At 42.3% G+C, this 115,343-nt stretch carries 90 protein-coding genes, 2 tRNA genes and 2 pseudogenes (1 of these 94 cut by a window edge); 56 read left to right on the plus strand and 38 right to left on the minus strand.

The features are described from left to right. Both V7K98_RS00805 and V7K98_RS00810 read right to left on the minus strand, forming a co-directional pair. A protein-coding gene (locus V7K98_RS00805; RefSeq protein ID WP_335018636.1) for an alpha/beta fold hydrolase crosses the window boundary here: on the minus strand, positions 1–486 show its 5' portion. The gene continues 426 nt to the left of window position 1, outside the view; only the first 486 of its 912 coding nucleotides appear in the window; its start codon is at positions 484–486; its stop codon lies beyond the left edge, outside the window. Positions 487–610: 124 nt separating this feature from the next. Further along, complete coding sequence (locus V7K98_RS00810) at positions 611–1,330, minus strand: hypothetical protein (RefSeq protein ID WP_012410214.1); 720 nt, start codon at positions 1,328–1,330, stop codon at positions 611–613. Positions 1,331–1,926: 596 nt separating this feature from the next. Between V7K98_RS00810 and V7K98_RS00815 the strand changes: the two genes are divergently transcribed. The 6 genes from V7K98_RS00815 to V7K98_RS00840 all read left to right on the plus strand — a co-directional run bounded on the left by V7K98_RS00815 (position 1,927) and on the right by V7K98_RS00840 (position 6,998). After that, positions 1,927–2,475: a GNAT family N-acetyltransferase gene (locus tag V7K98_RS00815; RefSeq protein ID WP_335018638.1), complete on the plus strand. Its 549-nt coding sequence runs from the start codon at positions 1,927–1,929 to the stop codon at positions 2,473–2,475. Positions 2,476–2,774: 299 nt separating this feature from the next. Continuing rightward, positions 2,775–2,848, plus strand: a tRNA-Pro gene (locus tag V7K98_RS00820). Positions 2,849–3,545: 697 nt separating this feature from the next. Next, positions 3,546–4,361, plus strand: a complete 816-nt coding sequence (locus V7K98_RS00825) for a Tic22 family protein (RefSeq protein ID WP_335018640.1) — start codon at positions 3,546–3,548, stop codon at positions 4,359–4,361. A 25-nt stretch (positions 4,362–4,386) separates the two neighbouring features. Next, on the plus strand, positions 4,387–5,277 hold the full coding sequence (prmC, locus tag V7K98_RS00830; protein ID WP_335018642.1) for a peptide chain release factor N(5)-glutamine methyltransferase: 891 nt from the start codon (positions 4,387–4,389) through the stop codon (positions 5,275–5,277). A gap of 72 nt (positions 5,278–5,349) precedes the next feature. Further along, positions 5,350–5,958 (plus strand): L-threonylcarbamoyladenylate synthase, encoded by a 609-nt coding sequence (locus V7K98_RS00835; protein WP_335018857.1) that lies wholly within the window; start codon positions 5,350–5,352, stop codon positions 5,956–5,958. Between the two features lie 98 nt (positions 5,959–6,056). Then, positions 6,057–6,998, plus strand: coding sequence for a sensor histidine kinase (locus V7K98_RS00840; protein WP_335018644.1), 942 nt, complete (start codon positions 6,057–6,059; stop codon positions 6,996–6,998). On the opposite strand, the gene V7K98_RS00845 is transcribed toward V7K98_RS00840, so the two are convergent. After that, a complete protein-coding gene (locus tag V7K98_RS00845) occupies positions 6,961–7,455 on the minus strand; it encodes a GNAT family N-acetyltransferase (protein ID WP_335018646.1) in 495 nt (164 codons plus the stop codon). The two genes, V7K98_RS00840 and V7K98_RS00845, sit on opposite strands and share 38 nt — an antisense overlap. Positions 7,456–7,818: 363 nt before the next feature. Here V7K98_RS00845 and V7K98_RS00850 point away from each other — a divergent pair, with 363 nt between their 5' ends. Then, a complete protein-coding gene (locus V7K98_RS00850; RefSeq protein WP_335018648.1) occupies positions 7,819–7,998 on the plus strand; it encodes a hypothetical protein in 180 nt (59 codons plus the stop codon). On the opposite strand, the gene psb35 is transcribed toward V7K98_RS00850, so the two are convergent. Further along, positions 7,987–8,220 carry a photosystem II assembly protein Psb35 gene (gene psb35 / locus V7K98_RS00855; RefSeq protein WP_335018650.1) on the minus strand — a complete coding sequence of 78 codons (234 nt, stop codon included), beginning with the start codon at positions 8,218–8,220 and terminating at the stop codon, positions 7,987–7,989. The two genes, V7K98_RS00850 and psb35, sit on opposite strands and share 12 nt — an antisense overlap. A gap of 584 nt (positions 8,221–8,804) precedes the next feature. Here psb35 and V7K98_RS00860 point away from each other — a divergent pair. From V7K98_RS00860 to V7K98_RS00890, 7 genes are all read left to right on the plus strand, one after another. Continuing rightward, entirely contained in the window at positions 8,805–16,529 is a 7,725-nt protein-coding gene (locus V7K98_RS00860; protein ID WP_335018652.1) for an amino acid adenylation domain-containing protein, read from the plus strand. Continuing rightward, positions 16,505–18,778, plus strand: a complete 2,274-nt coding sequence (locus V7K98_RS00865) for a condensation domain-containing protein (protein WP_335018654.1) — start codon at positions 16,505–16,507, stop codon at positions 18,776–18,778. The genes V7K98_RS00860 and V7K98_RS00865 overlap by 25 nt, the downstream gene beginning before the upstream one ends. Beyond that, complete coding sequence (locus V7K98_RS00870; protein WP_335018656.1) at positions 18,775–23,001, plus strand: condensation domain-containing protein; 4,227 nt, start codon at positions 18,775–18,777, stop codon at positions 22,999–23,001. Before V7K98_RS00865 ends, V7K98_RS00870 begins: the two co-directional genes overlap by 4 nt. 137 nt (positions 23,002–23,138) lie before the next feature. Then, a complete protein-coding gene (locus V7K98_RS00875) occupies positions 23,139–25,115 on the plus strand; it encodes an HAD family hydrolase (protein WP_335018658.1) in 1,977 nt (658 codons plus the stop codon). 186 nt (positions 25,116–25,301) lie between these two features. After that, on the plus strand, positions 25,302–26,603 hold the full coding sequence (locus V7K98_RS00880; RefSeq protein WP_335018660.1) for an MFS transporter: 1,302 nt from the start codon (positions 25,302–25,304) through the stop codon (positions 26,601–26,603). Positions 26,604–26,760: 157 nt separating this feature from the next. Next, a complete protein-coding gene (locus V7K98_RS00885) occupies positions 26,761–29,346 on the plus strand; it encodes a TonB-dependent siderophore receptor (RefSeq protein WP_335018662.1) in 2,586 nt (861 codons plus the stop codon). A 12-nt stretch (positions 29,347–29,358) separates the two neighbouring features. Continuing rightward, the gene (locus V7K98_RS00890) at positions 29,359–30,354 is read left to right on the plus strand and encodes an ABC transporter substrate-binding protein (RefSeq protein WP_335018664.1); all 996 of its coding nucleotides are present in this window, start codon (positions 29,359–29,361) and stop codon (positions 30,352–30,354) included. Between the two features lie 128 nt (positions 30,355–30,482). Here the strand turns inward: V7K98_RS00890 and V7K98_RS00895 are convergent, their stop codons facing one another. Next, positions 30,483–31,052 carry a Uma2 family endonuclease gene (locus tag V7K98_RS00895; protein ID WP_335018666.1) on the minus strand — a complete coding sequence of 190 codons (570 nt, stop codon included), beginning with the start codon at positions 31,050–31,052 and terminating at the stop codon, positions 30,483–30,485. Between the two features lie 21 nt (positions 31,053–31,073). Here V7K98_RS00895 and V7K98_RS00900 point away from each other — a divergent pair, with 21 nt between their 5' ends. The 5 genes from V7K98_RS00900 to V7K98_RS00920 all read left to right on the plus strand — a co-directional run bounded on the left by V7K98_RS00900 (position 31,074) and on the right by V7K98_RS00920 (position 37,983). Further along, complete coding sequence (locus tag V7K98_RS00900) at positions 31,074–32,159, plus strand: FecCD family ABC transporter permease (protein ID WP_335018668.1); 1,086 nt, start codon at positions 31,074–31,076, stop codon at positions 32,157–32,159. Then, entirely contained in the window at positions 32,156–32,920 is a 765-nt protein-coding gene (locus V7K98_RS00905) for an ABC transporter ATP-binding protein (RefSeq protein WP_335018670.1), read from the plus strand. Before V7K98_RS00900 ends, V7K98_RS00905 begins: the two co-directional genes overlap by 4 nt. A 34-nt stretch (positions 32,921–32,954) precedes the next feature. Beyond that, positions 32,955–33,953, plus strand: coding sequence for a helix-turn-helix transcriptional regulator (locus V7K98_RS00910; RefSeq protein ID WP_335018672.1), 999 nt, complete (start codon positions 32,955–32,957; stop codon positions 33,951–33,953). Positions 33,954–34,103: 150 nt separating this feature from the next. Then, positions 34,104–36,713 (plus strand): TonB-dependent siderophore receptor, encoded by a 2,610-nt coding sequence (locus V7K98_RS00915; protein WP_335018674.1) that lies wholly within the window; start codon positions 34,104–34,106, stop codon positions 36,711–36,713. Between the two features lie 109 nt (positions 36,714–36,822). Beyond that, positions 36,823–37,983 (plus strand): PepSY-associated TM helix domain-containing protein, encoded by a 1,161-nt coding sequence (locus tag V7K98_RS00920; protein ID WP_335018676.1) that lies wholly within the window; start codon positions 36,823–36,825, stop codon positions 37,981–37,983. Between the two features lie 484 nt (positions 37,984–38,467). Here the strand turns inward: V7K98_RS00920 and cydB are convergent, their stop codons facing one another. Both cydB and V7K98_RS00930 read right to left on the minus strand, forming a co-directional pair. Beyond that, entirely contained in the window at positions 38,468–39,481 is a 1,014-nt protein-coding gene (cydB, locus tag V7K98_RS00925) for a cytochrome d ubiquinol oxidase subunit II (RefSeq protein ID WP_335018678.1), read from the minus strand. A 113-nt stretch (positions 39,482–39,594) separates the two neighbouring features. Beyond that, entirely contained in the window at positions 39,595–41,037 is a 1,443-nt protein-coding gene (locus V7K98_RS00930) for a cytochrome ubiquinol oxidase subunit I (protein WP_335018680.1), read from the minus strand. A 1,688-nt stretch (positions 41,038–42,725) separates the two neighbouring features. Here V7K98_RS00930 and dnaJ point away from each other — a divergent pair. From dnaJ to rsgA, 3 genes are read left to right on the plus strand one after another with little or no spacing between them, the layout of a single operon-like run. Beyond that, positions 42,726–43,859, plus strand: coding sequence for a molecular chaperone DnaJ (dnaJ, locus tag V7K98_RS00935; protein WP_335018682.1), 1,134 nt, complete (start codon positions 42,726–42,728; stop codon positions 43,857–43,859). Beyond that, entirely contained in the window at positions 43,859–44,116 is a 258-nt protein-coding gene (locus tag V7K98_RS00940) for a sulfurtransferase TusA family protein (protein ID WP_335018859.1), read from the plus strand. Before dnaJ ends, V7K98_RS00940 begins: the two co-directional genes overlap by 1 nt. Continuing rightward, positions 44,113–45,222: a small ribosomal subunit biogenesis GTPase RsgA gene (rsgA, locus tag V7K98_RS00945; protein WP_335018684.1), complete on the plus strand. Its 1,110-nt coding sequence runs from the start codon at positions 44,113–44,115 to the stop codon at positions 45,220–45,222. Before V7K98_RS00940 ends, rsgA begins: the two co-directional genes overlap by 4 nt. A gap of 175 nt (positions 45,223–45,397) precedes the next feature. Here the strand turns inward: rsgA and V7K98_RS00950 are convergent, their stop codons facing one another. The 4 genes from V7K98_RS00950 to V7K98_RS00965 all read right to left on the minus strand — a co-directional run bounded on the left by V7K98_RS00950 (position 45,398) and on the right by V7K98_RS00965 (position 48,948). After that, on the minus strand, positions 45,398–45,712 hold the full coding sequence (locus V7K98_RS00950) for a hypothetical protein (protein ID WP_335018686.1): 315 nt from the start codon (positions 45,710–45,712) through the stop codon (positions 45,398–45,400). Next, entirely contained in the window at positions 45,676–46,143 is a 468-nt protein-coding gene (locus V7K98_RS00955) for a hypothetical protein (protein WP_335018688.1), read from the minus strand. The genes V7K98_RS00950 and V7K98_RS00955 overlap by 37 nt, the downstream gene beginning before the upstream one ends. Positions 46,144–46,256: 113 nt before the next feature. Continuing rightward, entirely contained in the window at positions 46,257–46,892 is a 636-nt protein-coding gene (locus V7K98_RS00960) for a hypothetical protein (RefSeq protein WP_335018690.1), read from the minus strand. A gap of 199 nt (positions 46,893–47,091) precedes the next feature. Continuing rightward, complete coding sequence (locus V7K98_RS00965; protein ID WP_335018692.1) at positions 47,092–48,948, minus strand: hypothetical protein; 1,857 nt, start codon at positions 48,946–48,948, stop codon at positions 47,092–47,094. 915 nt (positions 48,949–49,863) lie between these two features. Here V7K98_RS00965 and V7K98_RS00970 point away from each other — a divergent pair. The 3 genes from V7K98_RS00970 to V7K98_RS00975 are packed head-to-tail and all read left to right on the plus strand — an operon-like array spanning position 49,864 to position 51,896. Further along, a complete protein-coding gene (locus V7K98_RS00970; protein ID WP_335018694.1) occupies positions 49,864–51,468 on the plus strand; it encodes a glycoside hydrolase family 57 protein in 1,605 nt (534 codons plus the stop codon). 34 nt (positions 51,469–51,502) lie between these two features. Continuing rightward, positions 51,503–51,661 (plus strand): DUF6888 family protein, encoded by a 159-nt coding sequence (locus V7K98_RS28845; protein ID WP_442940382.1) that lies wholly within the window; start codon positions 51,503–51,505, stop codon positions 51,659–51,661. 16 nt (positions 51,662–51,677) lie between these two features. Beyond that, entirely contained in the window at positions 51,678–51,896 is a 219-nt protein-coding gene (locus tag V7K98_RS00975) for a DUF6887 family protein (RefSeq protein ID WP_335018696.1), read from the plus strand. Positions 51,897–51,978: 82 nt separating this feature from the next. On the opposite strand, the gene V7K98_RS00980 is transcribed toward V7K98_RS00975, so the two are convergent. The 4 genes from V7K98_RS00980 to petC all read right to left on the minus strand — a co-directional run bounded on the left by V7K98_RS00980 (position 51,979) and on the right by petC (position 55,883). After that, positions 51,979–52,665: a Uma2 family endonuclease gene (locus V7K98_RS00980; protein WP_335018698.1), complete on the minus strand. Its 687-nt coding sequence runs from the start codon at positions 52,663–52,665 to the stop codon at positions 51,979–51,981. A gap of 140 nt (positions 52,666–52,805) precedes the next feature. Continuing rightward, positions 52,806–53,147, minus strand: coding sequence for a hypothetical protein (locus tag V7K98_RS00985; protein WP_335018700.1), 342 nt, complete (start codon positions 53,145–53,147; stop codon positions 52,806–52,808). 1,014 nt (positions 53,148–54,161) lie between these two features. Further along, positions 54,162–55,163, minus strand: a complete 1,002-nt coding sequence (gene petA / locus V7K98_RS00990; RefSeq protein WP_335018702.1) for a cytochrome f — start codon at positions 55,161–55,163, stop codon at positions 54,162–54,164. Positions 55,164–55,343: 180 nt separating this feature from the next. Continuing rightward, the gene (gene petC / locus V7K98_RS00995) at positions 55,344–55,883 is read right to left on the minus strand and encodes a cytochrome b6-f complex iron-sulfur subunit (RefSeq protein WP_335018704.1); all 540 of its coding nucleotides are present in this window, start codon (positions 55,881–55,883) and stop codon (positions 55,344–55,346) included. Positions 55,884–56,111: 228 nt separating this feature from the next. On the opposite strand from petC, the gene V7K98_RS01000 reads away from it, so the two are divergent. Together V7K98_RS01000 and V7K98_RS01005 are read left to right on the plus strand one after the other, a co-directional pair. Further along, positions 56,112–56,420: a DUF3067 family protein gene (locus V7K98_RS01000; RefSeq protein WP_335016325.1), complete on the plus strand. Its 309-nt coding sequence runs from the start codon at positions 56,112–56,114 to the stop codon at positions 56,418–56,420. 136 nt (positions 56,421–56,556) lie between these two features. Continuing rightward, positions 56,557–57,114: a hypothetical protein gene (locus V7K98_RS01005; protein WP_335018706.1), complete on the plus strand. Its 558-nt coding sequence runs from the start codon at positions 56,557–56,559 to the stop codon at positions 57,112–57,114. 761 nt (positions 57,115–57,875) lie between these two features. Here the strand turns inward: V7K98_RS01005 and tatC are convergent. Beyond that, positions 57,876–58,670, minus strand: a complete 795-nt coding sequence (gene tatC, locus V7K98_RS01010) for a twin-arginine translocase subunit TatC (RefSeq protein WP_335018708.1) — start codon at positions 58,668–58,670, stop codon at positions 57,876–57,878. 482 nt (positions 58,671–59,152) lie between these two features. Between tatC and V7K98_RS01015 the strand changes: the two genes are divergently transcribed. Together V7K98_RS01015 and V7K98_RS01020 are read left to right on the plus strand one after the other, a co-directional pair. Next, the gene (locus V7K98_RS01015; RefSeq protein WP_335018710.1) at positions 59,153–59,383 is read left to right on the plus strand and encodes a hypothetical protein; all 231 of its coding nucleotides are present in this window, start codon (positions 59,153–59,155) and stop codon (positions 59,381–59,383) included. A gap of 74 nt (positions 59,384–59,457) precedes the next feature. Next, a complete protein-coding gene (locus V7K98_RS01020; RefSeq protein WP_335018712.1) occupies positions 59,458–60,315 on the plus strand; it encodes an SDR family NAD(P)-dependent oxidoreductase in 858 nt (285 codons plus the stop codon). A 40-nt stretch (positions 60,316–60,355) separates the two neighbouring features. On the opposite strand, the gene V7K98_RS01025 is transcribed toward V7K98_RS01020, so the two are convergent. After that, positions 60,356–60,520, minus strand: coding sequence for a hypothetical protein (locus V7K98_RS01025; protein WP_335018713.1), 165 nt, complete (start codon positions 60,518–60,520; stop codon positions 60,356–60,358). Between the two features lie 871 nt (positions 60,521–61,391). On the opposite strand from V7K98_RS01025, the gene V7K98_RS01030 reads away from it, so the two are divergent. From V7K98_RS01030 to V7K98_RS01045, 4 genes are all read left to right on the plus strand, one after another. Continuing rightward, on the plus strand, positions 61,392–62,729 hold the full coding sequence (locus V7K98_RS01030; RefSeq protein WP_335018715.1) for a P-loop NTPase fold protein: 1,338 nt from the start codon (positions 61,392–61,394) through the stop codon (positions 62,727–62,729). Beyond that, positions 62,699–67,840, plus strand: a complete 5,142-nt coding sequence (locus V7K98_RS01035; protein WP_335018717.1) for an nSTAND1 domain-containing NTPase — start codon at positions 62,699–62,701, stop codon at positions 67,838–67,840. The genes V7K98_RS01030 and V7K98_RS01035 overlap by 31 nt, the downstream gene beginning before the upstream one ends. A gap of 217 nt (positions 67,841–68,057) precedes the next feature. Next, positions 68,058–68,846, plus strand: coding sequence for a Uma2 family endonuclease (locus V7K98_RS01040; protein ID WP_335018719.1), 789 nt, complete (start codon positions 68,058–68,060; stop codon positions 68,844–68,846). A 194-nt stretch (positions 68,847–69,040) separates the two neighbouring features. Next, positions 69,041–69,664, plus strand: a complete 624-nt coding sequence (locus V7K98_RS01045; protein WP_335018721.1) for a Uma2 family endonuclease — start codon at positions 69,041–69,043, stop codon at positions 69,662–69,664. A gap of 190 nt (positions 69,665–69,854) precedes the next feature. On the opposite strand, the gene V7K98_RS01050 is transcribed toward V7K98_RS01045, so the two are convergent. Beyond that, positions 69,855–69,928 (minus strand) — tRNA-Arg (locus tag V7K98_RS01050). Between the two features lie 33 nt (positions 69,929–69,961). After that, positions 69,962–71,059, minus strand: coding sequence for a tocopherol cyclase family protein (locus tag V7K98_RS01055; RefSeq protein WP_335018723.1), 1,098 nt, complete (start codon positions 71,057–71,059; stop codon positions 69,962–69,964). Between the two features lie 26 nt (positions 71,060–71,085). Between V7K98_RS01055 and V7K98_RS01060 the strand changes: the two genes are divergently transcribed. Next, on the plus strand, positions 71,086–71,697 hold the full coding sequence (locus V7K98_RS01060) for a J domain-containing protein (RefSeq protein ID WP_335018725.1): 612 nt from the start codon (positions 71,086–71,088) through the stop codon (positions 71,695–71,697). A 151-nt stretch (positions 71,698–71,848) separates the two neighbouring features. Here the strand turns inward: V7K98_RS01060 and V7K98_RS01065 are convergent, their stop codons facing one another. The 3 genes from V7K98_RS01065 to V7K98_RS01075 form a co-directional block, all read right to left on the minus strand. Further along, entirely contained in the window at positions 71,849–74,485 is a 2,637-nt protein-coding gene (locus V7K98_RS01065; RefSeq protein WP_335018727.1) for an EAL domain-containing protein, read from the minus strand. A 683-nt stretch (positions 74,486–75,168) separates the two neighbouring features. Then, a complete protein-coding gene (locus tag V7K98_RS01070; protein WP_335018729.1) occupies positions 75,169–76,956 on the minus strand; it encodes a ShlB/FhaC/HecB family hemolysin secretion/activation protein in 1,788 nt (595 codons plus the stop codon). Positions 76,957–77,850: 894 nt separating this feature from the next. Beyond that, complete coding sequence (locus tag V7K98_RS01075) at positions 77,851–79,626, minus strand: SWIM zinc finger family protein (RefSeq protein ID WP_335018861.1); 1,776 nt, start codon at positions 79,624–79,626, stop codon at positions 77,851–77,853. Positions 79,627–80,143: 517 nt separating this feature from the next. Here V7K98_RS01075 and lpdA point away from each other — a divergent pair. From lpdA to V7K98_RS01090, 3 genes are all read left to right on the plus strand, one after another. Continuing rightward, complete coding sequence (lpdA, locus tag V7K98_RS01080; RefSeq protein WP_335018731.1) at positions 80,144–81,571, plus strand: dihydrolipoyl dehydrogenase; 1,428 nt, start codon at positions 80,144–80,146, stop codon at positions 81,569–81,571. A gap of 160 nt (positions 81,572–81,731) precedes the next feature. Then, on the plus strand, positions 81,732–82,622 hold the full coding sequence (gene trpC, locus V7K98_RS01085; RefSeq protein ID WP_335018733.1) for an indole-3-glycerol phosphate synthase TrpC: 891 nt from the start codon (positions 81,732–81,734) through the stop codon (positions 82,620–82,622). Between the two features lie 225 nt (positions 82,623–82,847). Next, a complete protein-coding gene (locus tag V7K98_RS01090; RefSeq protein WP_335018863.1) occupies positions 82,848–83,099 on the plus strand; it encodes a DUF5340 domain-containing protein in 252 nt (83 codons plus the stop codon). A 649-nt stretch (positions 83,100–83,748) separates the two neighbouring features. Here the strand turns inward: V7K98_RS01090 and V7K98_RS01095 are convergent. The 4 genes from V7K98_RS01095 to V7K98_RS01110 all read right to left on the minus strand — a co-directional run bounded on the left by V7K98_RS01095 (position 83,749) and on the right by V7K98_RS01110 (position 84,688). Beyond that, entirely contained in the window at positions 83,749–83,907 is a 159-nt protein-coding gene (locus tag V7K98_RS01095) for a YqaE/Pmp3 family membrane protein (RefSeq protein ID WP_335018735.1), read from the minus strand. Between the two features lie 140 nt (positions 83,908–84,047). Further along, a complete protein-coding gene (locus V7K98_RS01100; RefSeq protein ID WP_335018737.1) occupies positions 84,048–84,395 on the minus strand; it encodes a translation initiation factor in 348 nt (115 codons plus the stop codon). Next, entirely contained in the window at positions 84,376–84,549 is a 174-nt protein-coding gene (locus V7K98_RS01105) for a hypothetical protein (protein WP_335018739.1), read from the minus strand. Before V7K98_RS01105 ends, V7K98_RS01100 begins: the two co-directional genes overlap by 20 nt. Further along, the gene (locus V7K98_RS01110; RefSeq protein ID WP_335018741.1) at positions 84,479–84,688 is read right to left on the minus strand and encodes a hypothetical protein; all 210 of its coding nucleotides are present in this window, start codon (positions 84,686–84,688) and stop codon (positions 84,479–84,481) included. Before V7K98_RS01110 ends, V7K98_RS01105 begins: the two co-directional genes overlap by 71 nt. 70 nt (positions 84,689–84,758) lie before the next feature. On the opposite strand from V7K98_RS01110, the gene trpB reads away from it, so the two are divergent. From trpB to V7K98_RS01145, 7 genes are all read left to right on the plus strand, one after another. Then, positions 84,759–85,994, plus strand: coding sequence for a tryptophan synthase subunit beta (gene trpB, locus V7K98_RS01115; protein ID WP_335018743.1), 1,236 nt, complete (start codon positions 84,759–84,761; stop codon positions 85,992–85,994). Positions 85,995–86,225: 231 nt separating this feature from the next. Then, positions 86,226–86,750, plus strand: coding sequence for a CAP domain-containing protein (locus tag V7K98_RS01120; protein WP_335018745.1), 525 nt, complete (start codon positions 86,226–86,228; stop codon positions 86,748–86,750). Between the two features lie 347 nt (positions 86,751–87,097). Beyond that, a complete protein-coding gene (locus tag V7K98_RS01125) occupies positions 87,098–87,646 on the plus strand; it encodes a CAP domain-containing protein (RefSeq protein WP_335018747.1) in 549 nt (182 codons plus the stop codon). Positions 87,647–87,734: 88 nt separating this feature from the next. Then, complete coding sequence (locus V7K98_RS01130; RefSeq protein WP_335018749.1) at positions 87,735–88,364, plus strand: ribonuclease H-like domain-containing protein; 630 nt, start codon at positions 87,735–87,737, stop codon at positions 88,362–88,364. 671 nt (positions 88,365–89,035) lie between these two features. Next, positions 89,036–89,755 (plus strand): response regulator transcription factor, encoded by a 720-nt coding sequence (locus tag V7K98_RS01135; RefSeq protein ID WP_335018865.1) that lies wholly within the window; start codon positions 89,036–89,038, stop codon positions 89,753–89,755. Positions 89,756–89,893: 138 nt separating this feature from the next. Then, positions 89,894–91,276 (plus strand): protein rep, encoded by a 1,383-nt coding sequence (locus tag V7K98_RS01140; RefSeq protein ID WP_335018751.1) that lies wholly within the window; start codon positions 89,894–89,896, stop codon positions 91,274–91,276. After that, complete coding sequence (locus V7K98_RS01145; RefSeq protein WP_335018753.1) at positions 91,273–91,641, plus strand: aspartyl protease; 369 nt, start codon at positions 91,273–91,275, stop codon at positions 91,639–91,641. The genes V7K98_RS01140 and V7K98_RS01145 overlap by 4 nt, the downstream gene beginning before the upstream one ends. A 78-nt stretch (positions 91,642–91,719) precedes the next feature. Here V7K98_RS01145 and pdxA read toward each other — a convergent pair whose 3' ends face one another. Beyond that, entirely contained in the window at positions 91,720–92,814 is a 1,095-nt protein-coding gene (gene pdxA / locus V7K98_RS01150; protein WP_335018755.1) for a 4-hydroxythreonine-4-phosphate dehydrogenase PdxA, read from the minus strand. A 200-nt stretch (positions 92,815–93,014) separates the two neighbouring features. Here pdxA and petM point away from each other — a divergent pair, with 200 nt between their 5' ends. The 7 genes from petM (at position 93,015) to V7K98_RS01185 (ending at position 99,165) form a co-directional block, all read left to right on the plus strand. Further along, on the plus strand, positions 93,015–93,119 hold the full coding sequence (gene petM / locus V7K98_RS01155) for a cytochrome b6-f complex subunit PetM (protein WP_012410508.1): 105 nt from the start codon (positions 93,015–93,017) through the stop codon (positions 93,117–93,119). A 427-nt stretch (positions 93,120–93,546) separates the two neighbouring features. Next, the gene (locus tag V7K98_RS01160) at positions 93,547–94,545 is read left to right on the plus strand and encodes an SDR family oxidoreductase (protein WP_335018757.1); all 999 of its coding nucleotides are present in this window, start codon (positions 93,547–93,549) and stop codon (positions 94,543–94,545) included. Between the two features lie 914 nt (positions 94,546–95,459). Beyond that, positions 95,460–96,377, plus strand: a complete 918-nt coding sequence (locus tag V7K98_RS01165) for an NAD(+) kinase (protein ID WP_335018758.1) — start codon at positions 95,460–95,462, stop codon at positions 96,375–96,377. A 66-nt stretch (positions 96,378–96,443) separates the two neighbouring features. Next, positions 96,444–96,590: a hypothetical protein gene (locus V7K98_RS01170; protein ID WP_335018760.1), complete on the plus strand. Its 147-nt coding sequence runs from the start codon at positions 96,444–96,446 to the stop codon at positions 96,588–96,590. 196 nt (positions 96,591–96,786) lie between these two features. Further along, a complete protein-coding gene (gene nblR / locus V7K98_RS01175) occupies positions 96,787–97,473 on the plus strand; it encodes a response regulator transcription factor NblR (protein WP_335018762.1) in 687 nt (228 codons plus the stop codon). Between the two features lie 393 nt (positions 97,474–97,866). Then, positions 97,867–98,373 (plus strand): DUF192 domain-containing protein, encoded by a 507-nt coding sequence (locus V7K98_RS01180; RefSeq protein WP_335018764.1) that lies wholly within the window; start codon positions 97,867–97,869, stop codon positions 98,371–98,373. 564 nt (positions 98,374–98,937) lie between these two features. Next, positions 98,938–99,165: a DUF2949 domain-containing protein gene (locus V7K98_RS01185; RefSeq protein ID WP_335018766.1), complete on the plus strand. Its 228-nt coding sequence runs from the start codon at positions 98,938–98,940 to the stop codon at positions 99,163–99,165. 353 nt (positions 99,166–99,518) lie between these two features. On the opposite strand, the gene V7K98_RS01190 is transcribed toward V7K98_RS01185, so the two are convergent. The 3 genes from V7K98_RS01190 to V7K98_RS01200 form a co-directional block, all read right to left on the minus strand. Further along, positions 99,519–100,673, minus strand: coding sequence for a pyridoxal-phosphate-dependent aminotransferase family protein (locus V7K98_RS01190; RefSeq protein ID WP_335018768.1), 1,155 nt, complete (start codon positions 100,671–100,673; stop codon positions 99,519–99,521). 1,195 nt (positions 100,674–101,868) lie between these two features. Beyond that, a complete protein-coding gene (locus tag V7K98_RS01195; RefSeq protein WP_335018770.1) occupies positions 101,869–104,097 on the minus strand; it encodes a pentapeptide repeat-containing protein in 2,229 nt (742 codons plus the stop codon). Between the two features lie 9 nt (positions 104,098–104,106). Next, on the minus strand, positions 104,107–105,114 hold the full coding sequence (locus V7K98_RS01200) for a zinc-dependent alcohol dehydrogenase family protein (protein WP_335018772.1): 1,008 nt from the start codon (positions 105,112–105,114) through the stop codon (positions 104,107–104,109). Positions 105,115–105,272: 158 nt separating this feature from the next. On the opposite strand from V7K98_RS01200, the gene V7K98_RS01205 reads away from it, so the two are divergent. Beyond that, on the plus strand, positions 105,273–105,536 hold the full coding sequence (locus V7K98_RS01205) for a type II toxin-antitoxin system Phd/YefM family antitoxin (protein ID WP_335018774.1): 264 nt from the start codon (positions 105,273–105,275) through the stop codon (positions 105,534–105,536). Further along, on the plus strand, positions 105,526–105,861 hold the full coding sequence (locus tag V7K98_RS01210) for a type II toxin-antitoxin system RelE family toxin (protein WP_335018776.1): 336 nt from the start codon (positions 105,526–105,528) through the stop codon (positions 105,859–105,861). Before V7K98_RS01205 ends, V7K98_RS01210 begins: the two co-directional genes overlap by 11 nt. An 86-nt stretch (positions 105,862–105,947) precedes the next feature. On the opposite strand, the gene arsS is transcribed toward V7K98_RS01210, so the two are convergent. From arsS to arsM, 3 genes are all read right to left on the minus strand, one after another. Further along, on the minus strand, positions 105,948–106,955 hold the full coding sequence (gene arsS, locus V7K98_RS01215) for an arsenosugar biosynthesis radical SAM (seleno)protein ArsS (protein WP_335018778.1): 1,008 nt from the start codon (positions 106,953–106,955) through the stop codon (positions 105,948–105,950). A gap of 43 nt (positions 106,956–106,998) precedes the next feature. After that, a complete protein-coding gene (locus tag V7K98_RS01220; RefSeq protein WP_335018779.1) occupies positions 106,999–107,958 on the minus strand; it encodes an inorganic phosphate transporter in 960 nt (319 codons plus the stop codon). 162 nt (positions 107,959–108,120) lie between these two features. Next, positions 108,121–109,089 (minus strand): arsenosugar biosynthesis arsenite methyltransferase ArsM, encoded by a 969-nt coding sequence (gene arsM / locus V7K98_RS01225; RefSeq protein ID WP_335018781.1) that lies wholly within the window; start codon positions 109,087–109,089, stop codon positions 108,121–108,123. Between the two features lie 162 nt (positions 109,090–109,251). Between arsM and V7K98_RS01230 the strand changes: the two genes are divergently transcribed. Next, positions 109,252–109,440 (plus strand): hypothetical protein, encoded by a 189-nt coding sequence (locus V7K98_RS01230; RefSeq protein WP_335018783.1) that lies wholly within the window; start codon positions 109,252–109,254, stop codon positions 109,438–109,440. Positions 109,441–109,445: 5 nt separating this feature from the next. Here V7K98_RS01230 and V7K98_RS01235 read toward each other — a convergent pair. The 4 genes and pseudogenes from V7K98_RS01235 to V7K98_RS01255 all read right to left on the minus strand — a co-directional run. Continuing rightward, positions 109,446–109,655 (minus strand): annotated as a pseudogene (locus V7K98_RS01235) (winged helix-turn-helix domain-containing protein); the annotation flags it as partial. Positions 109,656–110,154: 499 nt separating this feature from the next. Continuing rightward, positions 110,155–110,556, minus strand: a pseudogene (locus V7K98_RS01245) (response regulator transcription factor); the annotation flags it as partial. 196 nt (positions 110,557–110,752) lie between these two features. Then, positions 110,753–111,040 (minus strand): Mo-dependent nitrogenase C-terminal domain-containing protein, encoded by a 288-nt coding sequence (locus tag V7K98_RS01250; RefSeq protein ID WP_335018785.1) that lies wholly within the window; start codon positions 111,038–111,040, stop codon positions 110,753–110,755. A 756-nt stretch (positions 111,041–111,796) separates the two neighbouring features. Continuing rightward, entirely contained in the window at positions 111,797–113,329 is a 1,533-nt protein-coding gene (locus V7K98_RS01255; protein WP_335018867.1) for a SagB/ThcOx family dehydrogenase, read from the minus strand. Positions 113,330–113,593: 264 nt separating this feature from the next. On the opposite strand from V7K98_RS01255, the gene V7K98_RS01260 reads away from it, so the two are divergent. Continuing rightward, positions 113,594–113,824: an addiction module protein gene (locus tag V7K98_RS01260; RefSeq protein WP_335018787.1), complete on the plus strand. Its 231-nt coding sequence runs from the start codon at positions 113,594–113,596 to the stop codon at positions 113,822–113,824. Then, positions 113,821–114,123: a type II toxin-antitoxin system RelE/ParE family toxin gene (locus tag V7K98_RS01265; RefSeq protein WP_335018789.1), complete on the plus strand. Its 303-nt coding sequence runs from the start codon at positions 113,821–113,823 to the stop codon at positions 114,121–114,123. Before V7K98_RS01260 ends, V7K98_RS01265 begins: the two co-directional genes overlap by 4 nt. Positions 114,124–114,153: 30 nt before the next feature. On the opposite strand, the gene V7K98_RS01270 is transcribed toward V7K98_RS01265, so the two are convergent. Continuing rightward, the gene (locus V7K98_RS01270; protein ID WP_335018791.1) at positions 114,154–115,002 is read right to left on the minus strand and encodes a M28 family peptidase; all 849 of its coding nucleotides are present in this window, start codon (positions 115,000–115,002) and stop codon (positions 114,154–114,156) included. Between the last annotated feature and the right edge of the window lie 341 nt (positions 115,003–115,343).

Consider the following 115,343-nt stretch of genomic DNA (forward strand, 5'->3'; position numbering starts at 1 on the left):
CGAGCGAAACTGCTCAAAGGCTTCTTTGAGGTAAATACCACCGCCAGCGTTGATACAGATAACTCCCTTAACACACTCAGGCATTTGATCCGCTCCCCAAAGAGCGATCGTACCTCCCAAAGAGTGACCAATTAGCCAAGCACTAGTAATATTCAGCTGTTTTAGCAGAATGGCTAAATCCTGAGCATAAGCCGCAGGAGTATAAACAGAATCGATTGGTGAGCCAAGCGCACTACTGGAGATAGGCATTAGACTCAGAGACGTTTGGGCCCCACTAAAATCAGTTTTTACCTGAGACTGGGATTCACCAAAACCCCGCAAATCATAGGAAAGGCACTGCAAATCATCTGATAGGCGGGAAATCACAGGTTGCCAATACCCACGGCTATTGAGCCAACCGTGGATAAATACTAAAGCATGGGGGCAGGAAATGGGAGCCGTTAGCTCGTATGCGTGTGGAACGCCCAAGATTTCAATAGTTGCCATACTTATATCGTACCCTGAAGGGCGAGTGCGACTAAATACGCAATCGGAAGAGAGTTAGGAGTGAAGAATTAGGAATTGTTAACTTCTAACTCTTGTACAGACGCGATTAATCGCGTCTCTTTTGTCATTTCCCCAGCAACCTTTGTCGCACTCCTTCGGCAATTTTGTGACCGAGATATTCAGGAATCAGGCTTTCATTTGGCCCCAATAGGTAGAGAATTAGCCGTGTACGTCCACGCCAAACCAATAAATTGGCATTGACTACCAGCAGGTCTTCCTGCCAGATGGCGTACATCACTTTGTAGAATAATCCTGGTTGATTATCGGCTTCAATCACTAAGGCAGGGAGATGAAAGACCGGATCAACATAGAATTCAGTTTGTACCTGTTCTAAACCAGTATCCAGATTGAATTCCACTGCCAGCATCTCTTCTACCTCAAACCGACCTCCTAAAGCCTCGCGGATGGCACGACAGACATTTTCTGCGGTTTTCTCCGTCAAGGCTTTACTACCACGAGATACCAACAATTTGATAAAAACTAACATTGGTGGACGGATCTGACCGTATAAACTCAGACCGTGAATAGTCAACCCATAAGCTGCTAGTACACCAAAAATATCGCTGAGGAGAAAAGACTGGTTGCGGTAAGCAAAATGCAAAGCACTTTTACTACCTTCCGGTTTCAGTTCAATAACAGCACGTCTAGTTTTATAGAGACGGTAGGCTAGGCGCAAATTTTGCAGTTGAATCTCACTGCTGACGAATTGCTCATAAAACTGGGGAAACGCTCGGTTAAAGCGTTTCAGGAGTTCCAGTGTTGAAGATTTTAAACCAGAAGCCATTGTTAAGGGTAAAACTCGCTTGCTTTCATCACCTGTGGACTAGGGGCTGGGTGTTGGGGACTAGTAACGCTTGGCATAATTCGTAATTCGTAATTCGTAATTACCATTGCGTAAGGGTTTCAGACATTTCAAAGGGGTGGTTTATTTCCGCCTTGCTGTACTAGGGATTGGCGACTGGGGAGTAGGGAAGAATTTTCCCAAATACTCAATCTCTTATATACAATTCACTCCTAAGCTAACGTGCATTTAAGCTCTACACGAGCAATTGCCAGGATTTAGTTTTTCCATATTAAATTTTGAATTTTAAGCAGAGCCTTCTGACCATCATAACTTCGCTCTCCAATTGCATTGGCAAATAAGAGGGCGAACTGAACTTACCTTTTGGGGAATTTCTCCTAGCCTTTACAACAAAATGCTAAAGTTGAAAATGATTGGTGTGAAACACGCTCTAACTTGCTGTTACTATTGCAAATCCCGAAAACAACCGAAAAACTTTGAGTGTAAGGGGTTAGCAAATGGGGGTAGCTATATTAAACGTGAATCAACACTCCTGAGAGTGGAAACCAATTTAGTTATACTACCCGAACCACGTTGGCATGGGTTTTTGGAAAACTTGGTTTAGTACTCCTGAATCTGTAGCGACAACTAGGACAAACTCCTTTGAAGAACGTGTGGATGCTGCGGGCAACTCCAACCCTAGCAGTATTAGCGAAGCTTCTTCAAAGGAAACTCGCATCGTCTTCAGTACGGAGCGAGATATTGACCTGTATGAGCTAGAAGAACTCTGTGATGCAGTTGGTTGGTCGCGTCGTCCTCTAAGAAAAGTGAAAAAAGCTATTGAGCATAGTTTTCTTGTCGCCTCAATGTGGCAGGTGAGAGGAAACCAAAAGCGGCTCATTGGTTTTGCCCGCGCTACCTCAGATCACGCGTTTAATGCCACTATTTGGGATGTGGTGGTTCACCCAGACTTTCAAAGTCAAGGACTGGGTAAAGCACTGATGAAATACGTTCTTAAAAAACTTAGAAGTGAAGAAATTAGTAATGTCACTCTCTTCGCCGATCCCCATGTTGTAGATTTCTACCGGACTATGGGGTTTATGGCTGATCCAGAAGGCATTAAAGGTATGTTCTGGTATCCTCACTAGTACTTAATCAAAATAAAACCCGATTTGCACAAAAAAATCAGGTAAGATGGCGAAAATCTGTTATTTTGATTCAGTTTTGCTTTTTTCTGCCGACGAGGGCGCAAGTATATGTCTTGTAAAACTAAGTCGGCAAAAAACCTTATCAGTGTATAGATGTAATCTATCTTGTTCTTGGTAAAGGAGAAAAAAGATTAGGCATAAGCCGTATGATGTGATATAGTGACCTTAATGCTTTTGGTAAAGCGCGATCGCTTTAATGGGAAACTAAAACCCAAGACCAAAAAGTAGATGAGTATAACCGGGATGTAGCGCAGCTTGGTAGCGCGCCTGCTTTGGGAGCAGGATGCCGCAGGTTCAAATCCTGTCATCCCGATTTAAGTAATGGATTTAACATCCAAAACGAATCGACAGAGTTTGTTAGATAAAATTTGCAATTAATTAAATTGTACATTTTTACGGATAACAAGCAGATTGCCTGTTATATTATTTGGTTTGCTGTTAAAGCCTAACAATAATATTACGCCGTTAAGCAGTAAGATATTCCTGGTATTGAGCTTTGTATAGATTTGAGAAGATATTCAAGCAAGCGGGGTGGAACGATTGATTAAGTAATAGCGTCACCCGACATTAGAAGAAAGCCGATAGAATGGCATTTATCATATCCAAGGTCGAGAGACTAAGAAACTTTTCACCGTTTGAGAAGACATATACAGCAGATTGCAACAGGCGTGAGGTACAGATCATCGTAGGGGCACAACATGTTGTGCCCCTACCCGTCTACTTCATTTACCCGCAATACGCTGTAATAGGCATCTACAGAATTTCGTGGTGAATAAGCGAAATCCAGAAAAACACAACTTTAGCACTGTGAATTTGTGAAACCGATACTATAGCAACCCTCAATACTTGGGGAATATTGGATTTTGACCGTTGACGCTTAACCTCAACCTCAACGCGCACAATGAATTTTTCCCAACTGAAATAGATTGCTATATAACTAAAGCTAGTTGGTGCTGTGCAAATCCAACCATTTGTTTAATTTAATTGGATTATTGATGCGAGGAGCAGTCATGAAATCATTTATTCGCTTGGGCGCAACATTGGGTATAGCTGGCAGTGTATTTTTAACGGGACTTTCAGGAATAGGCAATTTACCAGGAATAGGCAATCTAGAGGCGGTAGCATTGCCACAAGATCAAATTGTGAAAAAGCTCCAAGAAGTACCTGTATTTACGCTTACTAATCCTAAAGGCGAATTCGTAGTTCTTTCGAGAAACAACGCATCTAAGCCTGTTTCTCAAGTGGGATTTTTTATTAGCAAGCAAGATGCTCAAAAATTCCTTGACAATCGTCTCAAAAAAGAAAATCCCCAATTGGCAGGCACATTACAGGTTAGACCTTTATCTCTGGCAGACTATTATAAAATCGTCCAAGAGAGCAAAAAGAAATCAGACTCCGTAATTTATACTTTAGTACCGACGCAAGAACAAGTAGCTTCGGCAACAAGTATGCTGAATCAAAATGGTAAAAAAGGGCAGCAATTCAATGGAATTCCCTTATTTGTACCCAAATTTAAGAAAGATAATAGCTATTTGACTATTCCCCTTGCAAAAGGCAACGAGCGATTCATTCCATTCTTTTTTGAAAAAGAGCAAGCAGTGGCTTTGTTAGACCAATTCAAAAAAGCCGTGCCAAAGGAAGCAGACAACACTGAAATTCAGGTAGTTGATTTGTACGGTGTTATGGAGGCTCTCAATAGCAGCAGCGATCCTAGTATCAATAAAATTGTTCTCTATCCATCGCGGGAGTCCATCAATTTTATTCGCTCACTTGCGCCGAATCAATCCCCAGCTACCAAGCCTGCTGCGCCCGCTCCGAAAAAATAACGGATATGCGCTCCAAGATTGACGTATGGGGGAAAAATATCTGATAGTTTCTGGTTTACAACTTTGGCAGTGGCGAAATGCAGCTATTGAAGCAGCGATCGCCACTGATGTGCCAATAAGGGAGGTAGATTGGCTACTGTTAGAAGTTGCTGGGTTAGATCGCTTGGCACTGCGTTTGGAGTCTTTTAAAGACTGGCCGCAAATTCAGCTGCAATTACCTCTAGAAGAGTTAGATCAGCTATGGCAAAGACGATTAAACGATCGCTTACCAGTGCAGTACATTGCCAAAGTGACACCTTGGCGTAACTTTGAAATTGCGGTGTCAAGCGCAGTTTTGATTCCCAGACCAGAAACAGAGTACTTAATTGATTTGGCTCTAGCATCTGCTAGTAATGCTTCAGGACATTGGGCGGATTTGGGTACTGGGAGTGGAGCGATCGCCATCGGATTAGCAGATGTCTTGCCAAAAGCGACAATTCATGCTGTTGATTACAGTTTAGAAGCTTTAGCGATCGCCCAAACCAATGCCGATAATTTGGGTTTTGCCGATCGGATTAAATTTTATCAAGGTTCTTGGTGGGAGCCACTGATACTTCTCAAAGGTCAGTTCAGTGGTATGGTGTCGAATCCTCCTTACATACCCACCAGCACTCTACCTACTTTGCAACCAGAAGTATTTAACCATGAACCACATCTAGCTTTGGATGGAGGTGGTGATGGCTTAGATTGCATTCGACATTTGATAGAAATTTCTCCCAGCTATTTGCAATCTGGTGGCGTGTGGCTGATTGAGATGATGGCAGGGCAAGCGGATGCAGTGCGAGAACTTTTGCAAAATCAAGGAAGCTATTGTAAGATTCAAATTCACACTGATTTAGCTGGAATTGAACGCTTTGCCCTTGCCTACAAAAGTTAGGAAATGGGGCATGGGGCATGGGGCATGGGGCATAGGAAAAATGCTCTACATCCTATACCAATTATGATAAAAATGACACAAGTTTCTTTAACTAATTTAATAGCTGGCGCACGGGCTGGCCTTTTAGTGAGCTTTCCTACAGATACAGTTCCCGCACTTGCGACGATACCAGAAAAAGCCGGGTTAATTTTTACGGCGAAACAACGCAGTCAGGATAAACCTTTGATTTTGATGGCTGCTAGTGCTAAAGATTTGTGGTTGTATGTCAAAGGTAATGAGAATGAGTATCAAGTTTGGCAAGAACTAGCTGAGAAATATTGGCCGGGAGGGCTGACGTTAGTTTTGCCAGCAAGTGAACGATTGCCAAAAGTCATGAACCCGATTGATCCAACGACAATTGGTATTCGAGTACCGAAAAGTGCGATCGCTCAAACTATTTTGGCGCAAACAGGCCCGCTTGCGACTACGAGCGCCAATTTTTCTGGTCAGCCGCCTTTACAAACGATGGCAGAAATTGAGAGTCAGTTTCCTCAAGCTTTAACTCTAGCCATGACAGAATGCCAGGGTGAAACAGCAGCGATGGGTATACCTTCCACCGTTGCGAAATGGACAGGCATAAATTGGCAGATTTTGCGGCAAGGGGCGATAAAGTTAGATATTTCGACTGATAAACAAATATAGGTAGCTATAATGTTGTTTTCCTGATTTTCACAACGGATAAATCTGGAACTTTAGTTTACGCTGTTGTGATCAATTAATAAGTTAATAATTGCCAAATTATGAATTGGAGTAACTGGATATATCTAGGAGCAGGACTAGCACTAGGTATAAATTTTCGTCGGTTATTTGCGCGATGGCTACGCCCAGAGCAGGTATCGCCAAACATTTCATCTAGCTCATCCCCTGTAGCGCCATTAGAGCAAGAGGATATGCCACCAATATCGCAACAGCTACAGCAAACGCAGTTGGCATACCTGATGGCAAGAGAAATGAGCCAGTTTAAGGCTGGTTTTTTGGCGCGGACTACCCATGAATTGCGATCGCCTCTCAATGGTTTGATTGGCTTGCATCAGTTAATTTTGTCAGATTTGTGTGAAGATCCAGCTGAAGAACGAGAATTTATTGCCCAAGCTCACGAGCGAACGCTGAAGTTGCTCAAGTTGATGGATGAAATTCTCACCGTTGCTAGAACGGAACACGGGACTAATAAATTAGATATTCAGCCCAGACAGTTATCGCAAATTTTAGAAGAGGTTCATAACTTAACTTATATGCTGGCGGCTAATCGCAATTTTCCCTTGCAATTCTTACCCGCCGATCCAGAAATCTATGTTTTGGCAGATTACTTCTGGCTCCGCCAAATATTGATTAGTTTAATAGACACAGCCATTACTCAAATGGAGGAAGGTCGTATCTGTATTTCCAGCAATACCATACCTACAAATAATTTTGTAACTATTTGGCTGGATGTACCAACTCATGCCATACCTTGGAGCGAGCCGATTGATTTGATCAAATCTGAAAATCAGCTAACTCAAATTGACCAAAAAAACGCTGCTCTTTCCCCAGGAATGAGGCTATTAATCAATCAGACTTTAGTGGAAGTTATGGGAGGAAAGTTAGAAATCCTGCCTTCGAGCATTGCGAAGGAAGCACATCAGGAGATTACCAGACTACAAATTTCTATCCCCCTAATAATTCCTGAAGTTGAACTTCTGTAACAGGAAGCAAAGCACGGTTAGCTAGGTTATGTAGCACCATTGTAGTCGAGGTGTTGGTTTGAAACCCAATCTTTTCATAGAAACCGTGTTGGTGAGTAGTCATCAGGTAAATGCGCTCAACCCGCCTCATCCGGGGATGACTCAAAATGGTTTCTACTAACTTACTTCCCAGCCCGCCATGTTGATATTCTGGATGAATTACAACATCCCAAATTGTCGCGCGATATATGCCATCAGATGTTGCTCTAGCAAAGCCAATGAGTCGATCGCGATCGCACACAGAAATCACTGGTTCACTGTTGGCAATGGCTATACCTAAATCTTCAATACTGCGTCCCTTTGCCCAGAAAGCTGCAATGTTTAACAGTTCTTGGAGTTGGTAAAGGTCAATTTCAGACTTGCGTTCGCCTTTGGCGCAGCGTAGCTGTTCGCTAAATTGAATCTGAGACTCATTCATGTATGGCATCCACTTTCGGCAGTATATTTGTATATTTAAGTCATATTTTGCTAAAAATTGCTGTGCGTGTATGTGTATATGCAACGAGAAATAAAAATTCAGTAAGTGGGCATAAATAAAGTTAACTGGTGAGGATCGTCATTTGTCCTTTGTCATTGTTCATTTGTAAGCGTTTCAGGTATGTTTACTGGAAGTCGGCGTGAAACTCCATCCCCTTGTGGGTGGCTACGGTGTACACACAAGTCTTTAACCCCTAAGAAACCTCACCCAGGTTTTACTACGTAAAACCTGTCCCTCTCCTTACTAAGGAGAGGGATTAAGGAGACGACAGGGTGAGGTTTTTCTTTTGTTTTGGGTGATTCGATGACTTGTGTGTACACCGTAGCTTATGGGTGGGGAGGAATAGCCGCCCGCCGACTGAGGGCATTGGGCATTGGTAACTCTTCCCCCCATGCCCCATGCCCAAAAAATAAATCTTACAAAATCAGCGTTCTTTCTTTTTACTTTTGCCTTGTTGTACTAGCTAAAATTCTAATTATCTGATGACTTCTGTTTGTTGAGATTCTTCGTAAGTTGCAAAATCCAATTCGGAGTCTCTGCATTTTCCCAACCAGCAGGGCGTTTTGAAATATACCAACCAATTGAACCAACAATTGTAGCTAGTAAAAAACCACCAAGTATTATTGCTAGCAAAGAGATTTGGATATATTTTGTATATGTAGGATTAGTTGTTATCTCGATGAGGACAAACATTTCAGATTTCATTTCCTGTAAATACAGTTACTATGCCGATTTAATATTAATAAATTCTGGTTAGTCTTAACTAATAATGACTAAAAATAAAGTTCTTTCTTCGTTCAAAATATTTGAGTAAAAAATCATTATTAATATTTTTTTATTAAGTATCCTTAACTAGCTACAAAAAAAGTTATTTCTTTACATCGTTATAAAATGCAGATTATCATTAAATTCCCAAACTCTCAATGCTGGGGTAGGGGATGAAAATGTCGAAGATTATTTCAGGGATTATGCTAGAAAAATAAACAATCAGAAAAATACAGCCATATCCCAAAAAATAACGACAATCATTGAGTGAGAGAAGATATTCAGGAGTGCTGAGTAGGTCTTTCAAGGGTATCTGATTGCAAGTAGTCAAGCACGACTTGGCAATTAGGTAGACGATAGCATTGGCATATTTATGTAGGGTGTCCGAAGTTTGACATCTTGTCTTTTGACGTAGGTAACAGCTTGATTGAGGATATAGAGTTAGTGTCCGTGCTTGAAAGCATTTTAGCCGCTAATTTGGTCAGTTATGACTTTTTTGTCAATTAACTGAGCATGAGTAGTAAGTGGTGTTACAAATGGGCGATCAACCTTTAGAGCTACCAATCGATTTTTCTAGTTTCGTAGAAATTCTTCGTTTTCGAGCGAGCGAACAGCCCAAACAGAAAGCCTATTCTTTTTTGCTTGATGGAGAAACAGAAGAAGCCCATTTGACTTACCAGGAACTCGATTGTCAAGCTCGAACTATTGCAGCCTTGCTTCAAAATTGTGTAGTCAGTGGAGAGCGTGCTTTACTACTGTATCCGGCAGGTCTAGAATACATTGCCGCCTTTTTTGGGTGTCTCTACGCTGGAGTCGTTGCCGTCCCCGCTTATCCACCTCGGCTGAATCGACCCATGCCCAGATTAGAAACTATTGTGGCTGAGGCAGAAGCAACTGTTGCACTGACAACCACAAAGATTCTTACCCAGATGGAACCCCAGTTGTTCCAAACTTCAAACCTCAAGTCCATGCAGTGGCTAGCTACCGACAGTGTTAAGAGTGGACTAGAGAACAATTGGCTCCATACTAAACCCAGAAGTGATACTTTAGCTTTTCTACAATACACATCAGGTTCCACTGCCACACCCAAAGGGGTAATGGTTAGTCATGGAAATCTTCTGCATAACCAGCGCATCATACAGCAGGCTATGGGGCATAGCTCGAAGACTATCTTTGTAGGTTGGCTCCCTCTGTTTCATGATATGGGACTGATTGGAAATATGCTTCAGCCCCTGTACTTGGGCATTCCCTGCATTCTCATGTCTCCGGTAGCTTTTCTACAGCGCCCCCTACGTTGGTTACAGGCGATTTCCCGATACAAAGCGACTACTAGCGGTGGGCCTAATTTTGCATACGATCTGTGTGTGAACAAGATTACTCCCGAACAGCGAGCTACTCTTGACTTGAGCAGTTGGCAAGTCGCTTTTAACGGAGCAGAGCCTGTACGCGCCCAAACCCTGGAACGGTTTGCAGCAACTTTTGCTGACTGTGGTTTTCGCCACGAAGCTTTTTACCCCTGTTATGGTATGGCCGAAACCACTTTGATTGTTTCTGGTGGAATCAAGACAGCCGCTCCATTAGTGCAACCCTTCCAGCAAATAGCACTAGATCAAAATCAGGTCGTCTCGGCTGTTGGAAATGGGATTGGGGAAAAGACGCTAGTCTCTTGTGGTCAACCGTTACAGGATATGCAGATTGTCATTGCTCATGCTGATACCTTGACCCGTTGCAGCAATGATCAAGTAGGTGAGATTTGGGTAGCAGGTTCGAGCGTAACTCAAGGATACTGGAATCAGACAGAGCAGACACAGGAGACTTTCCGAGCCTACCTAAAAGATACTGGAGAAGGCCCGTTTCTGCGTACTGGCGACTTGGGATTTTTGTACCAGGGTGAACTGTTTATTACTGGTCGCCTCAAAGACTTAATCATCATCCGAGGTCGTAACCATTACCCTCAAGACATTGAACAAACATCAGAACAGAGCCACCCAGCACTGCAATCAAGCAGTAGTGCAGCATTTGACCTTGAGGTTGCCGATGAAGAGCGGTTGGTGCTGGCAATAGAGGTGAAACGCACTTATCTCAAGAATTTGGATATTGATGAGGTCGTTAGAGCCATCCGTCAGGCAATAGTGGAAGAACATGAACTGCAAGTTTATGCAGTGCTATTGCTCAAAACTGGGAGTATCCCCAAAACTTCGAGTGGCAAGATCCAACGTCATGCTTGCCGAGTTGGGTTTCTTAATAACAGCCTAGATATCGTAGGCAGCAGCATTTTAGAACAATCTAATTTTACGGTCAGATCGTTGAACCGTGAAGCGCTGTTGGCATTAGAACCAGAAGATCAACACCTACAGTTAACTTCTTATTTACAAGAGTTAGTAGCTCAAGTTCTCAAAATAGCTCGATCGCAGTTGGATTATCAGCAGCCTTTGAGTACTTTAGGTGTCGATTCTTTAACGGCTATTGAACTTCAAAACAGCATCGAAACTCAACTGGGTGTGGTATTGCCAATGGCTAATATCCTAGAAGGTTCTTCGATCGCACTACTTACCCAGTTAACAGCATCTTTACTCTCTCCTCAAGTTACTTTAACTCCAGAAAGGCAAGCTGTCACTGAGTATCCTCTTTCCTATGGTCAGCAGGCTTTGTGGTTCCTGCATCAACTCTCACCCTCAAGCCCCGCCTACAATATTGTCAATGCTGTACGTTTGCATGGCGAACTCGATATTGCTGCCTTGCAACGTGCATTTCAAGTGCTAGTAGACCGCCATCCTTGTTTACGAACTACCTTTATTGCTTACCAAGGGAAAGCCACACAGTATATCCACGAACACTTAGAGGTTTGTTTTCAGCATGAGGACGCTTCGACTTGGACTGAGAAACTTCTAGAAGACCGCTTAATTACAGAAGCTCACCGTCCCTTCAATCTGGAAACTGGCCCCTTACTGCGGGTGAATCTGTTCACTCGGTTGACCAATGAACATATCCTGCTGCTAGCTGTACACCATATTGTTGCTGACTTCTGGTCTTTAACAGTACTTGTAGATGAGTTGGGAGTTATCTATCAAGCACAAAAAGCTGGTAAGCAACATACCCTCATCTCCCTAACCTTCAAGTACACTGACTATGTTCGTGCTTGGGCAGAAGCAATCGCTAGTCCGACAGGTGAGCGGCTTTGGGCATACTGGCAGAAACAACTCTCAGGAGAGTTGCCAGTTTTGAATTTACCTACTGACCGACCTCGACCACCTTTGCAAACTTATCGAGGGGCTTCACAGTTATTCAAACTGGATGCAGATTTAACACAAAAACTTAAAGCTTTGAGTAACGCTAACAGTGCTACCTTCTACATGACATTGCTAGCAGCTTTTCAGGTGCTACTCTACCGCTTATCAGGTCAAGAGGATCTATTAGTAGGCTCGCCAACAACAGGTAGAAGTCGAGCGGATTTAGGAGCATTAGTGGGGTATTTTGTCAACACAGTGGTTGTGCGATCGCATATTTCTGGAAACCCAACTTTTGAGGCGTTTCTTAATCAAGTGCGCTCCTCTGTACTTGATGCCTTCAAGCACCAGGATTACCCCTTTTCACGGTTAGTTGAGCAACTACAACCAGTGCGTGATCCCAGTCGCTCCCCACTTTTCCAAGTGATGTTTGTCTTGCAGAAAACGCACTTGCTTAACGAAGAAGGTTTGGCAGCATTCGCATTAGGAGAAACAGGGGCAAGGATAAAATTAGGGGATCTAGAATTAGAATCCCTGCATTTGCCTCAGCGCATAGCTCAGTTCGATCTGACGCTGATGATGGCTGAGGTGGATGGAACGCTGTCTGCTTCTTGGCAATACAATACAGATTTGTTTGATGCTGCTACTATTGCCCGAATAGCAAAGCATTTTCAGGCATTGCTCGAAGGTATCGTTGCTAATCCACAGCAGCACCTCTGTATTTTGCCACTTTTAACGGATTCCGAACAGCATCAGCTATTGGTGGAGTGGAACGCTATCCAGGCGGATTATCAAAACGATTCTTGTCTCCATCAACAGTTTGAACTTCAGGTAGAGCGGACACCAGAAGCAGTTGCACTGGTCTTTGAACAAGAACGGCTCACCTACCGAGAATTGAACCAACGAGCGAATCAGTTAGCACATCATTTGCAGACAATGGGTGTGAAACCGGAGGTGTTAGTTGGCATCTACCTAGAACGCTCTGTAGATATGGTTGTGAGTATTTTGGGAATTCTCAAGGCTGGTGGGGCTTATGTCCCTTTAGATCCGACTTATCCGAAGGAACGTGTAGCATTTATGTTGAATGATGCCCAGGTTTGGGTATTGTTAACCGAGGATAAATTGCTCACAGGTTTGCCTGAGCATGAGGCGCAGGTGGTTTGTTTGGACAAAGACGGGGAGATTAGGGTAGATAATCCAGTTAGTGAAGTAACTACAAATAATCTGGCTTATGTAATTTACACCTCTGGCTCAACGGGTAAACCCAAGGGCGTTTTAGTTACTCACCAGAATGTGATGCGACTGTTTGCTGCTACCCAATCGTGGTTTAATTTTAGCGATCGCGACGTGTGGACAAATTTTCACTCCTATGCATTTGACTTTTCTGTTTGGGAGATTTGGGGCGCTCTCCTTCATGGTGGACGGCTGGTGGTTGTTCCTTACTGGATTACTAGGTCGCCAGATGCGTTTTATAACTTGTTATGTACCGAACAGGTAACAATCCTCAATCAAACTCCATCTGCCTTCCGTCAACTCATGCGTGCAGAGGAGGAAGCCGGGAACACTGGAACTCTGGCTCTGCGAAAAGTAATTTTTGGTGGTGAAGCTTTGGAACTTGGGAGTTTACAATCCTGGTTTGAGCGACACGGAGATAGGGAACCGCAATTAGTCAATATGTACGGCATTACAGAGACAACCGTACACGTAACTTATCGTCCCATCACGGTGGCGGATTTAAGCCAAAGAGGTATTAGCCCAATCGGGCATCGTATTCCTGATTTGCAAGTATATCTATTAGATTCACAACAGCAACCAGTTCCTATTGGGGTGGCTGGTGAACTCTACATTGGTGGTGCGGGTGTGACTCGTGGTTATCTTAATCGACCGGAATTGACTGCTGAACGGTTTATTACTAATCCCTTTGAAAATTCAAAATTCAATCGTCTTTATAAATCTGGGGATCTGGCTCGTTACTTGCCTAATGGCGAACTTGAGTACCTGGGACGAATTGATCATCAAGTAAAGATTCGGGGTTTCCGCATTGAGTTGGGAGAGATTGAGGCTGTTTTGTGCCAACACCCTGCTATTCAAGAGGCGATCGCTCTCGTTCGAGAGAATAACTCTAAAAGCTGGGGGGTTAATTCAATCAACGATCTAGAGGACTCAGGGGCGATCGCTGATTTACGCCGCTTTATTAAGGTGCGATCGCCTGAATCAAAATCTGAGCCTACTAACAAATTATTAGTTGCTTATTGTATTTATCATCAAGAGCCAAAACCTAATCTGACTGAATTGCGCGGCTTTTTGCAAGAGCGACTACCAGACTACATGATACCTGCGGCCTTTGTGATGCTGAAGGTATTTCCCCTGACAGCGAACGGGAAAGTAGATCGCCTTGCACTTCCCGCTCCTAATAACGTTCGGCCTGATTTAGAAAAAGTATTTGTAGCTCCGCGCACTTCGATAGAGAGTGCATTGGCTCAGATTTGGTCACAAGTTCTAAATCTTGAACCGATCGGCATCCACGACAATTTCTTTGAGTTAGGAGGCGATTCTATCCGAAGTATTCAGGTGCGGGCGAGAGCAACTGAACAAGGCTTAAACTTTTCTCTTCAGCAACTTTTCCAGCATCAAACCATTGAGCAACTAGCGCAAATATTGACTTATTGTCAACCTAATGCTTTGTCAACGCCGAAAACGGCAGCATTTAGCCTCATCTCTGATGGCGATCGCCAAAAACTACCCAACGGTGTAGAAGATGCTTATCCGTTAGCTAGGATTCAGGCTGGAGTGATATTCCACAGTCAAGCCAGCCCTGATTCCCCGATGTATCATGACATCTTCCTTTATCATTTGCGAGTCCGTTTAGACACTCAGCTTTTTCAAAAAGCTCTACAGCAGTTGGTTGAGCGTCACGCCATTCTCCGCACCTCATTCGATTTGACTAACTTTAGCGAACCACTACAGCTAGTTCATCAGACAATTTCTGTACCATTTCATCTGGAAGATTTGCGCCTTCTGTCCCTAGTTCAACGCTCTAAAGCGATAAAAAACTGGATAGAAGCGGAAAAAAACCGAAATTTTGACTGGGCTTGTCCTCCCCTGATTCGCTTTTTTATTCACCGCCTCACAGATGATTCCTTTTATCTCATTTTGAGTTTTCACGACTCGATTCTCGATGGATGGAGTACAGCTTCTCTACTCACAGAATTGCTGCATCGCTACGATGCTCTCCTCGGTGAAGAAATCTATCCTATTGATTCACCTCCAACTATTTCTTACCGAGACTTTATTGCTTTAGAGCGTTCAACACTTAAGTCCACAGAATGCCGGGAGTACTGGCAAAAAAAATTGCAAGGTTATGTAATAACGAAATTACCACGCTGGTCTTTTTCTACTCGCGGTAGAAGTGACAATCCCCAAATTGGTGTTCTCAATGTTCCCATTTCTTACCAGCTTTCTGACGGACTAAAGAAACTGGCTCGACTAGCAGAAGTTCCAGTTAAACAAGTCTTACTGGCTGCACACTTAAGAGTTATGGGTTTGCTCAGTGGTGAAACCGATATCCTTACAGGGTTGGAATCCAATGGACGACTGGAAGAAAAAGACGGAGAGCAAACGCTGGGTATTCACCTCAATACAGTTCCTTTGCGTCTGCAACTGACGGGTGGAACCTGGGTAGAGTTAGTGCAACAAGTCTTCGAGGCGGAACGGGAATTGTTAGCTTTCAGACGTTATCCTTATGCTGAGTTGAAGAAACTTAACAGTAATCAGCATTTATTTGAGACTGTTTTTAACTACACACACTTTCATATCTTCAAAAGCCTGCAATCCTTGAAAAATACGGAAATCTTGGGGGCGCAAGGATTTGGAGAAACCCACTTTGCTTTAAGGGTTGAGTTCAATCTCGATTCAATTTCGGAACAGATACAACTCGATTTGGAGTGTGATTTGACAGATATAAATAATGCACAACTAGAGGCAATTGGCAACTATTTCAGCGAAACCTTAACGCTAATGTCTACACAGCCTTGGGAGCGTTATGAGTCCCAATGTTTGCTTCCAGATAGAGAACAGCAGACTTTGTTAGTGGATTGGAATAACACTGCAACTGAATATTCACAGGATTTATGTATTCATCAACAATTTGAAATTCAGACTGGGAAAACCCCTGATGCGATCGCTTTAATTTTTGAAGATGAGCAACTCAGTTACCAACAGTTGAACGATCGCGCCAATGCAGTTGCACATCACCTACGTAGCTTAGGAGTTAGTTCCGATGTACCAGTAGCAATCTGTGTAGAGCGATCGCTAGAAATGGTAGTGGGAATTCTGGCTATCCTCAAAGCCGGCGGTGCTTATGTCCCGCTAGATCCGGCATATCCTAAAGAACATCTTGCCTTTATCTTGGAAGATGCCCAAATATCAGTTTTGCTGACTCAAACACATTTGGTTGCAAAACTTCCTACCCATCAGGCGCAAATAGTATGTCTAGATTCAGATGAAAACAGTACAGAGAACCCCATTAATCAAACTACTCCAGAAAATCTGGCATACATTATCTACACCTCTGGTTCAACAGGCCAACCCAAGGGAGTATTAATCACTCACAAAAATGTGGTTCACTCAACCAGTGCGAGGATAGCCTATTACCAAGAACCCGTTAGTAGTTTCTTATTAGTTCCCTCCTTTGCCTTTGATAGCTCAGTCGCTTGCATTTTTTGGACGCTTTGTCAAGGAGGAAAGTTAGTACTGCTGAAGGAAGGTAGCCAAAAAGACATCTGGCAGTTAGCAAAGGCGATCGCTAAATATCAGATTTCACACTGGTTGAGTGTTCCTTCGCTGTACAGCGCTCTGTTGGCGCATATAGATCCGGCCGAGTTGGTTTCTCTTGGCACCGTCATTGTAGCAGGCGAGACTTGTTCTAGTGAGTTAGTAGAGCGTCACCATCAATTACTGCCTTCGACATCCTTGTACCAATTGGAGTTGCTGGGGAATTGCACATTGGCGGTCTGGGTTTAGCAAGAGGATATCTCAACCGTCCTGAATTAACTGCCGAAAAGTTTATTTCCAACCCCTTCGACAATTTTGGATTGCCGATTTTAGATTTTAGATTAGAGGACAGGTGTGATAATCCAAAATCCAAAATCGTTCGACTGAGCGTAGCCGAAGTCCAAAATCCAAAATCTTGTCGCCTGTACAAGACAGGAGATTTAGCCCGTTATTTATTAGATGGAAACATTGAGTTTTTGGGACGAATTGATCATCAAGTCAAAATCCGGGGTTTCCGCATTGAGTTGGGAGAGATTGAAGCGTTACTGACTCAACACTCAAATCTGCGGGAAGCCGTAGTTTTGGCTAAGGAGGACAATATGGGCAACAAGCGTTTAATTGCCTATATTGTTCCAAATCAAGAGCCAGCACCCAAGGTTATTGAACTGCGTAGCTTTTTGAAAAATCACTTACCTGATTATATGATGCCGTCGGATTTTGTGGTGTTGAAGGCGTTACCACTGAACCCAAATGGTAAAGTAGATCGCCAAGCACTACCGACTTATCAGCAAGAAAAGTCAGAGCTTGAAGTAGTATTTGTTGCGCCTCACACCTCAGTTGAGAAAGCATTAGCACAAATTTGGTGTCAAGTTCTTGGCTTACAGCGAGTGGGAATTCATGATAACTTTTTTGAGTTGGGAGGAGATTCGATCCTCAATATTCAGATCGTTGCGAAAGCTAGTCAAGCAGGTCTTCAGCTGATTCCTAAACAACTATTTGATTACCCGACTATTGCTGAGTTGGCAGCATTAGTCGGCACAACTCAGACTATCGAAGCTGAACAAGGGGTGGTGAGTGGTTCAATTCCTCTAATTCCCATCCAATACTGGTTTTTTGATCTGCATTTGTCTAATCCTCACCACTATAACCAAGCAGTTTTGCTAGAAGTACGGCAAGTTCTCAACCCGGTACTGTTGGAGGAGGTAGTACAGGAATTACTGATACACCACGACGCGCTTCGCTTGCGTTTTACCAAAAAAGAATCTGGCTGGGAGCAAGTCAACATAGAACCCAGCAAATTAGTACCATTTACCAGCTTAGATTTGTCAAGGCTACCAGCAGTTGAGCAACAAAGCGCCATTGAGACAACTGCTGCCGAACTGCAAACTAGCCTCAACCTTTTAGAAGGGCCATTGATGCGGGTTGCTTTCTTTAAACTGGGAATTAGCGAGCCAAGCCGCTTGCTAATCGTTATCCACCATCTAGCTGTTGATGGTGTTTCCTGGCGGATTTTACTTGATGATCTGGAAAAAGCTTACAAGCAACTTAGTCAAGGGAAAATACAACTTTCACTGAAAACAACTTCGTTTAAACAGTGGGCGGAAAGACTTAGAGAGTACGGGCGATCGCCAGAGCTTCAGCAAGAACTAAACTACTGGTTAACAACGCTACCCAAGAAGGTTTCACGGCTACCAGTAGATTACGCTGAGGGAAAAAATATAATAGCTTCGACTCGGACGATATCACTTACACTAAATTCCTCAGAAACCCGCTCTCTGCTGCAAGATATACCAAGAATTTATCAAACCGAAATTAATGAGGTATTGCTAACAGCGTTAATACAAGCTTTTGCACAGTGGACTGGAGTGCGATCGCTTTTGGTGGATGTGGAAGGTCATGGACGAGAAGGACTTTTTACGGATATAGACCTTTCTAGGACAGTAGGCTGGTTTACTACAGTTTTCCCAGTGTGGTTAGCACCAAAAGATTCTTCTGTTGTAGAGGTGTTGAAGTTTGTTAAAGAACAACTGCACACAATTCCAAATAGAGGTATTGGCTATGGTGTACTGCGTTATTTAACTAAAAATGTAGAAGTTACCCAGCAACTGAGAGCTTTACCCCAAGCTGAGGTAAGTTTCAATTACCTTGGACAGCTTGATTTGGTTTTGCCTGAAGCATCTCTGTTTAAACCAGCCCAGGAATCTACTGAACCTGCCCGCAGTCCCGAAGGAATTAGAAAATATCTGCTAGAAGTCAATAGCTTTGTTGTGGAAGGTCAACTGCAAATTGAGTGGACGTACTGTGAAGCTATTCATCAACAATTCACAATTGAGAAGTTAGCCCATAGTAGCTTAGAGGTGCTGCGATCGCTAATCACTCACTCCCAATCCCCTCATACTACCAGCTACACGCCTTCAGATTTTGCAGAATTTCAGTGGAGTCAATGGAACCAAGCCGATTTAGACGAGATGACTAAAGCTATTGGAGAAGGAACTTGAAAAATATAGAAAATTTTTATCCCCTCTCGCCCATGCAGGAGGGCATACTTTTTCACACCCTTTATGCTCCTGACTCAGGAGTATATTTTAATCAAACGCTTTGTACCTTGCATGGTAATTTGAATGTCTCGGCATTTGAGCAAGCTTGGCAACAGGTTGTAGTTCGCCACCCCATTCTCAGAACAGCTTTCGTCTGGGAAGGAATTAAAGAGCCGATTCAAGTAGTGTATCAGTATATGAAATTGCCTTGTACACAATATGACTGGCAGGGACTATCAGTACAAGAGCAGCAAGAACAACTAGATACTTTCCTGGAAACAGACCGAAAACAGGGCTTTGAACTTACGAAAGCGCCTCTGATGCGCCTAACTCTGATTCGTCTTGCTGTTGACACTTACCAATTTGTCTGGAGTCATCACCATCTGCTGCTAGATGGGTGGTCTTGGCCTCTGGTTCTTAAAGAAGTTACTGCTTTTTACGAAGCATACCGCGTGGGACAAGACTTACATTTGCAATTACCTCGTCCTTATCGAGACTACATCGCTTGGCTACAGCAGCAAAAACTTTCTGACGCTGAGGTTTTTTGGCGGCAAATGCTTGTTGGACTTAAAGCACCAACTCCTTTAGTATTTTCTCGGATAACTGACAGATTCGTTAGCCATGAAGAAAGTTATGGTTACGAAGAAATCAAGCTATCGGAGACAGTGACAACCGCACTACAGTCTTTGGCTATCAAGCATCAGCTAACACTTAACACCATAGTGCAGGGGGCATGGGCTTTACTTTTAAGCCGCTACAGTGGTGAAGATGATGTGGTATTTGGTACTACAGTCTCCGGTCGTTCAGCAGGACTGACAGGAGCGGAATCTATGGTGGGTCTGTTCATTAACACCCTACCAGTGCGGGTGAAAATTCATCCTGAAGACTTACTTTCATCCTGGCTGAAGATGCTCCAGACTCAACAAATTGAGGCGCGACAGTACGAGTACACTCCTCTAGTACAAATTCAAGGCTGGACTGATGTGCCGAGGAGTATGCCTTTGTTTGAGAGCCTAGTAGTGTTTGAGAATTACCCTGTAGAGGCTTCCTTGCTGGAGTGGAGTAGTGAGTTAGAAATTCAAAATGTTAATTCTTTTGAGGAAACAAACTATCCCCTGACTGTGGCAGTTGTGCCAGGTTCAGAGTTGCTGCTAGGAATTTCCTATAGCGATCGCCGATTTGACGCTAATATCATTACTCGAATGGTATCGTCTTTGCAAACATTACTCGCAAGAATGAGCGATACAAGCGCTACAAGCGATCGCCGAGTATCGGATCTGCTAATTTTAAGTGAGGCAGAACGGAAGCTACTACTTTTTGAGTGGAATAATACTCAAGTTGAGTATCCCCAAGATCACTGCATTCATCAATTATTTGAGAGCGTTGTAGAGCGGACACCGGACGCTGTTGCTGTAGTCTTTAAAAATGAGCAACTGACTTATCGAGAGTTAAATCAACAAGCAAATCAGTTGGCGCACTACTTACAAAAACAGGGTGTTGGGCCAGAAGTGCTGGTGGGTATTTGTATGGAACGCTCAGTCAAAATGCTGGTTGGAATCCTGGGTATTCTCAAAGCTGGTGGGGCTTACGTACCGCTAGATCCCACATATCCTCAAGAGCGTTTAGCTTTCATGTTCGCAGATTCAGGAATTTCAGTCTTGTTAACTCAAGAGAATTTAGTGGCAAAATTCCCTGAACATAAAGCTATTACAGTTAGCTTTGATACAAACTGGGAAATAATCTCTCAAGAAAATGATGAAAAACTCCACCCACAAGGGGATGGAGTTTTTGAGCATGGGGCATGGGACATGGGGCATGGGGAAGAGTTACCAATGCCCAATGCCCAATGCCCCAAGTCGGCGGGCGGCTATCTCTCCCCACCCACAAGGGGATGGAGTTTCCCGCCGACTTCCAATGAAAATCTAGTCAGTAGCGTGACATCCAAAAACTTAGCTTATGTCATTTATACTTCCGGCTCTACGGGCAGACCAAAAGGAGTAGCAACCAATCATGGCAGTTTAGTCAATGCATATATGGCTTGGGAAAACGCTTACCAACTTCGTAGCCTCGCCACAAGTCACCTACAAATGGCTAGTTTCTCTTTTGATGTCTTTTCAGCAGATATGGTTCGCGCTCTTTGTTCTGGAGCCAAGTTAGTTTTATGCCCGCATGAGTGGCTTTTGGATACTGAAAAGCTATATGAACTTATGTGTAATCAAAAGGTTGATTGTGCAGAGTTTGTGCCATCTGTTTTGAGGAACTTAATTCAATACCTCGAAACAACCAAGCAGAATGTTAACTTTATGCACTTGCTAGTGGTAGGTTCAGATAGTTTTTATATGAAGGAGTACAAAGAATTACGGCGTTTCTGTGCTATTGAGACTCGATTGATTAATTCCTATGGGGTGAGTGAAGCCACCGTTGATAGTTTGTATTTTGAAAGTACCCAAGTTAATTTGCCCATTGACGGGCTAGTACCAATTGGTCGTCCTTTTGCCAATATCTCAATATATATTCTAAATTCCCATCTCCAACCCGTTCCGATTGGCGTTCCTGGTGAACTGTACATAGGCGGTGCGGGACTTGCCAGAGGCTACATTAACCGCCCAGACTTGACCAAAGAAAAATTCATTCTCAATCCTTTTAGTGATGAACCAGGAACTCGCCTGTACAAAACTGGAGACTTAGCCCGTTACCTAAGTGATGGCAATATTGAACTTCTTGGTCGCATTGATAATCAGGTAAAAATTCGCGGCTTCCGTATAGAACTTGGTGAAATTGAAGCTGTGTTACTCCAGCACCCTGATGTGTGGAAAACCGTGGTCATAGTCCAGGAAGACAACCCAGATAACAAGCGCTTGGTGGCTTATGTCGTACCTCAGTTAGGAAAAACTCCTGCTGTTAACGACTTGCGTCGCTTCCTCAAGGAAAAACTGCCTGATTACATGGTGCCTCCCATGTTTATGATGCTAGAGCAGCTACCATTAACACCAAATGGGAAAATAGATCGTAGAGCGTTGCCTGTACCTGAGACAACCATAAGCAATTTACAGCAAGACGCGATCGCGCCTCGTGATACCTTAGAATTTCAACTTACGCAAATTTGGGAAAGTATCTTAAATATCCACCCCATTGCAGTCACAGATAGCTTCTTTGACCTTGGAGGTCATTCGCTGCTGGCTGTACGTTTAATGGGTCAAATTCAAAAACATTTTGGGCGCAACCTTCCATTATCTGTTCTATTTCAGGGAGCCACCATAGAACACCTAGCGAGTATTATACGTCAGCAGGCTAATTCTCAACCTTTATCACCCTTGGTTGCAATTCAGCCTCGCGGTTCCCAGCAACCTCTTTTTTTCGTTCATCCAGTCGGTGGCAATGTTCTTTGCTACTACCAATTAGCCCATCATTTGGGAATAGATCAACCATTCTACGGGTTGCAATCGCTAGGTCTTTATGGAGAATCGCAGCCCTACACCCGAATAGAAGACATGGCAACGCACTATATTGAAGCCCTGCGCGTTGTTCAGCCACAAGGCACTTATCTTTTGGGAGGTTGGTCAATGGGTGGTATTGTGGCTTTTGAGATGGCGACTCAGTTGCAAAAGCAAGGCGATCGAGTTGCTCTGCTTGCATTAATAGACAGCCCAGCTCCAATTTTCAGAAATAAACCGATAGATTTTGATGAAGATAGCGATGCCAAAATTTTAGCCAATCTCGCTAGCGATATGGCACACTCTGCCGGAAAAAAACCGTCTATTTTCTATGACGATCTTCAGCAACTCGAACCAGACGAACAACTCAATTATTTCTTGGAACAGGCGAAGATAGCTAATCTTTTGCCTCCAGATGTTAGCATTCAGCAGCTTCGCGGCTTGCTGCAAGTTTTTAAGAGCAACATCCAAGCGATGTTGAAATATACACCGCAAGTTTATTCAGATCAAATTATTCTCTTCAGAGCCAGGGATAGTGTTGAAGAGAACAATCTAACTTTAGGTTGGGATGAACTTTCTTCTGAACCAGTAGAGATTATTACTGTTCCGGGGGATCACTACACAATGTTGAGTTTATCTCATATCCAAACTTTGAAAGAACGGTTGAAATTCTATCTCTTGGCTGGACTGCAAGATCCCCGACTTCTTGAAGAAGTCGGGGATCTGAACACTCTAAGGAATAAGAATTAAATAACATGCAGTTTATGTCCCTCGCTTACCTCACCCTCAATCCCTCTCCTTATAAAGGAGAGGGAAGCTAGAGACAGGATGAAGTTTTGCATTTTATTTCATCCACGATCCTAACCATAAAAACTCCATGAAATATTATGACTAAGATTGCTTCATTTGATGTATTTGACACTCTTTTGACGCGGGCATTTGGTTCACCACCGTCAGGCGCTATCCTCTTAGGAAAGAAAGTGAAAGATTTATCACTTTCGCAATATACACCTGAAGCCTTCGCCCGTGCGCGTATTGATGCTCAAATGCGTGCCTTCCGAAATGCTGGTGGTATTGATTCTCTAGTAAATCTGCGTCAAATTTACGCTGAACTCGGAAATGCACTAGGGCTAACCCAAATGCAGCGTGATGAGTTGATGAATCTAGAACTTGAATTAGAAGCTGAATTAATTCGTCCTGTACCCTTGGCCAAAGAACTTGTGCAGGCTGCACGCGATCGCAACCAGCGTATCGTATTCGTATCCGATATGTATATAGGGACTGAGTTCATTCAAAAGCAGTTGACTCACCACGGTTTGTATTTAGATGGCGATCGCTGTTATGTATCATGTGACTATGGCAAATCAAAGGTATCAGGTGAACTTTTCCGAGAGTTGTTACACCAAGAAGGTATTGCTCCTAATTTAGTCTCTCATTGTGGTGATGATTTATGGTCTGATATTCGCTCTGCAAAGCGCATTGGGCTAAAAGTTACGCCATTTTTAAATGCCAAACTCAATCGGTATGAAGAAATTCTTGATTCTTACAGTTGGGCTACAGAGGGTTTATCATCTGTTATGGCGGGAGCATCGAGATTAGCACGTTTAACAATTCCTGCCTCATCTTCAAAACAAGAAGCTCAACGTGATGTTACTGCGGGTGTAATTGCTCCTTTATTAGTTGGCTTTATCTTATGGGTATTGAGACGCGCTCAAAAATTAGGCTTAAAGCGACTCTACTTTGTATCGAGAGATGGTCAGATATTACTTGAAATCGCACGCAGGCTAATCAAAAAGCTTAATTTTGACTGTGAACTTTGCTATCTCTATGGAAGTAGATATGCTTGGCTACTTGCGAGTATCACTAGTGTTGATGAAGAACACTTAAGTGAAATATTTCGATCATCAGGAAATATTGACTCAGTTATGTCAGTAAAGACTATACTATCTCGGCTGTGTATCAATCCCGAAGCAATAAAATCGGAACTGATTTCTATAGGAATTACAGAAAAAGACTGGTTACGTGCTTTAAGTGCTGATGAACGCCAACAGTTGGAGCAACTATTAATTAAAGATCAAGATATACATAATTTAATTCTTCAACAATCTGAACAAAAACGCCTGTTAATGGCTAAGTATTTAAAACAAGAAGGAATGCTAGATGCAACTGAATTTGGCTTTGTTGATGTCGGTGCTGGTGGAAGCTCGCATTATTTCCTTTCCTCTGTTTTATCTACTTGTCAACATAAACTACCCATAAGTTTGTATCCATATTTAGGAGAAGGAGTTTTAGAAAACCAATTTACCAGACCAGAAACCTACTTCTTTGATATGGAAGCTAACTTAGGTTTTTGGGAGAATTATAGGTTGTTATTGGCGATAATGGAAATGGTATGTGTTGCAGATCATGGTTCAGTTGTCGGCTACAAAGAAGTTGGTGAAAGAGTTGAAGCTGTTTTAAAAAATGTAGATAATGAACCAGTAATCAATTGGGGTTATCTAATTGTCCGGGAAACAATTTGCTGTTTTACTGAAAACTTACTGATCGATTCAAGCCTAGTTAATCCTTGGGCTGATGTGCGTGCTGCCACTATAGAAGCACTCAAAGCCTTTGGCTCCAATCCTTCCTTTGCCGAGGCCAAGGCATGGGGAAATTTTCCTATGGAAGTAGGTTTAGAGCATGAGTCTTTTGTGCCTTGTCTAGCTAGGAGCTATACTTGGAAAGATTTGATTCAGCCTTTTTTACCTGGGAATAAAGCGATTTGGCGACAAATTTATTGGTGGCACGAAGGCGCACTGGCTTTGACTCCTCCTCTACTTCACACTGCTTTAAAAATTAGTATTAATTTGGAACAATTAAGATAATTTACTTTTAACTTTTTTAATTAGGGCTGACAAGATGCTAACGCTACAAAACTTTTATATAAAAGCACTATACAAATTAAATTTTCAACAGCCTACTATTAATTTTGAATAATTACTATCAGGTGTTAAGACGAATTATAGGTAATAAAATGTGCAATTAAAAGCGATACATCTGAACTAAAAATCATGCGCGTATTCATCCTGGTTTGGTTTGGACAACTAGTTTCGCTGCTCGGCTCTGGTATCACTAGATTTTCATTAGGTATTTGGGTATATCAAGAAACTGATTCAGTTACGCAGTTCTCCCTGATTTCTCTGTTTGCTATGCTGCCTAGCATCTTGCTCTCACCGCTAGCTGGTGTATTTGTAGATCGATGGGATCGTCGCTGGACAATGATATTTAGTGATAGTGGGGCTGGACTGAGTACGTTGACTATGGGATTGTTACTATTTGCAGGTCGGTTGGAAGTTTGGCATATTTACCTTGCTGTAGCAGTCAGTTCGACCTTCAGCGCTTTCCAATTGCCAGCCTATGCTGCTGCGACTACGCTGCTTGTCCCTAAGCAACACCTGGGTCGTGCCAGTGGTATGGTGCAGACCACAGATGCAATCTCACGCCTGATTTCACCGATACTAGCTGGTGTGCTAGTTGTTACTATCCAGATTCAGGGCGTGATTTTGATCGACTTCCTGACTTTTGTCTTTGCAGCGATCGCACTTTTACTCGTCCGATTTCCCAAACCCAAAATTACTGTTGAAGCTCAAGTGGGGAAGGGCTTACTGCACGAAGCTATTTATGGATGGACATACATCAGTACTCGACGGGGGTTATTAGGATTGTTGATGTTCTTCACTATTAGCAATTTCTTAATCGGAATTGTTAGCGTGTTATTTACCCCATTAGTATTATCTTTTACCTCGGCTACGGTGCTAGGCACAATGTTTTCCATTGGTGGGGTCGGTATGCTGCTTGGTGGTCTAATGATGAGCGCCTGGGGTGGACTTAAGCACCGCATATATAGCGTACTAGGTTTTACGCTATTAAATGGACTGTGCATACTACTTGGTGGATTACAGCCCTCTGTGCCGGTCTTCTTTGTTGCTGCCTTTATCTACTTTTTTGGTGTAGCGGTTATTAATAGTTCCGATCAGGCTATCTGGCAGAGCAAAGTTCCATTAGCCGTACAAGGAAGAGTCTTTGCTATGCGGACTATGCTAGCTTGGGCATCTACACCACTGGCCTATTTGATGGCGGGGCCTCTAGCAGATCAAGTCTTTGAACCATTACTTGCCGTTGGTGGCCCCTTGGCTGGAAGTATTGGACGAATTATCGGTGTAGGAAAAGGGCATGGCATTGCGCTATTGTTTGTAGCGATCGCAATACTGATGATATTGATGGTAGTTGGGGGCTATTTATATCTACCTCTACGGTTGCTAGAGGATCAATTACCAGATGCAATTCTTGATGATGCTAGTCACACAGAATAAAAGTTAACCAAGATAAGCAAGTCATGTGGAAAGCTACAAAATATAGTTTGACACTCTGTCTTTTGACATAGGTAGCAGTTGAATTTATTGTCACAAGTAATATTCGTAAGTTGTCTGGGTTCCCCGACAGCTTTTGCAAGTGGTGTGAGGAAGTAGGGTGAAACAACATAATTTATCAGTTTATTTGTGGCTAACATCTGCTGCAACAGTTTTAGTTGGTTCTCCCGTCTACGCAGATGAAATAGTTATAAAAGATATTCTCAAACTTAGTGATATTCAGCGTCCTCACACTACTGTAAAAGAATGGCTAGCGCAGCAAACAGAAATTATTTCAGTGACAGAGGTACATCTGAACCAAACTCCTAGCGGTTTGGAAATCATCTTAAAAACTCCTGCATCTGATAAGTTGCAAATCACTAACAAAAGTGAGGGAAATAACTTCATTGCAGATATTCCTAAAGCTCAACTGCGGTTAACAGGTGATAGTTCTTTCCGTCAACAAAAGCCTGTTGCAGGAATTAGTGAAGTAACGGTTACTAACATAGATGCAAATAGTATCCGAGTAACTGTGACGGGTGAGGCGGGTTTACCAAAAGTCGAATTAGATGACACCAATCAAGGTTTAATTTTTGTCGCCACGCCAATTACATCCTCTATATCACAAGCGCAACAACCACAAACACCAGATACGTCCAAACCTAGTAGCGAATCATCACCAACTCAACCATCATCTGAGAGTCAAGAACCAATTGAACTGACAGTAACGGGACAGCGAGATGGGTATAATGTCCCCACCGCCACCACTGGTACTAAAATAGAAGCACCACTACGCGACCTACCTTTATCTATTCAAGTAATCCCCCGTCAAGTAATTGAAGATAGAGGTGTAGTCCGATTAAACGATTTAGCTGATAACGTAGCAGGTGTCCAGCAGGAACCAGGTTATGGTTCCTTACCCTCAGTAGGTTTTCGGATTCGTGGTTTCACCACAAATTTTGGTAACTTACGCAATGGGTTTCAAGATTTCGGCTATGTGACACCTCGTGATATCGCTAACGTCGAGCAATTTGAGATTCTTAAAGGCCCAGCATCAGTTCTTTATGGAGGCGGTCAGTCTAGTTCAGGGATTCCTAGTGGTGTTGTCAATACTGTTACAAAAAAGCCTCTAGCTGAACCTTACTATAATGCCAGTGTTACCTACGGAAGTTACAACTTGGTTCGCCCTACAATTGACTTGACTGGGCCACTCACAGAAGATAAATCACTTCTTTATCGTCTCAATATCGCTTATGAAAATGCTGATAGTTTCCGCGATTTTAGTAGAAATGATAGTTTCTTTATTGCGCCTGCACTAACCTGGAAAATTGGCCCACGCACCAAACTCGGTCTAGAATTTGAATACCAGAACTACAATTTTAACTTTAATTACGGATTCCTTCCCGAACCAGAATTTTTAACCCTGCCCAGAAATAGATTTTTGGGAGAACCTAATTTTAGTGAAAGTAATACTCGTTCAACTTCATTTACTTATAATTTTGAACATGAATTTAGTGATAATTGGAAATTCCGCCAGGGATTTAACATAGTTCAGGCTGATTTACATACAAAATCAACATTTTTATTCGCCTTAGAAGACGACCGCAGAACAGGAGATAGAGGTCTGACAAAATCAGATGAAGCTAACAATAATCTGACGCTGCAAAACGAAATTTATGGTAAATTCAATACTGGATCGATTCGCCATAATCTTTTATTTGGAGTAGAAGTATCTAGATACAAATTTCAATATGATTTTACAGACGGTGATGTAACTTCAATTGATATTTTCAACCCCCAGTACCGTACAAATTTTGTGATCCCATCCTCGCCAACTTCTGGTAGAGAATATGGCTCAGACAACATCGGAATTTACGTTCAGGATTTCATAGAAGTTCTACCTAATCTGAAAATTTTGGCTGGTGGTCGCTTTGATGCTAATGAATTATTCAGAAAAAATCGCGTGACAAATACGACGATTAATGAACAATCGAATTCGCAATTTTCTCCGCGAGTTGGGATTGTTTACCAGCCTAGTCAAACTACTTCACTTTACTTCAGTTGGTCAAACTCTTTTGCTCCTAACTACTCTGCAAGAAGTCGGACAGACGAGCAATTTCAACCAGAAATTGGCGAACAATTTGAAGTTGGAATTAAGCAAGATTTAATAAAAGACCGTCTTGCAGCAACTTTGGCATTTTACCAAATTACTCGACAAAATGTATTGACTCCAGATCCTGTTGATCCCAATTTTAGTATTGCTACAGGTGAACAAAGAAGCCGAGGTGTGGAATTAGATATTACAGGACAAATTTTACCAGGTTGGAATATCATTGCTAACTACGCTTATACGGATGCTGTAGTCACAAAAGACCAGGATATTCCTGTTGGTAGCAGATTGTATGGTGTACCCGAAAATAGTGCTAGCTTGTGGACAACATATCAATTTCAAAGTGGTAATTTACAGGGGCTAGGGTTCGGACTAGGGCTAGCTTTTGTGGGAGAACAGGAGACTAGATTGCCAAGCACTCTGACACTACCTTCTTACGTCAGAGCCGATGCTGCTATTTTTTATCGCCGTGATAATTACAAGATTGGGCTGAACTTCAAAAATATTTCCAATGTTAAATATTACACTTTAGATGGTTTCTTTATCTATCCTTCAGCACCGTTTACGGTTCAGGGAACGGTGTCGTTTGACTTTTGAGGAAACTTGTTAATGAGACGACACCGCTATATAAATATCCTGGTAACTTGTCTGTTGTTGGTGCTTGTAGCTTGTCAGATGCAGGTAAAAAATACTAACAGCAAACAACTTGCAGTTTCTAACTTTAATCCAATTACAATTGAAAATTGTGGTATTGCTATTACCTATAAGCAACCACCAAAGCGGGTTGTTACCCTAAACCAACCAGCGACTGAGATAATGTTGGCATTAGGCTTAGAAGCGCACATGGTTGGTACAGCTTATCTAGACGATCGCATTCTGCCAGAATACCAAAAGTCCTACGCCCAAGTCCCTGTTATTGCCCAGAAGTATCCCTCGCAAGAAGTCTTGCTGGGTGCTGAACCAGATTTCGTTTATGGATCATTTCCGGGGGCTTTTGGTAAGGATGCAGTTAGTGGGCGCAAAGACTTACTGAGTTTGAAAATTAACTCGTATTTAGCAGAAGGAGCTATTGAAGTTTGTCCGCGAAAAAGGGAATTGCTAGAAAATATTTATAGTGAAATTCGGGATATTGGTAAGATATTTGGAGTTAGCGATCGCGCTGTTAAATTAATTGCTTCAATACAACAACAACTAGAAGATACACAAAAGAGACTGGGCAAGGTGAATCCTCCTAAGCGTGTCTTTTGGTATGCGAGTGAAAGTCCACCTTACACGATTAGCGTTGATAGTCTGCCGAATCTGATTTTACAGTGGGCTGGTGGTCGAAATATATTTCAGCAAAAAGCTAATGGCACTTATATTACCGTTAATTGGGAAGATGTAATTAACCGTAATCCAGAGGTAATTATTCTCAGTGAAGCTAGTTGGTCGCCTGCTAAGATGCAGCGACAGCTTTTTCAAAGTAACCCAGCCTACGCAAAAATTGCCGCAGTCCAGAAGGATAAATTTGTCGTTATTGATTACAGTTACACCACGTCAGGAGTCAGAATTGCTAAGGGAGTTAGGACACTTGCCCAAGCCTTTTATCCAGAAAGGTTTAAGTAATACATCAGAATTCAGGAATCAGAATTCAGGAGTAAAACAGGCTTAAGTTCGTCGTCATCAGCTACTGCTAACTTTTACGACACTACTAGCAGATTGAGACAGTTATGTATCAAACAAAATTATTTTTCTCAATTCAATACCTTTAACCAGCCAAAAATATCACCTACAGTCAACTGTAACCCTTGGCAGAATTCTGGCACTGGTAAGACAGCTTCAATTTCCTCAAAAGCTAAAGGTTGTCGTCCCGCAGGATAAGCAGCAATGAATCGCTCATCAGGGTCAATTAACCAGCCCATTTGAGTCCCGTGATTCAGAGCGTGTAGGATTTTTTTTGTAACTTTTGTATGGCTTTGTTCTGGAGAAAGAATTTCAATGATCCAGTCGGGTGCTGCTGCAAATGTATTGGCAATATCACCATTCTCGTCTACAGGAAGCCTTGCCCAAGAGAATACAGCGACATCAGGAACTATAGAACGTCCTCCAAAAGTACAACGTAATTCTGGAAAAGCCCAACCAATTTTTTGCACTTTGACAATAGAATTGATTGTAGGACAGAGTTCTCCTTGAATAGTGCTATGTTTTCCTTGAGGCATCGGTTTTTGAATGATTTGACCGTCGATATACTCTAAACTTGGCTGAGTTTCTGGTAGTGCAAGAAACTCTTCTAAGGTGAATATTTTATTTGGGACTTGTAACATTATTCAGAACTCTTTAAGGTAATGGCTGCACAAACAAATATTAAACGACCCCGCCGCCAACTAACCAAACAAGCAAGCTACAATCTATTATTTGTGGGATTGCTCATTATACTTATTGTCTCAATTACGCTTGCCGTGATGATTGGGCCTGTACCTATTTCCCCTTTAAGGGTATGGCAGATAGCTTTATCTCAAGTGTTTCCAAATGTTACAGGAGACTGGACTCAAGCACAAATTCAAATTGTCTGGCTAATCCGTTTTCCGCGTGTGCTGTTGGCTTTTTTTGTGGGTGCTGGGCTATCAGTGGTTGGTGTGACTATGCAAGCATTGGTACGAAATCCCCTCGCTGACCCCTTTATTTTTGGTATTTCCTCCGGTGCATCGGTAGGCGCTGTTTTAGTCATTCTGTTTGGTCTGTTCTCATTTTTTGGTGTGTATGCGTTGTCAGTTGGGGCTTTCCTTGGTGCGCTGTTAGCATTTGTTATTGTTTTCTTCTTAGCACGACGACAAGGAAGACTCTTTCCCACACGCTTAATTCTAATTGGTGTGGCAGTATCGTATATGTTTGAGGCGATAACAAGTTTTTTGGCTCTCAAAGCCGGAAGTGGCGAAGCTACACAAGGAGTTTTATTTTGGTTATTGGGGGGACTTTCAGGAACGAAGTGGGCAGACTTAATTTTGCCAGTGCTAGCTTTGTTAGTGGGGTGTTCCTACTTGTTACTCCAGACGCGATCGCTAAATGCACTCTTAGTCGGTGAAGAAACAGCACGCACTCTCGGAATAGACACTGACAGTTTCCGCAAGCAATTATTCTTTGTTACCTCACTATTAACAGGTGTCATAGTTGCTGTTAGTGGTGTCATTGGTTTCGTTGGGCTGATGATTCCTCACAGCGTCCGGTTCCTTGTTGGCTCAGACCATGACCGCGTGCTACCTGTAAGTCTACTGCTAGGTGGAATTTTCCTGATTTGGGCAGATGTTTTGGCACGCATCATCATCGCCCCAGAGGAAGTACCTATTGGCATTATCACAGCACTTTTCGGCACTCCTTTCTTCATTTGGCTGATGCAGGGTTTTCCAAATGCCTTGGGAGGGAGTAGGCGATGAAGCTTGTAGTTGAAGGGTTGTATTGTAACATCGAGGGGACGCAGATTCTGCGTGACATTAATCTTGAGGTAGCATCGGGTGAATTTGTTGGGCTGATTGGCCCCAATGGGAGTGGGAAGTCTAGTTTGTTACGGTGTATCTACCGTGTCATGAAGCCAGATGCGGGAAGAATTACCCTCAATAGTAAGGATATTTGGCGGTTGAGTACCCGCGAGATGGCGAAACAGACTGCGGTTGTTTTGCAGGAGATGCCAACCGAGTTTGATTTCACGGTTGAGGAAATGGTGTGGATGGGTAGGATACCGCACCAAGGAATGTTTGATTACGAGACTGCTAAAGACCGCGATATTGTGATGGAAGCACTGACGCGGGTGGGGATGCTAGAATTCCGTGAGCGTTCTTTTCTCTCCCTTTCTGGGGGTGAGAAGCAACGGGTATTGGTAGCACGAGCATTAGCACAACAGGCGAGTTTTTTGGTTCTTGATGAGCCGACTAATCACCTTGATATTCGCTACCAGTTGGAACTTTTGGAACTGGTGAAGGGGTTAGGCGTAACTACTATTGCTGCTTTGCACGATTTGAATTTGGCTGCTAGTTATTGCGATCGCATTTATGTTGTCAATAACGGCACAATCGTAGCAGTAGGAACACCCCAAGATTTACTACAACCTACTTTAATCCGTGAGGTCTTCGGTGTGGGGTCAAAAGTGGAAATCGACCTAAGTAATGGTAAGTTACATATCAGCTTCTTCTTAAATTGATAATAATTATCAATAATTTAGCACAAATACAATCATGACTATTCGTCTAACTGAAACAGAAGACTCTGGTGAATTTTCCGAGGACGTGCAGTTTTTCAATGACTATGAAGGGAAAGCAGAATCGTCTACTTGCTTTGGTCAAAGCAGTTTTCGCTGGACTTTTCTTCGCAATAATCTTGAGCTAGTAATCTCTAATAATGAGTATTCTCAACCAGTGATTTCTGAGGAGAAACACGATGATTCGCCTTTTCTGACATCTAAATTTTTTCTGTCTGGTGGGACAAGAACTGTTACACCAAATGTACCCGGAGTTAGTGATGATTATGTCGAAATAGCAGGTGAAAACTACTTATTTTTCTTGCCTGATATTCGGGAGTTTGAGCATCATCCCGCGAACCTGCACACTCAAAATATCAAAATATATTGGTATCCCGATTTACTTTCTAGTTTTCAGGGAAGTTTTGAAGAGTTGCCTGTTTTGCTCCAACAGTTGATAGAAAATCCTATTAAACAGCGATTCCATCAGCCGTTAGGAGCAATCACACCTCCAATGCAGTTAGCACTCACACAAATCTTGCAGTGTCCCTTTCGAGAAACACTCAGACAAATGTATTTAGAAGCAAAAGTATTAGAATTACTGACACTTCAGATTGCCCAGTGGGGGGAAGATCATCAAGTATTGCAGCGATCGCTACATTTTCGTCGTGATGAAATTGAACGTTTACATCATGCCAAAACCATTTTAAATCAAAGGATGCCACATCCACCTTCTCTACTAAATCTAGCCAAAGAAATCGGACTCAATGACTTTAAGCTCAAGCGGGGATTTCGAGAAGTGTTTGGCACTACGGTGTTGGGATATGTGCAATCTCTCCGGCTAGAGCAAGCCCAACAGCTACTCATCGGTACTAATCTCACGGTTACAGAAATTGCTTCTCAAGTAGGCTACGAAAGCATAAGTCATTTTGGCTATCTGTTTAAGCGACAATTCGGGATGACTCCTAGAGAATATCGTCAGCAAAAAGGCTTGTAGCAGAGCCTAAATCCCGATTCCGATAAAAAAAATCCGGTTTCCATGTATATGCGATCGCTCAAATTCCTATATTCTCTAAATAGAACTAGATAATAATAATTCTCAAATAGCTAGTTCTGTTGTGCAAAGTACGATTGAGTGTGTGGAGTTATGAAACTGTGGCGTAGGCGTAGCCTGTCGAAAACATCGCTGTTCATTACTGGTTTGTTTATGGCTGTGGTTATACAACCAACTCAGGCAAAGGAAGTAAGTGAAATTCCTCGTGTACAAGAGTCAAACCATTTCGCCAGAACAGTCAAAGAGTGGTTAGCTCAGATAGAACAACAGAAACCGCCAGCCCAAAACCAGGGAGGTGAACTTGTAAAAGTGACTTCAGTCAAAGTAAATCCCACAGATAAAGGTGTGGAGGTGATTGTACAGACTGATAAAGGGCAGACTTTGCAAGTAGTAAATCGGAGTTCGAGCAATAACTTTATTGCCGATATTCCTAACGCTCAATTGCGTTTACCCAATGGTGACGCTTTTACATTCCGCTCCGAAAAACCAGTGGCGGGTATTGCTGAAATAACGGTAACAAACTTTGACGCTCAGACTATCCGGGTAAGTGTGACGGGGGAAACTAGTGTACCAACAGTTGAGTTGTTTGATAGTGATGAAGGCTTGATTTTTGGTCTAACGCCAGTTGTATCTACGGCACAGCAACCCGTAACACCACAATCACCAACCGCAGAGAAGCCCACAGAACAGAATCAGCCGGAAAAACCAGCAGCACAACAGGATGAGCCGATTGAGCTTGTAGTGACGGGTGAACAAGATGGATACACTGTACCAGAAACAAGTACTGCAACCAGGACTGATACACCTTTACGTGATATTCCCCAGTCGATTCAGGTGATTCCTCAGCAGGTGATCAAGGATCAGGGAATCACGCGAATTACCGATGCAACTCGCAACGTTTCAGGCACAACGATCGCATCGGGTTACGGCAACCTCATCGGAGATGTTCGGGTTCGTGGCTTCTCTAGTGGTTTCTTGAGAGATGGATTTGCCAGTCAGCCTTTCTTCATCGATGGCGGCAATATTGAACAAGTAGAGGTGCTAAAAGGGCCTGCTTCGGTGCTATACGGAGCGTCGGAACCAGGTGGAATCGTGAATTATGTCACCAAGAAACCCTTGGGTACTCCTTACTATGCAGTGGATTTCACTGCTGGAAGCTACGACTTCTACAAAAGTGCGATCGATTTAACCGGGCCTCTTACCAATGACAAACGATTGCTGTACCGTTTGAATGTTTCTTATGAAAACTCCGGTAGTTACCGAGATTTCACTGACAATGATATTGTTTTTGTCGCTCCGGTTGTCACCTATCAGATTAGCGACTCAACCGACATCACCTTCGCTTATGAATATCTAAACGCAAAACTAGGGTTTGATCGCGGCTTGCAACCTCAATCTGCTTTCCTGAATCTGCCCATAAACCGGAATTTAGGCGAACCTGATGATTTTCAAAATAATGAGGAACACCGCTTTAATTTAACCCTAAACCACCGATTTAATCAGCATCTACGCCTGAGAAGCGGATTTCTCTACTTGCATGAGAAGTACAACAGTCTTGTGACTCAACTCGGAGATATTGCCGCAGACGGTCGGACTCTGACAGATAGATCGTACTTTGGCGGTTTGAGTGAATACGATAACTATGCCCTGCAAACAGATTTGATTGGTGAATTCAACACAGGTGCGATCGCCCATCAACTGCTGTTAGGGTTGGAATGGCGCAAAAGGTATGCACCTGATCGGGGCTTCGGTGGCACTTATGCGGGTTCCCTCGATATTTTCAATCCGGTCTATGGCTCTCCCCGCATACCAGATTCAAATAGTTTCTTTGAGCAAACCACCAACAACGTCGGCATCTACCTGCAAGATCAGGTGACATTGCTGACGAATCTCAAATTACTGGTTGGCGGCAGATATGATTTTGTTTCGTATGACAGCAAGTCTATTGGTGACACCAGTATCAACAGTCAACCAGAACGAACTGAATTTTATGATAGTGCTTTTTCACCCCGCGTTGGTATTGTCTATCAGCCAATTGAACCGATTTCGCTCTATGCCAGCTACAGTAGTTCCTTTGTTCCCAATAATTCTAGAACTGCCAGTGGACAACCGCTAGAGCCTTCACGCGGGACTCAGTTTGAAGTAGGCATTAAAACTGAACTTTTTGATAAACGACTCTCAGCCACCCTCGCAGCCTATGACATAAACAAAACCAACATTCCAACTACAGATCCCAATGATCCGCAATACTCCATCGCAGTAGGAGAAGTGAAAAGCCGAGGGATCGAACTAGATATTGCAGGGGAAATTTCACCGGGCTGGAGAGTTATTGCTTCGGGTTACTTGAATGATGCCTTTGTGAGCAAAGATAATAATCTGCCCGAAGGTCGCCGCTTGACAAATGCACCAACTCATGGGGCAAGTTTATGGACAACATATCAATTTCAAAAAGGTGACTTGAGAGGATTGGGAATTGGGGCAGGGATGTTTTTTGTGGGCGATCGCACTGCCAACATCGACGATCCATTAATCCTTCCCTCTTATGTCAGAACCGACGCTTCTATCTCTTATAAACGTGATAATTGGCGGGCTGCGCTCAACTTTAAGAACATCTTCAATATCAAATATTACGAATCAAACGACTACCTCACCTTCCCCCAAGCACCATTTACTTTACAGGGAACCGTTTCTGTGGAGTTTTGACCCCACCGTATGTATTGGGGAGGGGACAAGATTCTTCTTCCCCCCAATACATCGGGGGGATTGAGGGGGGTAAAAATCAAGCCTGACATCGTGGAAAGGAGCATTTACCTTGAGTTATAAAAAACTACGTAACTTCGTATTTACTCTACACCGCTACATTGGTTTAGCGGTGGGACTGATTGCAATTATGGTTGGTTTAACAGGAAGTCTGCTAGTGTTTCAGAATGAAATTATCAGCGTTCAACGACATCAACAGATTGGAGCGATCGCTCCTCAAGGTGAGCCGTTACCGATTGAGAGAATTCTCAATACAGTGAAATCTGCTTATGCTAATCAACCGGATGCCTTGCTCCAAAGGCTTTATTTGCCAGCAAAACCCGATGAGCCATTCAATGTTGTGTATGCAACCAAAAAAAACGACTGGATCGAAAATTACGTCCATCCCTACACGGGAGCAATTCTTGGCAACAATCTAGAAACCAATGCTATACAAAGCTTTGTCAAAATCGCTTATGAACTGCATTTCAGCCTATTGGCTGGTGACATCGGGCTGAAAATTGTTGGTATCGTTGGCTTACTTGGGTGCGTTCTCAGTATTACGGGCATTATCCTCTGGCCTGGTTGGCGAAACTTGACCGCAGGCTTCAAAATTAAGTGGAATGCTCACCCTATGCGGGTGAACTTTGACATTCACAAAGTGGCAGGGTTTGTCGCCGCAGTCTTTCTCGTCTTGACATTTTTCACAGGCTTCTGCTGGAATCTCGGCGAGTTCACTACACCGCTCATCTATACCGCGACGTTTAGCTCAGAGCAGATTACCGATCCTGTTTCTAAACCGATTCCGGGTGTGGCTCCGTTAAAACTATTAAAGCAAATGAAAACGGCTCAGGCAATGTTACCCGATGCATCGCTGCGGAGCATTGATTTCCCTGCAAAGCCGGAAAATGCTCTCAGGTTTCGCTTTAAGCTGCCCCAGGAAAAGGTGGACTATGGCAATAGTAATGTCTATCTCGACCAATATAGTGGTAACGTTTTGCGGTTTAATAATGCGTTGAAGTCGTCTTTAGGCGATCGCATCCTCAACTCTTTTGAACCCTTACACTACGGAACTTTTGGTGGTTTATCTACCCGAATTCTCTACGTATTTGTAGGATTTACACCATTAGTTTTATTCATAACTGGCTTTATCATGTGGCGGAATCGTTCCGAAGCTAAAACTAGTACCGCCGTCAATTCAAAATTAAAAATTCGTCTTGGCAGGTGGGAATGAAAAACTCTACTCATAAGGGCATTGGGCATTGGGCATGGGGCATGGGGAAGAGTTACTAATGCCCAATGCCCCAAGTCGGCGGGCGGCTATCCCTCCCCACCCACAAGGGGATGGAGTTTCCCGGCGACTTCCAATGAATGGCTTGGTAAGCTGAAAATACTTTAATTTGCATCCTCAAAAAAATAAATCTCTTGTGGGGTGGGCATCTTGCCCGCCCTAGCTGTGCAAATTAAATGCACGACAGCTTAGAACGTAGTTTTATAAACAATACCGATAAGCGTAAAACTCAGAGTCTTTAGACCTGACATATAAGCGACTTGTGTGACGCAACATCTGTGAAACAATACGTCCGCAATTATTTCCCCTAAATTTATTTATGGGGATTATCTTTTTACTTTTTAATGCATCAATAAATTTTTCACCCCAAACGCTTGATACTGGACTTTGGACAAAAATCAACAATCATTTCTCAAATTCGTATCACCTATTCCCCATAATGTGTGCTTGCCACTTTCCCTCGAAAGACAATGTAATTGTAGATGTTGTAGAACAACATAATTGGAATCAGAAATCCAATGAAAATAATCATGAAGACTAATGCACTAGGTGCTGCTGCTGCCTGATAAATGGTGATTCCTGGGGGAATGATATAGGGAAAAACAACTAATCCTAACCCCACAAAGGTAAGTAGGAAAAGCAGCACTGTCCAAACGAGGGGAGTAGTTTCTTCTTTACGGTTCAGGCTTTTAATCAATAGCCCAATCAGCAGCACACCTAGCACTGGAATGACTGAAAATAGGTACACTTCTGGCTGGTGAAATAACTTTGTCCTGGCATTTTCATACACAATAGGGGTGGCAATTGTGATTAAGATTGCACCTAAAAGCGTTGTCCAGGCAGCTAGTTTTGCTGTGCGGTAATGGGACGTTTGCAGTTCTCCCTCAGTTTTTAAGATGAGATAGGTGGAGCCAATCAACACATAACCCTGGATCAATGTCAAGGCGACTAAGAGCGATCGCCAATCGAGCCAGTCCCACATATTACCGGTAAAGTGACCGGACTCATCTACCGTAATGCCTTCCAAAATGCTGCCCAAGGCAAATCCTTGAAACAGCGCCGCCATAAAGCTACCAACTCCAAACGCCACATTCCAAAAAACTTTGTTTGTAGAATGTTCTCGAAACTCAAAGGCCACAGCCCGAAAAATCAAGCCAAAGATCATCCCAAAAATGGGAATGTAGAGGGCATTCAGAATGGTGCCATAAGCGAGAGGAAATGCTCCAAACAACGCACCTCCCATCAACACCAACCAAGTTTCATTTGCGTCCCAAATATTACCCAAACTCGTCATTAAGATGTCGCGTCGGTCGTCATTGGAACTGGTTAGCGACAGGATACCTACACCTAGATCAAACCCGTCTAACATGACGTAGAGAAATAAAAACAGAGCTAGGATGACAAACCAAACTTGCGCTAAAAAGTGTTCTAGATTCTCCATACAGTTACCTTAGTGAGTGCTGAGTGTTGAGTGCTGAGTATTGAGTGTTGAGTTCTGCGTGAAGAAAAAGTACTAGCTAAAGCCCCGCTACTGCTAACGAAACTCAGCACTCCTCATTGCTCTGCTTCAACAGGACGTTGATCTGGAAGAAATTCAGCCGGAGCAGTTTCTACAGATGGTTGAGTATCAATACCTGGAACTGGAAGCTCCAGATTGGGGCCTTGGCGAATGATTCGACTACCAAAGAATAAGGCACAAATAAACAAGACTGTATAAATTACAGCAAAAATCACCAGAGATGTTAAGACCTCACTAGCAGGTAGGTGGGAAACTCCGTCTGCGGTGCGAATTTGCCCGTAAAGCACCCAAGGTTGCCGCCCAACGCAACGCACAATCCAGCCCGATTCCACGGCAATGTAGCCCAGTGGAGCCGCTAAAATCCAGATTCGCAGTAGCCATTTCTGCCCGGCGATCGCCTCTGCTGAGAGTTTACCCCGCAACCACTGAATCACACTAATACTCATCAACCCAGCCAAGAAGAAGCCGATACCACTCATGATGCGGAAGGCGTAATAAATCAAACCCACCATCCGGGGGCGATCTTCAGGCTTCCAATGTTTCAGTCCGAGAACGGGTTTAGACAGATTTTTTTTGAATTCTAAAATGTAGCCTAAGCCGTTGGGAATTGAGATTTCCCAGTCGTTTTGCTGGGTCTGATTATTGGGCAATGCCACCACACTCCAGGGCGCGGGCTGTCCGGCTGGACTAGTTTCCCACTTGGCCTCCATTGCCGCGAGTTTGGTAGGCTGATAATCGGCTACCTGCTCGGCGCTGAGGTGTCCGACGTAGATTTGTAATGGGGTGACAGCGATCGCAGTTGCCAAGACAATTTTCAGCGATCGGGCAAAGAAAGCCTCATGACGGTGGTTGAGAATATACCAGGCGCTAATTCCCCCAATCACAAACAGAGACGTTTCCAGCGTCGCCAAAAACATGTGGGAAACGCTGTTGAGCATGAAGGGATTTAAGATTGCCTGAAAGTAATCATCTACAACAAACTTCCCATTCACCATTTTCCCACCTGCTGGTGTTTGCAACCAAGAGTTTGCCGCCAAAATCCAGAAGGTAGATAGGTTTGCGCCAAAGGCAACCATAATCGTGGCGAAATAGTGAATCACTGGGTTGACTCGCTCCCAGCCAAACAGCATAATACCCAGAAATCCGGCTTCTAGCATGAATGCCATCGAAGCCTCAAAGCCTAATATACTGCCAAAAAAGTCGCCTACAGCTTCAGAAAATGGTGCCCAGTTCGTACCAAATTGAAACTCCATTGGCAAACCGGATGCTACACCAATGCCGAAGTTCAACACATATAGCTTTGCCCAGAAACGAGCATGATGGTAGTAATCGGGATTGCGTGTTTTTAGCCACATTCCCTCCACTATGACCAGATAAATGCCCATCCCAGTGGTGAGAACAGGCCATAGCATGTGAAAGATTGCCGTCAGTGCAAACTGCATCCGCGATAGGGCAACAGTATCCGATAGAAAATCCATGAACTAACCTCTGAATTCCTTTAAATCTTTACTTGTATATATCCTGTGCAAATCTATTGTACTTAGCTCAACTTAAAAAATATATTCTTAAAATAATGTATTTGATAATGATTTATCTGGATATTCTTTAACTTCTTTCTAGATTTTTTAGGTTGATAAAATTTCAGACAAAAGAATGACAGCCTGTCTAACCTTGAGGTTACGCTTTGTACAAAGTCTTTGAAACGGCTGCCTGACTTTTAACGGTCAGTTTTCAAACCACTAAATAGTGTATGGGATTAAGCTGTCGTGCATTTAATTTGCACAAATAGGGCGGGCAAGATGCCCACCCCACAAAAGATTTATTTTTTTGAGGATGCAAATTAAAGTATTTTCAGCTTACTATTTGATTTTTGAACAAAATTAGGTATTGTAGAGTGTGTTAGAACGAAGTTCGTAACGCACTATTATCACCTTACTGATTTCGATATGATGTCACTTTTATGTGTGTTCAAACGAAGTTCGTAACGCACTATTATCACTGCTTGATGCGTTAGGCTGTCTAACACATCCTACGTATATTTTCAGAAATCAAACCGGATTCCTATAGGTTTTCTCACAGTCTGATTCTCAACAGTTTTAGATTAATGACTAGAAATCACGAAAAGATCATCGGAAAGAAAAACTCAATTAATGAGTTTTTTTGTATTAATATATAGTGGTTTATCTAGAGAGAAGCTAACCTATATTGTTGAAATCTTAGGAATTTATTTTATTTATAATCGTAGCAAGTTCTAGGATTATCTAATACCTGGAAAGTAGACAACCTCTATTTATGAATCGACTATTTTGTTATTTTCAGGACTTACGTAAAAAGTAATCCAAACCTTGAGTTTCAGGTAAGGGCAATTCATGAATTGCCCCTACCACGTCTAGTTTTGCGTAAGTCCTAAATACTAGCCCTTTCAAGGTGGGTAAAAATTTTGCTTGAAAAATCCCTTTATTATCTCTTATCTCTGTGTCGCGCCAGTTGCTACAAGTCGGGGAACCTGCCCAAGGCACTGACTTCTCAGTGACTCTGCGGTTAAATAAATTACCTTTAAACCGCAGAGGCGCAGAGAACACGGAGAGAAAAAAGAAATTTTTCGAGTCACCTTGAAAGGGCTAGTCCTAAATACATTTTATTATATTTAATATTAATTATATATTTAGCGGAGTTTCACAAGACCCCAGGGGTTTGCTAGATTGTAGAAGCAAATTACTGCTAGGCAGTATGCCGATTCAGATGCGATCCAAAGCATAAGGGTGGTTTTCCACACCGAATGGTGCGGCTAGCCCCTCTGGTTAATGGGCGGGGTTTTCCTCTCCTACCTAGCACAATTGTAAAAGAGACAACTGACTCGGCAGTGATGAAGTCTGAGCAGAGGCTTCTTCTACTCATAAATTCTATAGCTTTTGTCGTCTCCCACGAGGAAAGCACCTGTTGCTCAATATCTGTCGGTGATTTTTGTAAAAGGTAAAGGGTAAAATCAGTTATCAACAAAAATTAATTTTACTTTCTGCCTGACCTCTGGCAAGCTGCCCTTTAAAGGATAGTGTGTTGCTCTTACATACTTGTAAAGCAAACCCCTTTTTGTAAAGTAGCAAGTGACCGTGAGTGACGTTCTGCTGATTTCTGCTTTCTTCCTTCTAACTTTTACCTTTGCTATATGTCCCGCGACTATTATGAAATCCTGGGTGTCTCTCGTGACACCGACAAAGAAGAACTCAAGCAAGCCTATCGCCGTTTAGCCCGGAAGTATCACCCAGATGTGAACAAAGAACCGGGGGCGGAGGATCGATTTAAAGAAATTAACCGCGCTTATGAGGTACTCTCAGAACCCGAAACCCGCGCTCGTTACGATCGCTTTGGGCCAGAGGGTGTGTCAGGTGCTGCTGGCGCTGGCTTCCAAGATGTCGGCGATATGGGTGGTTTTGCCGATATCTTTGAAAGCATTTTTAGTGGCTTTGCTGGTGGTATGGGTAATCCCACGCAACAACAAAGACGGCGCAGTGGGCCTGCGAGGGGTGATGATCTGCGGCTAGACCTGAAGTTAGACTTTCGGGAAGCGATATTTGGCGGCGAAAAGGAAATTCGCATTTCTCATTTAGAAAATTGTGAAGTTTGTAGCGGTTCTGGCGCTAAACCTGGAACGCGCCCCCGGACTTGTTCGACTTGTAGCGGATCTGGTCAAGTTCGCCGGGTGACTAGAACACCCTTTGGTAGTTTCACCCAAGTCTCAACTTGTCCCACCTGTAATGGAACAGGAATGGTAATTGAAGATAAGTGTGATGCTTGTGATGGAAAGGGCGCAAATCAAGTCACCAAGAAACTCAAAATTACCATTCCGGCTGGGGTGGATAATGGCACACGTTTACGGATTTCTAGTGAAGGAGATGCTGGTCAACGTAGTGGCCCATCTGGGGATTTGTACGTTTACTTGTTCGTAAATGAGGACGAAGAATTCCAACGAGATGGGATTAATATTCTCTCGGAAATCAAAGTTAGCTACCTGCAAGCGATTTTAGGTTGCCGGTTAGAGGTAGATACGGTAGATGGCCCTGTAGAACTGATCATTCCAGCCGGAACCCAGCCAAATACGGTAATGAAGTTGGAAAATCGTGGCGTACCTCGCTTGGGTAATCCCGTCAGTCGTGGGGATCACATGCTGAACGTATTAATTGATATTCCCAACAAAATCACCCCAGAGGAGAGGGAACTGTTAGAGAAGCTGGCTAAAATTAAGGGAGATCGGACTGGTAAAGGCGGTCTAGAAGGATTTTTGGGAAATTTATTTAAGTGATCAAGCCCTCTTCTCTTTTAACTCCCGATGCTCAACTTGATTTACGTGGCACTCCTTGCCCCATTAATTTTGTGCGGACAAAGTTACGTTTGGAAAAAATGCCATTGGGAGGTTTACTAGAAGTCTGGCTAGACCCTGGTGAGCCGATTGAGCAGGTTCCTGATAGTCTGACAATGGCAGGTTATCAGGTTGAAGAAATTACAGACTGCACTAGTTATTTTTCTCTATTAGTGCGCCGTCCAGTTGGTAGCCAATGACAGGGGAAAATTTTGTCGCAACTGGACAGTTATTGGGTACGGTGGTGGCTGTACAGGCTAATTTTTACCGAGTACAGCTAGATGAAGAGGATGGGGAGATGAGGGAGATGAGGGAGCAAGATCCCCCTCATCTTCCCCATCCCCCTCTCCTCCTCTGTACTCGCCGGACACGTCTGAAAAAAATCGGGCAGCAGGTAATGGTAGGCGATCGCGTTGTGGTTGAAGAGCCAGATTGGGCTGGGGGACGCGGTGCGATCGCTGATGTGTTACCCCGTCATAGCGAATTAGACCGTCCAGCGATCGCTAATGTCAACCAAATCTTATTGGTATTTGCCGTAGCCGATCCACCTTTGGAACCTTATCAACTGAGTCGGTTTTTAATTAAAGCTGAGTCTACTGGCTTGGATGTGCTTTTATGTTTGAATAAAAGTGATTTAATTTCAAAGCAAGAACAGCAACAAGTTAGCGATCGCCTTTTGGGTTGGGGCTATGAACCAATATTTATCAGTGTCAAAGATGGCATAAATACTGACCAAGCAAGCAGATATTTGAGCAATAAAATTACTGTAATTGCTGGGCCTTCTGGCGTTGGCAAATCTAGCTTGATTAATACGCTAATTGACTCTGCCAAGCTGCGAGTAGGGGAAGTTTCTGGTAAACTAGCTCGTGGTCGTCATACCACTCGCCATATAGAATTATTTGAGTTACCTGAAGGTGGTTTGCTGGCAGATACTCCTGGCTTTAATCAGCCGGACATGGATTGTATCCCAGAAGAATTAATCCATTATTTCCCAGAAGCGAGAAAGCGGTTAGCAGTTGCTAGCTGTCGGTTTAGTGATTGTCTGCATCGAGATGAGCCTGAATGTGTGGTGCGGGGAGACTGGGAACGATATGAACATTATTTAGAATTTTTGGATGCTGCGATCGCACATCAAACTCAGCTGCACCAACAAGCCGATCCAGAATCTAGCATGAAGTTAAAAAGCAAAAGCAAAGGCAAAGGTCAGAGTCAATACGAACCTAAGCTAGAAAGTAAAAAATATCGCCGAATTTCCCGCAAGACTCAATTACAAGACTTGCAGGAGTTATATCGGGATGAAGAATAAGGGGTGCAATGTCTATGACGATCTGTGACGATTGCCCGTTCGCCCTTGGTGTCTCCCTTCACCGTAGGGGTACGCTATCGGTGTTGTACTTCTATGCAAAGTTTTGTCACCATAGCATAGATACAAACAGAAAAAGTATCTTGTATGTCTCTACAAATTCTTGATATAGAAGATTTTACTTTGTAGCTGGTTTTACTACAGGCTCGGCTTTTTGGGCAATTGGTGCAACCTTCATCTGGCTGCATGTCTTAAGCCAAAATGTAACTGTTCGGGTTTCTGGGTTGCGGGAATCACAAGTTTGTGAATTTAAGGGCTGATGAGCAAACTTTGGGTTAGCACTTACCCGCAATATAGCGATCGGTATTGTCACTCCAAAAGCAACCATCAATCCGATCCAGCCCAAAATGTATCGGTGCATTCTGGTAGTTGAATTTTGCATAACAATTAGCACTCCTACATCAACGACAGCCAAGGGAACAAAGGATGCCACGCCATAGCTGTTGCTAACGTGAACAACCCCAACAACCAAATTAATAAAGTCCGTGGCTTCACCTGCCGATGCTTCAACACCTGATGTAGCACTGCCCAACTGATCCACCAACCGATAAAGAACATCATTTCCTTACCAGCGTAGTTTTCCAGATTGCCCCACATCGGATCGGAGTTCATTGCACCTGGAATCCAGCTACCCATCTTAATCACAATCTGATTATTTGGTTTGGAAAGCTCGGCAAAGTGGTGAGTTATCAGCATCGCAACGGCTCCCACACCACCGCTAATTAGGGCTGCGGCAGCTGGGCCAGAAACGGTGGGTGGAGCAGATGAACCGACATGGAGTCCTTTGGGAAACTGCTTGAACCCGTTCCAGAAGCGAGTGTAAATTGGCTCACTGCCCACGGGTTGAACCAGAGGTTTTGGCATATAGATTTTACTAAATAAATTGAATTCTTGCTCTCAGAACTTTTTAAATTTTGAATCTTCAATCCAAAATTTAAAATCTAAAATTCAGTGACATCGCAACAGAAGATATTGAACTAGAGGGCGTGAACTTTAGCGATCGCTAACCCTGATACTAAACCTCCTATTGCAAAAAACATCATCCCCATTAAAGCTACACAAGTTGCTGTCAGTACTGGACGATTTTGTTTTTCTAATATCGAGTCGCCATAGTGCCATAAAATCCAGGTACAGGCGACTCCCAACGGCAGCGTAAAGAGACAGCTAAACTCGTGAAACTCCATGAAAATGTATTGAACTAGGGGCGTATTCACCTTCAGCCAAGCCCGCGCCCCACCATAAGCAATATTTGCTCGGTAACGGGCGTAGGCGATATTCCCCGTCAAGATACCAAGGGAAGTGATCACGGTAGACCAAAAGGTTAAGGTTCGCATTTGGGGCAAAACCTTGCTCGAACCCCGCAATAAGGGAAATGCCAGATGTCCTGTATAAGCCACCACGACTGTGGTTAGCACCGCACTGAAACTGTGAATTGTTCCTAGCGATCGCTGCCACGGACTTGGGTGAAGTAAATTGACCAGGGGCAAAAACAAGAACAAGCCCCCAGAAAGAATCGCCAAGCCGTAGACACTGACAGTAGCAATGTCTAACTGTCTAGGGAAGTCGGGGGAAACGCTTTTTGACTCTAGTGATTGAAATTTCGACTCTTGCATAGATCAACTCGAATTGAATTTTAGATTTTGGATTTTGGATCGAAGGCATCAAGTTTAGATTTCCGATCCAAAATCCAAAATTGTTTTTTAATGCCTATTCCACGAAGTAAGTCGGTGTGAATAAATCAACCCATGTTACAAAACGTAAACACGCTTAAAACCCTTACCAATGCCCAATGCCCAATGCTCAATGCCCAAATTAAGCAATATTCAGCACATAAGAGCGAGTTCCTGTAGTGGTGGTTGGGGTTGAGGTCAAGGTGTCTTGGTAGGTGTAAGTTCCAGTCGCTACAACTTGCCCAAATTCGTTGATGCTAGTGGCGCTGGTCAATGTCACGACTGATCCGTTATAGGTAAGTGGTGTAGTTAGTAAGCTGTTTAGGTCAGTCAGGACACCGTTGCTCCAAACGTAGGCATGATTTGTGCCTGCGGCGATTTGGGAAGCTCCGACTACTTGACCGAATTCGTTGATGCCGTTGACAGAACCTGTCTTACCACCCAAGCTACCGATCGCAGTAAATGTGCCATCTGCTTGAAGCAAGAATGGTGTACTAGTGGCGGTGGTTCCAGTTCCATTACTGGTGGAGCCAATAATCTGACCGCCGTTGTTGATGTCTCGCAGGGTGGCTTGTTCAGCACCAAAGGTACCAAGGTTGGTAAGTTGATACACACCATCAGCATCTTTTTCCCACACAATGGCAGTGTTCTTAGCTGTGCCATCCAAAATTCCGTCGCTGTCCACATAGCCAACGATTTGACCCTTGTCGTTGACTCCACGGGCTGTGCCGCCGTCGCCGCCCAGTTCTGCCAAGCCTGTTACCACACCGTTTTCCCAGTAGAGTGGCTTTTCAAACTCTTCTGCATCAATGTTGCGACCGACGATCAGGTTGTTCTCGTTGGTATCAAGGAAGTAACTTTCTACGTTGCCAAAGTCGTTAATTGTCAGGCTGTAAGTGCCGTTGCTGTCTTTTTCCCAGAGGAGGGCGCGATCGGTAGCTTGGGGAATGGGTTGCCGCACTTCATCAGCTGTTCCCAGGATGATACCGCGATCGCTGATGGTGTTCACATTGGGCGTGAGCAAGGTGACAGTTGCCCCGTCTGCTCCACCAAATTCGGATTCACCGTTTTTCACACCAGTGCTAGTTAGCGCTGTCAATGTGCCGTTTTCCCAAATGAAGCCTTGACGCACGAGGTTGTTAGGTTGAACTACACCAGTTGTAGCGTTCGTATTGCTGAAAGTTGCGCCTGTGTCAAAGCGTCCAGCGATTTGTCCAAAGTCGTTAATCGAAGCTGCATTGACTGCACCATTGGGGTTAGTACTCAGAGAACCCAAATCTGTTGCCTGATAGCGATAGAGTGGGCCATTGTCTACCAAAGCCTGCGATCCAGATGCCACACCTTTGAGTGTTGCCAGTAGATCCCGACCGGCAAACACTAGGGTGTCGCCGTTCTCGCTAGCAAACCTGAGAGATTTACCCTGGAGGCTTTCTCCCAAGCGCAATTTGTCGGATGTGATGTTAAAGCCAGTGACGGTAACAGAGCCTGCACCGCCTTCTAGGATCAGCTTGTCGTTGCCGGTGCCGCCAAGGTACAAAGAGTCTTTACCCGTACCTGTATTGATGATATTGTTACCTGCCCCGACATAAATCGTGTCGTTGCCTTTGCCAGAGTAGATCGTGTTGTTCCCCGCACCGGCGTAGATGACATCGTTGCCGTCCCCGGTTCTGATGCGGTTATTGCCATCGCCTGCAAAAATGATGTTTTTCCCATCACCTGCATCAATGAAATCACTGCTATTACCAGAATAAATGACATCATTACCCGGCCCAGTGGTGATCAGGTTTACCCCTTCTCCTGCAAAGACGATGCTTCTACCGCTACTGCTGGCAGTAATCACATCATCCCCTGGCGTGCCGTAGATCGTTGTGGCACTAGAGGAGGAGCGAGAGTAGCGGAAATCTAGGGGTGATGATCCACCATCTATGTTTAATGAACCTGCGGTGTTAGAGTCAGGAATTAAGCTAGATGGAGTGTTGAAGTCGGTAGTAGATATCATTGAGAATATTTCCGAAAATTTGGTGTAGTAAACTTCCAATCAAACCGACCCCAGTCTGTAAGCGATCGCTGATTACTGAGCATCAAGCAAGCTTCTGAGGTCAAAATTTGGATGTAGATAGTGCCAGATTAATTGACACTATATATTCAAACTAATGAGAAAAAACTCAATAATTTGCCAAGAAAAATTTTACAAAGCGCAAGATGTTGACATACTAAGACATCAATCAAAACGTGCTTTGAGCATAATTTTTAGGCGTAAAAGCCTTATTTATTGAATCAGCAACTCTTGAGATTTAATCTTAAGTATCACTTTTGAGACAATACAACTCATTGAGAAGCACTGTCAATAGATTAAATAAAACTTTTTACGTAATATCCTTTTTGTCAAGTGCAAAAAGTAATAAATATGTTTTTTGGCTGAAAATTATGAAATAATAATTGTTATTGAGAAGTAATATCATCAAATATGGTAAGATTACGCGCAATTCTTGATTAATCCTAATTAATTTATCGAACCCTAATCTAGCTCTTGCCTGTGAATTAATTTTGGATTTTAGATTTGCGTTAGCGAGTTATCTCCCATTGGTGTCAACTTAACGTAAAAACCTGACTAGAAAGAGCTTTTAGAGATTGTCTCGTTCCCAGTCAGAGATTGGGAACGCTTAATGGGAGCCTCTACCTCAAGATTTGCAGCAGAGACGCAACTGAAGAGCATTTTCAGCCTCTGGCTGGAAACGAGGTTTTAAATAGGTTTGAGCTTAAGTTGACACCAATAAACAATTTTGTGCCCCTACAAACACTGTATTTAACTCAATTGAAAACTATTCTTACAATCCCCATAAAGTCTTAAAATATTGTTAATTTCAGCCAAACCTCTCGACCTTCAACTTACAAGTATCACCCCAAAATCACTATGGCTATCGGCTACGTCGCGCTTGTACTCCACGCACATCTACCCTTCGTTCGTCACCCAGAAAGTGACTACGTGCTGGAGGAAGAATGGCTCTATGAAGCCATCACAGAAACTTACATCCCATTATTGAAAGTATTTGAAGGCTTAAAGCGAGACGGCATCGACTTTAAAATCACGATGAGCATGACACCTCCTCTCGTGTCAATGCTTCGCGATCCTCTGCTGCAAGAACGCTATGAGGCACACTTAGCCCAACTAGAACAACTTATAGAACTAGAAGCACAACATAATGTCAACAACGGGCATCTTCGTTATTTAGCCGAACATTACGCTACTGAGTTTAGCGAAGCTCGTCAGCTATGGGAAAGCTACAACGGTGACTTGGTGACAGCTTTTAAGAAGTTCCAAGACAGTAATAACCTGGAAATCATCACTTGCGGCGCTACTCACGGCTATTTGCCGTTGATGAAGATGTATCCAGAGGCAGTATGGGCGCAAATTCAGGTAGCCTGTGAGCATTACGAACAAAACTTTGGACAAGCACCCAGAGGCATTTGGTTGCCGGAATGCGCCTACTATGAAGGTTTAGATCGGATGCTAGCCGATGCTGGGTTACGCTACTTCCTCACCGATGGACATGGCATCCTTTACGCCCGTCCCCGTCCGCGCTTTGGCACTTATGCGCCAATTTATACAGAAAGTGGTGTTGCTGTCTTTGGTCGAGATCATGAATCATCCCAACAAGTATGGTCTTCCGAGGTAGGCTATCCTGGGGCGGCAGAATATCGAGAATTTTACAAAGATTTGGGCTGGGAAGCAGAATATGAGTACATCAAGCCCTACATTATGCCCAATGGCCAACGGAAAAATACGGGCATTAAGTATCACAAAATTACAGGGCGTGGCTTAGGACTATCAGATAAGGCACTCTACGATCCCTATTGGGCTAAGGAAAAGGCAGCAGAACACGCTGATAACTTTATGTATAATCGAGAGCGGCAATCTGAGCATCTCTATGGTATAATGCAGCGCCCGTCAATTATCGTTTCGCCTTATGACGCAGAGTTATTTGGACATTGGTGGTATGAAGGCCCTTGGTTTATCGATTACCTATTCCGCAAGTCGTGGTATGACCAAAAAACATATCAAATGACCCATTTAGCAGACTATTTGCGAGATCAGCCGACACAGCAAGTCTGTCGTCCTTCGCAGTCGAGTTGGGGTTTCAAGGGTTTCCACGAATATTGGTTGAACGAAACCAATGCATGGATTTATCCACATTTGCACAAAGCTGCGGAACGGATGATTGAAATATCGCACTTGGAACCAGAGGATGAATTGCAGTGGAAAGCCCTCAACCAAGCGGCGCGGGAACTGCTGTTAGCACAATCTTCTGACTGGGCATTTATTATGCGGACAGGAACAATGGTACCTTATGCAATTAGACGGACGCGATCGCACCTGATGCGGTTTAATAAGCTCTACGAAGATGTGAAAGTCGGCAAAGTTGACAGTGGTTGGCTGGAAAAAGTCGAGTTAATGGATAATATCTTCCCCGAAATCAACTATCGCGTCTACCGTCCGCTATCGTCTCACACAAAGTAATCAACATTAATAGGGTGGGCATTGCCTACCCTATATTAGTAGTGAGGAGCGTTTATTATTACCAACAACAGAGCAAGCCTTAGCCTGTGTAAGGGTTTGTCAAATGCTGTCAAATCTTTATAAAGACATCCGCTTATTCCGATTTGACGATCAAACCGGACAGGTTTACATCCTGGCTGGAGATGAACTTTAAGTCATCGTTTTGAGTAATGGTATTTGGGATTTTGTCAATGAACCCGAATTATGAGCAAATGAGTTTTACAGAGTTGAGAGCTTATATCGTGGAAAACCGCGAAGATATTGAAGCTCTACGTTTTCTGATGAGCAAACGCGATCCTAACTCTCCAAAGTATCCCATGCCTGTGACAGAAGCTGATATGCAAGCCCAGATGGAAATCATCAGGCGTAAGATTAACGGAGAACTTTGAGATTATTGTCTAATTCACTAAGCATAATTAGGGTGAGTATGATTTACTCACCCTATTATTTTATTAACCCTGCCGGATTTAGCTAAAGGCTATCTGGATCAATATTTAATTCTCGGAGTTTAGCAGCTAATCTTTGCGCTTTCTCTTCTGCGGCTTCTCGTGCAACTGCTTCCTCTTCATGAGTTAGGAGTGTTTGACCCTTAATTGGATTGTAAAAACGCAGTTTTCCTGCTTCTAGGCGTAACTCCAGCCCCAAAACTTCACTGAGTAGGGATACTGTACCATCTGGCAAAGTATTAGTTGCCATTGGAAAATAATTACCGTCAACTAATTGTAAACCCTGGAGTTGGGGATTGAGATAATCGCCTGTAGGGTCATATTGGAAATATTCACGTACTCCCAGAAAGGCGTAAATTCCTTTTTTTGCACCTTGGTCTTTGCTGCGGGTGCTTTTTGAGGTAATCTCTAGAACAAAATTTGGGGTTTGATTATTTTCTTCCCAGATTTTGTAAGAGCGTCTGTCACGGTTTTCCACTCCAAATACCACAAATACATCTGGGGCGACAACTGATTCTGGATAACCTTTTTCGTAGTAAATAAATAGATTACCAGCGACGTATACATCTGGGTGATTTTGGAAATAAATCCTCAGCACATTTCTTGCATAAGTCAAGTAACTGCACTGTAAATCACCTTCAGCCATCGGCTTACCGTCCTCATCTGGGTACTCAATTGGGGTAACGGGGATATACTCTACTGAGGCTGTCATGGTCGGATACCTAAACTCAAATAGGGCTAGATTTAATTTAACCTTGTTTTAAGTTATAGGTACTTGCACATCAAAAAGAGGGTGTATTACTCACCCTCTAAAACTAAAGCATATATCCCATTAATCAATTTAGGGATTTGCTATGAATCTTGAATCTCAAAGCGAATTTTTACAGGATCACCAAGAACCCTTCGGAAAGCCGCCTCTATTGAGGAAGACTTTTTCTGTGCCTGTGTTCCACACCCTTCAGTAGGAATAGAAATTGTAGCTTCTAATCCGTTAAAACGCACTAACTGACACTTGTTTTGTAATAAAAATTCCCGGGGTGCAGTTAGCTGTATGTTTTGCAAAACGCTCAACCAAATCTTGAGTCTCTGATTTTCTTCCAGTACTTTTGGAATTTTCAGGATGGCTTCTTCAATTTGGGCATGATCATCTTTTTGCTGCAATGGTGTAGCAAAAGTTTGGGGGTGTTGTATCATTGTTTTATGTTTTTTAATTTGAATTGCTTCTGGATTTCTTGGAACTACCAACACCAGGAGCATTTTTTTGCTTTATTTTTTATGAGAAATAATAAAGCTGGGAATATCCCATTTTATAAAATATGCTTGCTTGGTGCTTGCAAATTGAGGATAAACCAAGAAAATGAATATGGCTTTATATGCAGACTACCTTAGTACTTAGTTAGGTTGATCTGCCATAACCATAAACTTCATTCATGGTCTAGAACAATTTGCAAAAAAGCATTTTTTTGCAATTGGTAGTACTTATGTTTATATCATCAAATAATTTCAATTACAAGAAAAATAGCCCCAATAATTATTATGAATTATTTATTAATTCAAGGAGGATTATGTTATAATTGCCAGGGTTTTTTATTTATTTAAAATTCAATTTGTAACTAACTTACAAAACAATTATAAAAGATATTTGTCAATAAAATCTGGATGTTCAGAAAACTGTAAATAATTTACAAAAATATGTCAAGTAATATTTTATTGAGTATCTGATGAGAAATACCCCTCTTCTGTCACTCTCCGAAAACATTTGCCATTTCTGAATTCTAGAGCTTTTGTATAGCAAGCGATAGCGCGATTATTTTCTAATAAAAAATACAAGACCGATTTTTTTCTAATAGTATAGCTTGTATTGATTGCCTGATGAGTCTTCTAGCGATCGCCCTCCCAGAGAGTGACAGAAGCGGGGTATTGGGCGCTTCCATTTGGTAATTAAATTACATCAGCTAGTAAATCAGGGAGCATCCCAATTTTGCCAAAAGGCACAGGACTGGCACAAAAACCCTGTAGAAACCTCTTTCCTTGGCGTACTTGGCGGTTCGTTATTTCATTATTGGCCTAAGCCAAAATCCCTTATAAAAATAAACTTGCACATTTGGGATGCTCCCTTTCTTTTCGCTTTGAACTGAGCTTAAAACTCTAACATATAAAAAAGACAGGCATCTTGCCTGTCTTACAAATAATGATTTAGCAAAGAATTTAGAAATTCATTTCAGCAGCTTGAACTTTTTCAATCTGCTTCTTCTTCAGCACAAGCATAACTTGAGCCAACATTACAAGAGCAGTGAATGCAATCATCCATTTGACTCTAGAAGAATCTTGCAGTACGATTTCTGCATCTATTTGACCGAATCCGCCAACGTTCGGGTTGCTGGTCAAAGCATCACCAGTTTTAACTGCTTGCCCTTCAGAAACAAGCAGGTCTGGCCCTAAAGGAACCGTATCAACGACAACATCACCAGATTCAGGTTGGATGTTTACTAGATATTTGACGTTACCATCTGCATCTTCCTCTTTGGCAATCTTGGTAATTGTGCCAGTAGCGGAAGCATTATAAACAGCATTGTTGCTCTTTTCGCCAGTCGGATAAACTTGTCCGCGTCCCCGATTAGCACCTACGTGAACCGAATATTTACCGAAGTGGATGTTTTTGTCGGTTGCGGGGTTGGGAGAAAGAACTGGGAAGATGATTTCCTGATACTGTTCACCAGGTAAAGGGCCGACGATGACGACGTTTTCTTTATCTTCGCTGTAGGGTTGGAAGGTAGTGTCGCCAACTTCGTTTTTAAGTTCCTCGGAAAGGCGGTCTTCGGGGGCAATCTTAAAGCCTTCAGGTAGCATCAGTACAGCACCGACGTTCAAGCCAACCTTGGAACCATCAGCGCCAACCTGCTGGGCGCTCAGATCGTAAGGGATTTTCACTATAGCTTTGAATACAGTGTCAGGTAGCACCGATTGCGGAACTTCCACTTCTGTAATCTTGGCTGCTAGGTGACAGTTGGCACAAACAATCCGCCCGGTTGGTTCGCGGGGGGTTTCGGGATAGGTTTGCTGTGCCCAAAATGGATAGGCGGCAGCTGATTGGGGAAGAGCTAGATCGCTGGTGAAGTAAAATGTCACAGTAGCGATCGCTATGAGCAATGTTTTAACGATCGCTCTAGTACTGCGAGTTAATCTCGCTCTTAAGAAAACATTTCTCATCTCTAGTAAGGGCAACGATTGAATTTAGTCATTAGTCATTGGGCATTGGGCATTGGGCATTGGGCATTGGGCATTGGGCATTGGACATGGGGCATGGGGCATGGGGCATGGGGCATCGGGCATTCCCCCTTGTTCCTACTCCCTCATCTCCCTCACTCAGCACTCAGCACTCAGCACTCATTAACTCCACCAAGGTGCATCACCGGTGCGGAAGTCGGTTTCAGTCCAAGGGGTCAAAACGATTTTGTCGTCGCTTACATTGGCATGGGCCAAAGGCAGAGACAGAGGTGCTGGCCCCCGAACAACTTTACCAGTTTCGTCATACTGGGAACCGTGACAAGGACATTTAAATTTGTTCTCAGCAACGTTCCAGGGGACGACACAACCTAAGTGGGTGCAGATGGCGTTAATGCCGTAATCTTTGATCGCCTCTTTGCTGTCTACCACAATATAGGTAGGATCTCCCTTAAGTCCTTGGACTAGGTTGCGATCGCCTGCATTCCGGTTTTCTAGAAATTTAGTGACGCTAACATTGTTACCTAGCTCATCTTTTGCCGTTACACCGCCACCTGCACCACCTGTTGCTGGTGGAATAAAGTAGTTGACAACGGGATACAATGCACCCAGAGCTACTCCAGTGACAGTCCCAAAAGTGAGCAGATTCATGAACTGACGACGACCCATATCGGGTACATCTGCTGATTCAGAAAATTGAGCCATAGTCTACGCGCTCTTTGTGTATTTTGTTAAGCATTTTGACAAAAGTACTGTAACTAAGGAACTCTTGTCTAAGTCGAAATGCTAGCGCTCACAAGGATGCCATACTTCTTTGTTCCAAGATATATCAAGCATCTTTTCTGTTAGCATTACATTTCTTTATATCCTTATCATACTGGAGTCACGGAACTTAACATCATAACTAAATGTAAAATCTGATTGAGAAAAGCTATGACAGGACAGGAATTACGTCAGATGTTGCTTGATAAGTGGGGATATTCTTATGATGTCCAGTTCCGGCGGGCACAGGGAAAGATATTTTTGCAAGTCATGTGGAAATACGTGGAGCAAGCTTCTTTTCCTTTGACTGAGGCGGAGTACCAAGAGCATCTTGACAGCATTGCTAATTATCTTCATGCCTTGGGTGGATCAACACAGGTAGAAACATTTATTACTCAAACACGCGATCGCCCCCGACTCGGTAAAGCTGTTAGTATTCCTCTAGATTTGGGTGAACGCTCTTCGGAATGGATATTGTGACCGATTATTGTATTAACATTTATAAATTTCTAGGTATTCACAGTATTTTTTATCCCCAAATGCCATAACATCCTGTGTAATACTTTTACTTACTGATAGTGTAAGAAAAAAAATACACCTTTTCAAGGAAATACTAATGGCTTTTATCTCAACATTTGAACTTCTTCTTAAGCCTCAACTTCCAAAAGAAATTACAAAAAAAAGACCTGAACTTAGCCCACTAGCAAGAAAAGTTCTCCAGGGCTATTTTCTTACGATTGCTAATGTCACTAATGAACTCGTATTTCTCTCTCTTGTAGTTACAACTAGAACGCCCGGACTAGATCCTAAAAAGATTCTCACTGTTTTGGATACCACAGGTGTAAATGGCCCTGTAAGTAGTGTTTTCGATGGCGCAGGAGGTATACAAAAATCACGTTTTACATTTCCTGTAAATGCTAATGATACAGGCTTATTTATTCTGCAACCCGATGCTACTAACGAGGATCTTGTAAAAGAGGCAAATTTTGAGTTACGGGGTTATGTTGAAATATCAATTAGTTCACTATCAACTCCTAAAACAACTCAGTTGATAATCACTCCTGAGCATCGAGGTACGTTTTTTGGGACAGAGAAAGCCGAACTAGGTGAGATTGCTTATGTGTTACCTCTTGCTAATGGAAAAAGTCTATTTGATTTAGGCTCAAATAGTTAACTTTATTGGATAATTGTTAACCTAATTCTGAGCTTTGGCATACATCAAAGACTCGTAATTTGTAATTACGTTATGTATAAGGATTTATCCCTTACTCATAACGGTATAACCTTTAGAATTTGTGAACTTAAGCCGACGCTCAAATACTCACTAATACTGTCCTATCGGTTTAATTACGAATTACGAATTAATGGTTGATTCTAAGTAGGTGGGCGTAATGAAATATCAGATCAAACCTCACCCTCAATCCCTCTCCTTAGTAAGGAGAGGGAAGCAGGAAGACTACGGTGTACACACAAGTCATCGAATTACCCAAAACAAAAGAAAAACCTCCCCCTGTCCTATCTTTAATCCCTCTCCTTAGTAAGGAGAGGGACAGGTTTTACGTAGTAAAATCAGGGTGAGGTTTCTTAGGGGCTATCGCAAATCGCCTCAACTTGTGTGTACACCGTAGTCTTAGTAAGGAGAGGGAAGCCGGAGACAGGGTGAGGTTTTATATTTGATTTGACCCACTTACTTGTCGATAGAACAAATCATTTATACTAGGACTTACGCACTTTACAAAGAACTTATGATGTGTGTTAACCTAAACACGCCGTTTCAACCGCTCAGTATTCTTATTGAGAATTTAGGCGAGTCAATTGTCTCTTTCTTTAATGAGCTTAAATCTCGATAATTTAATCGCTAAAAGCGATCGCGGTTTCAGTAAAGATTTGCTCAAAAACTAAGCATGAAAATCTCCCTGCAACCTATTCTCTATATTATTTACCTGTGAGTTTAACCAATCCAACACCACCGAAATAAAGCCCCAGAACTGCTCCTGCTAAAAGACTTTGAGTTAGAGGGTCAGTAGAAGGTGTAAGTACGGCTCCTAAAACTACTGCTCCCATAATCACGTAACGCCAACCAGAAACCATCTTTTCAGACGAGACAATGTTTAAATTACCTAGTAATAATTGGATGATGGGAATTTGAAATGCTAAACCAGTGCTGAATAACAGTAGCAGTACAAATTCAAAATATTTATCTATTGACCAAAGTTGCTCAACTACATCTGCTCCGTAGCTGATGAAAAACTTCAAAGCTGCGGGGATAAGGAGTAAATAGGCAAATACTAACCCTGCGCCAAACAGGACGCTGGAACCCAAAACCACAGGCCCCAGTAAACGGCGTTCGCGGCGAGTTAGTCCTGGAAGTACAAACTGGATAATTTGGTAAAGAATGAAAGGACTAGAAAGTACTAAACCAGTGTAGGCTGCAACTTTGAAGGAGACAAAGAAATATTCTCCGGGTGCGAGTTGGAGAAATTTTACTCCTTGTGCTGGAACCTCAAGCAGCTGGACAATCGGCTTAACGGCAAAGAAACAGCCAATAATACCTACTGCTACGGCAATCAGCGAATAAAAAATGCGCTGTCGTAACTCTTCTAGATGGTCGAAAAGGGACATTTCGATTTCATCGGGCAACTCATTAAGAGGATCTGTATCTGAATTACCATATCCTTCTGGATCAATGTTAGGAACGTTTACAGTATCTACGTCTTGTAAAGGCGGCATGAGTCAGCTAGTGGGCAATATTTATAACTAAGTGCTGAATAATGAGCAAAATTTTTCACTCAGCACTTTAAACTTAGCACTCTTCATTATTTTAACTGGGGAATGCAGCCACCAATATATGTTTTTGGCTGCTGTGGGTTTTTTGTCCTGTTTTTTAAGGTTGCATGTGCATAAGTTAGTAAGAAGCCATTTTGTAGGCAATGCCTAACCTAAAAAAGGGTGGAACTGATAATTTAGAAATTACGTCTCTGCGGCTAGTGATCTGTTTTATTAATTCTGAATGGTTAGTGGTGGTCAGATCCCCGACTTCTTTAATAAGTAGGGCATCTTGTAACCCAGCAAAATTAATGGGACAGACTACTAGCAGTGCTGGGTAAATTCACACAACATTAATATATAATACTCAGTTTTGAAAATCCGGTTCATCAAGGTGGCATCTATACATACATAGCGCAATCGGAAATTTTTAGCTGAGGTTGGGTATGAACCGGAGAATTTGCTTTGTCTTAATGGCATTGCCTGTTTATTTATATAATGTTGGGCTAAGTAATACTCCTAGCAGTGACGTGACAATTGTCAAAGACCAGCTTCCTACAATAGCTGCTCTAATTGCCCACAGTACAAATGCTCCGTTACGCATATTGCCGTGGCAAATATCAGCTAGAGACGATCAAACGGAAGATTGTCTTAGGTTTGGTACTTGCAAAGATTGATGGGGATTGGAGATTGGGAATTGGGAATTGGGGATTGGGGATTACGATAGTCTCATTATAAAAAAAGAAAATTAATGGTTGTAGCAAATCAACGTACAGTGGTGGTTACAGGAGCTTCAACAGGAATTGGTCAAGCATCTGCTTTGCTTTTAGACCAGTTGGGCTTCTCTGTTTTTGCTGGCGTGCGTCAAGATATTGATGCTCAAACACTTAAGCAGAAAGGATCGTCAAGACTGATTCCAATTTTTTTAGATGTTACTGATGCTGAATCGATCGCAGATGCGGTTGACAAGGTAACAAATGCAGTGGGTGATACTGGAATTTTCGGTTTGGTGAATAATGCAGGAATTGCTATTCCTGGGCCTTTAGAATTATTAGCGATCGCAGAATTTCAATACCAGATGCAGGTTAATGTTACCGGACAATTAGCGGTGACACAAGCGTTTCTTGGTCTTTTACGCCAAAGTCGGGGTCGAATTATCAATATGGGTTCCATTGCTGGTAGGAGTCCCACGCCGTTCTTGGGAGCTTATAATGCTTCTAAATTTGCCTTGGAAGCACTTACTGATGTGATGCGGATGGAATTACGACCTTGGGGAATCTTGGTTTCAATTATTGAACCTGGTTCTATCGCTACCCCAATTTGGGAAAAGTCCCTAAGTCAATCTGAAGCAGCACAGCAAGATTTACCAGAATCGGCACAAAATCTTTACGGTAAAGCGATGAATATTGTCCGTAAAAAAATGCAGATTCTCGCATCTAAGGGAATTTCTGCGGATATTGTCGCTCAGACTGTTGTTGATGCGCTGACTGCAAAGCAGCCCAAGACGCGCTATCTCGTTGGACAAGATGCCAAAATTGGAGCGGTGTTAAAGCATATTTTGCCCGATGAGCTACATGACAAGATAATTTTATACTCAATGGGATTGTAGATTACTGATTGTAAATACTTCAGAGGTTGTCACTCTGAATTTAAAAGCTGTCAGTGACAAAATCATGATTTTCATTCACAAACTCATGATTTTTATTCACAAACTCATGATTTTTATTCACAAACTCATGGTTTTCATTGATAAACTCACGGTTTTCATTCACAAAATCATGATTTTCATTGATAAACTCACGGTTTTCATTCACAAAATCATGATTTTTGTAAGCGGAGACAAAATCTAGTTAAAAAAATTAACTCTGAACTGAAGTTGGCTTTAGCAACATTTTTTTAAAAGTCTTATTATGTAAGGGTTGTAGATTATTTTTTCGCAAAAGTCACGTAAGCTTTTAATAATTCAAGCTGATGATGGGTTCAATAGAGCTATGGCAGTTTTCAGTTGAGTGAAGTACAAGAACCCCACCCCCAACCCCCTCCCCGCAAGCGAGGAGGGGGCTATGATGTACTTGATGTGATTAAGAAACGCTATACAAAATTGTACTTAACAGTACTTTTTTTTGTGTTGGATATTTTTAATATTTATAAGAGTACCTTATTTAATATTAGAGCTTTTCTCTATTTGTACTTATAAGAGTATTTCTGCTTACTTTAACTAAATCAAGAGATAGGAATCCGGTTTGATTTCTGAAAAGATACGTAGGGTAGCCAGTCACGTGGGCGGGTTTTCCGACTTGAGGTACCTGGCGTTGTGTTAGCGATAGCGTAAGGCACAATACCCTGGATAATGGTGCGTTACGAACTTCGTTCTAACACACGCTACAATACCTAATTTTGTTCAAAAATCAAATAGGAGTCCTATAGCTATGTGCTACATCTAACTTGTGTACAAACAATTATCCAAAATGTTCAGGACTTACGCAAAAAATAGCCCAAACTTTGAGTTTCGGGTAGGGGCAATTCATGAATTGCTCCTACCGTATGTAGTTTTGCGTAAGTCTTAATGTTGTTAGTGTAGTTAGTAGTTAATAGTTAGATTAGAATAAGGCATAAATTCCCTAAAATCAATATATTTATTCAGTAAATTTTGTTATCCTCATTCCTGAGTGAACTTGATTAGTTATGCTCCTAGATTTAGAAAGATTTTATCAGGCTTGCAATCCAAGCAGACCTCTAATTATAGGAAACCCTAGCGATCGCAGGTACTATATCGATTTTGCTGCGGTGCGGGGTGGCAAAATTATCGAAGCTTTGCAACGCACGATCGCCCGAATCTCCCCGGATGCACCAACTTGTCAGCTATTTACAGGACATCTCGGCTGTGGAAAATCAACGGAGTTATTACGGCTCAAGGCTGAGTTAGAAGCACAGCAATTTCATGTAGTCTATTTTGAGTCTACCCATGTCTTAGAAATGGCAGATGTAGACGTGACTGATATTTTGTTAGCGATCGCCGGACAAGTAAGTGAAAGCCTAGAAGCGCTGAAAATCAGGCTCAAGCCTGCTTACTTTACCAGGTTGTTTGGTGAAATTGTGGATTTTCTGCAAACGCCAATTGACCTTGGAGTAGAAGCAGAATTGTCTGTGGGAATTGCCAAGATTACAGCTAAAACTAAAGAAAGTCCCCAATTGCGGCGGCGGTTAAGAGATTATTTAGAACCACGAACAGCAAATATTTTACAGTCAATTAATCAAGAATTGCTAGAACGTGCCATCAAGGAACTAAAAACTAGGGGTAAAAAAGGACTGGTGGTTATTGTTGACAACTTGGATAGAGTTGCAATTCGACCTTTACCATCGGGGCGATCGCTGCCAGAATACTTATTTATTGAACGTGGCGAACAGTTACGCAAATTAAATTGTCACGTAGTCTACACTATTCCTTTAGCGCTGACTTTCTCCAACGATAGCGCCGAACTTCAGCACCGTTTAGGGGGAGGAGTCGCACCAAAAGTATTACCGATGATACCTGTACGTCTACGCTCTAGAGAGATTTTTCCTCAAGGGCTAGGAATGATGCGGCAAATGGTACTAGCTAGAGCTTTTCCAGACATTTTACCTAGCGATCGGTTAGGCTTAATTACAGAGGTGTTTGATAGTCTGGAAACTTTAGATCGGTTGTGCTTGATTAGTGGTGGTCATGTCCGCGACTTGCTAGGGTTACTGTTTGACTGTCTGCGAGAACAAGATCCACCTTTTGAGCGAGAGTGTGTTGATTTGGTGATTCAAAGACAGCGAGATTACCGAGCCAATGCCATCGATCCTCATGAGTGGGAACTAATCTTTCAGGTAGTGCAACAGCAGAGAGTTAGAGGTGATATAGAATACCACACTTTATTACGAAGTTTATTTGTATTTGAATACCGAGATCATCAAGGAGCTTGGTTTGCCGTCAACCCAGTTTTAGCAGAGACGGAAAAATTTAAATCATGGTTGAACGACACCAACAAGCAGATATAAGAGCAGCTAATGAGCGGGCTTTAAGAAGTTTGGGGAGAGCAATTACCCTTTCTAGCGGTCAATTCTCCCTAGTTTTGGTGTGCTGCAATTATCGGGTTTTGCAAGAGCTTATGCTGCAACGACTCGAAGAAATTTCTTCAGGTGTACATCAGATTCAAAAGGTAATTCTGCCGCATAATGCTAGAAGTCTTTACACAAGTATTCATTTACAACTGGTAACTGAAGAGAATCCGCCATCAGCGTTGATGATTTTGGGTTTAGAGTTAGTAGATGGAATCGACGATCTATTGAGATCAATCAATCATATTCGTGATGAATTTCGCAAACGCCACCCTTTCCCGATGATTTTGTGGGTGAATGAAGAAGTGTTGCAGAAGATAACCCGTTTAGCACCAGATTTTGCTAGTTGGGCGGCTACACCGATTCGGTTTGAGATGACGACTCAATCATTGCGGCAATTTTTACAACAGGAAACTGACTCTTTATTTGCTACGGTATTACCAAGCGATGCTGGACAACACCAACCTCCTCAAGTTGCAAAGCATTATTTGACTGTGGAGCAAGTCTGGAAAAATAGCTATGAACTCCACTTTGCCATTGAAGAGTTGCACAATCGTGGTATTACCTTAGAGCCAGAATTACACGCTAGTTTAGAGTTTGTTTTTGGTCTAGATAATTATATTAGCGATCGCATTAGTACAGCTTTAAGTCATTTTCAGCAAAGCTTGAAAGTTTGGCAAAAGTTGGAGGAAATAGGGAATAGAGGAGTAGGGGGGGATGAGGGAGTAGAGGAAGTAGGGGGGGATGAGGGAGTATTTTCTTCGTCTGCGCCTCCTAATCGCCCATCTCCGTTACTTCTGCGGCAGGGAGTTTTGCAGTTTTATATTGGGTTGTGTTATTGCCGTTTGGCAGAGCAAAATCAAACAGAAAACCGTCGTCATTGGTACACAGCTAAATCTTATTTTCAGCAATGCTTGAATGTTTTGCAGGTGGCTGGGCGTTTAGATATAGTTGCTGGATTTATTAGTCAACTTGCTGAAGTTTTGCAATATCTGCAAGAGTGGGAAGAATTGCAGACTGTTGCTCAAAAGTCTCTGGAGTTGCATCAAACTTATGGTAGTCAAATTCAATTAGCTTGTGACTACGGATTTCTGGCACAAGTGGCCGTGCAGCAGTCGCGGTGGGTACAGGCGAGTATATTAGCGCATGTATCACTACTAAAATTAGCTGAAGCACAAAAGCAAAATGACCCTTATAATTGCTTATTTCCATTACTGTTGGGGCAAATTTACTATTTACTGTTGGCGAAAGCACAGCGAAATTTAGGTGAGCTAGTAATTGCTCATGAATACTTAGAAAAGGCGACAAAAGAACTGCCGGCATCCTTAGAAAGCAGTGCCCATCAATACGATGCTCATCGTTATATTCGCTTATTGCGGACACTGCGATCGCTATATTTTGAAGAAGGTCGCTATTTGGAAGCTTATTACATTCGCCAAAAACGGCGTTCTGTTGAGCAACAGTACGGTTTTCGGGCTTTTATTGGTGCAGGACGTTTGCAACCTCAAAGACAGGCGACAAACCCAGCATTGATGGCACCTTCTGGGAGTAGTAGCGTTGCTTTAGAAATTGCTGCTTCTGGTCGAGAGCGTGATATTAATAACTTAATTGGCAGAATTAGCCGCGCCGATCAAAAGCTGACAGTGATTCATGGTCAATCAGGCGTAGGTAAGAGTTCTACCGTCACGGCGGGTTTAGTTCCCGCACTACAAAATCGAGCCATTGGCGATCAAATAGCTGTGCCTGTGGTACTGCAAGTTTATACCGACTGGGCGCGGGAATTAGGAAAATCTTTAAGTGAGGCGATGTTTAGTGATGCATCCCTTGCCATCTACGCTGATATTAAGCTAGAAGCGGCGGAGGCTTTGCCTTACTCTGACACACCCATCACCATCGTCAGAATTATACAACAACTTAAACAAAATGCTGATAACCATCTGATTACAGTTTTAATATTTGACCAGTTTGAAGAATTTTTCTTTGGTTATAGCGATCGCAAGCAGAAGCAAGAATTTGATAAATTTATTAGCGACTGTCTAAATATCCCCTTTGTCAAAGTTATCCTTTCGTTGCGAGAAGATTATTTACATCGGTTATTAGACTTTAAACATCTCTCTGCACTAGAAGCGATTAATAATAATATTCTCGACAAGCATATTCGCTACCAGTTGAATAACTTTTCGCCAGAATATGCTAAAGCAATTATCCAAAAATTGACCGAGCGATCGCAGTTTAATTTAGAGCCTGCATTAATTGATGCCTTAATCGAAGATTTATCCACAGAATTTGGAGAAGTTCGCCCCATTGAATTGCAAGTTGTAGGAGCGCAAATTCAAGATGAGCGGATTACTACACTAGAAGAATATCAGCCATATAGACCTAACAAACTCATTGAGCGATATCTTAAAGAACTGATTAAAGACTGCGGCCCAGAAAATGAACGAGCCGCTTTACTCGTCTTATACTTATTAACAGACGAAAGTAACAACCGACCTTTTAAAACTCGTGCTGAGTTAGCAGCGCAGTTAGCAGAATTAGAAGATCCTGGAAAATTAGAATTAGTATTAGATATTTTAGTTAGCTCCGGGTTAGTGGTACTATTCCCCGATGTCCCAGAACGCTATCAACTAATTCACGATTATTTAGTAAACTTGATTCGCTACCTGCAACAACAAGAATCAAGCTTACAGGTGCAACTAAATCAGTTACGCCAAAAAGTAGAACAAAGCCAAACTGAGATTGAGCGACTGAAAAGCGAACTTAGCCAAAATGAACAGCGTTCCAAATTAGTAGATCCTTATCCCCAACAGGGATTAGACTTATTAACAGAATTACGAGAATTACACAAGCGCGAAGAATTGAGTCAGTTAGAAATTGAGCAATTACGAGCCGAACTCAAAGAAAAAGAATTAACAGCTAAACTCGCAGAAAGTCAAAAGAAACAAAGACTTAGTGAAGCTCAATTAAATCGTTCGTTGAAAATTGCCTTGACTGCTTCTGTTCTCGCCATCTTGGGATTAAGCGTTTCTATAGTAACAGCAGTAGATAGCGAAATTAAAACTCTTAGTGCATCCAGTGAAGCCCTCTTTGCCTCACAAAAAGGTATTGATGCTTTAAAAGATGGCTTAAGGGCGGGAAGAAAATTACAACAAACAGTTTGGATTGATTCTTATACAAAAGAGCAAGTACAAACGGCGCTATATCAAGCAGTTTCTGGCTTGAGAGAATATAACCGTTTAGAAGGGCATATATCTGGAGTAAATAGTGCTACATTCAGTCCCGATCGCTCTTTAATTGCCTCAGCCAGTGCAGACACTACAATTAAACTTTGGCTTCCCGATGGTAGCTTGTTCAAAACCTTATCGGGGCATGAAGATGTAGTTAATAGCGTTAGTTTCAGCCCAGATGGTCAAATTATTGCTTCCGCCAGTCAAGATAAGACGGTGAAACTGTGGAGTCGAGGGGGTGTGCTGCTTGTTACCTTATTAGGGCATAAAGGTGTAGTCAATAGTGTCAGCTTTAGCCCAGATGGTCAACTTATTGCTTCGGCAAGTACAGACAAGACAATTAAATTGTGGAGTCAGGATGGTAAACTGCTCAAAACCTTGCAGGGAAATGATGGTGCGGTTTTGAGTGTCGCTTGGTCAAGCGATGGACAAACCATTGCTTCCGGGAGTGCTGACAAGACGGTAAAATTGTGGAGTCGGGATGGTAAGCTGCTCAAAACCTTACAGGGACATGAAGATGCAGTCAAAAGTGTAGCTTGGTCAACCGATGGGAAAACTATTGCTTCTGCTAGTTTAGACCAGACAATCAAACTGTGGAATTTGTCGGGTAAGCTAGTGCGAACCTTATCAGGGCATAGTGCTGGAGTTACCAGCGTCAGTTTTAGCCGTGATGGTAAGACGATCGCTTCCGCAAGTACCGACGAGACAATCAAACTTTGGAATTTTGAAGGTGTGCTGCTAGGAACCCTGAAGGGACATAATAATTGGGTTAACAGCGTCAGTTTCAGCCCAGACGGTCGTACCTTGGCTTCTGCAAGTCGGGACAAAACAATTAAACTTTGGCATTGGGACGATGTGTTATTGCGAAAACCCAAAGCCGATAATGATGACTGGATAACTAGCATTAGTTTCAGCCCAAGCGATCGCACCTTAGCAGCAGCAAGTCGAGATAAAACTGTAAAATTATTCAGTCAAGACGGTAAACTACTGCGTACTTTCACTGGGCATAAAGGTCAAGTTTGGGGAGTTAGTTTCAGTCCTGATGGTCAAGCGATCGCCTCGGCTAGTAAAGATAAAACGGTAAAGCTTTGGAGTGTTGACGGTAAACTGCTCAACACCTTACAGGGTCATAATAGTACCATCTTGGGTGTAGCTTGGTCGCCTAATGGTCAAGTAATTGCCTCAGCCAGTAAAGATAAAACAGTAAAGCTTTGGAGTCGAGACGGTAAACTACTCAAAACCTTGCAAGGACATCAAGATGCAGTAAATTGGGTAAGTTTTAGCCCCGATGGTAACTTGCTAGCCTCAGCCAGTGATGACAAAACCGTAAAAATCTGGAGTTTAGATGGTAAATTGCTTCACACCTTAATTGGTCATAGCCGCCGGGTAAATGGGGTTGCTTGGTCGCCCGATAGTCAAACAATCGCTTCAGCTAGTATTGATAGCACAGTCAAACTTTGGAGCCGCGACGGTGATATCCTAAATACTCTCGCGGGGGATGGCGACAGCTTCATCAGTGTGAGTTTTAGCCCCGACGGTAAGACTTTAGCCGCTAGCAGTGATGACAAAGTGAGGATTTGGAACCGAGAAGGGACATTATTAATTGCTTTGAAAGGCTATGAAGCTGAGTTAACCAGCGTCAGTTTCAGTCATGATGGTAAGACTCTGGCTGCGGGTAGTGGTAACGGCACAGTAATATTCCAAAATTTAGCAGATATCCAACTAGAAAAGTTACTGGGACGGGGTTGCAATCTGCTACATGATTATTTGCAGACTAATCAGAAAGTAATAAAGAGCGATCGCTCCTTATGTCCTGGTAGGTAATGCAAAATAATTATCAGTATGAAGGACTGATTATTGTATAAGACTTACGCAAAATATATCTCAAACTCTGATTTCTCCGTGTCCTCTGCGCCTCTGCGGTTCGTTATTCCGTAACTCTTGCATATTGTACGGCAATTTATCGCGTCTCTTGCCTTAACCGAGCAGTATTAGGAGAGATGCTAAGATAGATAAGCCGATTCACTCGCGCCAAAGTTCAATGACTATTGCCAAACTGTCCGAACTAGGCATTACTCACCTTCCCGACCATACTGAGTTACCAGAGTCAGACAAAACCTTTGTGAAAAATTTTCAAGAACACCCACAAAGCATACTTTTAACTGACTCCCTTCAAGGTGTATTACAACAAATTCACCCAGATAACCAGTATTGTATTGGTCAAGATTGTGGCATTTACTGGCGTTTAACCGAACCACCTGAACGTGGTGCAGAAGCACCGGATTGGTTTTACGTCCCTAATGTTGCACCTATGTTAAATGGTCAGTTTCGGCGTTCCTATGTGTTGTGGCAAGAATATGTCGCTCCCCTAATTGTACTGGAATTCGCTTCTGGAGATGGTTCAGAAGAAAGAGATAATGCTCCCATTACTGGTAAATTCTGGGTATACGAGCAGGCAATCCGCGTACCTTTTTATGGCATTTACGAATTTAGCAAAGCTACGGTTGAATTTTATCACTTAGTTGATGGTAGGTATCAGCAACTAAAAGCTAACGAACGCGGACACTATGAGATTTCCTTGATGGGTGTCGAATTGGGTATTTGGCAAGGACAGTATGGAAATACTACAGCGCCTTGGTTGCGTTGGTGGGATGCACAGGGAAATTTATTACTAACTGGTGAGGAAAAATCGCAGTTATTAGCACCTCAACTAGAACAAGAACAAGAAAAATCGCAGTTATTAACATCCCAATTAGAACAAGAACAGCAAAAAACCCAGCGTTTAGCAGAACGCTTGAGACAGCTTGGAATAAATCCAGACGAAGTTTAATATTTGATTGGGGATGGATTCACGAGTGTTATTATGCTACTTCTTTAATGCAGTAGATAATTGGTGGAGTGCGATCGCCTTTTGTTATCCAACCTTAAGCCGTTATTTCAGAACTACGGCAGGAAAATCAGCCATAACTCATAGACAAAGCTGTAGCATTAAGTGAAGTACTTGTCAGCAAGGGAGCGAGGGCGATGTACGTAACCGTCACACAACCACTGACTTTTGAAGAGTTTCTTGCCTGGGACGATGGTTCAGGCAGAGAGTTTGAGCTATTGGATGGGATTCCTGTGCCATTATCAGAACCAAATGCAAATCATGAGGATTTGATTCAACGACTGTGTGCCTACTTAGAAAATCACTGCCAAGAAAATGACCTGCCTTACATCTCGCGCCAGTCTAAGCAGGTTCGGCTCAAAACAGCACCGGGAGACAAGGAAAAAACCCGGAAAGCAGATATTGTCATATTTGCAAGAGTTGAATGGCAGAGGATGAAAACTAGCTCTAGTTCTGCTGCTGCATATATTCCACCACCCGGAATCATTGAGGTTGTTAGCAACAACTGGAAGGACGACTATCTGACAAAACTTGCTGAATATGAGGATTTGGGCGTTTTTGAGTACATTATTATAGACTATGCTGCTTTTGGTGGTATTCGGTTCATTGGCTCTCCCAAGCAGCCAACCATTACAATCTACCAACTTGAAGATGGAGAGTATTTACCGCCAAAAGTGTTTCGAGGGCAGGATAGAATTGATTGTAGATTGTTTCCGAACATTCCCTTAACGGCTGAACAGATTTTTGCAATGAGTCGCTGATTAGCATTTCTGTTATTGCAATTCACTCAAATTCACACAACACTTTGAGCAGATGGTTTAGTTAATGGTGTTTCTAATGCAACAATGACGTGATGTAGAAGAATTAAAAGAAGCGTTTTCCATCAACTAAGATAAAAATAAAAATCCCTATGACGTTGATTAATGCAGGTCATAGGGATTTATTTACTTACGGGACTGGTGCGGCTCGAACGCACGACCTGACGCTTAGGAGGCGTCCGCTCTATCCAACTGAGCTACAACCCCAAGTAGGAAGCATATATGATTATAGCAGTAGTTTTAGTGAGACTGCCAAACATTATCCCAAGAGCCGCCGCCTACTTCTAAACCACAAAGAAAACTTTCTGCTTTGAGAATTATCTGAGATTTTCTCCCATTTAATTCTCGTAACTCCAAATTTAACTTTCCTTGCATGGTGTCTCGACAACAATATTTTAAACCTTCTGCTGTCGGCGCACGCAGAGGTGTACCAGGTAAATCTGTGGTTCCTGTCAATTCAATTTCATAATTAGAGTTAGTAGCTTTCATTTGCCATTTACCCCAAGGCTGAATTTCCCAGTCTACTTGGGAATTCCAGGGAACGAATTCATAAAACTTGCCTTGATAATGCAACCCAATCATCGCTACAGATTCCATCCACCACAGCACACCCCGCCGTCCCCCGCCAGCAGTTAATGCTAAGTCGGGTTCGCCTTCAAAGCAATTACAATTTATCCAAAACCATTTTTGAGGAAAAGCACCACCCCAATTTTTCTCGCCGTAGGCTGGGGCGTTGGTGAATTCGTAGATTTTGCCATTCCAATCAATTTTCCCACTGGCTAAACCGTGAGCCATTAAAATCTGCCATCCGGGTTCAAATATCTGCGAGAATGAAAGCCAGCCGGCGGTTGATTGCTGAATGCTATTTTTATTACCCCAACCGTATACTGGTTGAATTTCATACTCCCAACGGCAATAATTATTAGTAGCGTAGTCACGAATAATTCCCTGATTCAAGGTGGCTGTGGCTTGATATCCTTCTTGAACATGATGCTCAAACTCTGCTGGGAGAAGATACAGAGGAGCAATTTGCAAATCTGTTTTACCCCAATGACCTAAACCCAGAACATCCCGACTACCCCAAAATTTCTTCACATCAGGAAAAGTCCGACATAAATACTCATCATCTGGGCCAAGGACTTGGGCTGCACCGCCACTGTAAGGTTTACCGCCAATGGGGTCTTCAATAGAGTACATAAAAGCGAAGGTTTGCCCAATTTCTGGCAAAGTAACGCGGTAATACCAACCCTCAAAAAAGCGGCGACTGCTGCCATCCCAGTGATAACCAGAATGAGGAGTTTGGTTTGATTGGAGGAAATTTAGGGGAATAGTTAACATAGTATATAGTTGCCGATTTTTTCAGTATGCGCGATGACCTCGATATCAATGATGCTTATGAAATTCTTGGGCTAGAAGCCGGTGCATCAAAAGCACAGGTGAAGCGGGCTTACCGTCAATTGGTGAAAATTTGGCATCCCGATGGCTTTGTCGATCAAAAGCAAAAACAGGAAGCTGAGGAAAAAATCAAATCAATCAACGTAGCTTACAACAAGCTCAAATCAGAAAGTCCATCCGAGCCTCCCATTTCTGAAAATCCCTCTTCATCTTCGCCTAAAAAATCCCCAAAAATATCTGTCAATCGTTGGGATGCAGAAGCTTTCTATACTTTAGGCGTAGAGAATGCCACGGAAGGAAGATATGAGGATGCGATCGCAGATTTTACCCATGCAATTCGTCTCAATCCTCACTATGTTGAGGCATATAAATATCGTGGGCTAGTTTGCTCTCAACTTGGATACGAATATAGAGCCGCTTCCGATTTAAATAAAGCGGCACTTATAGAACAAGAATTAAGAAATCCGGGTGCTGTACGGGAAGTGCGATCGCCTAGATATGTATCAAAGCCTAGACCTTTGCTAGAAAGATTTTGTCAGAGGATTAAAAAGATATTACGACTAAATCGGCGTTGGAAATAAAAAACGCTCAGACGGCGAAATTACAGCAGATTGCAACAGGCGTGAGGTACAGATCATCGTAGGGGCACAACATGTTGTGCCCCTACCCATGTACTTCATTTACCCGCAATAGGCTGTATATACCTAAGCCTCAGTCTACTCAAACCATGCTCTAAAGAATTGGTCGTTTACTTTCGAGGATTTCTGTTGCTTTCTCGACAGAAAGTGGGCGGTAGAATAAATAGCCCTGTATTTCATCACAGTTGATAGATTTCAAGAACTCCAATTGCTCCTCTGTTTCTACCCCTTCGGCTGTTAACTTCAATCCCAAGCTTTGTCCCAAGGTAACTATAGCCTTGATAATATGAGCTACTTTGGAATCGGGCTTCAAATCTTTAACGAAAGACTGATCTATTTTTAAATTGTGGAGTGGTAAAAGCTGTAGGCGTGAGAGCGAGGAATGACCCGTACCAAAGTCATCAATGGAGATGTAAATACCCATTTGCTGTAGCTCCTCTAACACCGTTCTGGTAAAATCCAAGTCTTCAATGGCTGTAGTTTCCATAATTTCTAATTCTAAAAAGCGGGCTTCCAGACCTGTTTGCTCTAAAATCGTGGTTATAATATCCACTAATTTGGGTTGGCGGAATTGCTTCAGAGAAAGATTGACAGCGATCATCATAGGTGGCAATCCTGCATCTTGCCAGATTTTATTTTGGATACAGGCTTTCCGTAGCACCCATTCGCCGATGGCGATAATTAATCCGCTTTCTTCAGCGAGGGGAATGAAGACACTGGGCGCAACTAATCCCATTTCTGGGTGCTGCCAACGTAACAAAGCCTCCATACCAGTAATTTTTCCTGTGGCAATGTTCACACGGGGCTGATAGTACACCGTAAATTCTTCACGTTCTAGGGCATAGCGCAAACTCTTTTCTAAAGTCAGAAGTTCAGGATTTTTGGCGCTCAGAGAAACACTATAGAATTGGTAGTTATTCCGCCCTTTATCCTTGGCGTAGTATAAAGCGGCATCTGCGTGCTGGATTAGTGTTTCGGCATCAGGACTGTTGTTATCAAGCAACGAAATACCGAGACTAGCGGTCACATAAAGTTCATGTCCTTGGAGATGAAAAGGATCTTCTAAGGCTTGTAAGATTCTGTACGCCACCTGCGTTACTTCTTCAATATCAGTGACTCGCGGGAGCAAGATAGTAAACTCATCGCCTCCCCAACGGGCTATGGTGTCTCCGCCTCTGAGTAAGTCTTGTAATCTTTGAGAGACGCTTTTCAACAATTGATCCCCTAATGTGTGCCCCAGGGTATCATTAATGACCTTGAAGCGATCTAGGTCAAGGAAGATCACAGCTAAACTTTCGTTATTCCGCGTGGCGTTGGGTAGAGTTTTACTGAGTAGTTCACTAAATAGTAGGCGATTGGGCAACCCTGTCAGCATGTCATGAAGGGCTTGATGGCGAATCTTTTCTTCTACTTGCTGACGCTGCCGCGCACCCAGAATACTAGCAGCCATCGTTAAAAGGGTAGATTCTTCGTGCTTTGACCAATGACGCTCAAACTTACAGTCTGCCAAACCAAGGTATCCCCAGCATTCATTCTCCAACCGGAGGGGCACTAGAATCAGAGATTTAATGCCATCTCGAATTAGGAATTCTTGTTCGGCGACAGGAAATTTTTGGGTGAGTCCGCTAATGGACTGGCCGCTAGAGAGAACAGTATACCAACGGGCTAATCCAGAACCTTTATAAAGCTGATTCTGCCAAAGGTGATGGGTAGATTCAATAGAAGATTGTGTCCATTCAAACCGGAGACTGAGAGCTATTTCTCCTGCAACAGGATGAAGATGGTTCTGAAAGAGATAAGCACGATCTGCCTTGGCAGCTTCGCCCAGTATAGCTATAGCTCGCTCAATACCAGTTTCGTAATTCATTTCGCCTAGCAAATAATTAGCGGCTTCTGCAACTGCTTGGAGCAAGCGATCGCGCTGACGCAATTCGGCTGTGGCTTGTTTTTGCTCCGTAATATCCCTAATAATAAAAGTTCTAATTAAATCACTTTGAGGAAGGTAGAGAACGGATTGTTCAAAAACTTCTGTACCTACTTCCACCTCCCGCACAAAAGAATTTTTTTCTAAATTCTTAACTGTACTCAAGAGTCCTGCTAATATTGGGTGTTCTGTTCCAACTTCTCTGAGTTTGGGAAACTTGAGGGCTGCGGCTGGATTGAGATAAGTCACTATTCCCTCGAAATCCATCTCAATAATCGGATTCGGAATGAGTTCGGGGAACGATGCTAGGCGAGCTAAAGCAGACTCACTAGCTGCTTCAAAATCAGGATCGATCGCTAAGGTTTGAAAAGGATTAGCAGGACTAGCTTGCTCTGATAAAAAACCAGATAAGTCTTCAACATCAAAAGATTCAGAAAATGCTTGTTCTGAAATATTGGAAATAGCATAATATTTAGCCTGAGCTTGATTACTGCCAAAAGCAATAACATCTCCATTTCTAAGATTGTGAGAGAAGCATTTAGCACCATTTATAAATAAGCCATTAGTACTTCCTTTGCCCTTGAAATTGCCATCAATAATCTGGAAGCCATATTGGTCAGTTTCTGGAACAGTTACTCTCAATAAAATTGCATGTTGCATTGATACCGATCGGGAAGCCAAGATAATAGTATTTGCAGGATGCCGTCCTAGAGAATAAGTAGTCTCTAACAAGGCTACAGTTCGTTCTCCTTGCAGGTCTTTAATGACCAACAGATGGCGTATTTTTTCCCGATCATTTCCTAGCATGGCTGTTCCTCAAATTCTCATATACCTATATGTCTTAGTCTTAAAAATACCACTCTCAAAAGTGCGATCTAAAAATCTGAACTTCTAGGGAAATTTGCTTAATTAAAATTGCAAATCAGTCCTTTTATTCATGATTTATCTTATTGAATAAGATGACTAATTGTCCAATCGGTTTTTGTGGTAGAAGTTCTAGCTGTTTTCTCAACTTATTTGGAATTACAAAAAATAAATTATCCAATCAGGTGTTTTATGGCGTTAAGCGTAACACACCCTCCACAGATAATAGGTGCGTTACGCAGCCGCAGTAACATACTCTACAACCACGGTGATTGGTTGCAATATTTTTAACTGGAAGTCCCAAAGATAAGTTATAAGCTTTGTCCCTTCGTCTATATAGTCCAATTGTGCCTTTCTTAGGATACCCAGAATAAAATCAAACACTGAGTAGAAAACATGGTATATTTACGGATTTTTATCAATGAAGGCAGGCTACGGTGTATACACAAGTCTCTAAGAAACCTCACCCTGGTTTTGCTGTGCAAAACCTGTCCCTCTCCTTAGTAAGGAGAGGGATTAAAGATGGAACGGGGTGAGATTTTTGTTTTGGGTAATTCAATGGCTTGTGTGTACACCATAGATGGTAAAGAGGGGAAGGAGAATGAAGCGTTTCTAACAGCTAAATTTTAAAAAGGATTATAGAGCAAACTAAAATACAGACCCTTTTCTTGTAATGTTCTCTCGTTTGAGTCAACAGAAATTAAAGGAATACCCCAATCAAGACGAACAGTGAAGCGATCGCCTTGTGACCAACGCAACCCTAAACCAACAGCAGCTAAAGTATTAGGGTTGGGATTTTCTCTATCCGAACTATTCCAACCAACACCAAAATCCACAAAGGGAACAACCTGTAACGTGCTATCTATCTGGGGTAAGCGCAGAATTGGGACTTGAACTTCCGCAGAGACAAAAGTGCCATTATCCGTTAACAGGTAATCTTGACGATAGCCCCGAACGCTATCCTGCCCACCTAAGCCAAATTGCTCTAAAGGCAGAAGTGTTCTAGATGCAAGTTGCGTGTTTAAATGAAGTAACAGTAAGGTTTCAGGAGCTAAAAGACGTACCCACTGCGCTTGCCCTTGCCAAGCAAAAAAACGGCTATCGGGAGCGCTTTGATTAATCGTGGGATTTAAGATATCTATGCCTAAACTGAATTGAGAGCGTAAGGCGATGACTTCACGGCTGTTACGACTCGTCCATTCTTGAAAAAATCGCAACGCAGATACCTTAGTGCGTCCCTGTTCATCAGCACCAGGCGAAAGTAGAGAGGGGGAAAATTGTGGTTGTAGTATCCACGAAATATCACTTTCGCGTCGGGAAGCTGTTAACCCAAGAGCGAATTCTTGTGTAGGAGTTTGGACTACTGGCTGGCGGAATGTCACTTCGTAGTAGCGAGATGCTGATTGGATATCTAAAGATTTGAAAGAAGGTTCAATGACATTACTCGACGTAGTGCCATAGTTGAAAGTCAGTGTGCCATTGTGGGGATTGAGCGGTAATGTGTAGCTTGCGTCCAAGGAGTTGCTACCATCGGTATTAGTGTAAGAAACACCGAGAGAATCCCCCAATCCTAATAAGTTGGCTTCATTCAATTGTAATCGGCGGCGAAAACTGCCAACACTTGGCGATCGCCCATTATCAAGAACTATCTGGCTACTAAAGGTTTTTGCCTCACTAACCTTGACTTCTAAAAGACTCGAACCACTCCGCGATCCTGCGGAGAGTTCAGCAGTCACGTTTTGAATCAAAGGATTAAGTTGCAATAGTTGCAGTGCTTGTAGTAGACGCTGCCGATTTAGAGGTTGCGATGTAGCTATTGCTAGTCGGCTACGGACATAATTCGGATTCAACCGCCGAGTTCCAGTTACCTTAATATCTTCTAATTTACCTTCGATCACCTGAATTTTGACAACACCAGATTTGATTGTTTGGGGTGGGATATATGCACCAGAGGTAATATAACCATTCCTGACATATAAATCAGTAATTTTAGAACGTGCTTGATATACTTCAGTCAGCGATATTGGTCGTTTAGTAAATTCAGCAGTGGCTTTGACTAACTCTTCGGGACTGAAAACTGTGCTACCAAGAACTTCAAACCGTTCAACAACAATAGTTTGAGGAAAGTTGCCACGGAGTGGTTCATCAGGTAGGGGAGTTGGAACAGAGGGGGGAAATAGTTCTGCGGGTGGGGGAAGTGGCTGTGGCAGTTCAGGTGAAGGAAGTGGCGAAGGTATGGATGGTTGGACATCCTGTGGTGGTGGGAGTTTTTGTGACAGGACAAAATTACTTGTTGGTAATTGTGTAGTATCAACAGCCTGAGCTTTCAGTAGACTAGAAGATATACTGCTGAGTAATATAAGCAGTGATAACTGAGATGTTATAAGATTCTGAGGATATTTTTTATTAATCATCGCACTGGACTATTTTTTGTCAGTAACTATGGGATTACATGGGGACTGCCTCAGATGTGAATCTTACTTCATCTTTTGTCGCTAAAGTTGATATCTTGGACAAATCTCAATTTAAAAGAATTTCAAAGCTCAATAATCTGGTTAATGCTATTTTCACGTAAATAGACTATGGGGTAGGGGCACAGCATTGCTGTGCCCTTACGACAGATATGGTTCAAATATATGAAAACTGCTGTAATGCAGATTTAAAAGCATCGATTATAAATCTGAGTAAAAAAGAAAGTAGAGACGCAATACTATTCGGTTAGGGACTTCCAAATAAAAAAATATCCAACTATTTATTGTGGGGTGGGCATCTTGCCCGCCCGTAATCATGGGCGGGCAAGATGCCCACCCCACAAGATGGGATAATTTATTTCTTGGAAATCCCTTAAAGCAAGAGACGCGATAAATCGCCGTCTTGACAATAATTAGTCTTTCGTTCTGACGGAGATTTATCGCATCTTTGGGGTCTATTCTTTTCATCAAATAACCTTAACCGAACCGTATTGAGTAGAGACGTAGCAATACTACGTCTCTACAAAGGTTTTAACGTTTAAGGGATTTCCAAGAAATAAATTATCCAAAGAAACGAACCACAGAGACAAGGCAGCGCAGTCTTGGGGGTTTCCCCCATGAGCGACTGCCGCGTAGAGAAGCCAGTGCGTTGCGGGGGTTCCCCCCGTTGTAGCACCTGGCGCAACACAGAGTCAGAATGAATTAGAGAGGATTTTGGTGTCAATTTTGGGATATTTTTTATTTGGAAGTCCCTAATAGTTTTCATGAAAAAAGGTAAATGTTTAAAGCCTTGCCCGCAAGTGGTGCAATCTAGTTTTCCCAATTCCAAATTCCCTTTCAATCCATATCTTTTTGCTGAAACATTCCCATCAATTTACGTTTTCGAGCATGGGTTTGCATCAAGTTTTCTCGATAGTTTAACCAGTCAGCTTTTTTGCCAGACTCCAAGTAGGCAGCGCGGACTTTTTTTAACCATTCAACTGCATAGTAATAGTATTCGGCTTTACCTCCATCCATAATCTTTTCGGCACGGCTACGCGCATTAGCAATCACCCAAGTAGGATTATGAGGGATAGCAGCATTCATAACTCGATTAATCAACTCTGAATAATTAGAACTGAGTTCACTAGCGATCGCAATTGCATCGTCGATTAGCCCCTCATGCAAGAATATATCTACTTTGGCTGATTCTGTTCCCCAACCACTATAAGTACGGACAATTCTCAGCAAGTCTGTTTTAACTGTTTCCCAGTTTTGCCCAGCCAATTCTGCCATCCTTTCGTAGTCAACAAAGGAGGGCTTGACTTGAAAAGCCGCCTTGATTGCTAATAAAGCAGCTTCACTATTACCCAACTCAACAGCTAAATCACTTGTCCAAATTCCTAATTCGTACTGACAATTACCCGGTAAATTTAAGCCACTCTGGGCTATATCTAGTGCTTGCTGTAATGCCTCTTGAACGCTTAGTGTTTTCGCTAGGGCAAAAGCGTCTTCCATTGAGTTCATCTGGGTTTGAGCAGCATCAATTGCTTCTTCTACCCTGCCCAAACGCCCCAACATTGTCAGATACTGCTGCGTTTGCCCTTCAGCTTGTGCTAAATACAAGTATTCTTGGTAACGTTCCTGACGTTCAAGGATTTTTAGCCGAATTAGTGCCAAATCATCTGCGTAGTCTGGTACGTCTTCTTCCCAAGCTCCCCTTTCGGTAATATTAGCTTGGAGAACTTGCACTAAGGGCGGATAATCCCAACCTTGGCGTAAAGCTTCCATAACTAGACCAAAATCAGCATTCCACTCATCTTGCCAAGCTTCCAAATTTATTTGAATATCAACTTTTTCTTCTGGGGTGAGTTCAGCAGTAAGAATTGCTTCACACCAAGCCTGATTTAATTCCTCGACAATTTCATCATTTTCAGCCCCGTAATCTGCTATATCGTCCCAATTTTCCACACAAGTAAAGGTAATCGCCTCTAAAATTGCGATCGCATTTTCACCTTCTCCCCGTTCGCTAAAATCTACCGCAGTTTGCACCACACTCAGTAAATCTTCGGCAATCGGATCTTCTTCACACCCCTCCTCAAAGAAGCGCACAGCATCCCGAATAATTTGCCGGACTTGTCGCCGAAAAGCAGCTGGATCAATAGTAATGCTGGGCACAGATTTTGTGGTTATTTGCTCGACAATCGGATGCGTCATCCAACCTACATGACGATCAATCGCCTCAATTAGTGGTGGATATTCTTTTACCAACTCTTGCAGCAGCCTTTGAGTTTGGATACGATCCAAGCATTCGAGTAGTTGTTCTAAGGTAGGGCGCTGCTCAATATATTCTGAGTTCCGCGCACAGACGAGCATCGTTGCTACAATGTGTTTGCACCAACCGTCAAAATCGTAGGCACAGGTGCAGTTTGCTGAGGTTAACCCACTGCTATCGAAACTCAGATTGACATGATAAGGTCTTGCTTCAGTGCCTGCAACTTCAGCCTGAAGGATATGACCTCGTTGGGTAACAGCATGAACAGCACCAGCCTCATAGTATGCCTCGCCGCGTTGGAAAGATTTGGCGTTGGCATGACGGCGGATAGTAAATTCAGTAATTTGGGGAATAGACATCGAGCGATCGCCTGTGTAAATCCTCTGGATCAATCCTAAATCCAGCTTAGGTGTTAGCGATCGCGCTGTAAAGTCATTAAAAATTGGGTATGGGGCATGGGGCATAGGGCATGGGGCATTGGTTATTTATTCTCTTTGTCCACCTCATCTCCCAATTCCCAATTCCCAATGCCCAATGCCCAATTCCCCATTCCCCATTCCTAATTCCATTTAAAGTATAAAAAAAATAAGTATCTAGATTTGACTATAATTACTGGAAATATCCATCTTTTCGCCCGAAGTCAGTGAATCATAATTAAAGCTAGCAACACCCGAACGTTAAATCAGAAAATGGTTATCAGGCGGATGGTAGGGGATTTAAATCAGATGGCAGTTTCCAGTGTTTACTGATAACTCTGTGCTAGGGGCTTAAACCCAGCAACAAAACTGATTGCTGATAACTGATAACTGTTAAAGGGGTTGCGCTGATTGTCGGTCAAGTTGAGAATAAATAGGCGAAACAGACGGGGAACCTAACGTGAGTCAAGGATTTGATTACGATTTAGTCATTATCGGTGCGGGTGTAGGCGGACATGGCGCAGCCTTACACGCCGTAAGTTGTGGTTTAAAAACAGCGATTATTGAAGCTGCTGATATGGGAGGAACCTGTGTTAATCGGGGTTGTATTCCTTCTAAAGCGCTGCTGGCGGCATCTGGGCGGGTGCGGGAGTTACGCGATGCCCACCACCTCAAATCGCTGGGAATTCAAATTGGTAGCGTGGAATTCGATCGCCAAGCGATCGCTAATCATGCTAATAATCTCGTCTCAAAAATTCAAGGGGACTTAACGAACAGTCTCAAACGTCTAAAAGTCGATATTATCAACGGTTGGGGAAAAATCGCTGGGGCGCAAAAAGTTTCTGTAACCGGAGACGGTGGCGAAAAAATCATCACAGCCAAAGACATCATCCTTTCCCCTGGTTCAATTCCTTTTGTGCCTCCAGGGATTGAAGTAGATGGCAAAACTGTCTTTACCAGCGATCAAGGTGTCAAGTTAGAGTCGTTACCAGACTGGGTGGCGATTATTGGTAGTGGTTACATTGGCTTGGAATTTTCTGATGTTTACTCAGCTTTGGGTTGTGAAATCACCTTGATTGAAGCCCTAGATCAGTTAATGCCAGGATTTGACCGCGATATTGCCAAACTTGCCGAACGAGTGCTGATTACTTCCCGCGATATTGAAACGAAGGTGGGGATATACGCCAAAAAAGTCACCCCTGGTTCACCAGTGGTAATTGAGTTAGCAGATTTCAAAACCAAAGAAGATGTAGATGTCATCGAAGTAGATGCTTGCTTGGTGGCTACAGGGCGCATCCCCGCGACCAAAAATCTTGGTTTGGAATCTGTGGGTATAGAACTCGATCGGCGGAATTTTATCCCCGTTGACGATCGCATGGCAGTACTCTCAGGTGGTGAAGTAGTACCAAATGTGTGGGCAATTGGCGATGCGAACGGGAAAATGATGTTAGCACATGCGGCTTCTGCTCAAGGCATCATTGCCGTAGAAAATATAGTTGGGAGGGAAAGAATAGTAGACTATCGCAGCATCCCCGCAGCAGCTTTTACCCACCCAGAAGTCAGCTATGTAGGTTTAACAGAAACCGCCGCGAAGGAATTAGGACAAACCGAAGGTTTTGAAGTCGCCACAAGTCGGAGTTACTTCAAAGGGAACTCCAAAGCGTTGGCAGAAAATGAAGCCGACGGTATTGCCAAAGTGATATATCGCAAAGACACAGGAGAAGTCTTAGGCGTTCACATTTTCGGGCTGCACGCCTCAGACTTAATTCATGAAGCCTCAGCCGCGATCGCAAACCGTCAATCTGTCCAAAGCCTCGCACATCTAGTTCATGCCCACCCAACACTCTCCGAAGTCTTGGACGAAGCTTATAAACGAGCCGTAATTTAGGGAGTGGGGAGTGGGGAGTAGGGAATAGGGAATAGGGAATAGGGCATAGATTATTCCCAATGCCCCATGCCCAATGCCCCATGCCCCATGCCCCATGCCCAATGCCCAATGCCCAATGCCCAATGCCCAATGCCCAATTCCCAATGCCCAATGACAAATTATGCAAATCCGTCGTCGTTCCCCTAACCCAGCTATTGATGTATCGATATTACGTTATCAGGTAGCCGTGCCTGATTCAGCGCCAAACAACATCTTAGAAGAGATTGTCTGGCAGAAAGAAGTAGAATATGACCTAATGCGGGAAAAAGTTCCTTTGCAAGAATTGCAGAAGCAGTTACTCACCGCGCCGCCAACCCGTGATTTTATCGCTGCTTTGCGTCAAGGTAAGACAAAACCAGCATTGATTGCCGAAGTTAAAAAAGCTTCACCGAGTAAAGGTGTTTTCCGAGAAGATTTTGACCCAGTAGCGATCGCCCAATCTTATCAGCAAGGCAAAGCTAGTTGTCTCTCAGTCCTAACCGATGTCAAATTCTTTCAAGGTAGTTTTGACAACTTAGCCAAAGTTCGGGCTGCTGTAGATTTGCCCTTATTATGCAAAGAATTTATCATTTATGCTTACCAGATATACTTAGCCCGGATTCATGGTGCAGATGCTATTTTATTGATTGCGGCTATCCTGGGCGATCAAGATTTGAAATACTTCCTGAAAATTGCTAACAACCTGAAAATGGCAGCCTTGATTGAAGTCCATAGTTTGGCAGAACTTGACCGTGTGTTAGCCTTGGATGGAGTCTCCTTAGTAGGAATCAATAATCGCAATTTGGAAGATTTCTCTGTTGACCTGCAAACTACTTGCCAACTTTTAGCTACAAGGGGTAGCCAATTGCAGGAGAAAAACATCCTTGTTGTCAGCGAGTCAGGACTACACAACCCAGATGATTTGAGCTTAGTGCTTACAGCAGGTGCATCTGCTGTACTCATTGGAGAATCTTTGGTAAAACAACCAGATCCCGGTGCTGCGATCGCTAGTATATTACCAAGGAATTTCTGAAAAAATACTTTCCCTGTACCTCTTAATGCAGGGCAACTAATAGGGCATACTATGCGTAGACACGCAGCACTTTGCTGTCTACTATTATCGATATCTTTGCCAAATCTTCATCACTAATCAAATCAAAGCCATAAGCAACAAGTTATTTCTTATGTAACAATTTATTTATAAGAGATGAAATTTGACTAATACAAAATTCAAAATATGAAATCAAAATTGAACTTCATGGAGCAAATTCCTCTACCTTCACCTATTCACTACGAACTTATACTTCAATTGTTAGAAAGACAAACTATGTTAGCAGTAAATGATAATCCAGATTTACGACATCAGGTAAATCAACTAATTATTACTCTCCGTAAAGCTGCGGTACAACAAAAGCGGCTAGAAGAAATTTGCGAGTTTTCCTCAGTGGCTATCGATCATCGTTGGTCAATCAACCATCATAACGGTAGCAAAGTTGTTGCCCCCGATTAAAACTAATAACTTGATATTTAAACCTCAAATTTTGCATCTTCGTTAAGAAATATTACTATTATCAGGATGAGAGCTAATTCAGGATTGACTGCCACAAAAATTTATACGTTTAGAGGCATAACTTCTCGTGTCTTTAGAGACTATTTATAAAGTAAATATTAAGTAGGGTGTGTTACGGCTTTAGCCTAACGCACCGTGTTATTATGTGGCAGTGCGTTAGGCGCTTTGATTGCATTTCTGTAACAAACCATCTTGAAACATGCACCTAACAAATACACCCTACAATAATTTTATTTTCACTTTATAAATAACCTCTTAAGTAAGTAGGCGAGAATAAATCAAACTAGATTAAGTAATGTAAAAAATCTTGAGATTAGTTTGTAGTGAGGGCTACCCTACGGGAACGCTTTGCGAACAGCCCTCATTTATTCGCGTAGCGTCTCGCACGAGTGGACTAAAGTCCTCACTACAAACCTTTAATTATTTACGCCGCTCTACTTAGAGATTTTTTTAGTAGAATGGATAGTTATTTATTATCTAAAAATATTTTAATCTAGCCGTGTATATATCCAACTTATAAGCTTTTTTTAGAGGCAATTCATGAATTGCCTCTATCGAGATTGTTACAGCCAAGCTACTCTCACAAAAATTATTTCCTAGCAATTATCCACACTGCATGAATAATTCCAGGAATGTAACCAAAAAGCGTCAATACTATATTGATCCAAAAATCTACGCCAAAACCTACTTGTAAAAAAACTCCCAAAGGCGGTACGAAAATGGCACACAGAATCCGAACTAAATCCATTGAAACCTCCTATTAATATTACTAAAAAAGCTTGTTGGGTAACTTCTTTACCACTGGTCAAGCATATTTGTACCTCTCAAAGATAACATTCCCTTTCTCAATCGAGGTCACGATTAAGATGCGGGAAACCGCACTCAAAATTAGCCACCACTAATTTTGGCTTTATACCCTAGCTTTGTCAAAATCTCGACAATTTTCTGCTTGTGTTCGCCCTGAATTTCAATTTCGTTATCTTTAAGTGTCCCACCCGTCCCACACAGGGATTTCAACTGCTTCACCAAATCTGTCAAGGTTTCTGGTTTAGCTTGAAAACCGCTAATCACTGTGACAGTTTTACCTTTGCGTCCTTTGCGGGAAGCTTGTACTTTAAGATTTTGTTGCTGTGGAGGTAGTTCTAGAATTGGTCTTTCTGTGGCGGCGGAGTTGTCGTTGCCAAATTCGCGGTAGACAAAGCCTTTGTCAGAAGATTTAGAATTGGAAGAAGACATAAAATAAATGTTTAAGAAAAATTTCAAAGCAGTGGAAACTTCTACGCAACCATCCTGCTGGGATATCAACTTCTAGGCTAACATTACAAATCCATTGCAAGGGATTGGGAATTGGGAATTGGGCATTGGGCATTGGGCATTGGGAATTGGGCATTGAGTATTGGGCATTGAGTATTGGTTATTAATTCTTCCCCCTCATCTCCCTCATCTCTCCCTGCTCCCTTGCTTCTTCCCCATTCCCCATTCCCCATTCCCCATTCCCCATTCCCCATTCCCCATTCCCCATTCCCCATTCCCCATTCCCCAGATATGTCCCAGACTTTTCTATAATAATTAAGTTATTCCCGTCATCGAAAACAGCCTGTGACTACCACTCCCCTCTCTCCATCAACAACTGTTCAGGTTCCCGATTCGCTAGGTCGCTTTGGACGCTTCGGCGGTAAGTATGTACCTGAAACGCTGATGCCTGCGCTTGCTGAATTAGAAACAGCTTATCAGCAATACCGCAATGACCCCGGTTTTCAAGCAGAATTACAGCAGTTGTTACGGGATTATGTGGGACGTGCCACACCATTATATTTCGCTGAACGCCTGACTGCTCATTATGCCCGGCCCGATCGCACGGGGCCACAAATTTATTTAAAGCGCGAAGATTTAAATCATACTGGCGCTCACAAAATCAATAATGCTCTTGGTCAGGTATTGTTAGCGAAACGCATGGGTAAGCAACGGATTATTGCCGAAACTGGTGCTGGACAGCATGGAGTTGCTACAGCCACAGTTTGCGCTCGTTTTGGGCTGGAATGCGTAATTTACATGGGTGTTCATGATATGGAACGCCAATCTTTAAATGTCTTCAGAATGCAGTTAATGGGGGCAGAAGTGCGTCCGGTGGAAGCGGGAACTGGAACCCTGAAAGATGCCACTTCTGAAGCAATCCGCGACTGGGTAACAAATGTGGAAACAACTCATTACATCCTGGGTTCGGTAGCAGGCCCCCATCCTTACCCAATGATGGTACGTGATTTCCATGCAGTAATTGGACAAGAAACTCGCGCCCAAGCAATGGAAAAGTGGGGTGTATTGCCTGATATTCTCTTGGCTTGTGTGGGTGGTGGTTCCAATGCGATGGGACTATTCTATGAGTTTATGAATGAGTCTTCTATCCGGTTCATTGGGGTTGAGGCAGCAGGAGAAGGTGTTGATACCGAAAAACACGCAGCAACCTTGACAAAAGGACGAGTTGGTGTATTGCACGGAGCAATGAGCTATCTATTACAAGATGAAGATGGGCAAATCATTGAGGCGCACTCAATTAGTGCAGGGTTAGATTATCCTGGTGTGGGGCCAGAACATAGCTATTTGAAAGACACTGGTCGCGCCGAGTATTATAGTGTGACGGATGCAGAGGCGTTGGCAGCATTCCAGCGATTATCGAAATTGGAAGGGATTATCCCAGCATTAGAAACAGCCCATGCGATCGCATATCTCGAAACCCTATGTCCTCAACTAAGCGGTAGTCCCCGAATTGTAATTAACTGCTCTGGACGCGGTGATAAAGATGTACAAACGGTAGCTAAGTTATTAGATCCAGCGTAAATCTACGTAAAATATTTGGGAGGAAGCAGCAATATATATCAAAACAATGATCCTAATGGTAGATGTGAAATTTTTTATAAATAGTACGATTTTTTCGTAAGATTGTGAATTTAAACGTTTGCTGGTAGTTTTTGAACATAAAACCGCCATAAGAAAGGTATATAGACTTATAAGCCATTTGTCACATTGACATTAGTTTGGTTAGATTGTCTGGAACTTTACTTTCAGCAAATGTTTATAACAAGCGTCTACGGCATTGTAAGTACTATTGTTCTCAGTAGTGGAGCGATCGCTACTCTTGTAACAAATCAAAATTTTACACCAGTATCATCAAACGTATCAACTAATACTTTCAAGATTGCAGCATCTAGTATCAACACTACTGCTCTAGAAGAGTCGGCTTTCACCCAAATTAATAACTACAGAACTTCCCAAGGGCTACCAGCGCTGGCTCGTAATTCTGCTATCGATAATCAAGCCAGAATTCACAGTCAGCAAATGGCTAATGGGGAAGTTCCTTTTGGACATACAGGATTTTCAGAACGTATTCAAGCAATCGGTATTTCTTACAGAGCGGCTGGTGAAAATGTCGCTTATAACCAGGGATATAGCGACCCTGCTACGACAGCCGTTCAAGGCTGGCTCAAAAGTCCAGGGCATCTAGCTAATATCAAAGGCAATTACGATCAAACGGGGATTGGTGTTGCTGCCACTAATACAGGCAAAGTGTATTTCACACAAATTTTTCTTCGCTGATAGGTTTAGCAAAATTTAGATTTTTTCTGAAATTCCCCAGATTTATGTCTGTTGACAAAGCTGTTGTTAAATGTTAAATAATGTAGTCTAAATGACATTTTTTTATTGAATACTACATTATTTTTTATTAATTCATAAAAATCATTAATTTTCAGCAAAAATCAGCATGATTTTATGAAGCTGATCTATTGAAATATTGACAATTTGAAAAGATTATTTGTACTTCCTGTAAAGGATGTAGGCAAATCGCCGAAATTCATCAATACTTAATAGTATCGTGGTATATATCTTCAAAACCATAAGTTAGAGTAGAAGTCTTATTATCTCTAAACATTACGCAATTCTTCATGTTCCGACAAACTGCTTTTGGCATCGCTTTAAGTGCGCTTGTCCTTGCTAGTGGATTAACGGCTGTTCCGATACCAAATCATCCTTCTACGAATACATCCACCCGTAATAAGCTGTTGTCGCTTTTTTCGAGTCAGGTTGCAATATCGACTCCTACTTTTAAAACTACTGAGCTAGAAAAATCAGTTTTTGAGCAAATTAATCGATATCGGGCTTCCAAAGGACTGTCAAAGTTGACCCTAAATGCAAATATTACTCGACAAGCAAGAATTCATAGTCAAAATATGGCTAAGGGGAAAACCCCATTTAGCCATCAGGGATTTGAAAAGCGAGTCAAAGCTATCCCTCTTCGCTACAACAGTGCGGCGGAAAATGTTGCTTTCAACCGGGGATATAGCAATCCTGTAGAGGAAGCTGTTAGTGGTTGGATTAAGAGTCCGGGACATCTAAAGAATCTGAAAGGAAATTACAATCTTACTGGAATTGGCGTTGCTACTAATAATCAAGGCGAAGTTTACCTGACACAAATATTTTTTCGTGCTAGGTAGATTTAATTTCTGGTTTTTTGCACAATAATAATGTAGTGTCTGACAAGACTTTTATCTGCTAGACACTGCTATTATTGTTGAAAAATTCATGACATTACAAGATTTTCAGGTGAGCGATCGCGATCTCAGTGACGCAGCCCTTGGACAGTACTTAGAATCAAGTGCGATCGCAGTTGACACAGAAACTATGGGATTATTGCCACAGCGCGATCGCTTGTGTCTCGTCCAACTGTGCAACCTAGAGGGGAAAGTCACTGCAATCCGCATAGCCAAAGGACAAACTGAAGCCCCGAACTTAAAAAAACTCTTGGAAGCGGCGAATGTTGTAAAAGTGTTTCACTTTGCTCGCTTTGATCTGGCTACTTTGCGGGCTAATTTGGGGATTCAGGTTAACCCTGTTTTTTGCACCAAAATTGCCAGTAAGTTAGCCCGTACTTACACAAATCGCCACGGACTCAAAGATGTAGTGCAAGAGTTAGAAAAAGTGGAACTGGATAAAAGCTCTCAAAGTTCTGATTGGGGTAACGCCGCTAGTTTATCTGAAGCTCAACTTAATTATGCTGCCAATGATGTGCGCTACTTACTTAGTGTGCAGCAAAAATTAACAGAAATGCTCAAACGAGAAGAACGTTGGAAAGTTGCTCAAGAATGTTTTGAATTTCTGCCTACTATAGTTTCCTTAGATTTATTGCAATTTAAAGATTTGTTTGAACATTAATTAATCAAAAAGTTAATCTCTTTTAAATAGTGCGTTGGGCATTGCAAGATAGATTTTCATCTGGGTGCATCCCAGTTTTTATGCTTAGATTAAAACTGTTTTTGCTGCCCTAACACCTTTTGTTGATGCTCTAAGTCCTTGACTTGTCATAGTCTCAGGCTGAAATTTGTGGTATAGTATATGCTTAAAAAGGTGGCTATATGTAAATACACGCTTAGTAAATTTTCGTACTTCCTTTTCAGGAGCAGATAGCCATTGGTTAAAGTAGGGCTGGGTATAATCTGATTGGCTTATGGCTTGATTTGTAAGCTTTTATGGATAGCTAATTAATCAGAGAGTGCGTTACTTTTCCAAAGTTATAGCAACTGCCGTCATGTCTGGTGTTTATCTAAACTATTTGTGCTTGTAGAAATGGTCTTCAATTACACTTATTTAAAGGAAGTAGAAAAGCTGGTAATTATACAATATAAATTTAAACTTATGCAAATATTATACATTTTATAAGCATTGCGATGACTAAAATTTTTATATCTTCATGGAAAATTAATTGTATACAAGTACTACAGTAGCGATCGGACTCAGCAGAGACGCGCGTGAATCCACTCTCAACAGAAACACGTACAGCAAAACTGGCGCAACAGCGAATCGCCCAATCTACAATAGGCAGCATTATGGTTATGATTACCGCTACTACTCCCAAAATTCTGATTGTTGATGACGACTTCGGTGTGAGAAATCTCGTCCATCGTTTTTTGAGTCGGAAATATCAAATAGAAGCGGCGGCAGATGGTAAGACTGCATTATCAATGTTTGAGCAATTCAACCCAGCTTTAGTAATTCTGGATTGGAATTTGCCGGATGTTAATGGTTATAGCCTCTGCCAAGAAATGCAGAGTCGGACTAATGTTTTAGTGCTGATACTGACTAGTAGGACTGATGAGGCTGATAAAATTAAAATTCTGAGTGCAGGTGCTGATGATTTCATGACTAAACCATTTAGTCTTGCAGAAGTAGAAGTTAGAATAGAAGCTCTTTTGAGACGGATACGCTACATTAACCCTTCAGCAACTCAACGGATCATTTTTAAGCAGCTAGTAATTAACCCAGAGGGTCGGGAGGTGACACTTAATGATAAGCCTCTTGCTTTAACAGCGCTGGAATTTAATATTTTACATTTTTTGGCGAGTCATCCTAATCAGGCGTGGAGTCGCCCACAGTTAATCCAAAAAATTTGGGGTTGCGACTACATAGGAGATGGCCGGGTGGTTGATGTGCATATTGGTCAGCTTCGCAAGAAGATGGAAGTCGATCCTAGCGTACCAGAGTTTATTAAAACTGTACGCGGCTATGGTTACAAGTTTGAAGCACCCGATGAAAATACTACTTCCTAAGCTTTCCGATTTCAGGAGTAGTTTATAACAAAGAATTAACCAGCATTGTCTTCTTGGTTACTTAAGTAATTTTTCTGAGGCTTGACTTTATAATTTGCGTTACTTTGGGACGTTCATACAAACTGATTTAGTGATTTCGTGTCTGTTCAAGCCTCAGACAGTAACTTTATTGCTTTTAATCTATCGTCTCAAGATAAGTTCCAACAAAATCAAAATGTACAGAGTTTATCCGAAGTTTCGCCTATAGGTAAAATTTGGGACAAGCACAGAGCTAATACTGATAAAGTCTTACATTATTACGCCAAAGCAGACGAACATTATTTTCAGCAGTATGCTTGGCGGATGAGAATCTGTTCCGAGTTGCTGAAATTTCAATTAGTACCAGACGAATCGGAAGGTATTTTCAGGTTAAAACTATCAGATGCCCGATTCTGTAGGGTTCGTCATTGTCCAGTTTGTCAGTGGCGGCGATCGCTAATGTGGAAAGCAAGAGCTTACAAAATTCTCCCACAGGTTGTCACTGATTACCCCAAGCATCGGTGGCTGTTTGTTACTTTGACTGTAAAGAATTGTCAGATTGAGGAACTTAAGGAAAACTTGGACTCGATAAATAAAGCTTTTAAGCGATTAACTGAGTTGAAGGCATGGACTATGAAAGGTTGGGTAAAGTCCATAGAAGTCACCAAAGGTAAAGATGGAGTCTCGGCACACCCGCATTTACATATTTTGGCAATGGTGCCGCCTTCCTATTTCAGTCATGGCTATCTTTCTCATGCCAAATGGGTAGCGTTGTGGCAGCAGTGCTTACGGATTGATTACCAGCCCGTTGTTCATATTAGCGCGATGTCTGGCGACAAGCCGCTTCGCGTCTACGCTAAACATCATAACCCATCACTACTTATCCCAGAAATCCTCAAGTATCAGGTGAAAGAGTCAGATTTAGTAGGTGATAGAGAATGGTTTCTAGAGTTAACCCGTCAACTGCATAAAAGTAGAGCGATCGCTGTTGGGGGTATACTCAGGCAGTATATGCGCGAATTAGAGGAGAAAAACCAAGACCTCATTGATGAAAGTGAAGAGACGGATGAGGTGGATGGGGAAAGTTTGTTTTTCCGATGGGAGCGCAAGTTACAAAGATTTAATATAGTAAATAGCTTCGATGATAAATTTATAAAATCTCAAAGTAGATTGGTAAAAACAACAATGACTAATCCAAAGCCTATTCGCACAGTTCGCCGGGGAAGAATATTCCCTGATATTCAGTGGTCAGAAGAAAAAAAAGCTCAATGGAAAGCTCAACAAGAGATATTTTACCAACGCGGTAAAGTTATTTTTGACCGAGTTAAACCAGAGTTAATCAAAACTCACTACAACTGGTACATGGCTGTTGAGCCTGAGAGTGGAGATTATTCCATTGATACAGATGAATTAGCTGCTATAAATAAGTCTCGCCAGCACCACCCGAATGCTCCGGTGTTTATATTTCGGATTAATGAAACAGGAATAGCTGGCACAATATGATTCAAGGCAGCTTTGGTGATGAGGAACAGCTATTCTTTGAAATAGAGTTAATTACTGCTGATGGTTTAGAATTACCTGTCGATGCCATGCTAGATACAGGATTTTCAGGCTGGCTAGCCATTGACAAGCAGGATTTAGAGGAATTTGATTGGGTGTATTTAGGTGAACGAAGTATGCAACTAGCAAAGGGAGAAGCAAACTTTGATATCTACGCTGGAAAAGTGCGAATAGATGGACAAGAGTTTAATATACCAGTTTATGCAGGTGATGGAGTTTCGGAACTTTTACTCGGCCGTCAGTGGCTGAAAAATCGACGTTTAGTGGTGGATTTTCCGGCGGGAGTCTTAACACTGGGAAATAGTTGAGATTATGAGTAAAATACTGTAATACGTCTTAGAGACTTTTAATTAGTACTTCGCGATCAGTTATATTTCTAGACATAATCATTGATAATTTTTCTTAGCCAATCTTCGACTAACCAACTCAGCTGCTAAATGTATCGCTGCTTTCATACTCGTAGCATCAGCAATTCCCTTAGCTGCAATATCAAAGGCTGTTCCATGATCCGGTGAAGTCCGAACAAAAGGAAGACCTATAGAAGTATTAACTGCCCGATCAAACGCCATCAGCTTCACAGGAATTAAGCCTTGGTCGTGGTAAAGTGCCAAATAGCCATCAGCAGGATTTTTTACTACAGAATTTCCATACCAAGCTTGACCAGGTTTAACCCACATCGTATCTGGCGGTATCGGCCCATCTAGTTGCAATTGTGGTCTATTTTGCCGCTCTTGCTCCAACCAAGGAATTAACCAATCTTGTTCTTCATGTCCAAGTTGTCCCTGTTCGCCACTGTGGGGATTCAAACCTGCGATCGCAATTCTCCCATTTTCTATCCCAAAATCTCTCTCTAAACACTCCACCAACAAATCCAGTTTTTGTGTCAACAACTGCGGTGTCAATGTATCCGCTACTTGACGTAAAGGAATATGTGTGCTAGCAAGTAAAGTTCGGAGTATCCAATTAGTATGGGGCGATCGCGCTACAAATAACATCCCAAAACGGTCAACACCTGACTTTTCTGCCAAAAGTTCCGTTTGCCCTGGATAATTATACCCTGCGGCTTTCCAAGCAGATTTAGCGATGGGCCCCGTGACTATCCCATCAAATTTACCAGCAAGTGTTTGTGCGATCGCATATTCCATATAGGCAAAACTAGCTGCACCACTGGCCGCATTACCTATTCCTGGGATAATTTGACCTTTAATTTCTTCATCCAACTGCACATCACTAACAGACAACTCTTCTGGATTTGCTAAAGGTGCTAAATTCTCAGTTAAATTCAATTTGTGATAAGTCTGTGCCAGCAAATCACAGTTACCCACCACCGTTACGTCGTATTTTTTACTAAATTCCGGTTCTGCTAAAGCTTTCAAAATCACCTCCGGCCCAATCCCCGCCGGATCTCCCAGCGTCAACGCCAAACGCGGGCGGTTATCTTGGCGAGAATTTACTAAGCTATCTTGATTATTTTGATACATTAAGATTTCGTCATAAGAATTATCATCAAAATTTCCCCATTTCCTCGCTCCTAGAGTAGGGATTGCTCCCCAAGCCAGTAGGGATTACTTGCTAAACTAGTTTAAAATTATTTACACAGGTCTAATCCTACAGCAACTATTGAAAAGCTTCTGCTAGACCTAGTTTACACACACTAATTTGCATAAGGAGAATCACACCAATGGGCGGCGAAATTTTGAATGCAGCTATATTGTCCTTCGGTTTAATCTTTGTGGGCTGGGGCTTAGGTGCTTTGTTACTGAAAATTCAAGGCGGAGAAGAATAGTTGAGTGCTGAGTTAGGAGTTATTATTCTTCCTCATCCCTCTCATCTCTCCTACTCCCTTGTTCATCGAAAAGTTCTGTTCGCACTAAATACAACATTTCATTAATTCGTAGCGAATTCTCTGCGTGACTCTGCGCTTCCCTCTGCGACGGCAGTCGCTCATGGGGGAAACCCCCAAGACCGTGCTGCCTCCCCTCTGCGTTGAAAACTTAACCCTCAATTCACTACGATTTTACGCAAAGCTGTACCAAATTCGCATTCATACTTTTCGCTAACTGGGAAAAAAGCTTGTCCGGTAAACGGACAGCAATTTTCCCGTAAATTCTTTCATAAAAAACGATTTTCTGAGAAAAGATGTAAACTTTTGTTTGCATAGGTTATTCTGATAACATTCTTTTCATAAAACATTAAAATTTATTACAACCCTCATGACATTATTAATTGTCGGTGCCACTGGCACCTTAGGAAGACAAGTGGCTCGTCGTGCAATCGATGAGGGATATAAAGTACGCTGCCTCGTGCGGAGTAGCAAAAAAGCAGCTTTTCTCAAAGAATGGGGTGCGGAACTAGTACCAGGAAATTTACGTTACCCCGATACCCTAGCCGATGCATTAAAAGGTATAACCCAAGTTATTGATGCCTCAACATCTCGTCCTACAGATTCATTGAGTATCAAACAAGTTGACTGGGAAGGCAAAGTAGCATTAATTAAAGCAGCAATTGCAGCAGGTGTAGAGCGTTTCATCTTCTTTTCAATTTTGGATGCCGATAAATATCCAGAAGTGCCGCTAATGGAAATTAAGCGATGTACAGAACTATTCCTTGCTGAGTCAGGCTTGAATTATACCATCTTGCGCCTAGCTGGTTTTATGCAAGGCTTAATCGGTCAGTATGGGATTCCGATTTTGGAAGCACAGCCAGTTTGGGTAACTGGTAATTCTTCTCCCATTGCCTATATGGATACTCAAGACATTGCTAAGTTTGCAATCCGTGCATTGACTTTGCCCGAAACGGAAAACCAAGCTTTTCCTGTAGTTGGGACTCGTGCATGGAGTGCAGAAGAAATCATCAACCTGTGCGAACGCTTATCTGGAAAAGATGCCAGGGTAACACGGATGCCGATAAACTTATTGCGTGCCGTGCGGGGCTTAATGCGGTCTTTTCAGTGGGGATGGAACGTAGCAGACAGGCTAGCGTTTACAGAAGTGTTGGCTAGCGGGAAACAGCTAAATGCTTCAATGGATGAAGTATATACAGTTTTTGGCTTAGATCCGCAACAAACCACAACCCTAGAAAGCTATCTCCAAGAGTACTTCAGTCGGATTATGAAGAAGCTCAAAGAGGTAGACTACCAGAAAAATAAAAATAAAAAGCAGAAACCTAAAAAAACTCCTTTTAAACAGTCTTCAAAAGCTAATAGTCAATAGTAATTACAAAACAGACATTAGTCATGAAACTCTACACTCTGGATATTTGACTTCAGGCTACATGACCAAAAATGGTAAAAGCCCCGTCCTTCTAGGACGACTTTAAGGTGTCGCGGAAGTCCCCACCAACTCTTGGAGACGCTAACGCGAACAATGTACTGATAAGGTGGGGATTGTGAGCGGGGGGTGAGAATTGCATCCAGGATTGTTTTTAAGCGGGAAGCAAAATACAAATACTGGATATATGACGAATCCCCAAAATTTTCTGGTAAGATAACTAATGTCTTGACCATCAATGCCGCAAGCGAAAACCAAGCTAATAGGTATATGTTGCAAGAGAAAAATTTGGGTCTTGGGAACCAGGACTCCTGCCCTTGGAGGGAATGTAAGACTTTTTAGTACTACGAAGTTCTGGAAGCTATTCCCGATGAATTGGGAAGCCCCGTCCGTCTTACGGCGGGGTAGTTCACTTCTCTAAATTTGTCTTGAAAGTTTCCGGTGATTGGTATAATCAAACAATATCACAGGTAGAATAACCGCTAGCACAAATGGATAACCAACCCCAATACGACTGGCTAGGAAATAATAATGGTTAGTGGGCGGCGAAAACCACGATAAACATAGCTGGGGTAGCAAACGCTCACCCATACCAGAAAAGTCAAAAACTTGTTAATTAAGCGTACCGTGGGGCACACGGAAACAAGGGGAGAAATCCTCTAAAGCTTGGGGAGATAAGCCCTCTGGGGCTGTCTAAATTAGGCTCGAAACTTGGTTCAATTGAACGGGTTTTTGGTTTAAGTAATGCCGAAAGGCTAGGCAGTTTAAAGGTGTATCAATCAACCAAGAATCCTCATGCTTTCAGGCTAGGGAGTGTCAAATAATATAAAGCATCGCCTAAAATTGGATATTTGAGTGTGCCGAAAGCAGGCATTATCTACAATGACGTTAAGCCGATAGCGGGTCGTGTCGCTATTGAGTTGAAAGACAAGCTAACCGCAGCCGGTTGGGATGTGTGTATCACATCAAGTATCGGTGGAATATTGGGCTACTCTAATCCAGATAGTCCTGTATGCCACACCCCCATTGATGGTCTAACGCCCCCTGGTTTTGACTCAGATATGGAGTTTGCAGTGGTGTTAGGAGGAGACGGCACTGTTTTAGCAGCGTCTCGTCAGGTAGCCCCCTGTGGTATCCCACTGTTAACAGTGAATACCGGTCACATGGGATTTTTGACAGAAACTTTCTTGAATCAATTGCCCCAAGCCCTAGAACAGGCGATAGCAGGTGAGTATGAAATTGAAGAAAGAGCCATGCTCACCGTCAAAGTATTTCGGGGAGATGCAGTACTGTGGGAAGCCCTGTGCTTGAATGAAATGGTACTGCACCGAGAACCTTTGACCTCTATGTGCCATTTTGAAATTGCCATAGGTCGTCATGCACCAGTAGATATTGCGGCGGATGGTGTGATTGTTTCTACACCTACTGGTTCTACAGCATACTCATTAAGTGCTGGTGGCCCAGTTGTGACTCCTGGCGTACCTGTTTTACAGCTAGTACCCATTTGTCCCCATTCCCTAGCTTCCAGAGCATTAGTATTTCCAGATACTGAATCGGTCAACATCTACCCAGTCAACATTCCTCGGCTGGTAATGGTGGTGGATGGTAATGGAGGGTGCTATGTCTTCCCAGAAGATAGAGTATATATGGAGCGATCGCAATATAGTGTCAGATTTATTCGCTTACAACCACCTGAGTTTTTCCGAATTTTGCGAGAAAAATTAGGTTGGGGCTTGCCACATATTGCTAAACCAACATCGGTAGAATTGCCGTAGGGATTGGGCATTGGGCATTGGGCATTGGGCATTGGGCATTGGGCATTGGGCATTGGGCATTGGGCATTGGGCATTGTTAAAGAGGTGAGTGAGCAAACAGAAAGTTTTTCCCCTTTGTTTCTCTTACTCTATGCCCCATGCCCCGCGCCCAATGCCCCGCGCCCAATGCCCCGTGCCCAATTTACTAATTTCCTTCCAGAATTACTGGTATAAGGATGGTATTTGGATGTAGTTATTAAGATTGCATCAGAGAATTGGATGGCTGACACCTGAACGTGCTAAAAGATTCTTAGCCGTGCGTCAAATCAGGATTGCTCCATCATTAAAAACTCGTAATTGCACTTTTAACTGATGTAAAGATTTTCTCTAGAATATCTTTACAATCCCAAATCCAATATCCCAAATTGTTATGACAGTTGTTCCAAGTCCCTGTGTTTTGGTGATTGAAACCGATGAGAGCCTAGCAAATCAGCTTTCTTGCGATTTGCAAGAAGCTGGCTATGAATCAATATTGGCTCATGATGCGACCAGTGGTTTGCAATACTGTAGCGATCGCCAACCTGCTTTAATTGTTTTAGACAGAATGCTAGCAGGAGAATCAGGACTCTCATTGTGTAAAAATCTGAGAAGCATTGGTATGCGATCGCCTGTATTAATTTTAATGGCAAGAGATACCGTTGACGATCGTGTAGCTTGTCTAGAAGCAGGAGCGGATGATTATATCCTCAAACCTTACCGCTCAGAAGACTTTTTGAAGTTAATTCGCCTCTACTTAAAACCCGATGTCGATACCACAGAGCAATTACGCTTTGGAGATTTGATTTTAGACATCGCAACTCGCCGCGCTATCCACGGGGGACGGGCAATTGACTTGACAATGAAGGAATTTGAACTATTAAAATTCTTAATGGAACATCCCCGTGAGGTATTAACCCGCGAACAAATTTTAGAGAATGTTTGGGGCTATGACTTTCTGGGCGAGTCGAATGTCATTGAAGTGTATATCCGTTACTTGCGCCTCAAAATCGAAGATGAAGGTCAAAAGCGTCTTATTCAGACGGTGCGCGGCGTAGGTTACGTTTTAAGAGAATCCTAGTACACATAGCGCAAGTTTGCTTACCTTCAACAAGTTGCTCAAGTGCATTGTCTAGTTATAGAACTTACGTAAAACTACAAGCGGTAGGGGTAATTCATGAATTACCCCCTCCTCTCCTTAAATCCCTCTCCTTAATAAGGAGAGGGACAGATTTTGCACAGCAAAATCAGGGTGAGGTATCTCCAGGGCTGCGCGATAAATCTTAAAATGCCGTCAACAACGACTTCTGTGTACACTGTAGCTTTGGCGGGGTGAGGTTCTTATATTTTTAATTTATGCAAGAGGTCTATTGAGGCTGAAAAAAGCTGTATATTACGGAACAAATAAAAGTCGTGAGTTTTCTAGCTGAAATTCTGTAAAATTGAAATCTAAATTACAAAATTAAAAATAATTATGAGTCGTTGGCTAGGTTTATTCTCAATGTTGCTGAGTGTTTTGTTGATGGGCTGCTCTGTGCCAACAACAGCTAAACCTCCAACCCCCACATCTGGTTCTCAAACTCCAGCACCAGAAAGTTTAGGTCAAAAATTACCAATTTCAGCTAAAGCTATTCTTCCTAATGGCACAACAATTCAGCTAGAAGTGGCGAAGACACCACAACAGCAACAGATGGGATTGATGTATCGACCAGCTTTGCCAGATGACCGAGGAATGCTATTTGGGTTCGCTTCACCACAATCAATTAGTTTCTGGATGAAAAATGTACCTGTAGCCTTGGATATGGTATTTTTACAAAACGGTGTAGTTAAATATATCCAAGCTTCTGCACCTCCTTGTGCAAGTGAGCCTTGTCCTACTTATGGCCCCAACACACCAATCGATAAGGTAATTGAACTTCGCTCTGGAAGAGCTGCCGAATTGAAGTTGAAAGTGGGCGATATTGTGAAAATTAAGTTTTGAGAATTACAGAAGAAGAATCCAGGAGTTGGGCACTTAGGCAAGCTCAGTGACCAACTCATGAATTCTGTTCCAATAAAGATAAAGATTTGGATGATTGCTCTCTTCAGAGCCTATACTACTTAAAATCTATGTTTTTTTTGTAAAAAATGTCACGTACTATGGCAAAAAAGTCATCTGTAACGCTACTATTTAAAAACTGTGGTAATGATGTAAAATTCTACTGTCTCCAAGCTGAAATCGCGGTCTTAAAGTTTGGTTGCAAAAATATACCCTTGGGTGTAAGTGGAAATAGCCGCCAATAAGAGAGTATATCTATGGAATCTTTGTTACTACTTATGTAATTAAATACTACATAAGTAAATAAGATGGAGACAACTTAACTAAGTAACAATATTGCTTGATAATCGAGCAGATAATTTGTACAAAAGTTTCTATTTCTCAGACCCTCTCTGAGAAGCCTTTCTTAAAGGCAAATAAAAAACTGTGCTGGGGTGTATAGCCGATAACGGCACAGTGACAGATAAAATACTGGCTAGTGGCTACCGAGCAATGGTGAACTGATATATGACAATACATTCTGTACAAGGAGGTGAGATCCAAATGTCACCATCAAAATATTCTCGACTAATTCATTTTTTGCAAGAAGATTTGGCAATTTCCACAGCATCGCTGGCGGTTGCATTGCGCCATCGGGAACAAGACCCAGGCCCTTTGGCTATGATTCTTTGGCAGTATGGTTTGATTACTCTAGAGCAGTTAGACCAAATTTATGATTGGCTGGAGACGGCATAGGTGATACCGATTTTAGATTTTGGATTAAAAGTCTCTAGCAAAGGTTGTTACTTGAATCTCAATCAATACTCAACTCAATGCTATTTGTTATACAAGTTTGGGATTATACTAAGTCACCAAAATTAGTATTGTTTGGTGTCAAAGCATCTGTGTGACTGTCTCCAAAGCAAATAATACTATCTAGGGAAACTTGGTATCATTTAGGAGAATTAAAGGATGTCACATCAACTCTACCTTGTACAAAGGTTGATATATAGGTTTATTAACTCTGGCGGTTTTTACTTATTTATATACAACAAATGAAAAGAGCGAGTTAAATTATCAACTCGCTCTTTTGATTTAATGTTGAGCAATTAGAACTGAGTAAACACTCTAACTGCTGCTGCTATACCAGAACCAGGGGTAAAGCCTTCGTATCCAAGTTCTGCTAGGGTAACTTCTAAGGATGCTATACAGCTAAGGATATCGCGATCGCTCACAAAGCCCAAGTGACCAATGCGGAAAATCTTATTACTCAAATGGTCTTGACCACCTGCTAGGGCAATATCAAAGCGTTTTTTCATTAATGACCGAATTTTATCCGATTCAATTCCCTGTGGTGCTACAGCCGTAATCGCCGGACTAGCGGAACTATCTGCTGCAAACAGGGGTAAATTTAAGCCTTGAATAGCGGCGCGGGTAGCATTTTTAAGCCGTTCATGTCGAGCAAATATTGACTCCAAGCCTTCCTCTTTCATCATTCGTAACGTGGTGTGCAGCGCTACAATCAAGTTCACAGGGGGAGTAAAGGGAGTTGTATTTTTGGCTGTGGCTTTGCGATATTTGCCTAAATCCAAATAATATTTCGGTAGCTTCGCAGTTTTGTAAGCTTCCCAAGCTTTGGGGCTAACAGAGACAAAACCCAATCCCGGCGGAATCATATAACCTTTTTGGGAACCGGAGGCGACTATATCCAAACCCCAAGCATCCACGGGGAGATTGAACGCGCCCAAGCTAGTGACGGCATCAACGATAATTAAAGCTTCACCGTGTTCTTTGACGTGGCGGTTGATGGTTTCTAAATCATTCAACACACCCGTCGAGGTTTCGCTGTGGGTAATAATTACGGCTTTGATTTGCTTTTGGGTATCTGCTTGGAGTTTTTCGGCAAATACTTTGGGGTCTAAGGGTTTTCCCCATTCCACCTTCACTTCTTCTACATTTAAACCGTAGGCTTGGCCAACTTCTACCCAACGTTCGCCAAATTTACCATTAGAACCAACTAAAATGCGATCGCCTGGAGAGAGAAAATTAATTATTCCGGCTTCTACAGCACCCGTACCACTGACATTCAGTGTTAGTACATCATTTTGAGTTTGGTGTAACCACTTGAGGTTTTCTGTCACCTCTGCCAATATATTGCTAAATTCACTAGTTCGGTGTCCAATCGGATGCTTGGCTAATGCCAGTAAAGCAGCTTCTGGCACCGGCGTTGGGCCTGGAATCATTAGCATCAGCTTATCGTTCATGTGTCTATCCTAAAAGTCAAATAAAAGTCAAAATTGTGGGAAGTTGGTTGAGTCTGGTAGCAAATTCTAGATATTTATCTACAAATTACAGTCAGATACCCACCAGTCTTGTTGTATATTTTCCAAATCTATAGGAAAAGTATCGTGGGAGTTAATTAACGGTCAGCTTGACCTTCGCAATTTATACGAGACTCTAACTCAGATAAAATCTTTGTTCTAGGCAATCTTACCATACACTTAGACACCAGGTTCAGTCCCTTGGTCGTAGGTGAGTGCCTATTGGAGACTAGCAGGATTCGTCGGTGAAAAAGCTGTGTTTTGCTTCAACGAAGGAAGTAGCGGCTTACACTATACGGAAGAGTTGAGTGTTACCGTTTGCGAAGAGATAGAAGATACTTAACTACCTAACCTAAACTTTTGAATTTACTTTGCTTAAGAATTGGTTCTTGAATTGCTGTTCTTTAAACAATACCTCTATCTATTGAAGAGGTGATGATTTATTTCGGTGTAAATCGCTTTTATGTCAATATCCAAGCTATTTCTAGCTTACTAAATAGCAATTTTCCACTGATAGTTTACGGTTTCTTTAGTGCCAAAACTGAGATATGTATACTGCTAATTGCTGCATATTTTGAATCGGTACTCAGAAGCAAGTAATTGCTAATAAACTATAAATTTTTATACTATACTTATAAATTTGCTACAGTTGTGCTTAGTTTTTTTAGTTACTATTCATGGTGAGTCGTTTTTAACTAGTGTTCAGTTTATAAACTGTCACTCACTATAACCCTCATTTTCTTGTAAAAGAGATATTCTTAGTTAGTGCAAGGAGTGATACCATTTCACCACATGTTTGTCACAAGTTATGCTCGCAATGCTCCCCCATCAGGGAGTGTTGCAGGTTTCAAATGTTGCATCAAGCAAGTGAGTTGGTATAAGCTTTTACGAAGAAGCGCTTGAGTGAGCAAAACTCTCAAGCGCTTTTTCGTGTATAAATAAAACAGTCGAATTCTCTGGATAATACAATTAACAATATTTTTACTAATAATTTTAATTCTGAGAATCACTGGAATATCTAGGTGAAATAACAGCGATGATCTCAATAATGAGTGCGATCGCATTATTAACATTATCTAAATTTTGCTGGTTGTTTTATTTACTTCCCAAAAAGAAAAAAGGTTTAGGTGTAGGTAATTCACTTCAGATAAATTAGCAAATTCAATCCTGGAATTGTGCGGGAAAGAGTCCACAAGACTAATGTGATATAAATTACACCTAAACTCCATTGATACCAAGCAAGTGCAGAGATGATACCTGGTAAATGTTCGTCTCGTAGGCGAATGTCGTTAAATCCTAATTTAACTAGGTTGTTGAGACTAAAATCATAATAGTTGAGCCAGTTCCAACGGCGATCGCTCAGTAGAGGCATATATCGTTCCCGAAATGTCTGATTTCTCGGTATGACTGGTAAACGCCCAATCAACAATCGTAACTGGCGAAATGTGCCGTCTTCGGTGAAGTAAGAAACATTCATTAAGTTGTGATAACGCCCTTGTTGGTAAAGTCGCATCAATAACGCCAGTGGTATGGGGACAAGAATTATGACAAGACAACCCAATGTCAGCCAAGGTTGTTGAGCATTGCGAAAGATGGCTAGTAAACTTAAGAACTCTAAAACGCTAAAACTGACTAATATAGAAATGGTTTCGTAGGATGTGGGAATAATTGGTACGGGATGCAGGCGACGATAGCGATCCACTAGCCAAAATAGTAAACCGAAATAAGCGATCGCAACTCCTCCCACACCAAACACTAACCAAAAATTTGTCCCATAGCCACTCAACAACAGTAGTACACTCAACCCCAAGCAACTCCAAGCTTGCAGCAACCACCCACCGATAGCAAGGGATTCGCCAACACTTAAGCGATCGCTAAGTTGAGTATATTTCTCTAAATCGATGTCTGCTAAAGTCAATAACTCACTACTGTTACGAAAAGATTTTATCAGACGACGTTGAGCGATCGCTGCGGCTTGAGTTTCAGAAAAACCCAGTCTGATCAAACTTGCAACACTTGCACTATTAATATTTGTAGCCATCAAACGGCGACTCATTTCTACTAATCGCAGTTCTTGTTTTGTGTATTCCAGTTCATTAGCATCGGTAACTTGTTGTTGCTGACGGAAATTTTGCCCCAAATTCCGCAAAATATTTTGATTGCCTTGCAATGTCGGGATGCAGAACATCATACCAATTTGACCAGGATTACCTAAAATTTTTGCTTGGTTAGAATTAAAAGTTAAACCAGGTACGCTTAAACAAGCGTCTGTAGAAAATCTAGCATCGCTAAAATCAGCTTGATTGAGAATGCTTGCACCTTGCAAATTCACCGATTGATTAAACTCCACTTCTCGAAATATGACAGCTTGCTCAAAAATTGCCTCCCTTAAAAGGAGGGACTGATTAAAATTTGCTTTACTAAACTGGGCTTGATTAGCAAAGCGGACATCAGAAAAATCAGCATTTTCTTGCCATTGCACACTACTGAATTTAGCCAACTGCTTAAAAATCGCTTGGTTAAAGTTGGCAGTCTTTTCAAAGATACTACCTTGAAAATCAGCGAGTTCCTGAAATTGAGTTTGTTTAAAATTAGCTTTTTCAAAAAAAATACTACCCTGAAAATTGCTTAGTTGCTTGAATTTAGTACCACTAAAGCTGACAGGACGACCAAATCGGGTTTCAGCCCAATTAGTGGATTGGAGAAACGTTGCACCTTGGGCATCCACAGACTGAAGAAAGAATGTATGAGAAAACTTAATTTCGCCATTAAAGCGAGTTTGTACAAGTTTCAAGACACCACGAAAGACAGCAATTTCACTGGATGGGGTTGATTCTGTTCCTAATAGCGATCGGCAATCTTTGGAATTCGTGAGTGACTCCAGACAAACAAATCGCAACCGTTCTAATTCTTGTTTTTCAGTAACAGTGAAAATTGGAGCAATGCCTTGAGCATACAATGGTGTTCTTAAACCCAAATCGCTACCCACAAAATCTCCCAAAATCAGGGCATAGCTGAGGTCTAAACCCAGAGGTTTTGCACCTAGCTCTTTTCGCAGTAGTTTATAAAAAGCATCACTAAAACTAGCGTTTTCTGGGCGCAAATCAATCACCATCTTCTGCAAATCTACCGTCAAATTGCCTTCGCGCAGCGTCGGTGTATGTAGACGTTCTTGTAATAACTCCAGAGTTAAGGGTGTGCGTTCTGGTTGCGTCTGTGCTGCTGAACTAGGGAGAGGGAGAAAGAGGAGAATTGATAAAACGCAAAGGAACGCTAAGGAAAGCGCAGAGAAGCGCAGAGAAATGCCTTTGCGCACCTTTGCGTTTAACCTTTGCGTACCTTTGCGTTTAAAAAATAAATTATGCAAATTGTTCGATTATTCGTCGCTAATAAGTAGAACAATTTTACCCGTCACTGAACCGCTTTCAATTAGTTGGTGGGCTTTAGCTGCTTCTTTTAAGGGAAATTTGTGGCTAACATGGATTTTTAACTTGCCTTCATCGATCCAGGTGGCACATTGTTCGAGAATTTCTGCATGGTGCTGGAGGCTTTCTTCTAATCCTAGCAACGCTGGTGCAAGCATTAATTCTAAACTAATGCGGAGATTGCGTAATCTAGCAGTTTTCCAAACAGTATTGGTATCTGGTTCGAGAATCGTCACAATATCGCCATAAACTCGCACTGCGGGGAAAGTTTTGTGAAAGGTTTCGCCGCCTATGGTATCAAAAGCCAAGTCTACGCCTTCGCCGCCAGTCCAATCTAATACCGCTTGCACAAAGTCTGTTTGTTTGTAAAAAATTACATGATCAGCACCGAGTTCTTTGACGAAATTAGCCTTTTCTTCAGAACTGACTGTGGTAGAAACACTAGCACCTTTAAGTTTCGCCAATTGAATTGCTACATGACCGACACCACCAGCACCCGCATGAATGAAAACCCGTTCTCCAGGTTCCAATCGTCCTCGTTCGTATAAAGCTTCCCAGGCGGTGATTAATACTAAAGGCGCTGCTGCTGCTTCGGCAAAAGAAATAGACGTGGGTTTGGGTGCAACAAACCGCTCATCCACAACGGTATATTCAGCATAATTACCTTGATGTGCGCCCAATCCACCGTAGCAAAAATAGACTTGATCCCCTGGGCGAAAACGCTGAACACCATTACCCACCGCTTCGATTACACCAGCACCATCACATCCTAAAATTGTCGGCGTGCGATCGGGGTAGAAAGTGCCTCGGCTACGAAGTTTAGTGTCAATGGGGTTAATGCCAGCCGCAACCAAACGCACTAAAAGTTCAGTGTTACCTACAGGAACATCAGGGTTTGGCACTTCCTGTATTTGCAGAACTTCGGGACTGCCAGCTGCTGCCATCAAGACTGCTTTCACAACTTTTTCCTCCTGGCTTTAGATGCACGTTCTTATGCAACTTTAGCGCAGAGGGTAGATACAAAGTTATGTCTGAGAGAAAACTGCGTACGTGTAGTTCGTCGTAGACATCGCATTAAAGTTATAATAAGTGTACATTTTAATGTACACTTACTTACATGCCAAAATACTTAACCATTACCGAAGCTCGACGACAACTATTAGAGTTGCCGGATGAGTTGAAAGATGAACCAGTAATCATCACTAAGCATGGTAAACCAGTAATGGCAGCACTTAGTTTTGAACAATTTGAATCTTTGTTAGAAACCCTGGCAATCTTATCTGATCGGGAGTTTGCTCATCAGCTACAGGAGAGTATAAGCCAAGGGGAACAGCAAGAAACCATTAGCTGGAAGGAAGCAAAAGCACAACTTGGACTCTGACACAGAACAACCGATTAACACAGAGTATGAAATTGAACTGACATCCCTAGCTTTAGAAATGTTGACTGATGTTAAGGATAAACGTCATCAGAAATCTTTGAGCGAGAGAATCGACAAACTCAAAACAGATCCAGAAAAGCAGGGAAAACCTCTAATTGACAAGCTGAGGGGATATCGTAGTGTCAGAGGTGTTGGTCAACGATACAGAATTATTTATAAAGTAGAGCTAGAGAAAGTCGTGGTTTTAGTGGTTGGTTTCGGACTACGAAAAGAGGGTGACAAAGGGGACATTTATACACTTTTGCAGAGATTGTTAGAGGAATGAGTAATGCTTAATCGAGGATGAATACCAATATGGTTCAGTTAAGGACTACTGGTAACAATTTTGGTAACAGACTTTTTTTAACAACCTTAAAGCAAAGCACCACCACAACTAGAACCACACCCAGCAGTACAACCATAGCAATAAGCAGCCGTTTGGATCTCACTAATTAGGTCTAAACTGCCAGCTTCTAGCAATTTGCTAACTGTTAAGGTTTCACCATTACGAGTTTTTGCAGGCAAATTCATCATCTGGTTAAAGTCACAATCATACACATTTCCTAGATAATCAATTGAAAGTTCATCGCGGCACATTAAATGTTCAACTGTGTCAGGATTAAAATGCGACTCTAAAAACTGCAAATAGCTGGTGTACAGTTTTCTCCGTTCTAAGTGCATTTTGGTTCTACCAACTGGAAGGTTGGTAATGGTGAAGAGGTTGTTAAATACAATATTAAAATGTTCTTGTAAGAACATTTTGTAATCTCGTTCTAGGTTAGTCTGTTCGGGAGCTAAGGAGAATTTTTCACTAGTGGGTAACTGGGGATTAAATACCAAGTCCAAAATTAAATTTTGTTCTTTACCATAGCCGAGTTTGTTAAGCCATTGTAAAGCTTTGACTGAACTATCAAAAACACCAGAACCGCGCATTTTATCAACATTGTCTGCCAAATAGCAGGGTAGTGAAGCCACAACTCTTATTTGGTGTTTAGCAAAATATTCTGGTAAATCAGCAAATCCATCTTCAAAATAAATAGTCAAATTAGACCGGACAATTACCTGCTTACCGGTTGTTTTTGCTGCTTCTACCAATTGCTTAAATCCATAATTCATTTCTGGTGCGCCACCAGTTAAATCTACAATTTGAATTTCGGGAGATTTATGAATTAGCGAAATCAATTGTTCGCAAACTTCAGTAGAAAGTTCTTCTGTACGTTTTGGCCCAGCTTCAACATGACAGTGTGTACACGCAAGGTTACAGCGCTTGCCTAGATTGATTTGTAAAACACTGATTTCCTTTTTTATCAAAGGTGAATTGAGTTTGTTTTTAAATGGTGTGACTGTTGAATCTAGTATAACTTTTGATTGAGTTTGCATTAGTTACTATTCCTTAAATATGATATAAATATGTTTATTTTTTCTAACCTTGCAATAATCTATAAGTTATTCCACTAATAATTGCAGCAGTAGGTAAAGTTAAAATCCACGATAATAATATCTGATAAAAAACACGCGTATTAACTTTTCTACCAGTTAATCCTACTCCAAAAATAGAACTAACTGAAACATAAGTGGTAGAAATTGGAAGCCCAAATCGACTAGCCGCGATAACCAGAATAGCGGTTACTATATTTGCTGATAAGCCTTGGGTATGATTTATTGAAGTAATGTTTTCGCTCATGGTAAGAGCAATTTTTTGGGAGTTGAGTAAACCGCCAAGTGCCATTGCGATCGCAATGGTGATCATTCCGCCCTGAACCGAAAAATATTCAATAACTAGAATGAGTGAGAAAATCTTGGGAGTATCATTTAATCCTCTAGCAAAACTCACAACTCCAGCGCTGATAAAATGGCAATTATCAATCATTTTCTGATTGAATTGGAAGTTACATTTAGAATTGATATAGCTAAATAAGTTGTAAATTCCTGCTCCCAAAGCAATAGCAATGATGGGACTGAGTAATAAAGGTAAAATAAAGAAGGTTTCCAAAGCTACAAAATTAACTTTGAGTCCGATCGCAACTAATCCAGCGCCAACAATAGCACCTGTTAAACTGTGAGTTGTGGAAACGGGAAAGCCCATGAGGGTGGCTATCAGTATAGTTAAACCGGCTGCGATCGCAACTGCGATATGAAACTGTGGTGTATTAGCGATCGCATCAGGAACTAATCCTTTTCCAGAGAAGTTTTTAATTAGCGTACCTGCCAAAAAAGTTGCAGTTGCTGCACCACCTAAAGTCGTAAAAGTTGCCCACAGAATTGCTGTTTGATAGCTGGTAGTTCGGCTGCCAAATAGTGTTGCTACCCCTTTAAAGTTGTCATTGGCACCATTGCAATATGCTAAAAAAAGCGTAGCGATAAATAGACTAATTAACAACATTTTGGGGTTTATAAATAAAAAGTCAGAATCTAGAATTTAGAATGCAATTAGTGAAATATCCAAGTTGTTAATTAATTCCTCAGTTGCACAGAATTATTCTGTTCGCAGAGCGTGACAGAGGCATTATTCTGGCTCCTCACACCTAAACTATTTGTTAATAAATTAACAGCAGCCACCCCCGCTATAGTGCCAGGTTGAATTGGTAACAATTATTTCTGCTGGATTGATATTTGCAAGTTTAGCAGCAGTCTTATCACATACTGCTGCGGGAATACCTCGCTGAAGTATATGTCCTGCTGAGTCGTCGAAGAAGGGTTCCAAGCCAGCATAAATTGCAGTTTTTCCCGTGAAAATACAAGCACCATCTTCTGGAATAGCAACTTTAAAGGAGACAGAATCTAGACTTTCTAAAAGTAGGTGATTGTCTAGATTATAAGTATGGGAATCTAGTAGACGATAAGGACGACGGGCGCGAATTTCAACTTGACCAAAGCCAGAATTTGTAATCCGTTCAGTATACTCTTGATATGTGAGTGCGCCTGATAAACACATGGCTCTCAGTCGTTCATCTTGTTGAAGATGGGCGGGAATTTGACTAGTAGCGATTGGATCGCTCATTTGCAAACGTCCGCCCGGTTTTAATACCCGATAGGCTTCTTTTAAAGCACGGGTTAAATCTTCTGGTTCAAAGATGTTGAAAAGGCAATTCTGCGCCACGATATCGACGGTAGCATCAGCAATAGGTAGGTTAAAAGCATCACCTTCGCGGATTTCCACAAAACTAGTGTCAAACCACGGGTTTTCTTGAGCAGCAATTTCTAGATTGCGTGCGGCTGCTTCCCGCATCGCTTCAACCGGTTCAACGGCAATTACAGCACCTGCATAGCGGGAAAAATAAGCGAATTGCAAAGCTTCTAAGCCGCCACCAACGCCGACATAAAGCACAGTCGGTTGCTTTCCTAGTTCGGTGGGATGAATGGTGGTGCCACAACCATAGTTCATTTCCTGCATTGCCAAAGGAACTTTTAATCCTGGTAATTGCAGGGGTGTACTTTGCACACAACAAAGTCCAACTTGCGGGGTTTCGGCAACTTCGCGGTAGAATTGCGCTGCTGTTTCTAGATAGGTCATGCCACTTTAGATTATTAGATGATGACAGCTTTACAGCTTTGTGCATCCTAGTACAATTAACCCTATGTTGGATGAGTTTTCGCTAAGATTGCCAAAAACCCCAAATCTTCATCTGATAAAAGCTTTTGGGGCATCTACGTTCATCGAAATTTAATATTGGGAATGGGGATTGGGGCATGGGGCATAGGGCATAGGGAAGAAGCGAGAGTAGTTTTTCCCTCTACTCATTGCACCCTGCTCCTATTTTCAGTCGCCAATGCCCAATGCCCAATGCCCAATGCCCAATGCCCAATGCCCAATGCCCAATTCCCAATGCCCAATGCCCAATTCCCAATGCCCAATGCCCCATAACAAATTCAATCATGCAATGTGTAGCCGACACCACTCACAATTTGAATGAGGCACTTTTTGTTATGGGCTTCGAGTTTCAGACGCAGGTAGCGCATGTGAAGTTCTATGACGTTAGTATTGCCCATGAAGTCGTAACCCCAGACTTCCTCTAAAATGCGATCGCAAGTAATTACTTGTCGGGGATGGGCCAGCAAATATTCTAATAATTGAACCTCGCATGACTAAAAGTCACGCGATTCCTGCTTCAACGATCTCCGCCTGGATTGCTCCAGGACTTACAAGTTCTCCACGGGCATTTTTAAAGTCTCCCTAGCACCGACGGCGACTCTTAAACAAGTACTAGAAAGTATGTTTAACCTCAGTACCTTAAAGATTTTATCTACCAGAGGAGCGATACAAAAGTATCTATTTCTCAGTAGAACCCCATATCTTTAGTTGTCGTGGTTCAGATAAAGCTTGGTTTTCGCTATGTATATATTTTACCAGAATATTGAGTGCCTAACTCATGACTTGAAGTCACGAGTGTGCGGCTTGCAAAAATCAAATTCCTTAGCAGTTAACTCAATTAATCTCTCTTCTCGGTACACTTGGTGAGTGCGACGATTTAAACTTAGGTGATTTCTCAAAATAATTTTACCGATTAGGAGAGTGAATAGCTCTTTCCCTCTACGTTGGAATGATGTTGTGTGGTAACTTTTATTCTGGAAATCACCTCAGGTCTTCAAATTCTAAAACATCTGCAACGTCTACTTGCTGGTTTCTTCGCAGGTGAGTGCCGACTCTGGCTAGTAATTCATCAACGCTGAAGGGTTTAACGAGGTAATCATCAGCACCAGCATCTAAGCCTGCAATGCGATCGCTTAGTTCATCTTTGACGGTTAATAAGATTATTGGCACTTTATCACCAATACTTCGCAGACGGCGACAAATTTCTAACCCCGACAAACCTGGCAACATCCAGTCTAAAATTACTAAATCTAGATGTAACTCACGCGCTGCGGTGAGTGCAGTTAATCCATCGTAGGCAATACTGACTTGATAGCCTTCATAATTCAATTCCAATTCGACAAGTCGTGCCAGTTTGACTTCATCTTCAACCAGTAAGATGTGCGTCATGATGATGTTAATGATTTCAGCAGGGTACGGTAAGCAGAAATACTGCCTGGAAACACTGTCTTCGAGGTGCTAGCTACTTACATAGCTAAACATCTAATTTAGGTGTACGTTAGCTTAGTATAAACCTGAGTAAGTAACAACCGTAAGTTTTCTAAATATCGATGGCTGCTTGATCAAGGAACAATCTGACTAGCTATTAGCAATAGATTGCAATATCTTCACCGCATTTATCGGCAAGATAACAGAGCGCTTTAAACCGCAAACCAACCACTTCATCGTATAGAGGATTTAATTTACACATCGGAGGAATATGAAATAGTTTCCGTCCAAAAAGTTTAATATCTTGCTCAAAGGGACACTGAGCAGGGATAGATTTGCACAGAAAATGAGCTAATTTGGAGTTATGAATTTCTATCGTTTCCAACCACTCGCGCACTGGATGCAGTAGGTCATTGTTTAAGCAGATTTGAATAAAGTTCGTCATAATTTTTCACCTTAAAATTTCAAACTTGATTGAGTTTGTTCTATCTGAACCTCATAAGTACATACAGTTAGGTTCTATAGTTTTATGCACTAATTCTTTGTTCTTTGGTTCTCTACAAAGATAGAATCAGTTTCTATGTACACTGTTGACTACACATTCAAGTGTTATAGTTCCCGATAATTTGTCAAGGTAATATATCTTTTGTGCCAAACTGCATTTTCAATAGGGAGTCAGTGCTATGGGGTTGTCTTATACCATTTTCAAAAATCTGTGCAGTATAGTTAATCGGCTCTAGGGGCGTACATCTGTACATTGGTGTCAACTTAAAGTAAAACTCTTGTGGAGAAATGATCTTAAGTTCACTGACTTTCCATCAATATCCGCGTCAGCCCACCCCGGTTTTGCTGACGCAATAATTAGCCTTCCCAAAGCATTCTACGGTGTATAAATAAGTCTTTAGGAAACCTCACCCTGGTTTTACTACGTAAAACCTGTCCCTCTCCTTACTAAGGAGAGGGATTAAAGATAGGACAGGGTGAGGTTTTTGTTTTGTTTTGGGTAATTTGATGACTTGTGTGTATGTACACTGTAGCCGAAGCGAAGAGGGGAGGGGATTTAGGCTGAGGTAAAATGCCTGTGGGATAAGCATTTGAGCTTAGGTTGACAGATATTTTATAACCAATTCCAAACCGCTATGGTTAAGTGGACTTTGTGTTACTTGCGATCGCCTGCGGTAAGCTTCTGGACATCTACGTTTTATCTTGGCCGTCCCAATGTAGTAATATATAGAGCAGCTTCATCGGCAGGAATACCTAAAACTTCATTTACTTGATCGTCAAAGAATCCACCAATACCGCTAACGCCTATATTTAAGTGCATTGCTGCTAAATTCAGGCGTTGTCCTAAATGACCGGCATCCAGGTGTAAGTAACGGTAAACGCGATCGCCATATTGAGCGATCGCAGCTTTCAAATCGGCTGTATGAAACAAAACTGCTGCTGCATCCCGCCCTAATTCTTGCCCCAAACAGAGAAAATGTAACTCTCGCCGGAAATTTTTAAACCGAATTTGGCGTAATTCTTGGGCTTTGGGTGCGTAATAGTAACAACCCGCCTCCAGTCCTTTAACTCCGCAAACAGCAATGAATGTTTCGATTAAATTCAAATCAAAGTAGTCTGGAGAAATATCTAAACTTTGATCGATGTAATTTTGCGGTTGGTAGGTGAAATCGAGTAAACTTTTTAATTCATCAAAAGTTAAATCATTACCATTGTAAGCGCGGGTAGAGCGTCGCTTGTACATAGTACTTTCCAGTTCTGACAGCTTTTTCCCCCAATCTATAGGTGCAGTGGTGGTGGGAATTTTCAAACAGAAAGGAAAGTTATATTTATCTTCCAAAGATTTTTCTTGTTTGATAACTGGTAAATTGAGATTGCCAGTTATGCCTGATTGGATTTGGGTGTGTCGATGGAAATATGTCAGCAATTCACCATCTGGAATTTGGGGATAACTGGTTTCGGTGGCAGAAGGTAATGCAGTACATCCCAATGGTAAATTTTGATTGACATCTAACAAGTCTGCCAGAGGTAAGACTGCGATCGCACCTTCTTGTTGCGGATCGATATAAAGCAGATCGTTTACCGATTCATCCACAAAGCCGCCGATTAAATGGGGGCGATAATCAGTAATCGCGCCAGCTAACTCAATATTACCTAATAGATGTCCCGTATCTAGAAAAATCCGACGATAAGCCCGATCTTCATAACGCCACTCAGAACGATAGAATACCGCAGTCACAATAATTGCTAGTTGGGTGTTTTCTAAAGAAGGATGCCAGAAACAAGCTGCTTGCAGAGTTTGCCAAACATCACTTTCCCAATAATGCATCAGAGAATGAGTCCGACATTGATAATTATACAGACCAGGTGGCAATAACGACGTGCCACGGGAAACTACATACACCTCAGCAGGGTATAATCCGCCAGCACTGGGAGCAGCACGTAAATACACCGCACTACCCATAGAAGGCATTTTTGCCGTCAATCCATAGCTGCGAAACAGTAACCGGGAAAGTCTTTGCCACCATTGAGCATCTGGATTACCAGCAAATCCCTCTGGTTTTTCTTGGATATAGGGTTTGAGATCAAAAGTAGAGCCAATTTTATACTCTTTAAAAGGCACTGGCTGTTTAGTCCAGTCTAACTGCTGACTTTTGGAGGCAAGAGTCTCAGGGTTGTATTTAGTCCGTTCGTGGTAATGCTGGGCAATTGATTGGTGTAATTCTGGCATAGTACTTTTAATATCCTTGGGGCATCCTTTTTTTGATCTTGGCATTCATTAGCCCCATTGTTTCGTGTCAATTAGTACAATCCTCAGAGTCGGAAAGTGGTAATTGGTAACAACTGCCTTGGGAAAGTAGACGCTAACTCAAGCGTATTGAACTATAAACCTTTATATTGAAGATTATGTGGCGCTTCGACTTATGACAAACAGCTGGCTTGAATCTGCCATATTTAACACCAACTCTATTTAATGGCAAGAAAATTGCAGACTATGACCGAGACAGTAGAGAAACTTAGACTTGAACTCTCTCAGCTATCTATGCAAGAGCGTGCAGAGCTTGCTTACTTCTTGATCCACTCTTTAGATCGAGATGTTGACGATAACGCAGAATTTGCTTGGGATGTTGAGTTAACCAGAAGGATTGAAGAGATTGGTAGTGGAACAGCTGATGGTGAACTGTCAGACAAAGTATTCACGGAACTGCGAGAAAAGTACTCGTGAAGCAGATAATCATTCACAACGAAGCTAGAGCAGAGCTAGATAATTCAGTCGCCTACTACGAAGAGCAAAAAACTGGCTTGGGGCTAGATTTCTTATTTGAAGTGGAGCAGGCTATTGGCAAAATTCAGCAAAACCCAAATATAGGAGCGCCGTACAAAATTCTTGAGTTGCGTCGCTACGTCGTTCAACGTTTTCCCTATCTTATCTTCTATGCAGAATTTGGGGCGTTTATCTGGGTTGTTGCAATAGCTCATGGAAAGCGCAGACCAGATTACTGGAAGAAACGACAGGTTAAATAATAGACATCTCCATTAATTTATCTTAACTTTTCACAAGCGCCGAATTGCAATTTCTAACCCTTCACAGACACCGCTCAGAAAATCTAAATCTAAAGTAGCGATCGCATCAGTAGGTTTATGATAATGCGGATTTCGCAAGAATGCCGTATCTGTCACCATCATTGCCGGATAACCCAAATCCCAGAAAGGCGCATGATCGCTAAGTCTGGTTTGGGGAACTATTAAACCTCGATTCGGCACAGGTAGCCATTGACTAGCTACGCCAGCTTTACGAATATTACGGCTCATGCCAATCAAATCAGGCAATGTCCGCAAATTGCCAATTAAAGCAATAAAATCACCTCTATCTGGATAGAAGCGTTCCAAAGGAGGGGGATAACTTTGAGAACCAGGCGTAGAATCCTTATAACCCAGCATTTCTAGGGAGATCATTAAGCGTAGCTGTTGCTTTTGTTCGTGCAACAGGGCTGCATAGTCAGCACTACCCAGTAAGCCGTATTCTTCCATATCGAAAGCAACTAGCCTTAAGGGATATCTTATGGCTTGGGCAGCAAACTTTCTGGCTAATTCCAGCAACACCGCTACACCAGTGGCATTATCATCAGCCGCAGATGTTCCCGGAACGCCATCATAATGAGCGCCAATTAAAATCGGCGGCAAATCCTTTTTTTGCCCTCTAGCTTGTGAGGGTAAATTTAATATCAAGTTCTTGCAAACTTTACCTCTGACTTCAAAGGTGTGGATTTCCACACTCCCCCATTGGGAAAATTCTTGACGGATGTATTCTTGGACGAAAAAATGTCCAGCCGTTGCCATGTAAGGATCGCGTTCTCGCGCGATCGCACTCAGGGAAGTTTGTAATCGCTCTGTTAAATTCAAATTTTTAAAATAGCGGTAATATTAAGGTTTTCAGGCACTCAAAGAAGTAGAAATTTCTGATCGAAGTACATTTAGTAAAGGACTTCCAAATAAAAAAATATCCCAAAACGGATGCAAAAATCCTCTCTATTCTCCTCCCTCTGCGTTCTCTGCGCCTCTGTGGTTCGTTTTTTATTTATTAGAAATCTCTAACTTGCAAATCCAGTGCATAGAAGTAAACGGATAACAAGAATTGAGGCTGCTTAGACACAGCAATCATCGTCAATGCTATCCTAGTCTTGCAACTATCTCCTCTAGCTGTACTTCTTAGCTCACTGCCTTAAGGACGACAATTATACCAT

It is taken from the genome of Nostoc sp. (assembly GCF_036917435.1).
Classification (GTDB): Bacteria; Cyanobacteriota; Cyanobacteriia; order Cyanobacteriales; family Nostocaceae; genus Nostoc.

What these genes read in the sequence shown, in the direction of transcription:
- V7K98_RS00985 (WP_335018700.1), bottom strand. Translation starts at nt 53,147, where the DNA reads ATGATACAACACCCCCAAACTTTTGCTACACCATTGCAGCAAAAAGAT.
- V7K98_RS01135 (WP_335018865.1), top strand. Translation starts at nt 89,036, where the DNA reads ATGGTTATGATTACCGCTACTACTCCCAAAATTCTGATTGTTGATGAC.
- V7K98_RS01020 (WP_335018712.1), top strand. Translation starts at nt 59,458, where the DNA reads ATGGTTGTAGCAAATCAACGTACAGTGGTGGTTACAGGAGCTTCAACA.
- arsM (WP_335018781.1), bottom strand. Translation starts at nt 109,089, where the DNA reads ATGACCTATCTAGAAACAGCAGCGCAATTCTACCGCGAAGTTGCCGAA.
- V7K98_RS01105 (WP_335018739.1), bottom strand. Translation starts at nt 84,549, where the DNA reads ATGCCCAATTCCCAATGCCCAATGCCCAATGCCCAATTCCCAATTCCC.
- V7K98_RS01090 (WP_335018863.1), top strand. Translation starts at nt 82,848, where the DNA reads ATGGAGCAAATTCCTCTACCTTCACCTATTCACTACGAACTTATACTT.
- V7K98_RS00850 (WP_335018648.1), top strand. Translation starts at nt 7,819, where the DNA reads ATGACTTGTGTGTACACCGTAGCTTATGGGTGGGGAGGAATAGCCGCC.
- V7K98_RS01045 (WP_335018721.1), top strand. Translation starts at nt 69,041, where the DNA reads ATGTACGTAACCGTCACACAACCACTGACTTTTGAAGAGTTTCTTGCC.
- V7K98_RS00960 (WP_335018690.1), bottom strand. Translation starts at nt 46,892, where the DNA reads ATGCAAGAGTCGAAATTTCAATCACTAGAGTCAAAAAGCGTTTCCCCC.
- pdxA (WP_335018755.1), bottom strand. Translation starts at nt 92,814, where the DNA reads ATGTATCAAAATAATCAAGATAGCTTAGTAAATTCTCGCCAAGATAAC.
- V7K98_RS00895 (WP_335018666.1), bottom strand. Translation starts at nt 31,052, where the DNA reads ATGTTACAAGTCCCAAATAAAATATTCACCTTAGAAGAGTTTCTTGCA.
- V7K98_RS01160 (WP_335018757.1), top strand. Translation starts at nt 93,547, where the DNA reads ATGACATTATTAATTGTCGGTGCCACTGGCACCTTAGGAAGACAAGTG.
- rsgA (WP_335018684.1), top strand. Translation starts at nt 44,113, where the DNA reads ATGACAGGGGAAAATTTTGTCGCAACTGGACAGTTATTGGGTACGGTG.
- V7K98_RS00840 (WP_335018644.1), top strand. Translation starts at nt 6,057, where the DNA reads ATGAATTGGAGTAACTGGATATATCTAGGAGCAGGACTAGCACTAGGT.
- psb35 (WP_335018650.1), bottom strand. Translation starts at nt 8,220, where the DNA reads ATGAAATCTGAAATGTTTGTCCTCATCGAGATAACAACTAATCCTACA.
- V7K98_RS01120 (WP_335018745.1), top strand. Translation starts at nt 86,226, where the DNA reads ATGTTTATAACAAGCGTCTACGGCATTGTAAGTACTATTGTTCTCAGT.
- nblR (WP_335018762.1), top strand. Translation starts at nt 96,787, where the DNA reads ATGACAGTTGTTCCAAGTCCCTGTGTTTTGGTGATTGAAACCGATGAG.
- V7K98_RS01110 (WP_335018741.1), bottom strand. Translation starts at nt 84,688, where the DNA reads ATGGGGAATGGGGAATGGGGAATGGGGAATGGGGAATGGGGAATGGGG.
- V7K98_RS01220 (WP_335018779.1), bottom strand. Translation starts at nt 107,958, where the DNA reads ATGTTGTTAATTAGTCTATTTATCGCTACGCTTTTTTTAGCATATTGC.
- V7K98_RS01005 (WP_335018706.1), top strand. Translation starts at nt 56,557, where the DNA reads ATGGCTTTTATCTCAACATTTGAACTTCTTCTTAAGCCTCAACTTCCA.
- V7K98_RS00880 (WP_335018660.1), top strand. Translation starts at nt 25,302, where the DNA reads ATGCGCGTATTCATCCTGGTTTGGTTTGGACAACTAGTTTCGCTGCTC.
- V7K98_RS00810 (WP_012410214.1), bottom strand. Translation starts at nt 1,330, where the DNA reads ATGGCTTCTGGTTTAAAATCTTCAACACTGGAACTCCTGAAACGCTTT.
- V7K98_RS01055 (WP_335018723.1), bottom strand. Translation starts at nt 71,059, where the DNA reads ATGTTAACTATTCCCCTAAATTTCCTCCAATCAAACCAAACTCCTCAT.
- V7K98_RS01075 (WP_335018861.1), bottom strand. Translation starts at nt 79,626, where the DNA reads ATGTCTATTCCCCAAATTACTGAATTTACTATCCGCCGTCATGCCAAC.
- petC (WP_335018704.1), bottom strand. Translation starts at nt 55,883, where the DNA reads ATGGCTCAATTTTCTGAATCAGCAGATGTACCCGATATGGGTCGTCGT.
- V7K98_RS00965 (WP_335018692.1), bottom strand. Translation starts at nt 48,948, where the DNA reads ATGATATCTACTACCGACTTCAACACTCCATCTAGCTTAATTCCTGAC.
- V7K98_RS00930 (WP_335018680.1), bottom strand. Translation starts at nt 41,037, where the DNA reads ATGGATTTTCTATCGGATACTGTTGCCCTATCGCGGATGCAGTTTGCA.
- V7K98_RS01060 (WP_335018725.1), top strand. Translation starts at nt 71,086, where the DNA reads ATGCGCGATGACCTCGATATCAATGATGCTTATGAAATTCTTGGGCTA.
- V7K98_RS00875 (WP_335018658.1), top strand. Translation starts at nt 23,139, where the DNA reads ATGACTAAGATTGCTTCATTTGATGTATTTGACACTCTTTTGACGCGG.
- prmC (WP_335018642.1), top strand. Translation starts at nt 4,387, where the DNA reads ATGGGGGAAAAATATCTGATAGTTTCTGGTTTACAACTTTGGCAGTGG.
- V7K98_RS01000 (WP_335016325.1), top strand. Translation starts at nt 56,112, where the DNA reads ATGACAGGACAGGAATTACGTCAGATGTTGCTTGATAAGTGGGGATAT.
- V7K98_RS01070 (WP_335018729.1), bottom strand. Translation starts at nt 76,956, where the DNA reads ATGATTAATAAAAAATATCCTCAGAATCTTATAACATCTCAGTTATCA.
- V7K98_RS01255 (WP_335018867.1), bottom strand. Translation starts at nt 113,329, where the DNA reads ATGCCAGAATTACACCAATCAATTGCCCAGCATTACCACGAACGGACT.
- dnaJ (WP_335018682.1), top strand. Translation starts at nt 42,726, where the DNA reads ATGTCCCGCGACTATTATGAAATCCTGGGTGTCTCTCGTGACACCGAC.
- V7K98_RS00815 (WP_335018638.1), top strand. Translation starts at nt 1,927, where the DNA reads ATGGGTTTTTGGAAAACTTGGTTTAGTACTCCTGAATCTGTAGCGACA.
- V7K98_RS01250 (WP_335018785.1), bottom strand. Translation starts at nt 111,040, where the DNA reads ATGACGAACTTTATTCAAATCTGCTTAAACAATGACCTACTGCATCCA.
- V7K98_RS01030 (WP_335018715.1), top strand. Translation starts at nt 61,392, where the DNA reads ATGCTCCTAGATTTAGAAAGATTTTATCAGGCTTGCAATCCAAGCAGA.
- V7K98_RS01130 (WP_335018749.1), top strand. Translation starts at nt 87,735, where the DNA reads ATGACATTACAAGATTTTCAGGTGAGCGATCGCGATCTCAGTGACGCA.
- V7K98_RS00915 (WP_335018674.1), top strand. Translation starts at nt 34,104, where the DNA reads ATGAAACTGTGGCGTAGGCGTAGCCTGTCGAAAACATCGCTGTTCATT.
- V7K98_RS01125 (WP_335018747.1), top strand. Translation starts at nt 87,098, where the DNA reads ATGTTCCGACAAACTGCTTTTGGCATCGCTTTAAGTGCGCTTGTCCTT.
- petA (WP_335018702.1), bottom strand. Translation starts at nt 55,163, where the DNA reads ATGAGAAATGTTTTCTTAAGAGCGAGATTAACTCGCAGTACTAGAGCG.
- V7K98_RS01015 (WP_335018710.1), top strand. Translation starts at nt 59,153, where the DNA reads ATGAACCGGAGAATTTGCTTTGTCTTAATGGCATTGCCTGTTTATTTA.
- V7K98_RS01230 (WP_335018783.1), top strand. Translation starts at nt 109,252, where the DNA reads ATGGGGATTGGGGCATGGGGCATAGGGCATAGGGAAGAAGCGAGAGTA.
- V7K98_RS00900 (WP_335018668.1), top strand. Translation starts at nt 31,074, where the DNA reads ATGGCTGCACAAACAAATATTAAACGACCCCGCCGCCAACTAACCAAA.
- V7K98_RS01205 (WP_335018774.1), top strand. Translation starts at nt 105,273, where the DNA reads ATGCCAAAATACTTAACCATTACCGAAGCTCGACGACAACTATTAGAG.
- petM (WP_012410508.1), top strand. Translation starts at nt 93,015, where the DNA reads ATGGGCGGCGAAATTTTGAATGCAGCTATATTGTCCTTCGGTTTAATC.
- trpC (WP_335018733.1), top strand. Translation starts at nt 81,732, where the DNA reads ATGCAAATCCGTCGTCGTTCCCCTAACCCAGCTATTGATGTATCGATA.
- V7K98_RS00845 (WP_335018646.1), bottom strand. Translation starts at nt 7,455, where the DNA reads ATGAATGAGTCTCAGATTCAATTTAGCGAACAGCTACGCTGCGCCAAA.
- V7K98_RS01145 (WP_335018753.1), top strand. Translation starts at nt 91,273, where the DNA reads ATGATTCAAGGCAGCTTTGGTGATGAGGAACAGCTATTCTTTGAAATA.
- V7K98_RS00905 (WP_335018670.1), top strand. Translation starts at nt 32,156, where the DNA reads ATGAAGCTTGTAGTTGAAGGGTTGTATTGTAACATCGAGGGGACGCAG.
- V7K98_RS01065 (WP_335018727.1), bottom strand. Translation starts at nt 74,485, where the DNA reads ATGCTAGGAAATGATCGGGAAAAAATACGCCATCTGTTGGTCATTAAA.
- V7K98_RS00890 (WP_335018664.1), top strand. Translation starts at nt 29,359, where the DNA reads ATGAGACGACACCGCTATATAAATATCCTGGTAACTTGTCTGTTGTTG.
- cydB (WP_335018678.1), bottom strand. Translation starts at nt 39,481, where the DNA reads ATGGAGAATCTAGAACACTTTTTAGCGCAAGTTTGGTTTGTCATCCTA.
- arsS (WP_335018778.1), bottom strand. Translation starts at nt 106,955, where the DNA reads ATGCAAACTCAATCAAAAGTTATACTAGATTCAACAGTCACACCATTT.
- V7K98_RS00975 (WP_335018696.1), top strand. Translation starts at nt 51,678, where the DNA reads ATGGTATTTGGGATTTTGTCAATGAACCCGAATTATGAGCAAATGAGT.
- tatC (WP_335018708.1), bottom strand. Translation starts at nt 58,670, where the DNA reads ATGCCGCCTTTACAAGACGTAGATACTGTAAACGTTCCTAACATTGAT.
- V7K98_RS01190 (WP_335018768.1), bottom strand. Translation starts at nt 100,673, where the DNA reads ATGAACGATAAGCTGATGCTAATGATTCCAGGCCCAACGCCGGTGCCA.
- V7K98_RS01100 (WP_335018737.1), bottom strand. Translation starts at nt 84,395, where the DNA reads ATGTCTTCTTCCAATTCTAAATCTTCTGACAAAGGCTTTGTCTACCGC.
- V7K98_RS00955 (WP_335018688.1), bottom strand. Translation starts at nt 46,143, where the DNA reads ATGCCAAAACCTCTGGTTCAACCCGTGGGCAGTGAGCCAATTTACACT.
- V7K98_RS00835 (WP_335018857.1), top strand. Translation starts at nt 5,350, where the DNA reads ATGACACAAGTTTCTTTAACTAATTTAATAGCTGGCGCACGGGCTGGC.
- V7K98_RS01040 (WP_335018719.1), top strand. Translation starts at nt 68,058, where the DNA reads ATGACTATTGCCAAACTGTCCGAACTAGGCATTACTCACCTTCCCGAC.
- V7K98_RS00825 (WP_335018640.1), top strand. Translation starts at nt 3,546, where the DNA reads ATGAAATCATTTATTCGCTTGGGCGCAACATTGGGTATAGCTGGCAGT.
- V7K98_RS00980 (WP_335018698.1), bottom strand. Translation starts at nt 52,665, where the DNA reads ATGACAGCCTCAGTAGAGTATATCCCCGTTACCCCAATTGAGTACCCA.
- V7K98_RS01260 (WP_335018787.1), top strand. Translation starts at nt 113,594, where the DNA reads ATGACCGAGACAGTAGAGAAACTTAGACTTGAACTCTCTCAGCTATCT.
- V7K98_RS00910 (WP_335018672.1), top strand. Translation starts at nt 32,955, where the DNA reads ATGACTATTCGTCTAACTGAAACAGAAGACTCTGGTGAATTTTCCGAG.
- V7K98_RS01180 (WP_335018764.1), top strand. Translation starts at nt 97,867, where the DNA reads ATGAGTCGTTGGCTAGGTTTATTCTCAATGTTGCTGAGTGTTTTGTTG.
- V7K98_RS01035 (WP_335018717.1), top strand. Translation starts at nt 62,699, where the DNA reads ATGGTTGAACGACACCAACAAGCAGATATAAGAGCAGCTAATGAGCGG.
- V7K98_RS01095 (WP_335018735.1), bottom strand. Translation starts at nt 83,907, where the DNA reads ATGGATTTAGTTCGGATTCTGTGTGCCATTTTCGTACCGCCTTTGGGA.
- V7K98_RS00970 (WP_335018694.1), top strand. Translation starts at nt 49,864, where the DNA reads ATGGCTATCGGCTACGTCGCGCTTGTACTCCACGCACATCTACCCTTC.
- V7K98_RS01185 (WP_335018766.1), top strand. Translation starts at nt 98,938, where the DNA reads ATGACAATACATTCTGTACAAGGAGGTGAGATCCAAATGTCACCATCA.